111 protein-coding genes, 2 pseudogenes, 1 riboswitch and 1 other annotated feature (2 of these 115 running past the window's edge) are annotated in these 112,267 nt (G+C 75.4%); of the genes and pseudogenes, 77 read left to right on the top strand and 36 right to left on the bottom strand.

Annotated elements, in window-relative coordinates; all coding sequences use genetic code 11:
• The 5 genes from HNR08_RS05000 to HNR08_RS04980 form a co-directional block, all read left to right on the top strand.
• Positions 1-893 carry the 3' portion of a sensor histidine kinase gene (locus HNR08_RS05000; RefSeq protein ID WP_146839428.1) on the top strand. 259 nt of this gene lie to the left of the window's left edge, so only the last 893 of its 1,152 coding nucleotides appear in the window; its start codon lies beyond the left edge, outside the window; it ends in the stop codon at positions 891-893.
• 253 nt (positions 894-1,146) lie between these two features.
• Complete coding sequence (locus HNR08_RS04995) at positions 1,147-1,608, top strand: hypothetical protein (protein WP_146839430.1); 462 nt, start codon at positions 1,147-1,149, stop codon at positions 1,606-1,608.
• A 100-nt stretch (positions 1,609-1,708) separates the two neighbouring features.
• Entirely contained in the window at positions 1,709-2,194 is a 486-nt protein-coding gene (locus HNR08_RS04990; protein WP_183834819.1) for a signal peptidase I, read from the top strand.
• Positions 2,191-3,270 carry a hypothetical protein gene (locus tag HNR08_RS04985; protein ID WP_146839434.1) on the top strand — a complete coding sequence of 360 codons (1,080 nt, stop codon included), beginning with the start codon at positions 2,191-2,193 and terminating at the stop codon, positions 3,268-3,270. Before HNR08_RS04990 ends, HNR08_RS04985 begins: the two co-directional genes overlap by 4 nt.
• 114 nt (positions 3,271-3,384) lie before the next feature.
• Positions 3,385-3,798 carry a hypothetical protein gene (locus HNR08_RS04980; RefSeq protein WP_146839436.1) on the top strand — a complete coding sequence of 138 codons (414 nt, stop codon included), beginning with the start codon at positions 3,385-3,387 and terminating at the stop codon, positions 3,796-3,798.
• Between the two features lie 3 nt (positions 3,799-3,801).
• Here the strand turns inward: HNR08_RS04980 and HNR08_RS04975 are convergent, their stop codons facing one another.
• Positions 3,802-4,659: an SGNH/GDSL hydrolase family protein gene (locus HNR08_RS04975; RefSeq protein WP_146839438.1), complete on the bottom strand. Its 858-nt coding sequence runs from the start codon at positions 4,657-4,659 to the stop codon at positions 3,802-3,804.
• Positions 4,660-4,720: 61 nt separating this feature from the next.
• Positions 4,721-5,398, bottom strand: coding sequence for a uracil-DNA glycosylase (locus tag HNR08_RS04970; protein ID WP_146839440.1), 678 nt, complete (start codon positions 5,396-5,398; stop codon positions 4,721-4,723).
• Positions 5,399-5,532: 134 nt separating this feature from the next.
• Here HNR08_RS04970 and HNR08_RS04965 point away from each other — a divergent pair, with 134 nt between their 5' ends.
• The 3 genes from HNR08_RS04965 (at position 5,533) to HNR08_RS04955 (ending at position 6,855) form a co-directional block, all read left to right on the top strand.
• Positions 5,533-5,859, top strand: coding sequence for a DUF3263 domain-containing protein (locus HNR08_RS04965; RefSeq protein WP_221286315.1), 327 nt, complete (start codon positions 5,533-5,535; stop codon positions 5,857-5,859).
• Positions 5,860-5,912: 53 nt separating this feature from the next.
• Positions 5,913-6,530, top strand: coding sequence for a LytR C-terminal domain-containing protein (locus tag HNR08_RS04960; protein WP_168430822.1), 618 nt, complete (start codon positions 5,913-5,915; stop codon positions 6,528-6,530).
• A 121-nt stretch (positions 6,531-6,651) separates the two neighbouring features.
• Entirely contained in the window at positions 6,652-6,855 is a 204-nt protein-coding gene (locus tag HNR08_RS04955) for a cold-shock protein (protein WP_146839444.1), read from the top strand.
• Between the two features lie 25 nt (positions 6,856-6,880).
• Here the strand turns inward: HNR08_RS04955 and HNR08_RS04950 are convergent, their stop codons facing one another.
• A complete protein-coding gene (locus HNR08_RS04950; protein ID WP_146839446.1) occupies positions 6,881-8,176 on the bottom strand; it encodes a glycoside hydrolase family 15 in 1,296 nt (431 codons plus the stop codon).
• 254 nt (positions 8,177-8,430) lie between these two features.
• Between HNR08_RS04950 and groL the strand changes: the two genes are divergently transcribed.
• Complete coding sequence (gene groL / locus HNR08_RS04945) at positions 8,431-10,056, top strand: chaperonin GroEL (protein WP_146839448.1); 1,626 nt, start codon at positions 8,431-8,433, stop codon at positions 10,054-10,056.
• A 165-nt stretch (positions 10,057-10,221) separates the two neighbouring features.
• On the opposite strand, the gene HNR08_RS21520 is transcribed toward groL, so the two are convergent.
• From HNR08_RS21520 to HNR08_RS04925, 4 genes are all read right to left on the bottom strand, one after another.
• Entirely contained in the window at positions 10,222-10,494 is a 273-nt protein-coding gene (locus HNR08_RS21520; RefSeq protein WP_146839450.1) for a DUF4031 domain-containing protein, read from the bottom strand.
• Complete coding sequence (locus HNR08_RS21515; RefSeq protein ID WP_146839452.1) at positions 10,491-11,252, bottom strand: HD domain-containing protein; 762 nt, start codon at positions 11,250-11,252, stop codon at positions 10,491-10,493. The genes HNR08_RS21520 and HNR08_RS21515 overlap by 4 nt, the downstream gene beginning before the upstream one ends.
• Before the next feature lie 83 nt (positions 11,253-11,335).
• Positions 11,336-12,913 (bottom strand): sensor histidine kinase, encoded by a 1,578-nt coding sequence (locus tag HNR08_RS04930; RefSeq protein WP_246803123.1) that lies wholly within the window; start codon positions 12,911-12,913, stop codon positions 11,336-11,338.
• The gene (locus HNR08_RS04925) at positions 12,910-13,644 is read right to left on the bottom strand and encodes a response regulator transcription factor (RefSeq protein ID WP_146839453.1); all 735 of its coding nucleotides are present in this window, start codon (positions 13,642-13,644) and stop codon (positions 12,910-12,912) included. The genes HNR08_RS04930 and HNR08_RS04925 overlap by 4 nt, the downstream gene beginning before the upstream one ends.
• A 79-nt stretch (positions 13,645-13,723) precedes the next feature.
• On the opposite strand from HNR08_RS04925, the gene HNR08_RS22225 reads away from it, so the two are divergent.
• Positions 13,724-14,458 (top strand): type 1 glutamine amidotransferase, encoded by a 735-nt coding sequence (locus HNR08_RS22225; RefSeq protein WP_246803124.1) that lies wholly within the window; start codon positions 13,724-13,726, stop codon positions 14,456-14,458.
• Between the two features lie 150 nt (positions 14,459-14,608).
• Here the strand turns inward: HNR08_RS22225 and HNR08_RS04915 are convergent, their stop codons facing one another.
• The 6 genes from HNR08_RS04915 to HNR08_RS04890 all read right to left on the bottom strand — a co-directional run bounded on the left by HNR08_RS04915 (position 14,609) and on the right by HNR08_RS04890 (position 22,138).
• On the bottom strand, positions 14,609-15,373 hold the full coding sequence (locus HNR08_RS04915) for a PspA/IM30 family protein (protein WP_146839457.1): 765 nt from the start codon (positions 15,371-15,373) through the stop codon (positions 14,609-14,611).
• Positions 15,374-15,411: 38 nt separating this feature from the next.
• On the bottom strand, positions 15,412-17,445 hold the full coding sequence (locus HNR08_RS04910; RefSeq protein WP_183834817.1) for a TPM domain-containing protein: 2,034 nt from the start codon (positions 17,443-17,445) through the stop codon (positions 15,412-15,414).
• 64 nt (positions 17,446-17,509) lie between these two features.
• Positions 17,510-19,192, bottom strand: a complete 1,683-nt coding sequence (locus HNR08_RS04905; protein ID WP_146839461.1) for a DNA repair helicase XPB — start codon at positions 19,190-19,192, stop codon at positions 17,510-17,512.
• A complete protein-coding gene (locus HNR08_RS04900) occupies positions 19,189-21,513 on the bottom strand; it encodes a helicase-associated domain-containing protein (RefSeq protein WP_146839463.1) in 2,325 nt (774 codons plus the stop codon). Before HNR08_RS04900 ends, HNR08_RS04905 begins: the two co-directional genes overlap by 4 nt.
• A gap of 47 nt (positions 21,514-21,560) precedes the next feature.
• Complete coding sequence (locus tag HNR08_RS04895) at positions 21,561-21,890, bottom strand: type II toxin-antitoxin system HicB family antitoxin (protein ID WP_146839465.1); 330 nt, start codon at positions 21,888-21,890, stop codon at positions 21,561-21,563.
• Complete coding sequence (locus HNR08_RS04890; protein WP_146839467.1) at positions 21,887-22,138, bottom strand: toxin HicA; 252 nt, start codon at positions 22,136-22,138, stop codon at positions 21,887-21,889. The genes HNR08_RS04895 and HNR08_RS04890 overlap by 4 nt, the downstream gene beginning before the upstream one ends.
• A gap of 164 nt (positions 22,139-22,302) precedes the next feature.
• Between HNR08_RS04890 and HNR08_RS04885 the strand changes: the two genes are divergently transcribed.
• The 8 genes and pseudogenes from HNR08_RS04885 to HNR08_RS04855 all read left to right on the top strand — a co-directional run bounded on the left by HNR08_RS04885 (position 22,303) and on the right by HNR08_RS04855 (position 31,913).
• The gene (locus HNR08_RS04885; RefSeq protein WP_221286314.1) at positions 22,303-23,562 is read left to right on the top strand and encodes an MFS transporter; all 1,260 of its coding nucleotides are present in this window, start codon (positions 22,303-22,305) and stop codon (positions 23,560-23,562) included.
• Between the two features lie 3 nt (positions 23,563-23,565).
• Positions 23,566-24,468 (top strand): annotated as a pseudogene (locus HNR08_RS04880) (M20 metallopeptidase family protein); the annotation flags it as partial.
• 151 nt (positions 24,469-24,619) lie between these two features.
• On the top strand, positions 24,620-24,781 hold the full coding sequence (locus HNR08_RS22600; RefSeq protein ID WP_307724264.1) for a hypothetical protein: 162 nt from the start codon (positions 24,620-24,622) through the stop codon (positions 24,779-24,781).
• Positions 24,782-24,892: 111 nt separating this feature from the next.
• Positions 24,893-26,182, top strand: coding sequence for an EAL and HDOD domain-containing protein (locus tag HNR08_RS04875; protein ID WP_183834813.1), 1,290 nt, complete (start codon positions 24,893-24,895; stop codon positions 26,180-26,182).
• A 122-nt stretch (positions 26,183-26,304) separates the two neighbouring features.
• A complete protein-coding gene (locus tag HNR08_RS04870) occupies positions 26,305-26,688 on the top strand; it encodes a cold-shock protein (RefSeq protein ID WP_146839831.1) in 384 nt (127 codons plus the stop codon).
• Between the two features lies 1 nt (position 26,689).
• On the top strand, positions 26,690-27,553 hold the full coding sequence (locus HNR08_RS04865) for a DUF3027 domain-containing protein (RefSeq protein WP_146839833.1): 864 nt from the start codon (positions 26,690-26,692) through the stop codon (positions 27,551-27,553).
• Positions 27,550-30,675 carry a sacsin N-terminal ATP-binding-like domain-containing protein gene (locus HNR08_RS04860; RefSeq protein ID WP_146839835.1) on the top strand — a complete coding sequence of 1,042 codons (3,126 nt, stop codon included), beginning with the start codon at positions 27,550-27,552 and terminating at the stop codon, positions 30,673-30,675. Before HNR08_RS04865 ends, HNR08_RS04860 begins: the two co-directional genes overlap by 4 nt.
• Positions 30,672-31,913, top strand: a complete 1,242-nt coding sequence (locus HNR08_RS04855) for an MFS transporter (protein ID WP_146839837.1) — start codon at positions 30,672-30,674, stop codon at positions 31,911-31,913. The genes HNR08_RS04860 and HNR08_RS04855 overlap by 4 nt, the downstream gene beginning before the upstream one ends.
• Before the next feature lie 29 nt (positions 31,914-31,942).
• On the opposite strand, the gene HNR08_RS04850 is transcribed toward HNR08_RS04855, so the two are convergent.
• The 6 genes from HNR08_RS04850 to flgN all read right to left on the bottom strand — a co-directional run bounded on the left by HNR08_RS04850 (position 31,943) and on the right by flgN (position 36,927).
• Positions 31,943-32,185: a DUF2530 domain-containing protein gene (locus HNR08_RS04850; protein ID WP_146839839.1), complete on the bottom strand. Its 243-nt coding sequence runs from the start codon at positions 32,183-32,185 to the stop codon at positions 31,943-31,945.
• A gap of 240 nt (positions 32,186-32,425) precedes the next feature.
• Entirely contained in the window at positions 32,426-33,655 is a 1,230-nt protein-coding gene (locus HNR08_RS04845) for an EAL and HDOD domain-containing protein (RefSeq protein ID WP_146839840.1), read from the bottom strand.
• Positions 33,656-33,674: 19 nt separating this feature from the next.
• The gene (locus HNR08_RS04840) at positions 33,675-34,100 is read right to left on the bottom strand and encodes a flagellar assembly protein FliW (RefSeq protein ID WP_146839842.1); all 426 of its coding nucleotides are present in this window, start codon (positions 34,098-34,100) and stop codon (positions 33,675-33,677) included.
• Positions 34,097-34,993 (bottom strand): flagellar hook-associated protein FlgL, encoded by an 897-nt coding sequence (gene flgL / locus HNR08_RS04835; RefSeq protein ID WP_146839844.1) that lies wholly within the window; start codon positions 34,991-34,993, stop codon positions 34,097-34,099. The genes HNR08_RS04840 and flgL overlap by 4 nt, the downstream gene beginning before the upstream one ends.
• Positions 34,990-36,408 (bottom strand): flagellar hook-associated protein FlgK, encoded by a 1,419-nt coding sequence (gene flgK / locus HNR08_RS04830; RefSeq protein ID WP_146839846.1) that lies wholly within the window; start codon positions 36,406-36,408, stop codon positions 34,990-34,992. The genes flgL and flgK overlap by 4 nt, the downstream gene beginning before the upstream one ends.
• A gap of 33 nt (positions 36,409-36,441) precedes the next feature.
• Positions 36,442-36,927, bottom strand: coding sequence for a flagellar export chaperone FlgN (gene flgN, locus HNR08_RS04825; protein WP_146839848.1), 486 nt, complete (start codon positions 36,925-36,927; stop codon positions 36,442-36,444).
• 360 nt (positions 36,928-37,287) lie between these two features.
• Here flgN and HNR08_RS04820 point away from each other — a divergent pair, with 360 nt between their 5' ends.
• The 17 genes from HNR08_RS04820 to HNR08_RS04740 all read left to right on the top strand — a co-directional run bounded on the left by HNR08_RS04820 (position 37,288) and on the right by HNR08_RS04740 (position 52,169).
• Positions 37,288-38,166 carry a sigma-70 family RNA polymerase sigma factor gene (locus HNR08_RS04820; protein ID WP_246803149.1) on the top strand — a complete coding sequence of 293 codons (879 nt, stop codon included), beginning with the start codon at positions 37,288-37,290 and terminating at the stop codon, positions 38,164-38,166.
• Positions 38,167-38,363: 197 nt separating this feature from the next.
• The gene (locus tag HNR08_RS04815; protein ID WP_146839850.1) at positions 38,364-39,617 is read left to right on the top strand and encodes a flagellin N-terminal helical domain-containing protein; all 1,254 of its coding nucleotides are present in this window, start codon (positions 38,364-38,366) and stop codon (positions 39,615-39,617) included.
• 120 nt (positions 39,618-39,737) lie between these two features.
• On the top strand, positions 39,738-41,105 hold the full coding sequence (fliD, locus tag HNR08_RS04810; RefSeq protein ID WP_146839852.1) for a flagellar filament capping protein FliD: 1,368 nt from the start codon (positions 39,738-39,740) through the stop codon (positions 41,103-41,105).
• Between the two features lie 32 nt (positions 41,106-41,137).
• On the top strand, positions 41,138-41,575 hold the full coding sequence (fliS, locus tag HNR08_RS04805) for a flagellar export chaperone FliS (protein ID WP_146839854.1): 438 nt from the start codon (positions 41,138-41,140) through the stop codon (positions 41,573-41,575).
• On the top strand, positions 41,565-41,993 hold the full coding sequence (locus HNR08_RS04800; RefSeq protein WP_146839855.1) for a hypothetical protein: 429 nt from the start codon (positions 41,565-41,567) through the stop codon (positions 41,991-41,993). The genes fliS and HNR08_RS04800 overlap by 11 nt, the downstream gene beginning before the upstream one ends.
• Positions 41,994-42,222: 229 nt before the next feature.
• Positions 42,223-42,564 carry a flagellar basal body rod protein FlgB gene (locus HNR08_RS04795; RefSeq protein ID WP_146839870.1) on the top strand — a complete coding sequence of 114 codons (342 nt, stop codon included), beginning with the start codon at positions 42,223-42,225 and terminating at the stop codon, positions 42,562-42,564.
• The gene (locus tag HNR08_RS04790; RefSeq protein ID WP_146839857.1) at positions 42,564-42,968 is read left to right on the top strand and encodes a flagellar basal body rod protein FlgC; all 405 of its coding nucleotides are present in this window, start codon (positions 42,564-42,566) and stop codon (positions 42,966-42,968) included. The genes HNR08_RS04795 and HNR08_RS04790 overlap by 1 nt, the downstream gene beginning before the upstream one ends.
• Complete coding sequence (gene fliE / locus HNR08_RS04785; RefSeq protein ID WP_146839859.1) at positions 42,965-43,303, top strand: flagellar hook-basal body complex protein FliE; 339 nt, start codon at positions 42,965-42,967, stop codon at positions 43,301-43,303. The genes HNR08_RS04790 and fliE overlap by 4 nt, the downstream gene beginning before the upstream one ends.
• Positions 43,303-44,901, top strand: coding sequence for a flagellar basal-body MS-ring/collar protein FliF (fliF, locus tag HNR08_RS04780; RefSeq protein ID WP_146839861.1), 1,599 nt, complete (start codon positions 43,303-43,305; stop codon positions 44,899-44,901). The genes fliE and fliF overlap by 1 nt, the downstream gene beginning before the upstream one ends.
• On the top strand, positions 44,901-45,908 hold the full coding sequence (gene fliG, locus HNR08_RS04775) for a flagellar motor switch protein FliG (protein WP_183834811.1): 1,008 nt from the start codon (positions 44,901-44,903) through the stop codon (positions 45,906-45,908). Before fliF ends, fliG begins: the two co-directional genes overlap by 1 nt.
• Positions 45,898-46,539, top strand: coding sequence for a FliH/SctL family protein (locus tag HNR08_RS04770; RefSeq protein ID WP_146839863.1), 642 nt, complete (start codon positions 45,898-45,900; stop codon positions 46,537-46,539). The genes fliG and HNR08_RS04770 overlap by 11 nt, the downstream gene beginning before the upstream one ends.
• Complete coding sequence (locus HNR08_RS04765; RefSeq protein WP_146839864.1) at positions 46,536-47,936, top strand: FliI/YscN family ATPase; 1,401 nt, start codon at positions 46,536-46,538, stop codon at positions 47,934-47,936. Before HNR08_RS04770 ends, HNR08_RS04765 begins: the two co-directional genes overlap by 4 nt.
• The gene (locus tag HNR08_RS04760; RefSeq protein ID WP_168432379.1) at positions 47,933-48,388 is read left to right on the top strand and encodes a flagellar FliJ family protein; all 456 of its coding nucleotides are present in this window, start codon (positions 47,933-47,935) and stop codon (positions 48,386-48,388) included. The genes HNR08_RS04765 and HNR08_RS04760 overlap by 4 nt, the downstream gene beginning before the upstream one ends.
• Positions 48,385-49,098: a C40 family peptidase gene (locus HNR08_RS04755; RefSeq protein ID WP_146839866.1), complete on the top strand. Its 714-nt coding sequence runs from the start codon at positions 48,385-48,387 to the stop codon at positions 49,096-49,098. The genes HNR08_RS04760 and HNR08_RS04755 overlap by 4 nt, the downstream gene beginning before the upstream one ends.
• Complete coding sequence (locus tag HNR08_RS04750; RefSeq protein ID WP_183834809.1) at positions 49,095-50,504, top strand: flagellar hook-length control protein FliK; 1,410 nt, start codon at positions 49,095-49,097, stop codon at positions 50,502-50,504. The genes HNR08_RS04755 and HNR08_RS04750 overlap by 4 nt, the downstream gene beginning before the upstream one ends.
• A 9-nt stretch (positions 50,505-50,513) precedes the next feature.
• The gene (locus HNR08_RS04745; RefSeq protein ID WP_146838283.1) at positions 50,514-50,957 is read left to right on the top strand and encodes a flagellar hook assembly protein FlgD; all 444 of its coding nucleotides are present in this window, start codon (positions 50,514-50,516) and stop codon (positions 50,955-50,957) included.
• Between the two features lie 33 nt (positions 50,958-50,990).
• The gene (locus tag HNR08_RS04740; protein ID WP_146838284.1) at positions 50,991-52,169 is read left to right on the top strand and encodes a flagellar hook protein FlgE; all 1,179 of its coding nucleotides are present in this window, start codon (positions 50,991-50,993) and stop codon (positions 52,167-52,169) included.
• Between the two features lie 117 nt (positions 52,170-52,286).
• Here HNR08_RS04740 and HNR08_RS04735 read toward each other — a convergent pair whose 3' ends face one another.
• The 6 genes from HNR08_RS04735 to HNR08_RS04710 all read right to left on the bottom strand — a co-directional run bounded on the left by HNR08_RS04735 (position 52,287) and on the right by HNR08_RS04710 (position 57,954).
• Positions 52,287-52,697 carry a type II toxin-antitoxin system VapC family toxin gene (locus HNR08_RS04735; protein WP_146838286.1) on the bottom strand — a complete coding sequence of 137 codons (411 nt, stop codon included), beginning with the start codon at positions 52,695-52,697 and terminating at the stop codon, positions 52,287-52,289.
• Positions 52,694-52,948 (bottom strand): type II toxin-antitoxin system prevent-host-death family antitoxin, encoded by a 255-nt coding sequence (locus HNR08_RS04730; RefSeq protein WP_146838288.1) that lies wholly within the window; start codon positions 52,946-52,948, stop codon positions 52,694-52,696. The genes HNR08_RS04735 and HNR08_RS04730 overlap by 4 nt, the downstream gene beginning before the upstream one ends.
• A gap of 110 nt (positions 52,949-53,058) precedes the next feature.
• Entirely contained in the window at positions 53,059-54,465 is a 1,407-nt protein-coding gene (locus tag HNR08_RS04725) for an aldehyde dehydrogenase family protein (protein ID WP_146838290.1), read from the bottom strand.
• Positions 54,462-55,349, bottom strand: coding sequence for an SDR family NAD(P)-dependent oxidoreductase (locus HNR08_RS04720; protein ID WP_146838292.1), 888 nt, complete (start codon positions 55,347-55,349; stop codon positions 54,462-54,464). Before HNR08_RS04720 ends, HNR08_RS04725 begins: the two co-directional genes overlap by 4 nt.
• Complete coding sequence (locus HNR08_RS04715; RefSeq protein ID WP_246803083.1) at positions 55,346-56,689, bottom strand: flavin-containing monooxygenase; 1,344 nt, start codon at positions 56,687-56,689, stop codon at positions 55,346-55,348. Before HNR08_RS04715 ends, HNR08_RS04720 begins: the two co-directional genes overlap by 4 nt.
• A 239-nt stretch (positions 56,690-56,928) precedes the next feature.
• Positions 56,929-57,954, bottom strand: coding sequence for an AraC family transcriptional regulator (locus tag HNR08_RS04710; RefSeq protein ID WP_246803084.1), 1,026 nt, complete (start codon positions 57,952-57,954; stop codon positions 56,929-56,931).
• A 186-nt stretch (positions 57,955-58,140) separates the two neighbouring features.
• Here HNR08_RS04710 and HNR08_RS04705 point away from each other — a divergent pair, with 186 nt between their 5' ends.
• The 29 genes and pseudogenes from HNR08_RS04705 to HNR08_RS04565 all read left to right on the top strand — a co-directional run bounded on the left by HNR08_RS04705 (position 58,141) and on the right by HNR08_RS04565 (position 89,009).
• Positions 58,141-58,464, top strand: a complete 324-nt coding sequence (locus HNR08_RS04705) for a flagellar FlbD family protein (RefSeq protein ID WP_146838294.1) — start codon at positions 58,141-58,143, stop codon at positions 58,462-58,464.
• Between the two features lies 1 nt (position 58,465).
• Complete coding sequence (locus HNR08_RS04700; RefSeq protein WP_146838296.1) at positions 58,466-59,233, top strand: motility protein A; 768 nt, start codon at positions 58,466-58,468, stop codon at positions 59,231-59,233.
• Complete coding sequence (locus HNR08_RS04695) at positions 59,230-60,153, top strand: OmpA/MotB family protein (RefSeq protein ID WP_146838298.1); 924 nt, start codon at positions 59,230-59,232, stop codon at positions 60,151-60,153. Before HNR08_RS04700 ends, HNR08_RS04695 begins: the two co-directional genes overlap by 4 nt.
• A 5-nt stretch (positions 60,154-60,158) precedes the next feature.
• Complete coding sequence (locus tag HNR08_RS04690) at positions 60,159-60,683, top strand: flagellar basal body-associated FliL family protein (RefSeq protein WP_146838300.1); 525 nt, start codon at positions 60,159-60,161, stop codon at positions 60,681-60,683.
• A 185-nt stretch (positions 60,684-60,868) separates the two neighbouring features.
• Positions 60,869-61,804, top strand: coding sequence for a FliM/FliN family flagellar motor switch protein (locus HNR08_RS04685; RefSeq protein WP_246803085.1), 936 nt, complete (start codon positions 60,869-60,871; stop codon positions 61,802-61,804).
• Positions 61,804-62,514, top strand: a complete 711-nt coding sequence (gene fliN, locus HNR08_RS04680) for a flagellar motor switch protein FliN (RefSeq protein ID WP_146838304.1) — start codon at positions 61,804-61,806, stop codon at positions 62,512-62,514. Before HNR08_RS04685 ends, fliN begins: the two co-directional genes overlap by 1 nt.
• Positions 62,514-63,296: a flagellar biosynthetic protein FliO gene (fliO, locus tag HNR08_RS04675; RefSeq protein WP_146838306.1), complete on the top strand. Its 783-nt coding sequence runs from the start codon at positions 62,514-62,516 to the stop codon at positions 63,294-63,296. The genes fliN and fliO overlap by 1 nt, the downstream gene beginning before the upstream one ends.
• 131 nt (positions 63,297-63,427) lie before the next feature.
• On the top strand, positions 63,428-64,264 hold the full coding sequence (gene fliP, locus HNR08_RS04670) for a flagellar type III secretion system pore protein FliP (protein ID WP_276509367.1): 837 nt from the start codon (positions 63,428-63,430) through the stop codon (positions 64,262-64,264).
• A complete protein-coding gene (fliQ, locus tag HNR08_RS04665) occupies positions 64,264-64,536 on the top strand; it encodes a flagellar biosynthesis protein FliQ (protein WP_146838308.1) in 273 nt (90 codons plus the stop codon). Before fliP ends, fliQ begins: the two co-directional genes overlap by 1 nt.
• A gap of 7 nt (positions 64,537-64,543) precedes the next feature.
• The gene (locus tag HNR08_RS04660; protein ID WP_146838310.1) at positions 64,544-65,302 is read left to right on the top strand and encodes a flagellar biosynthetic protein FliR; all 759 of its coding nucleotides are present in this window, start codon (positions 64,544-64,546) and stop codon (positions 65,300-65,302) included.
• Entirely contained in the window at positions 65,299-66,462 is a 1,164-nt protein-coding gene (locus tag HNR08_RS04655) for an EscU/YscU/HrcU family type III secretion system export apparatus switch protein (RefSeq protein ID WP_146838312.1), read from the top strand. The genes HNR08_RS04660 and HNR08_RS04655 overlap by 4 nt, the downstream gene beginning before the upstream one ends.
• Before the next feature lie 31 nt (positions 66,463-66,493).
• Positions 66,494-68,557 carry a flagellar biosynthesis protein FlhA gene (flhA, locus tag HNR08_RS04650; protein ID WP_146838314.1) on the top strand — a complete coding sequence of 688 codons (2,064 nt, stop codon included), beginning with the start codon at positions 66,494-66,496 and terminating at the stop codon, positions 68,555-68,557.
• On the top strand, positions 68,535-69,770 hold the full coding sequence (locus tag HNR08_RS04645) for a hypothetical protein (protein WP_146838316.1): 1,236 nt from the start codon (positions 68,535-68,537) through the stop codon (positions 69,768-69,770). The genes flhA and HNR08_RS04645 overlap by 23 nt, the downstream gene beginning before the upstream one ends.
• A gap of 559 nt (positions 69,771-70,329) precedes the next feature.
• Entirely contained in the window at positions 70,330-70,590 is a 261-nt protein-coding gene (gene csrA, locus HNR08_RS04640) for a carbon storage regulator CsrA (protein WP_146838318.1), read from the top strand.
• Positions 70,591-70,830: 240 nt separating this feature from the next.
• Positions 70,831-73,245: a chemotaxis protein CheA gene (locus HNR08_RS04635; RefSeq protein ID WP_221286558.1), complete on the top strand. Its 2,415-nt coding sequence runs from the start codon at positions 70,831-70,833 to the stop codon at positions 73,243-73,245.
• Complete coding sequence (locus HNR08_RS04630) at positions 73,242-73,658, top strand: chemotaxis protein CheW (protein WP_146838322.1); 417 nt, start codon at positions 73,242-73,244, stop codon at positions 73,656-73,658. The genes HNR08_RS04635 and HNR08_RS04630 overlap by 4 nt, the downstream gene beginning before the upstream one ends.
• A 187-nt stretch (positions 73,659-73,845) precedes the next feature.
• On the top strand, positions 73,846-75,447 hold the full coding sequence (locus HNR08_RS04625; protein ID WP_146838324.1) for a methyl-accepting chemotaxis protein: 1,602 nt from the start codon (positions 73,846-73,848) through the stop codon (positions 75,445-75,447).
• A gap of 142 nt (positions 75,448-75,589) precedes the next feature.
• Complete coding sequence (locus HNR08_RS04620; RefSeq protein WP_146838326.1) at positions 75,590-77,308, top strand: methyl-accepting chemotaxis protein; 1,719 nt, start codon at positions 75,590-75,592, stop codon at positions 77,306-77,308.
• Between the two features lie 238 nt (positions 77,309-77,546).
• Complete coding sequence (locus tag HNR08_RS04615; protein WP_146838328.1) at positions 77,547-79,148, top strand: methyl-accepting chemotaxis protein; 1,602 nt, start codon at positions 77,547-77,549, stop codon at positions 79,146-79,148.
• A 112-nt stretch (positions 79,149-79,260) separates the two neighbouring features.
• A complete protein-coding gene (gene chvE, locus HNR08_RS04610) occupies positions 79,261-80,382 on the top strand; it encodes a multiple monosaccharide ABC transporter substrate-binding protein (protein ID WP_146838330.1) in 1,122 nt (373 codons plus the stop codon).
• A complete protein-coding gene (locus HNR08_RS04605; RefSeq protein ID WP_146838332.1) occupies positions 80,382-82,001 on the top strand; it encodes a methyl-accepting chemotaxis protein in 1,620 nt (539 codons plus the stop codon). Before chvE ends, HNR08_RS04605 begins: the two co-directional genes overlap by 1 nt.
• A gap of 103 nt (positions 82,002-82,104) precedes the next feature.
• Positions 82,105-83,262: a chemotaxis-specific protein-glutamate methyltransferase CheB gene (cheB, locus tag HNR08_RS04600; RefSeq protein ID WP_146838334.1), complete on the top strand. Its 1,158-nt coding sequence runs from the start codon at positions 82,105-82,107 to the stop codon at positions 83,260-83,262.
• Positions 83,259-84,230 carry a CheR family methyltransferase gene (locus HNR08_RS04595; protein ID WP_146838336.1) on the top strand — a complete coding sequence of 324 codons (972 nt, stop codon included), beginning with the start codon at positions 83,259-83,261 and terminating at the stop codon, positions 84,228-84,230. Before cheB ends, HNR08_RS04595 begins: the two co-directional genes overlap by 4 nt.
• Positions 84,227-84,610, top strand: coding sequence for a response regulator (locus HNR08_RS04590; RefSeq protein WP_146838338.1), 384 nt, complete (start codon positions 84,227-84,229; stop codon positions 84,608-84,610). Before HNR08_RS04595 ends, HNR08_RS04590 begins: the two co-directional genes overlap by 4 nt.
• A complete protein-coding gene (locus tag HNR08_RS04585; protein WP_146838340.1) occupies positions 84,607-85,059 on the top strand; it encodes a chemotaxis protein CheX in 453 nt (150 codons plus the stop codon). Before HNR08_RS04590 ends, HNR08_RS04585 begins: the two co-directional genes overlap by 4 nt.
• Positions 85,060-85,110: 51 nt before the next feature.
• Entirely contained in the window at positions 85,111-85,473 is a 363-nt protein-coding gene (locus HNR08_RS04580; protein ID WP_146838342.1) for a response regulator, read from the top strand.
• On the top strand, positions 85,470-85,958 hold the full coding sequence (locus tag HNR08_RS04575) for a hypothetical protein (RefSeq protein ID WP_146838344.1): 489 nt from the start codon (positions 85,470-85,472) through the stop codon (positions 85,956-85,958). Before HNR08_RS04580 ends, HNR08_RS04575 begins: the two co-directional genes overlap by 4 nt.
• Positions 85,959-86,066: 108 nt before the next feature.
• On the top strand, positions 86,067-87,551 hold the full coding sequence (locus HNR08_RS04570) for an NCS2 family permease (RefSeq protein WP_146838346.1): 1,485 nt from the start codon (positions 86,067-86,069) through the stop codon (positions 87,549-87,551).
• Between the two features lie 132 nt (positions 87,552-87,683).
• Positions 87,684-89,009 (top strand): annotated as a pseudogene (locus HNR08_RS04565) (UDP-glucose dehydrogenase family protein).
• Between the two features lie 116 nt (positions 89,010-89,125).
• Here the strand turns inward: HNR08_RS04565 and HNR08_RS04560 are convergent.
• Complete coding sequence (locus HNR08_RS04560) at positions 89,126-90,055, bottom strand: endonuclease domain-containing protein (RefSeq protein ID WP_146838348.1); 930 nt, start codon at positions 90,053-90,055, stop codon at positions 89,126-89,128.
• Between the two features lie 208 nt (positions 90,056-90,263).
• Between HNR08_RS04560 and HNR08_RS04555 the strand changes: the two genes are divergently transcribed.
• Positions 90,264-91,367 carry an IS30 family transposase gene (locus HNR08_RS04555; RefSeq protein WP_183834807.1) on the top strand — a complete coding sequence of 368 codons (1,104 nt, stop codon included), beginning with the start codon at positions 90,264-90,266 and terminating at the stop codon, positions 91,365-91,367.
• Here the strand turns inward: HNR08_RS04555 and HNR08_RS04550 are convergent.
• Positions 91,321-92,558, bottom strand: a protein-coding gene (locus tag HNR08_RS04550) for an IS3 family transposase (protein WP_246803297.1) whose coding sequence is annotated in 2 segments (ribosomal slippage) — positions 91,321-92,279 and positions 92,279-92,558 — 1,239 coding nt in all. Because the reading frame shifts where the segments join, the coding sequence is not laid out codon by codon here. The two genes, HNR08_RS04555 and HNR08_RS04550, sit on opposite strands and share 47 nt — an antisense overlap.
• Positions 92,167-92,280 (bottom strand) — a sequence feature (AL1L pseudoknot). Its footprint overlaps the gene before it by 114 nt.
• Before the next feature lie 278 nt (positions 92,559-92,836).
• On the opposite strand from HNR08_RS04550, the gene HNR08_RS04545 reads away from it, so the two are divergent.
• The 4 genes from HNR08_RS04545 (at position 92,837) to HNR08_RS04530 (ending at position 97,506) form a co-directional block, all read left to right on the top strand.
• Positions 92,837-93,256, top strand: a complete 420-nt coding sequence (locus HNR08_RS04545) for a MarR family winged helix-turn-helix transcriptional regulator (protein ID WP_146840849.1) — start codon at positions 92,837-92,839, stop codon at positions 93,254-93,256.
• A 10-nt stretch (positions 93,257-93,266) separates the two neighbouring features.
• Positions 93,267-94,592: an MFS transporter gene (locus HNR08_RS04540; protein ID WP_146840850.1), complete on the top strand. Its 1,326-nt coding sequence runs from the start codon at positions 93,267-93,269 to the stop codon at positions 94,590-94,592.
• Between the two features lie 62 nt (positions 94,593-94,654).
• Positions 94,655-96,472: a DUF4012 domain-containing protein gene (locus HNR08_RS22220; protein ID WP_146840851.1), complete on the top strand. Its 1,818-nt coding sequence runs from the start codon at positions 94,655-94,657 to the stop codon at positions 96,470-96,472.
• A gap of 269 nt (positions 96,473-96,741) precedes the next feature.
• Positions 96,742-97,506, top strand: a complete 765-nt coding sequence (locus HNR08_RS04530) for a peptidase (RefSeq protein ID WP_146840852.1) — start codon at positions 96,742-96,744, stop codon at positions 97,504-97,506.
• An 18-nt stretch (positions 97,507-97,524) separates the two neighbouring features.
• Here the strand turns inward: HNR08_RS04530 and serC are convergent, their stop codons facing one another.
• On the bottom strand, positions 97,525-98,655 hold the full coding sequence (gene serC, locus HNR08_RS04525) for a phosphoserine transaminase (protein WP_338075831.1): 1,131 nt from the start codon (positions 98,653-98,655) through the stop codon (positions 97,525-97,527).
• A gap of 97 nt (positions 98,656-98,752) precedes the next feature.
• Between serC and HNR08_RS04520 the strand changes: the two genes are divergently transcribed.
• From HNR08_RS04520 to HNR08_RS04505, 4 genes are all read left to right on the top strand, one after another.
• Entirely contained in the window at positions 98,753-99,451 is a 699-nt protein-coding gene (locus HNR08_RS04520; protein ID WP_146837493.1) for an iron-dependent transcriptional repressor DtxR, read from the top strand.
• A 238-nt stretch (positions 99,452-99,689) separates the two neighbouring features.
• Positions 99,690-99,854: riboswitch (cyclic di-AMP (ydaO/yuaA leader) on the top strand.
• Between the two features lie 2 nt (positions 99,855-99,856).
• Positions 99,857-100,639 carry a C40 family peptidase gene (locus HNR08_RS04515; RefSeq protein ID WP_146837496.1) on the top strand — a complete coding sequence of 261 codons (783 nt, stop codon included), beginning with the start codon at positions 99,857-99,859 and terminating at the stop codon, positions 100,637-100,639.
• A gap of 203 nt (positions 100,640-100,842) precedes the next feature.
• On the top strand, positions 100,843-101,352 hold the full coding sequence (locus HNR08_RS04510; RefSeq protein ID WP_246803058.1) for an HNH endonuclease: 510 nt from the start codon (positions 100,843-100,845) through the stop codon (positions 101,350-101,352).
• 147 nt (positions 101,353-101,499) lie between these two features.
• Entirely contained in the window at positions 101,500-102,471 is a 972-nt protein-coding gene (locus HNR08_RS04505) for a universal stress protein (RefSeq protein WP_146837499.1), read from the top strand.
• A 3-nt stretch (positions 102,472-102,474) separates the two neighbouring features.
• On the opposite strand, the gene HNR08_RS04500 is transcribed toward HNR08_RS04505, so the two are convergent.
• Entirely contained in the window at positions 102,475-102,948 is a 474-nt protein-coding gene (locus HNR08_RS04500) for an Lrp/AsnC family transcriptional regulator (RefSeq protein WP_146837502.1), read from the bottom strand.
• Between the two features lie 254 nt (positions 102,949-103,202).
• On the opposite strand from HNR08_RS04500, the gene HNR08_RS04495 reads away from it, so the two are divergent.
• Positions 103,203-104,318: a hypothetical protein gene (locus HNR08_RS04495; protein WP_146837505.1), complete on the top strand. Its 1,116-nt coding sequence runs from the start codon at positions 103,203-103,205 to the stop codon at positions 104,316-104,318.
• A gap of 18 nt (positions 104,319-104,336) precedes the next feature.
• Here HNR08_RS04495 and rocD read toward each other — a convergent pair whose 3' ends face one another.
• The 3 genes from rocD to HNR08_RS04480 all read right to left on the bottom strand — a co-directional run bounded on the left by rocD (position 104,337) and on the right by HNR08_RS04480 (position 107,126).
• Positions 104,337-105,581: an ornithine--oxo-acid transaminase gene (gene rocD / locus HNR08_RS04490; RefSeq protein WP_146837508.1), complete on the bottom strand. Its 1,245-nt coding sequence runs from the start codon at positions 105,579-105,581 to the stop codon at positions 104,337-104,339.
• 36 nt (positions 105,582-105,617) lie between these two features.
• Positions 105,618-106,442, bottom strand: coding sequence for a dimethylargininase (gene ddaH / locus HNR08_RS04485; RefSeq protein ID WP_146837511.1), 825 nt, complete (start codon positions 106,440-106,442; stop codon positions 105,618-105,620).
• Between the two features lie 138 nt (positions 106,443-106,580).
• Positions 106,581-107,126, bottom strand: a complete 546-nt coding sequence (locus HNR08_RS04480; RefSeq protein WP_146837514.1) for an SRPBCC family protein — start codon at positions 107,124-107,126, stop codon at positions 106,581-106,583.
• Positions 107,127-107,263: 137 nt separating this feature from the next.
• On the opposite strand from HNR08_RS04480, the gene HNR08_RS04475 reads away from it, so the two are divergent.
• A complete protein-coding gene (locus HNR08_RS04475; RefSeq protein ID WP_146837516.1) occupies positions 107,264-108,250 on the top strand; it encodes an aldo/keto reductase in 987 nt (328 codons plus the stop codon).
• A 251-nt stretch (positions 108,251-108,501) separates the two neighbouring features.
• Here HNR08_RS04475 and HNR08_RS04470 read toward each other — a convergent pair whose 3' ends face one another.
• A complete protein-coding gene (locus HNR08_RS04470) occupies positions 108,502-109,236 on the bottom strand; it encodes a hypothetical protein (protein ID WP_146837518.1) in 735 nt (244 codons plus the stop codon).
• On the bottom strand, positions 109,233-109,706 hold the full coding sequence (locus HNR08_RS04465; protein ID WP_146837520.1) for an OsmC family protein: 474 nt from the start codon (positions 109,704-109,706) through the stop codon (positions 109,233-109,235). The genes HNR08_RS04470 and HNR08_RS04465 overlap by 4 nt, the downstream gene beginning before the upstream one ends.
• Before the next feature lie 137 nt (positions 109,707-109,843).
• Between HNR08_RS04465 and HNR08_RS04460 the strand changes: the two genes are divergently transcribed.
• Positions 109,844-111,055 carry a sensor domain-containing phosphodiesterase gene (locus HNR08_RS04460; RefSeq protein ID WP_221286313.1) on the top strand — a complete coding sequence of 404 codons (1,212 nt, stop codon included), beginning with the start codon at positions 109,844-109,846 and terminating at the stop codon, positions 111,053-111,055.
• A gap of 4 nt (positions 111,056-111,059) precedes the next feature.
• On the opposite strand, the gene HNR08_RS04455 is transcribed toward HNR08_RS04460, so the two are convergent.
• Both HNR08_RS04455 and HNR08_RS04450 read right to left on the bottom strand, forming a co-directional pair.
• Positions 111,060-111,284 (bottom strand): hypothetical protein, encoded by a 225-nt coding sequence (locus tag HNR08_RS04455; protein WP_146837523.1) that lies wholly within the window; start codon positions 111,282-111,284, stop codon positions 111,060-111,062.
• Positions 111,285-111,286: 2 nt separating this feature from the next.
• The gene (locus tag HNR08_RS04450; protein WP_168431569.1) at positions 111,287-111,928 is read right to left on the bottom strand and encodes an ArsR/SmtB family transcription factor; all 642 of its coding nucleotides are present in this window, start codon (positions 111,926-111,928) and stop codon (positions 111,287-111,289) included.
• 258 nt (positions 111,929-112,186) lie between these two features.
• Between HNR08_RS04450 and HNR08_RS04445 the strand changes: the two genes are divergently transcribed.
• Positions 112,187-112,267: the 5' end (the start) of an ROK family transcriptional regulator gene (locus HNR08_RS04445; RefSeq protein WP_221286312.1), read on the top strand. 1,113 nt of this gene lie beyond the right edge of the window; only the first 81 of its 1,194 coding nucleotides appear in the window; its start codon is at positions 112,187-112,189; its stop codon lies beyond the right edge, outside the window.

Below are 112,267 nucleotides of genomic sequence, written 5' to 3'. Positions count from 1 at the left end.
CGGTGCTGGGCGCGGGCGTCGTCGCCGCCGGGATGCGGGTGGGCGCGCAGGTCGCCCTCGGCGTCTACCGGCACCCGTCCGAGACGGTCGTGCTCACGGAGCTCACCAGCGGCGCGGTGGTCGCGTGGATCGCGGGGGCCATGGGGGTCGCGGCGATGCTCTCCCAGCGGCGCCTGCGGGCGCAGGTGCAGGCGGCGGCGCAGGGACGGCTGCAGATCGAGCTCGCGCTCCAGGCCCTGCAGTACGAGGAGGTCCGGGTCCGGCGCGAGGTGGCGGAGGGCCTGCACGGCAGCATGCAGCAGCGCCTGGTGCTGATCGTCGCCCGGCTCGACCGGCTGCTGGACCGGCTGGTGTCGGGGACGGCGACCGAGGAGGACCTGGCGCTGCTGCGGGAGGTCCGCGAGCAGATCGAGCTGGTGCGGGAGACCGACGTGCGGGCGACGTCCCGGATGCTCTACCCGGACCAGCTCGAGGTCGGCATGGTGCCCGCCATCCGGGCGCTGCTCGGGCGGATCCCGACGACCGTGAACACCCGGCTCGGCGTCAGCGACGAGGTGCGGGCGCTGGACGACCCGGCGGACCCGCAGCTCACCCGCGCGGAGCGGCTGCTCGCCGTGCGGGTGGTGGAGGAGGCGGTGACCAACGCGCTGCGGCACGGCGAGGCGGAGGTCGTCGACGTCCGGGTCTCGGTGGTCGGCAGCGGGCTGGAGGTGCAGGTCGCGGACGACGGCGTGGGCTTCGGCGCGGACGCCGGCGCGTCCTCCGGCACCGCCCGGCTGGAGGACCGGCTCCGTCTCGTGGGAGGAGACCTCCGGGTGACGTCCGTTCCGGGGGACGGCACCCAGGTGGTCGCCCACCTTCCGGTGGAATCCCTGCGTGCTGCAGCGGTCTGACCAGCCGCGCGACCGATTTCACCCGCCCGACTTGTCTGAATTGCGTGGGTATCAGGTGCAACTTCGCAATTGACGTGCACCCGGGTGGGTGCTGGCACCCAACCGGGTGGTCCTGGCGCCGCCCGCCGGGACCTACGGTGCGGCAGCCGCGACCGCCGGAGCCCCCCTCCGGACCTCGCGGAAGGCGCGTTCCCGTCCCACCGGCTCCGCGGGCGCGCCGGTCCCCCGAGCCGCCGTCCGCGAGGAGTGCCCCATGTCCGCCACCCGTCGACCCACCACCCGCCGCAAGGTCGTCGCCATCACCGTCGCCGCGCTCGGCATCGCCGGCCTGGGCCTCGCGTCCGCCGCGCAGCTGAACGTCACCCCGAACTCGCTCGGCGCCGGCACCTCCGTGGTGGCGTCCTGCGACACGGACGGCGTCAAGATCGCCTTCGGGACCAGCTTCTCCGCCGCGAACAAGGGCTACGTCGTCGACACCGTGAAGCTCACGGGTGTCTCGGCGAGCTGCGCGGGCCAGGCCGTCACGGTGGACCTGCTCGACGCGAACCCCGAGCTCGGCACCGGTGCCGCCCTCGGCAGCTACACCGCCGCCGTGCCGACCACCGGCACCGGCGACCGCGACGTCACCGTGACGCGCACCGGCGGCACGACCGCGATCAAGGCGTCCGCCGTCCTCGGTGCCGCCGTCGTCATCACGGGCGCCACCGGAGCCTGAGATCCGCGCGCGGCGCACCGACGGGTCCGGTGCGGGCATCCCCGATGCCCCGCACCGGACCTCCGGCGCGCCCGCGCGCCTCCGCTCGGCCCTCGGCTGGGTGCTGACCGCCGGCATCGTCGGCGTGCTGGTCTGGTTCGGCTGGCCCAGCACGCTCGGGGGCTGCACGACCCTCACCATCGTCTCGGGCCACTCGATGGAGCCGACGTACCACACCGGCGACCTCGTGGTCTCCCGCTGCGGCACCCCCGAGGTCGGGGACGTCGTCGTCTACGTCCCGCCGGGGTTCGACGAGGGCCGGATCATCCACCGCGTCGTCGCCGGCGACGAGCGCGACGGGCTGACCATCCAGGGCGACAACAACGACTTCCTCGACCCGTGGCGCATCCACGGCGACGACGTCCTCGGCATCGCGCGGCTGCACGTGCCCGGCGTCGGCCGGGTGGCGATGCTGCTGCTCGACCCGTGGGCCTGGCTGTCGCTGGTCGTCGCCGCGGTCGGCGTGCTGCTGTGGCCGAGCCGCCCCGAGGACCCGACGGAGGACGACCGCGGGACGCCGGCCCCGGAGCCGGCGGTCGCGGCATGACGGCGCGCCGCCTCGCGGCCGTCGTCGCGGGGGCCGTCGCCGTGCTCGTGGTCCTGCTGCTCTCCCCGGCCAGCGCCGCGCGACTCGGCGTCACCGCCGGGAACATCACCACCGCGAGCGCGACGCCGTGCAGCACCGCCGCCGTGGCCGCCGGCACCGGCGGCAGGAGCGGCACGATCACGAGCGTCGTGCTCTCCGGCGTGCCCGTCCCGTGCCGCGGGCTCCCGGCGACCCTGCGCCTGTACGCGTCCGACGGCACCCCGCTGGCGACCACCGACACCACCGTGACGCTCGCGTCCGCCGACAGCACCACGGTCACCGTCCCGGCGTACGCCACGTCCCGCGCCGCGGGCGTCGCGCTGACGGTGGGGACCTGGGGGCTGCCCGTGACGTGGACCGCGCCGTCCGGTGCCGCGGCCGGCCCGGTGACTCCCGGGGCGGGCACGGACTTCGGCGCGCTGACCTGGACCCGGATCAACGTGGCCGGTGCGCACGCCTGCGTCTCCGTGCCGGTGTCCGGTGCCGCGGGCACGCGGTGGCAGATCGACCTGCACCTCGACCAGAGGCCGTTCAACGGGGTCACGTCCGGCTCCGGGTTCCGGGTGGACCCGTGGTGGGCGGGCGTGCTCGACCCGGACCCCGTCGACGGCGTGGTCTCGGTCGGCGGCACGGCCCGCAGCACCACGCTCACGGCCGGGCAGTCGTTCACCGTCACCGTCTGCCACGACAACCTGCCGCCGCCCCTGGTGGACCCGGCGCTCGCGTACAGCCAGACCTCCGGGGCCGTCACCGGCAACGAGGGCTACGCCTGCCTCCCCACGACCGTCTCCGTGACCGGGACGCCGGAGTTCTTCGCCGGGTGGACCGCCGACGTGGACCTCGCGCCGCTCGCCGCGTACTTCGCCGCGAAGGGCCTGACGGTCGGCTGGGGGTCGCTGAGCACGGACCGCGGGTCGGACCTCGCCCTCAGCAACGTGCGCGGGACCACCTGGCGCGTCACCCCGAAGGGCTGGCCCACCTACGGCGTGCGCGACGGCGCCCCCCAGACGTTCAGCATCTGCGCCAGCAAGGCGTGACGCCGTCCCCCGGACGGGTGGACTCCCGCTCCGGATGCTCAGACGCGCCACCCGCCCGACGATGGGCCTCTCAGGTCGACGGATCGACCGGGCAGGTCCATGGAGGGGGCGCCGATGGCGCACGAGCACGTCCGCACCCGCCGTGCGGCGGGGGTGACCCTGGCGTGGCTGGGGTGCGCGGGTCTCGCGGTGTCGATGGCCCGCGCCCTGACCTGGGACGGCGGCGAGCTCGCCCCCTCCGGCACATGCGTGGTCAGCGCGATCAGCGTCGGGTACGACGTGAGCTACGACGCCGCGCTCGGCGGCTACGCGGTGACCCGGGCGTCGCTGTCCGGCGTGCCCGACGGCTGCGCCGGCCGCGAGGTCGAGGTGACGCTGCACGGGGCGCAGGACGAGGCGCTCGCGGAGGGCCGCGCCCCGGTGACCACGCCGAGCACCGTCGTGGCGCTCGACGGCGGGGCGGTCCCGGTCGAGGAGCTGTCCGGGGTGTCCCTCGCGCTGGTCACGGACGAGCCCGCGGCCGGCTGACGCTCAGACCTCGGTGAGCACCGGGAGCTTCGGGACGCGGGTGTCGCCCGACGACCGGCCCCGCAGCCGCCGGGTCGCCCAGGGGTAGGCGTACAGCCGCAACCACTGCGCGTCGAGCCGCGCCTGCTCCGCGCGGGGCACGCGGGGCTGCGGAGCGAGCGGCTCGTCCCAGCGCGGGTCGTCGGGGGTCAGGCCGAGCGCGGCCAGCGCCCCCTGCGCCACCCGGGCGTGCCCCTCGGTGGTGAGGTGGATCCGGTCCGGCGCCCACATCCGCCAGTCGTGCAGGTGCCGCATGCCCCACAGGTCGAGCACGTGGGCGCCGTGCCGGCGGGCGATCGACCAGATGTGCGCGTTGTACACCCCGACGCGGGCGCGCGTGGCCGACACCAGGGGCGACCCGGCGGAGTCGAAGCCCGTCGCGAGCAGCACGTCGGCGCCCGTGGCCCGGACGCGGACGACCGCCTGCTCCAGCAGCCGGCCCAGCCGGTCGACGTCGGTGGCGGGGCGCAGGATGTCGTTGCCGCCGCCCACGAGGCTCACCAGATCCGGCCCGAGCTCGAGCGCCCGGGGCACCTGCTCGGTCACGATCGGGCGCAGCACCCGGCCGCGCACGGCCAGGTTCGCGTACCGCAGCGGCTCCAGGCCGGCCGTCCGCCGCCGCTCGGACAGGAGCCCGGCGAGCACGTCGGCCCACCCGCGCACGGGGCCGTCGTCGCCCTCGGGCGCGTCCCACAGGCCCTCCGTGAACGAGTCGCCGACCGCCACGTACCGGGTCCAGCGCGGCGGCGCGTCGCCCGTGGGGTCGCCGGGTCCGGGGGGCTGCGGGGTGGCCGCCCGCCCGGCGGCCTCGTGCGTCGTCACCCCGGCAGTCTGCCCCCGCCCGGCGGTGCGTGTCAGGCGGTTGCCGGCGGCGCGGCGCCGCTCAGGGCAGCGTCCAGTCCACCGGCTCGGCCCCCTGCTCCGCGAGCAGCGCGTTGACCCGCGAGAACGGCCGGGAGCCGAAGAAGCCGCGGCTCGCGGACAGCGGGCTCGGGTGCACGCTCTCGACCGCGGGGACGTCCCCGAGCGCCGGCCGCAGCGACTGCGCTTCCCGGCCCCACAGCACCGCGACCAGCGGGCCGCCGCGCTCGACCAGCGCCTCGATCGCCCGGTCGGTGACCGCCTCCCAGCCCTTGCGGCGGTGCGACGCGGGCTCGCCCGGCCGGACGGTGAGGACGCGGTTCAACAGCATGACGCCGCGGTCCGCCCAGGGGGACAGGTCGCCGGTGGACGGCGCGGGCACCCCCAGGTCGGACTGCAGCTCGGTGAAGATGTTCGCCAGCGACCGCGGCACCGGGCGGACGTCCGGCTGCACGGAGAACGACAGCCCCATCGCGTGCCCGGGCGTCGGGTACGGGTCCTGGCCGACGATCAGCACGCGCACGTCGGCGAGCGGGCGGGTGAACGCGCGCAGCACGTGCTCGCCCGCGGGCAGGTACGTGCGGCCGGCGGCCACCTCGGCGCGGAGGAACTCCCCGGCGGCGTGCACCTGGGGCTCGACCGGGGCGAGCGCGGCGGCCCAGTCGGCGGCGACCAGGTCGGACAGGGGTGCGGCGGTCACGGGCACCGAGGGTAGCCGAGGGCCGCCCGGCGCCGTAGAGCGCCGTCGGGCGCCGTCGGGCGGGGAATGACAGCCGTGTCATTCCGGCCGTACCATGGGCGGCGGACTCGGCACCGGACGGGAGGGGCGCACGGATGGACGCGACGGCGGTCGACCACGGCACGGCCCGGCCCGCGCTCGTGGCCGTCGAGGCCCCCGAGGGCACCGACGAGGCGCTCTCCGAACGCGACCGGCAGGTCCTCGGCTTCGAGCGGCAGTGGTGGAAGTACGCCGGCGCCAAGGAGCAGGCGATCCGCGAGCTGTTCGACATGTCCGCCACCCGGTACTACCAGGTGCTCAACGCGCTCATCGACTCGCCGGCCGCGCTCGCGCACGACCCGATGCTCGTGAAGCGGCTGCGGCGCATGCGCTCCACGCGCCAGCGCGCCCGCTCCGCGCGCCGCCTGGGTGCCGACGCCTGACGACGCGCCGTCCGCGGCCGGGCGGCACCGTCCGAACCGTTAGCCTGTCCGCCGTGAGCAAGGGCTACCGCTACCCGGAGGACGAGTTCGACGCCGACCCGGCGCAGGACGCACCGATCGGCGTGCACCGCGCACCCCGGACGTGGTGGAGCAGGTGGTGGCCGTTCGTCGCGGTCCTCGTGCTGGTCCCCGTGGTGACCGTCGGCGCGGTGCTCTGGTACTCGTCGCGCGGCGGCACGCTGCCCGGCGAGGGGTCCGGCGAGCAGCCGGTCGCCAGCGCCCCGGCGACCTCCGAGGCCGCCGAGACGCCCGAGGAGACGCCGGGCGAGACGCCCGCGGCACCGGACGACGGCGAGGCCCCCGCCACCGAGGACACCCCCGAGCCGACCCCGGACCTCGCCGCGGACGTCCGCGTGCTCAACGCCGCGAACGTCTCGGGCCTCGCGGCCGGCGCCGCGGAGCAGCTCGAGGACGCCGGGTTCACCGCGGTCACGACCGGCAACGGCACCGCGGGCGGCAGCACCGCGTCCACCGTCTTCTACGCGACCCCGGAGCTCGCGGTCACCGCGCAGCAGGTGGGGACGACGCTCGGCATCACGAACGTCGTGGAGTCGGCGGACGTCGCGGGCGACGGTGTCGTCGTGCTCCTCCTGCGCGACTTCGCGAGCTGACCTCTTCCGCAGGTCGGGGGCCCCGGCTACGCTCTGGCGCGTCGCGGTGCCCGCCTGCCGGCCCGCCGGGGGGACCACGGGCACCGACGGCGACCGATCACGCCGTCCTCAGGAGCACCGCATGCCGCAGGGAACCGTCAAGTGGTTCAACGCCGAGAAGGGCTACGGGTTCATCACCCCGGCCGACGGCGGTCAGGACCTGTTCGTCCACTACAGCGCCATCCAGACGAACGGCTACCGGAGCCTCGAGGAGGGGCAGTCCGTGGAGTTCGAGGTCGGCCAGGGCACCAAGGGCCCGCAGGCGGAGCAGGTCCGCCCGCTCTGACCCCCTGCCGTCGGCGCGCGGGGACTCAGCCGTCCAGCGCGCCGACGGCGAGCACCACGCACGCCGCCGTCCAGGCCAGCGGCGCCACAGCCGCGGGCGAGCCGTCCGCGAGCACCTTCTCGGGCAGCGCCCCGAGCGCCGTCCGGTGGGCGTCGAGCCAGTCCAGCCGGGCGCGCGCCTCGTCCGCCCGGCCGTTCTCGGCCGCCACGAGCGCGTACAGCGAGGTCTGCGGCGTCCAGGAGATGCCGTCCTGCTTCCAGCCGGCGCCCGGGGCCAGCCCGCCGGCCGGCCGCGCCATCGCCGTCGCGGACGCCGCCCAGGCGTCGAGCGCGCCCGCGAGCGGCTCCGGCTGGAACGGCGGCAGCACGAACGCGCTCGCCGCGTCCGCGACGCTGCCGTCCGCGTAGCGCCCGTACGCGGTGCCGTCCCCGAACTCCCGCTCCACCGCCGCGCGGGTGCGCGCCGCCGCCCGGCGGGCGTCCTCGGCTGCGTCCGCGTCGCCGAGCAGGTCCAGCAGGCCGGGCGCCGCCTCGAGGCCGGCCAGCAGCGGGGCGACCGTGCCGAGCGTCAGCTCGTCCTCGGCGACCTCCCAGTAGTCGGGCGACGCCGGGGGCAGCCCGTCGCCGGCCGTGAGGTCCACCGCGCGCGCCGCGGCGCGCTCGACCAGCGGGCGCAGCTCCTCGGCGACGGCCGGGCGGTCGGCGGGCGCCGCGGCCGCGACCACCTCGGCCGCCGCCCAGAGCACCCAGCCGGTGCCGTCGGTCTGCGGGGCCCGGTCGTCGGGCACCCCGGAGCCGTCGGGCAGGTAGCGCGCCTCGAACGACCCGTCGGGGCCCTGCACGTCCGCCAGGAAGCCGAGGACGTCCCGGGCGTCGTCGCCGTGGCCCGTGCGGGCGAGGGCCACGGCGACGAAGGACGCGTCCCGCGGCCAGACGTACCGCCAGCGCCCCGACCAGCCGGCCACCGCCGCGCCGTCGTCCAGCAGCAGCGTGTGCAGGTCCAGCAGCGCGTCCGTGACCATGTCCGCGTAGGGCCCGTCGGCGCCCGGGACGTCGCCGGCCGCGAGCCAGGCGCGCTGCTCGTCGGCGAGGGCGTCGTCCGTCGTGGTCGACGGGTCGTCCTGCACGCGGGTGCCGGCGTGCAGGCGCACGTCGCTGCCGACGGGGACGCCCGCCGCGGAGCCGTCGGGGGAGACCGCGACGCCCTCCGAGTACAGGGGGATGAACGCGTCCCGGGGGCCGGACGCGCCCCACGCCACCAGGCCGGCACCCAGCGCGCCGAGCACGACGGCGGCGGTGGCGGTGCGGCGGTGCGCGGGCATGCCGGGCAGGCTATACGGCCGGGCGGCGCGGACGTCCCCGCGGTGTCCGCCGGGAGCGGAGCGCCTTGCACTCGCGGGGGTCGAGTGCTAACCATGGGGTTAGCACTCTCGGGTCGAGAGTGACAGAATGACAACCCAGGCCGACCCGGTGAGGTCCGCCGCGGCGACGGGACATGACCGTCGGCGCGGCGCGGCCGTCCGTCGCGGGCACCGACCGGCCGAACCACGAGCCACAGTGAAGGATCGATAGCCCCATGGCCAAGATCATTGCCTTCAACGAGGAGGCCCGTCGCGGCATCGAGCGGGGTCTGAACACCCTCGCCGACACCGTCAAGGTCACCCTCGGCCCCAAGGGCCGCAACGTCGTGCTGGACAAGAAGTGGGGCGCCCCCACCATCACCAACGACGGTGTCTCCATCGCCAAGGAGATCGAGCTCGAGGACCCGTACGAGAAGATCGGTGCGGAGCTCGTCAAGGAGGTCGCCAAGAAGACGGACGACGTCGCGGGCGACGGCACCACCACCGCCACCGTGCTCGCCCAGGCGCTCGTGCGCGAGGGCCTGCGCAACGTCGCCGCCGGCGCCAACCCGATCGCCCTCAAGCGCGGCATCGAGCAGGCCGTCGAGGCCGTCACCTCCGCCCTGCTGGAGCAGGCGAAGGAGATCGAGACCAAGGAGGAGATCGCCGCCACCGCGTCCATCTCCGCCGGCGACACCGCGATCGGCGAGCTCATCGCCGAGGCCCTCGACAAGGTCGGCAAGGAGGGCGTCATCACGGTCGAGGAGTCCAACGCCCTCGGCCTGGAGCTCGAGCTCACGGAGGGCATGCGCTTCGACAAGGGCTTCCTGTCGGCGTACTTCGTGACCGACCCGGAGCGCCAGGAGGCCGTCCTCGAGGACGCCTACGTGCTGCTCGTCGAGTCGAAGATCTCGAACGTCAAGGACCTGCTGCCGCTGCTGGAGAAGGTCATCCAGTCCGGCAAGCCGCTGTTCATCGTCGCCGAGGACGTCGAGGGCGAGGCCCTGGCCACGCTCGTCGTCAACAAGATCCGCGGCACCTTCAAGTCCGTCGCCGTCAAGGCCCCGGGCTTCGGCGACCGCCGCAAGGCGATGCTGCAGGACATGGCCATCCTCACCGGCGGCCAGGTCGTCTCCGAGACCGTCGGCCTCAAGCTGGACACCGTGGGCCTCGAGGTCCTCGGCCAGGCGCGCAAGGTCGTCGTCACCAAGGACGAGACCACGATCGTCGAGGGTGCCGGCCAGGCCGACCAGATCGCCGGCCGCGTGAACCAGATCCGCGCCGAGATCGAGAACTCGGACTCGGACTACGACCGCGAGAAGCTCCAGGAGCGCCTCGCCAAGCTGGCCGGCGGCGTGGCCGTCATCAAGGCCGGCGCGGCGACCGAGGTCGAGCTCAAGGAGCGCAAGCACCGCATCGAGGACGCCGTGCGCAACGCGAAGGCGGCCGTCGAGGAGGGCATCGTCGCCGGTGGTGGCGTGGCCCTCATCCAGGCCGGTGCCGTGGCGTTCGAGAAGCTCGAGCTCGAGGGCGACGAGGCGACCGGGGCGAACATCGTCAAGGTCGCGATCGACGCGCCGCTCAAGCAGATCGCGGTGAACGCGGGCCTCGAGGGCGGCGTCGTGGCGGAGAAGGTGCGCAACCTCCCCGCCGGCCAGGGCCTGAACGCCGCGACCGGCGTGTACGAGGACCTGCTGGCCGCGGGCGTCAACGACCCGGTCAAGGTCACGCGCTCCGCGCTGCAGAACGCGTCGTCCATCGCGGCGCTGTTCCTCACCACCGAGGCGGTCGTCGCCGACAAGCCGGAGAAGGCCGCTCCGGCCGGTCCGGCCGACGGCGGCATGGGCGGCATGGACTTCTGATCCGGTCCTGACGCACCGCACGCACGACGGGCCGGTCACCCCCTCGGGGGTGACCGGCCCGTCGTCGTCTCCCCGGTCGGCTGCGCCGAGGTTGCAGAACATGCTGGCTTCAGGGTGGCCCAGCCAGCATCTGCTGCAGTCTCGGCGCAGGAGCCCGGGGGGGCGTCAGCGCGCGGGGCGGTCCCGGGCCGGGACGCGGAGGCCCGAGGCGCGCAGGCGGCGGATGAGCTCGCCCGCGGAGACCGGCTCGGCGCCGAGCGCGACGAGGTCCGCGTGCCGCTCGTCGGGCACGTCGTAGTGGTCCAGGTCGAACGCCCGGCGCGGCAGGCCGGCCCGCGCGGCGAACTCGTGCAGCTCGGCCAGCGACGTGTCGCTCACGAGGTGCGACCAGGACCGGCCGTGCCGCGGCCAGAGCGGCGGGTCGACGAGGACCGTCACGCCCCGGCGCCGCGGGGCAGCGGCTCGGCGGGGGCGCCGTCGGCGGGGCCGGACGCCTCCGGGGTCGCGTCCAGCTCGGCCAGGACCTTGTCCAGCTTGTGCAGCTCCGCCCCGAGGTTCTGCCGGGCGGGCTCCTCCCACGCGGCACCGAGCGGGCTGACGAACAGGCTCGGCCGGTTCAGCAGCTTCCGCACGATGCGCTGGCGGGCGCGGATGTAGTCCGGCATCGGGATGTCGGCGTACTCCTCCCGGACGTCGTGCAGGTACGCCTTGTAGCGCTGCGGCTCGGCGGCCAGCATCGCGAGGTCGGCGTCGCACAGGACGGCGCAGTCGAAGTCGGACGGGTCGGCGGTGTGCCGGACCAGCGCGATGACGAGCCGGTGCACCCGGTCCACGCGCTCGGCGGGGACCCCGAGGTCCGTGAGCTCGTCGCGGGCGAGCCGGGCCGACGCGACCTCGTCCTCGCCGCCGCGGTTCGCGTACGCCGCCGGGTGCGCCGCGTCGAACACCGCCCCGTGGTACCAGGCGGCCAGCCGGACCAGGTCGGGCTCGTGGGTCTCCTCGGCGAGCTCGTCCACCCGGGCCAGCACGTCGGTCAGGTGCCGGAGGTTGTGGTAGGTGCGACCCGGTCCGGTCCACCGCTCGACGAGCTCGGCCCCGACCTCCTTGATGCGCTCCACCGGTGCGGTGGCACCGGCCCCCTGCACGCTCCGGACGAACGCGGACAACAACCACTGTGGCGCGTCGTAGACGCCCATGGAACAGCCTCACTGCGACAGACGACCCTGCTCGGACGCGCCATCGTAGCCCCAGCCCCGGACAGCCGCGCGGCCGCCGTCCGTCACGCGGGCGGGTGATCCTCCGGTGCGGCTGCCGCGGGATCGTCGGCCGGGAGGGCCACCCGGACGGTCGCGCCGCCGCCCGGGGTCTGCGCGATGGCGACCTCGCCGTGGTGCGCCTCGACGATCGCCGCGACGATCGCCATGCCGAGGCCCGCGCCGCCGCCGGTGCCGTTGCCCTCGCGCGTGCGGGACGCGTCGACCCGGTAGAACCGCTCGAACACCCGGCGGGCGTGCTCCGGGGCGATGCCGGGGCCGTGGTCCCGGACCTCGACCACCACGCGGTCGCCGGTGCGGCCCACCGCCAGCTCCGCGGGCGTCCCGGCGGGCGTGTGCCGGGCGACGTTGCCGATGAGGTTGGCGAGCACCTGCCGCAGCCGGGCCTCGTCGCCGCGCACGACCGTCGGGCCGCCGGTGCCGCCGTCGAGGGGACCGACCCGGACGTCGCGGCCGGGGTCGAGCGCCCGCAGGTCGTGGGCGGCGTCGGTGGCGAGCACCGCGAGGTCGACCGGGTCGGTGCGGCCCGGGCGGTTCGCGTCCAGCCGGGCCAGCGCCAGCAGGTCCTCGACCAGGCCGCCCATCCGGGTCGCGGACTGCTCGATCCGGCGCATGGTGTCGTCCACCCGCTCCTTCTCGGTGAGCGCGCCCATCCGGTACAGCTCGCCGTAGCCGCGGATGGCGGCGAGCGGGGTGCGCAGCTCGTGCGAGGCGTCGGCGACGAACCGGCGCATGCGCTCCTCGGACCGGGTGCGGTCGTCGAACGCGGCCTCGATCTGGCCGAGCATGGAGTTGAGCGCCGCGCCGAGCCGGCCGACCTCGGTGGTCTCCGGGGCGGGCGGGACGCGCTGGGACAGGTCGCCGGCGGCGATCTGGGCGGCGGTGGACTCGATCTCCCGCAGGCCGCGCAGGGACCGCTTGACGGCCCAGGTCGCGACGATGGCGCCGATGACGAGGATCGCCAGGGCGCTGGTCCACAGGACGACCGCCGCGCGGCGGACGATGCTCTGCACGTCGCCGAGGGGCTCCGCGTAGAGGAGGTAGCCGACGACGCGCTCGCCGGCCGTGATCGGGGTGATGATCCCCCGCCACGCGGAGCCGGGGGTGTCGCTGGGGACCGTGAACCACGTCGCGCGCGTGAGGGTGTCGGTGTTCACGGTGGGCAGGTCGGGCGCGCCGAACTCGTGGGTGGTGTCGGAGTTCGGGCTCTGCGCGACGCGCTCGCCGTAGAGCTCGGCGCGCAGGGCGAAGTCGCCCGAGCCCCACAGGAGCGCCCTGAGCGGGTCGAGGCTGCCGTACTCGTTGTACGTGTCCCGGACCTGCTCCGCGTACGTCCGGTTGTTCGCCGCCACCTTCTTGTCGAACTGCCCCATGAGGAACGACGACAGCAGCGTCGTGGTCGACGCCCCGGCGATCGCCAGCCCGGTGGCGAGCAGCACCGTCGTGATGCCCACGAGCCGGGCGAGCAGCGGCGTCCGGGCCCACAGCGAGCGCAGCGGCTCCAGGACGCCCGCGCGGCGGCGCTCGTCGGGCGGCTCCGGGACGGCGTCGACCGGCACGTCCTGCACGGTGGGCGCGCTCACGTCCCGCTCGGCTTGCGCAGCATGTAGCCGACGCCGCGCTTGGTCTGGATGAGCGGGGCGACGCGGGTCCCGTCGGGGCGCTCCACCTGGTCGACCTTGCGGCGCAGGTAGGAGATGTAGGACTCGACGATGTTGGCGTCGCCGCCCCAGTCGTACTGCCACACGTGGTCGAGGATCTGCGCCTTCGACAGCACGCGGCCCGGGTTGAGCAGGAGGTACCGGAGCAGCTTGAACTCGGTGGGGGACAGGTCGACGACCTGCCCGGCGCGGCGGACCTCGTGGCTGTCCTCGTCGAGCTCGAGGTCCTCGTAGCTCAGCACGCTGGCGGAGGCGACCTCGCCGACCTGGGTGCGCCGCAGGATCGCGCGGATCCGGGCGACGACCTCCTCCAGGCTGAACGGCTTGGTGACGTAGTCGTCGCCGCCGACGGTGAGGCCGGTGATCTTGTCCGCGGTGTCGTCGCGGGCGGTGAGGAACAGGACCGGGACGTGCTGGCCCTTGTCCCGCAGCCGGCGGGTCACCGTGAACCCGTCCATGTCCGGGAGCATGACGTCGAGCACGAGAAGGTCGGGCTGCACCTGCTTCGCCAGGCGGAGGGCGGCGCCCCCGTCCGCGGCGGCGTGCACCTCGAAGCCGGCGAAGCGCAGCGACGTCGCGAGCAGCTCGCGGATGTTCGGCTCGTCGTCCACGACGAGGAGCCGGGCCTCGGGGGTGTGCGGTGCGGCGGTCACGGGTCCAGTGTGCGCCAGGTCCCTGGAGGATTCCTGGGAGTGCGCTGGTCGCGGCGGGCCCACGGTACCGTGCTGCCTCGTGAGTGCCGACTTCCTCCCCGCGCCTGTCCTCACCGTCGTCCAGCTCGACGAGACCGCGCCGCTCGACCGGTTCACCGCCGCCCTCGCGGGTGTGCAGGTCCGGACCGTGCGGGCGTTCGCGGGCGAGGACCCCGGTCCCGCGGCCGACCTCGACGGCCTGCTCGTGCTCGGCGGCCAGATGTCCGCGCACGACGAGCAGGAGCCCGGCGTCGCCGCCACGCGCGCGCTGCTCGCCGACGCGGTCGTCGCCGGCGTCCCCACGCTCGGCATCTGCCTCGGCGCGCAGCTGCTGGCCGTCGCGGCCGGCGGCCGGGTGCACGTCGCGGCGCCCCCCGGGCGGGAGGCCGGGATCGTCGAGCTGCGCTGGCGTCCCGAGGCCGCGGGCGACCCGCTGCTCGGCGCGCTGGCCGCCGAGGGCCGCAGCACCCCGATGCCGACGATGCACGCCGACGCGATCGTGGACCTGCCGCGCGGCGCGACCTGGCTGGCGGCGTCCCGGACGTACCCGTACCAGGCGTTCCGGGTCGGGGAGCGGGCCTGGGGCCTGCAGTTCCACCCCGAGGCGTCCCCGGCGACGATGCACGCGTGGGCCGAGCTGTCCGGCGAGGACGTCGCGCAGATCGACGCCGCCGTGGCCGCCGCGGACGAGCGGGTGGCCGCCGACGGCGCCCGGATCGCCGGGACCTTCGTCGAGCTGGTGCACGAGGCCGCGGGGTCCCGCGCGGCCGCCTGACGCCGCCCGCCACCTGGTGCCGCCTGGTGGGAGGTTCGGACGGACACGCCGACGGTGTGTCCGCCCAGACCTTCCACTCGGCGTGCACGACCGGCCCCGGACGCGCGACGGCCCGGTCACCCCGCGGGGCGACCGGGCCGTCGGCCGTGCTCAGGCCTCGATCTGCGGCGTGACCGGGGTGCTGCCGAGCTGGTGCGGCTGGCCGCCGGACTTGAGCGCGGCGAGCCGGGCCTCGATCTCGAGCTGCTCGCCGGACGCCTCGAGCTCCGCGAACTGGGAGTCGAGCGAGGACGCCGCGATCTCCGCCTGGCCCATCGCGAGCGCCTCCTCGCGGCGCACCTTCTCCTCGAAGCGGGCGAGCTCGCTGGTCGGGTCGAGCACGTTGATCGAGGAGATCGCGGTCTGCACGGTCTGCTGCGCCTGCGCGGACTTCTGCCGGGCGACGAGGGTGTCGCGGCGCTGCTTGAGCTGGCCGAGCTTGTCCTTCATCTGGGCCAGGCCGGCCTTGAGCTTCTCGACGGTCTCGCGCTGCGAGGCGATCAGCGGCTCCGCCTCGCGGACCTCGGTCTCGGCGGTGATCTGCTTGCCGAGCGCGACCTTCGCCAGGTTGTCGAACTTGTCGGCGTTCGCGGCGTCGCCGGCGGACCGGTACTGGTCGGCGCGCGCCGACGCGGCGAGGGCCTTGGAGCCCCACTCGCGGGCCGCGGCGACGTCCTCGTTGTAGTCCTGCTCGGCCAGGCGCAGGTTGCCGATCGTCTGGGCGATCGCCTTCTCCGCCTCCGCGATCGAGTTCGTGTAGTCGCGCACCAGCTGGTCCAGCATCTTCTGCGGGTCCTCGGCCTGGTCGATCAGGGCGTTGATGTTCGCCCGCGCCAGCTGGGTGATGCGCCCGAAGATGCTCTGCTTCTCGGTCATCGCGTGCCTCTCTCGTCTCTTGCCTCTGCCGAACATGATCAGAACCCGCCGCCGCGGCCACCGCCGCCGAAGCCGCCGCCACCGCCGAAGCCGCCGCCGTGGCCGCCCCCGCCCCAGCCGCCGCCTCCGCCGTGCGCGCCGCCGCCGCCCCAGCCGCCGCCACCGCCGCGCAGGATCGAGTCGATGATGATGCCGCCGAGCACCATCCCGCCGATGTCGCCCAGCCCGCCGCCACCGCCGCCGCGCGGGCCGCCGCGCCGCTGGTCGTCGTACCAGTCGACGTCGCGCTGCGCGAGCGACTGCGCCTCGCGGACCAGCCGCTCGGCCTGCTGCGCGGTGGTCAGGCCCTGCTCGGGGTCGGTCTCGCGCTGGTCGACCGCCGCGCGGAACAGCCGGTGCGCCTCCGCGAGCCGGGTGCGGGCCTCGGGGCCCACGGCGCCGCGGCGGGTCTCGACGTAGTCGGTGGTGCCGCGCAGGGCGGAGTCGACCCGGCCGAGCGTCTGGTCGAGGAGCTGCCGGGCGCGCGCGGCGCGGTCCTGCGCCTCGCGCATCGGGGCGAGCGCCTGGTCGATCGCCGCCTCCGCGTCGGTGATGGTCGCGAGCGCCGCGAGCGGGTCGCCCTGGCCGTCGCGGGCGGTCCGCGCCGTGGCGATCGCGGTGCGGGCGCCCTCGGCCCGGGCGGCGACCTCGGGGTGCCGGGGCGCGAGCCGGGCGGCGTCGTCGAGGTCGGAGCTGATCGACGCGATCGCCGCGTCCAGCCGCGCGCCGATGGTGGCGAGGTCGGTGCCCGCGCGGTCCACGGCGTCGAGGAGCGTGGTGACCTGGCCGAGCGCCTCCTCGGCGGCGCGCGCGTACCGGACGGCCACGCCGCGGTCGCCGCCGGACACGGCCTGCCGGCCCTGCGCGATCGCGGAGTCCACCTCGTCCAGCAGCCGCACGGCCTGGTCCGGGTTGCCCCTCACCGAGGCGAGCGAGGCCGCCGGGTACGTCGCGGCGAGCGTGCCGAGGGTGGCCCGCGCCGCCTCGACCCGGGCGCGCAGCGCGGCGGCGGTGCGTTCGTGCGCGTCCAGGGCCTCGCCCGCACGGGACTCGACGTCGCGCAGCCGGTCGAACGCGTCCTTCTGCCCGTCGAGGGCGTCCGAGACCTGGTCGATCGTGGCGAGGATGCGGGTCGCGGTCGCGCGGACCTGCGGCTCGGTGTCGGGCACGTCGTCGTCGAGCGTCTGCCGCAGCCGGAACGCCTCGGTGACCTGCGCCTTGGCGCCGGCGAGCACCTGCTCGAACTCCCGGGTCGCGTCGGGGCCGAACTGCGCCTGGGCGAAGCCGAGCTCCTGCTCCGAGGCGCGCAGCGCGTCGTCGATGCCGACCAGCGCGGAGGCGGACCGGCGGTCCAGCTCGGCGGTGGGGAGCTCGGCGTACGGGTCCGCCGGGCCGGCGGACGGCGCGGGGAAGCCCCCGCCCACGCGCGCGGGCTGCCGGGTGCGCCGGCGGGCGTTCGCCCACCCGACCGCGGTGAGGACGGCGATGACCACGAGACCGCCGACGAACAGCCAGCCGAGGGCGGAGCCGCCCCCGCCGCCGGTCGCCGCCTCGCGGATGCCGTCGGCGGCGGTCACGGCGGCGCCGGACCAGTCGTCGCCGCGGAGCTGGTCCTCGACGTCGTTCGCGATCCTGTCGAGCTCCGCGCTCGACACCTCGCCGACCGAGTCCGGGGCGAGCTGGAAGTTCCGCTGCTCGACGGCGACCGCGAGCAGCAGGTCCTGCGAGCCGAGGCCGGTCTGCGTGGCCGTGGCCTGGACCCAGGACTCGGGGGACTGGCTGCCGAAGGTGTCCACGTACACGACGTAGAGCTGGTACGGCGTGGCCTCCGCGAGCTCGTCCAGCGCGGCCTGCACCGTCGCCTCGTCGTCGCCCAGCACCCCGGCCTGGTCGGTGATCTCCCCGGAGAGCGTCAGAGGGTCGGACGCGGGCAGCGGCGGTGCGGCGGGCGCGGCCCCCACCAGCAGGGGCGCGGCGAGCAGCACGGGCAGGAACGGGACGACGGCTGACCAGCCACGGGACGACGACGGCACCCGACGATCCTTTCTCAGGGCGTGCACCCGTCGCAACGAGAAGCGCGCCCGAGAGGTTCCCGGGTCAGGCCGGCTGCTCGAGGTCCTCCGCGTCGACGATGCGGTACGCGTAGCCCTGCTCGGCCAGGAAGCGCTGCCGGTGCGCCGCGAAGTCCTGGTCGACGGTGTCCCGGGCGACCACCGCGTAGAAGTGCGCGGTGCGGCCGTCGCCCTTGGGGCGCAGCAGGCGGCCGAGGCGCTGGGCCTCCTCCTGCCGGGACCCGAACGACCCGGAGACCTGGATCGCGACGGACGCCTCGGGCAGGTCGATCGAGAAGTTCGCCACCTTGGACACGACGAGCGTGGTGATCTCCCCGGCGCGGAACGCGTCGAACAGCCGCTGCCGCTCGTTGACCGTCGTGGCTCCCGTGATGACCGGGGCGCCGATGTCGGCCGCGAGCTCCTCGAGCTGGTCGATGTACTGCCCGATGACGAGCAGCGGCTCGCCGGCGTGCTGCGCCACCAGGTGCTTGACGACGTCGGTCTTGCCCGGGGCGCTCGCGGCGAGGCGGTACTTGTCCTCCGGCTCGGCGGTCGCGTAGAGCATCCGGTCCCGGTCGGGCAGCGTCAGGCGCACCTCGACGCAGTCCGCCGGCGCGATGTAGCCCTGCGCCTCGATGTCCTTCCACGGGGCGTCGTACCGCTTGGGGCCGATGAGGCTGAACACCTCGTCCTCGCGGCCGTCCTCGCGCACGAGCGTCGCCGTGAGGCCGAGCCGTCGGCGGGCCTGCAGGTCGGCCGTCATCCGGAAGATCGGCGCCGGGAGCAGGTGCACCTCGTCGTAGACGATGAGGCCCCAGTCGCGGGCGTCCAGCAGCTCCAGGTGCGGGTACACGCCCTTCCGGCGCAGGGTCAGCACCTGGTAGGTCGCGATCGTGACCGGCCGGATCTCCTTGCGGGAGCCGGAGTACTCGCCGATCTCGTCCGGGGTCAGCGAGGTGCGGCGGACCAGCTCGTCCCGCCACTGCCGGGCGGACACGGTGTTGGTGACGAGGATCAGCGTGGTGGTCTTCGAGCGCGCCATGGCGGCCGCCCCGACCAGCGTCTTGCCGGCGCCGCACGGCAGCACGACGACGCCGGAGCCGCCGTGCCAGAACCCGTCCGCGGCCTCGGCCTGGTACGGCCGGAGCTGCCACGGTCGCGGCGTGCCGTCGGCGGACGGGTCGGACTCGCCGGAGGTGTCGAGGTCGATCGGGTGCGCCTCGCCGTCGACGTAGCCCGCGAGGTCCTCGGCGGGCCAGCCGAGCTTGAGCAGCGCCTGCTTCAGCGTGCCGCGCTCCGAGGGGTGCACGACGACGTCGGTCGCGTCGATCCGCTCGCCGACCAGGCCGGCGGTCCGCTTCGAGCGCAGCACTTCGGCCAGCACGGCGGCGTCGAGGGCGTGCAGGACCAGGCCGTGCACCGGGTGGGCGACGAGCTGCAGCCGCCCGTAGCGGGACATCGTCTCGGCGACGTCGACCAGCAGCGCGTGCGGCACCGGGTAGCGGGAGTACTCGAGCAGGACGTCGACGACCTGCTCGGCGTCGTGCCCCGCGGCGCGGGCGTTCCACAGGCCGAGCGGGGTCAGCCGGTAGGTGTGCACGTGCTCGGGGGCGCGCTCGAGCTCCGCGAACGGGGCGATGGCGCGGCGGCAGGCCTCGGCGCGGTCGTGGTCGACCTCGAGCAGGAGGGTCTTGTCGCTCTGGACGATCAGCGGTCCGTCGGTCATGCGGTCTCCGTCCTCGGTGCGTGATCGGGTGCGGGCGTGTCCACGGGCGCGACCCCGGCCACGCGGTGCGCGGCGACGACGATCTCGGCGTCCCGGGCGGTGTCCACCACGCGCACGCGGCCGCCGTCCACCCGGACGGGCCGCACGCGCCGCCGCTCCAGGGCGCCGCGCGAGCCGACCAGGTCGAGCCAGACCTCGGTGTGCCCGGCCGCCGCCTCGCGCAGCAGCCCCAACGCCTCGGCGGGGTCGGCTGTTCCCGCGGGCCGGCCGGGCGCGCGGCCAGGCGAGCGCCCGGGGGTCGCGGCCGGTGCGGCGGCCCGCTCGGCGCCGGCCCGGCGCAGCACCTCGACCAGGGTGCGGGCCCGCTCGGCCGGCGGGACCGCCCCGCGCCCGGGTTCCTCCGCGCGCTGCCGGGCCGCGGCGACCCGGCGCACGGTCGGCGCGGCGTGCAGCACCTGGCCGTCCGGCGTCTCCGCGACCGGGGCGAGCCCGTGCGCGCGCAGCGCGGCGAGCAGCTCGTGCAGCGGCGCCTGCGCGGCGAGCACCGTCGGCGCGAGCCGCACCAGCCCCAGGGACGCGTGCCGGGGGTCCTCGGCGAGCCCGGCGAGCAGCGCGGGGTCCTCGGTGCGGACGTACGACGACGCGGCGCCGGTGCGCAGCCGGCCGTGGCGCCGGGCGGCGTCGCGCACCAGGTACTCGAGCGGCTGCGGCACCCCGCCGCGAGCGTGCCCCGCCAGGGCGGCGAGCAGGTCGTCCGCCGTGGTGCCGGCGTCCAGCGCGGCCCGGACGGACTCCGGGGTGAACCGCACGGTCAGGGCGCCGCCGCGGGACTCCACCCGGGCGGCGGCGTCCAGCAGGGCCTCCAGCCGAGCGCTCGGCCGCCCGGGGACGATCCCGGTGAGGTCGGCCTGGAGCAGCAGGTCGTCCACCGCGGGGGGCAGGGCGGCGTCCAGCGCCGCGGCAAGGCCCGGCAGGGGGTCGTCGTCGCCGAGCGCGCGCCCGGCGGCGGACAGCGCGCCGGCACCGACCACGCCGAGCCAGCCCGCCTCGCGCAGCACCGCCTCGACCGCGTCCAGGGGCGGGACCGCGCGCGGGGCGCGCCAGGCCAGGACGGACCGGACCTGCCCGGCGTCCGGAGCGGCGCCCTCCCCGGCGTCCGCGAGCACGTCGAGCACCTGGCGGCGCAGCCGGGGCGCCCAGGGGCGGCCACCGTCCGGCCCGAGCGCCGCGCGCACGGTGCCGCGGTCGTCCCGGGTGCCGACGAGCGACGGCGTCCGGGTGGTGGCCGCCCACCCGGCGGCGAGCCGCGCCCAGCGCGCCGGCAGGTCGAGGGCCAGCCACTCGTCGGCGGCCGTGGTCGGCACCCACCGCGGGGACTCCTCGCCGTCGTCCCGCACCAGGCCGCCGACGCCGGCGAGCTCGACGACGAACGCCGCCTCGGCGTCGGTGACCTCCAGCACCTGGGCCGTGCGCCGCAGGTCGCGGACGCCGAGCCCGCCCGCGCGCAGCACCGGCGGGGGCGCCTGCTCCCAGAGCCGCACCAGCGCGGCGACGAGCCGGGCGGCGCGCTCGGCCGCGGCGGCGTGCTCGGCCTCGACGAGGCCCGGGTCCCGGTGCGGCAGGTCCGCGGAGGGAGGCGCAGTCGCGGGTGCGCGGTGCGTCCGGCCGTCCCGCAGCACGAGGGCGACGGAGCGGGGCAGCAGCACGTGCCGGTCGTCGGCCCGCAGCAGCAGGCCGAGCCGCAGCAGCTCGGTCACCGCGTCGGCGGCGGGGCCCGCGCCCGGGCGGACGCCGACCGGCGGCCCCCACGTCAGCGCGTCGAGCACGGCGCGGCCGGCGGCCGGCGCGGCGGCCAGCGCCTCCCGCGCGGCGGCCTCGTCCGGGTCGTGCGCGCCCGCGGCGGCGAGCCCCGCGACGCCCGGCCCGAGCAGCTCGGCGACGCCGGGGGCCGGCCTCAGCACCGGGTCGGTCGCGCGCCCGCCGACCGGGTGGAGCAGCGCGAGGTCGGTGGCGTCCTGCACGGCGGCCCGCACGCCGGCCGCCGCGGACCGGTCCGCCCCCACCGCGGCCACGACGTCCCGTGCCCGCACCCCGGCACCCGGGTCGGCCCCGTCCAGCAGCACGACGACCGCCTCGACGGCCTGCAGCACCGCGGCGTCCACGGCGGCGAGCGCCCGGTCCAGGCTCGGCCGGCTCGTGGCGCGGGCGGCGAGCGAGGCGAGCGTGGCCGGCGACGGGTGCGCCAGGTCGGGCCGGCGCAGCAGCAGGCGCACGAGATCGTCGTCGGACCTGCCGCGCAGGTGCTCGCTGAACGTGGCCATCCGCACCACGATACGGCGGCCGGGCGGCACGCCGGGGCGCGCGGTGGTCAGACCCCGGCGAGACGCTGGGACGCGAGCCGGTTGAGCGAGACGTGCTGCTCGGCCGCCTCGATCGCCAGGCGCCGGTGCGCCTCCGGGGGGATGCGCACCACGAACTTGCCGGAGTACCGCCGCTCCGCCAGCGGTGCAGGCGGGGCCTCGCCCGACTCGGCCATGTCCTCCAGCACCTCCGCCACGAGCGCCAGGGCCCCGGTCAGCGCCTCGGCGGGCGTCGGCGCGAGCCAGGACAGCGACCCGAACTCCGCCACCGTCGCGAGGTAGTCCTCGTCCTCCCCGGACCAGCGCACCCGGTAGGTGTAGTGCTCCGCCGTGCTCATGTCGCCCCTCCCTCGGTCAGCCTGTCGATCGCGGCGAGGACCTGGCGCACCTGGTACGCCTTGGCCTTGCCGTGGTCGTCCTGGATGTTCACCCGGGGGTCACCGGGCCACGGTGTCCGGAACACCGCGTGCGAGCCGCCGCTGCGTCGCGGTGTACCGAAGTGGTGCTCGCACACGCGCACGAGGTCGGCGTACCGCACGTTGCGCGGGTTCGCCGCCATCCGTGCGACCACGTCGTCGACCTTCATCGCCAGACAGTATCACTAATGATACTGCGATAGGGATCGCCGCCCACGCGGCGCGTCGGTCACCGGCCGGAAACCTGGCGGGTGCACGATGCGGTCCACCGCGCGCCGACCCGACGCGCCGGCAACGGGAGGCAGCGGTGGCGGGTGTGCGCCGGACGCGCGTGGTGGTCGCCAGCACGGCGGGGATCTTCGTCGAGTCCCTGGACTGGACGATGTACGGGCTGCTCGCGCCGTACTTCGCCGGGCAGGTCTTCCCCGGGGACGACCCGGTGGCGAAGGTGCTCGGTGCGTACGCGGTGTTCGCGATCGGGTTCGTGGCGCGGCCGGTCGGGTCGTACCTCATGGGGCGGGTCACCTACACCCGCGGGCGGCGCACCGGGCTGCTGGTGTCCGTGTCGCTGATCGCGGTCGGCTCGGCCCTGATCGCCGTGGCGCCGACGTACGCGGTCGCGGGCTGGTGGGCGGCCGTCGTCGTGGTGGGCGCCCGGGTGCTGCAGGGCATCGCCATGGGCGGCGAGGTCGCCACGGCCGCGACCTACGTGGTCGAGGTGGCGCCCGCCGACCGGCGGCACCGGTACGGGGCGTTCGCGTACTCCGGCGACGCGCTCGGCACCCTCGGCGCCACGGTGGTGCTCGCGGTGCTGCTGGGCGTCCTCGGGGCCGACGCGGTCCGGGACGGCGGGTGGCGGATCGCGTTCGTCGTCGCGGCGCTGTGCGGGCTGCTCGCGCTGTGGATCCGGCGCGGTGTGCCGGAGTCCGAGGTGTTCGAGCGCTCGCGCGCCGAGGGGCCCCAGGCGCCCGGGCCGCTGCTGCGCCGGCACGCCGGGCGGATGGCCCTCGCGTTCATGCTGACCATCGGCTCCACGATGGGCGTCTACTTCGGCTCGGTGTACCTGCCGGAGTTCGCGGGCCACACGGGCCGGTACACCGAGGCGCAGGCGACGTCGCAGCACACGGTCGCCCTGGTCTGCCTGCTGCTGGCGATGATCACGTCGGGCTTCCTGGCCGACCGGTTCGGGCCGCTGGCGCTGATCCGCACCGGGTTCACCGCGGCGGCCGTCCTGGTGGTGCCGCTGATGCTGGCGATGGCGTCGGGCGCCCTGCCGTACGTGGTCGCCGCGCCGCTGTTCACGATCTGCGTCGGGCTCCAGTTCGGCGTCACCCCGGTCGCCGGCGCCCGGCTGTTCCCCGTGCCGATCCGGGCGGTCGGTCTCGGCGTCACGGCCGGGGCCGCGATCGCCCTGTTCGGGGGTACGTTCCTGTTCGTGGCCGAGTGGTTGATCGCGCAGGACGCGCTCCGCCTCGTGCCCGTCTACGCCGCCGCCGGGCTCGCGGTCTCCGCCGTCGGGTCGTGGCTGGTGTCGGAGCGCCTGATGTACCCCGTCGACACGGCGGCGGAGCCGTCCGCCGCGCTGGAGGTCTGATCCGTGCTCGAGCCCGCCGTCCTGTCCGCGCTGCGCGCCGAGGCCGCCGCCCAGCTCCCGGAGATCGCCGCGCTGCGGCACGCCCTGCACCGCACCCCGGAGCTCGGCCTCGACCTGCCGCGCACGCAGCGGCTCGTGCTCGACGCGCTCGCGCCGCTGGACCTGGAGGTCACGACGGGCGCGGGGCTCTCGTCGGTGGTGGCCGTGCTGCGCGGCGGGCGGCCGGGCCCCGCGGTGCTGCTGCGCGGGGACATGGACGCGCTGCCCGTGACCGAGGACTCCGGCGAGGCGTTCGCGTCCGAGAACCCCGGCGTCATGCACGCGTGCGGGCACGACCTGCACACGGCGGGCCTCGTGGGCGCGGCCCGGCTGCTCGCCGCCCGCCGCGCGGAGCTGCCCGGGTCGGTCGTGCTCATGTTCCAGCCCGGCGAGGAGGGCGACCACGGCGCCCGCCTGATGATCGAGGAGGGCGTGCTGGACGCCGCCGGCGAGCGGGTCGTCGCCGCCTACGGCCTGCACGTGATGTCCGCGATCCTGCCGACCGGCCTGGTGACCAGCCGGCCGGGGACGCTGCTCGCCGCCGCCGACACGGTGCACGTCACGGTGCACGGGCGCGGCGGGCACGGCTCGATGCCGCACCTGGCGCTCGACCCGGTGCCGGTGGCCGCCGAGATCGTCCTCGCGCTGCAGCAGATGGTGACGCGGCAGTTCGACGCGTTCGACCCGGTCGTGGTCACCGTGGGGCGCATCGACGCGGGCACCACCGACAACGTCATCCCCGGCGAGGCGCGGATCGAGGCGACGGTCCGCTCGTTCTCCGAGGAGGCGCACAGCCGGGTCCCCGAGCGGTTCGCGCGGGTGTGCGAGGGGATCGCCGCCGCGCACGGCCTCACCGTGACCGTCGACTACCAGCGCGGCTACCCGGTCACCGTGAACACCCCGGAGGAGGTCGACCGGCTCGCGGGGCTCACCCCGGGGGCTGTTCGGGGACCGGGCCTTCTACCCGGCGCCCCAGCCGCTGCCCGGCGCGGAGGACTTCTCCTACGTCCTGGAGGAGGTGCCCGGCACGTACCTCGGCCTGGGCGCCACGCCCGCCGGGGTCGACCCCGCGACCGCCGCCTACAACCACGCGCCCGGGGCCCGGTTCGCCGACGAGGCCCTCGCGGTCGGGCCCGCCGTGCTCGCCGCGCTGGCGCTGGACCGGCTCGCCCAGGGCTGATCAGGGGGTCCATCCGTCGCGGCCCTCAGGTCCCCGGTCACGATGCCGATGAACCTGGTGTCACGCCACAGCGCGGCCCGAGACGAGGGCGGCCGACCGGAAGGGACCCGCATGGCCCCGATCACCGCCGGGCACCTGCCCGGAGCGACGCACGAGGTGTGCGTCGCGCGGCAGGGCATCTACGACGTCCTGAGCCGTCCCATCGGGCACGAGCTGCTGTTCCGCGCCAGCGCCGACGCCGAGGAGTCCGGCGTGCGCCCGGGCATCGACGACAACCGGGCGACGGCCACGGTCATCGTCGCCACGCTCACGGAGTTCGGCGTCGAGGACCTCGCGGGCAACGGCGACCTGTTCGTCAACGTGCCGCGGTCGTTCATCGTCGACGAGCTGCCGGTGGCGCTGGACCCGCACCGCGTCGTGCTCGAGGTGCTCGAGCAGGTCCCCGCGGACGACGAGGTGGTGGCCGGCATCGAGCGGCTGCGCACCCTCGGCTTCGGCATCGCGCTGGACGACTTCGTGCCCGGCGACGCCCGGTGGCGCCTGCTGCCGTACGCCGACTACGTCAAGGTCGACATGTCCGACCTCGGCGACCGGCTCGCGTCGTTCGCGGCCCGGCTGCGCCGCGAGGCCCCGACCGCCGCGCTGGTCGCCGAGCACGTCGAGGACGAGGAGGACTTCCTCGCCGCGCAGGACGCCGGCTTCGACCTGTTCCAGGGCTACCACTTCCGCCGGCCGACGGTGCTCACCCGGCCGGCGCTCGCGCACCACGCGATGGTCGCGGGCCGGCTGCTGGTGCAGCTCGGGGACCCCGGCGTCTCGTACCGCCGGCTCGCCCGGCTGACGGCCGCCGACCCGGCGATCGCGCTCAAGGTGTTCCGCGTCGTCAACTCCGTGTCCGGCGCCGGGCGCACCGTGCGCAACCTGCACCAGGCCCTCGTGCTGCTGGGCCGGGAGCGGCTGCGCGCGATGCTGGTCCTCGAGGTGCTGGCCACGGCCGGTCACCACGACGACGAGATCCCGCTGATGGCGCTCGCCCGCACCCGCGCCGCCGAGATCCTCGCGCCCCAGGACCCGCTGGAGGCGTCGACCGAGGCGCTGGTCCGCATCGTCTCCGAGCTGCTGGACGTCCCGGTCGCGGACCTCGACCCGGAACTGCACCGGTCCCAGCCGAGCGCGCGGGTGGTCGCCGCCTGCGACGTGCTCGACGCGTACCTGGACGCGATCGCCGAGGAGTCGTCGCCGAGCATCCGGTCCCCGTACTCCGCGCTGCACGTCTCGCTGGTGTACCTGACCGCGCTCCGCGAGGCCCGGGCCCTGCTCGCCACGGTCTACCAGCCGTCCACCCGGCTGCAGGCGATCGAGGGCGGCGCCGACCTCGCGGACACCGAGGCCCTCGGCTGAGGGGATCGCCGGTGCCGCCGGCACACGGATGACGGCGGTGCGTGCGCGGCGGTGCCGGTAGCCTGGTGACGTGCGGCCCGACGTCGGGCCGCGCTCGCTTCCGACGACATCAGGGGATCGCAGTGCCCACCGGCAAGGTCAAGTGGTTCGACACCGATCGCGGCTTCGGCTTCATCGCCGCCGACGACGGCACCGAGGTGTTCCTGCACGCCTCCGCCCTCCCCGCGGGCATCGGCACCCCGAAGCCCGGCACCCGCGTCGACTTCGGCGTCGCCGACGGCCGCCGCGGCCCGCAGGCGCTCGCGGTCAAGCTGCTCGACCCGGTGCCGTCCGTGGCCAAGGCCGTGCGCAAGCCCGCGGACGACATGGCGGTCATCGTCGAGGACCTCATCAAGGTGCTCGACCGGGTCGGCAACGACCTGCGCCGCGGCCGCCACCCCGAGAAGTCCCGCGCCACCCAGGTCGCCGCCCTGCTGCGCGCCGTGGCCGACGACCTCGAGGCCTGAGATGGCGGCAGCGACCCAGGACGCGGTGCTCGGCGGCGCCGTCGAGCTCGCCCGCTCCGCCGCGCTCGAGATCGCGGAGCACGCCTCCGACGTCGGCGAGCACCTCGGCTACACCGTGGACGCCGACCGGCTGGTCTCCCACCGGTTCGCCTGCACCGCCCGCGGCTACCGCGGCTGGGTGTGGACGGTCACGCTGTCCCGGGTGCCGCGCGCCCGTACCGCCACCGTGTGCGAAGCCGTGCTGCTGCCCGGCGACGACGCGATCCTCGCGCCCGCCTGGGTGCCGTGGGACGAGCGGCTGCGGCCGGGGGACATCGGCCCCGGGGACGTGCTGCCGTTCCGCGCGGACGACCCGCGCCTCGAACCGGGCTTCGTCCCGACCGGCGACCCCGAGGTCGACGAGGTCGCGATCGGGGAGCTCGCCCTCGCGCGCAACCGGGTGCTGTCGCCCGTCGGGATCGCGGAGGCCGCCGAGCGCTGGTACCGCGGCCGGCAGGGCCCCGCGACGGCCGGGTCCGTCGCGTCCGCCGAGCCGTGCCTGACGTGCGGGTTCCTGGTGCCGCTGCAGGGGCCGCTGGGCACGGTGTTCGGCGTCTGCGTCAACGAGTGGTCGCCGGACGACGGCAAGGTCGTGGCCCTCGAGCACGGGTGCGGTGCGCACTCCGAGACGGACGTCGAGCCGCGGCCGTCGGAGTGGCCGGACGTGCCCGTGGCGCGGGACCTCGTGGTCGAGCCGACCGCGGTCGCCAGGCCCGCCGAGGACGAGCCCGCCGACGTCGTGGTCGAGGTCGGGGAGGTCGCCGTGACCGCCGAGGCCGAGACCGAGGCGGCCCCCGAGCCGCCCGCCGCCCAGCCGGAGCCGTGACCGCCGACGTCTTCGGCACCCGCGCCGTGCGGGACCGGGTGCTGGGGACGTGGCGCGCGGACCCCGGGCGCCTGCGCGAGGACGCGAACACCGAGGAGGACCACGCCCGCGGGTACTACCGCGACCGCGTGGTGGTCGAGCTCGCGCAGAACGCCGCGGACGCGGCCGTGCGCGCCGGCGTGCCCGGGCGGCTGCTGCTGCGGCTGACGGACGACGGCGGCCCGGTGCTGGTCGCGGCGAACACCGGCGAGCCGCTGGACGACGCGGGCGTGGCCTCGCTCGCGTCGCTGCGGGCGTCGTCGTCGCGGGACCGGGCCGCCGACGCCCCGGGGCTGGTCGGGCGGTTCGGCGTCGGGTTCGCCGCGGTGCGCGCGGTGGCGGACGACGTCGCGGTGCTGTCCACGACCGGGGCCGTGCGGTTCTCGCTGGACGACACCCGGCGCGAGCTCGCCCTGGCCGCCGCCGACGTGGGGCCGCTCGCCGACGAGGTCGCGCGCCGGGAGGGCTCGTTGCCGGCGCTGCGCCTGCCACGGGAGCACGAGGGGCGCCCGCCGGAGGGCTACGACACGGCGGTGGTGCTGCGGCTGCGGGACGACCTCGCCGTCGAGGCGGCGCGGGCCATGCTGGCCGGGGTGGGCGACCCGCTGCTGCTCGCGCTGCCGGGGCTGACCGAGATCGTGGTGGAGGACGACCCGGCCGGGGTCCGCCGCCGGGTCGCGGACGTCGACCGCCGGTGGCGCCGGCTGACCGCGACGGGCGAGCTGGACCCCGCGCTGGTCGCGGACCGACCCGTCGAGGAGCGCGCCCGGCGCGGCTGGCGGGTCACCTGGGCGGTGCCGCGCGACGACGCCGGCTGGGAGCACGTCGTGCACGCCCCGACCCCGACCGACGACCCCCTGGACCTCCCGGCGCTGCTCGTCGCGACGCTGCCCCTGGACCCGACGCGGCGCCGCGTCGGGCGCGGCCGGGCCACGGCGGCCCTGCTCGACGTGGCCGCGGACCTCTACGCCCGCCTGGCCGCCGAGGTCGCCGCCGACGGCGGGGACCCGCTGCGCCTCGTCCCGCGCGGCCTGCCCGCCGGCGACCTGGACGCCGACCTGCGGGAGCGGGTGGTCGCGGCGCTGTCCGGCACGCCGCTGCTCCCGCCGGCGGACCCCGACGCGACCGACCCCGTCGAGCCGCAGCGGGCCGTCGCGCTCGCCGGGACGGCCGGTCCCGGGCTGACCCGCGCGCTCGCCCCCTGGTTCGCCGGGCTGGTGGTGGTCCCCGACGGCGGGCTCGCCGCGGCGCGGGCGCTGGGCGTCGAGGTGCGCGACGTCGCCGACGTGGTGGAGGAGCTGCCCGCCGCGGCCGGCCTGCCCCCCGAGCGGTGGCGCGCGCTGTACCGGGCGCTCGCACCGGCCGTCGCGGACCCGCTGGTGCGCGAGGCGCTGGCCGGGCTGCCGGTGCCGCTCGCGGACGGGCGGGTCGTGCGGGGCGCCCGGGGTCTGCTGCTGCCCGCCGCCGGGGCGCAGGACCCCGCGGTCGCGGCCGCGCTGCGCACCCTCGGCCGGTGGGGCGTCCGGCTGGTCGACCCGGCCGCGGCGGACGACGTCCTGGAGCGGCTCGGCGCCGCGCCCGCCGACCCGGCCGCGCTGCTCGCGCACCCCGGCGTCCGGCAGGCCGTGCTGGACCAGGCCGGCGAGGACGACCTGACGGTCGCCGAGGAGGTCAGCGCCGCGGTGCTCGCGCTGGTCCGGGCGGCGACGGACGACCCGGACGCCGTCCCGGACGGCGGGGCGCCGGTCCCGGCCGGGCGGGCCGTGCTCGGCCTGGTGACCCTGCGCGCCGCCGACGGCGAGCCCACCCCGGCGCACGGGCTCGTGCTGCCGGGCTCCACCGCCGCCGCGCTGCTCGACCCCCGGGTGCTCGCGCCCGTCGAGGACGCGGCCGTGGACCGGTGGGGCGCCGCCGCGCTCGCCGCCGTGGGCGTCCGGGCGGACCTCGTGCCGCTGGTGCTGACCGACGTGCCGGCCGGGGTCGGTGCGCTGGGGGCCGACGAGGACGCCGAGCTCGTCACGGAGACCCTGGACGGCTGGGACGCGTGGCTCGCCCACGTCGCGGACGTGCTGGGCGAGGGGGAGACGCTGCCCGAGGTGGTGGCCGTCGCCGACCTGGACGCGGTGCACCCGGACGCGTGGCCCCGGCTGCTCGCGCACCTGGCCGAGCCGGGACCGCTGCGCGCCGCCGTCCTCGACCCGGTGCGGGCCGAGGGGCTGCCCGGCACCGCCCCCTCGTACACCGCCTGGTGGTTGCGGCACCGGTCCGGGCTGCCCCTGGTGGCCCCGTTCGCCGCCGCCGGGGCGGAGCCCGCCGTCGTCCGCCTGCTGCCGCCCGCGCCGCCGGAGGTCGCGGGACTCGACCCGGCGGTGCAGGCAGCCCTCGGCGGCGTCGCGCGGCTGGCCGACGTGCCGCCGGACGGGTGGAACCGGCTGCTGCGCGCCGCCGCGCCGGTGGGCGCCCCCGTGGACGTGACGCTCGCGGCGGCGGTCTGGTCCGCCTGGTCCGCCCTCGCCGCCGCCGGGCCGCTGCCCGATCTCGACGTGCTCCCCGCGCTGGTGGCGCCGGACCGGGTCGCGCTCGTGCACGCCGAGGACGCCGCCGTCGCTCCAGCGCCGATGTGGTGGCAGCGCAGCGACGTCGCGGCCATGGTCCCGGTCGCCGGGGCCGCCCCGGGGACCGACCCCGCCGACCCCGAGGACCTCGCGGACGCGCTCGGCCTGCCGCTCGCCGGCGACCTGGCGGACGGCCGGGTCGGGGAGGACGACGGCGACGACGCCGGCACGCTCGCCCCGACGCCCGCCGCGGTGCGCACGCTGCTGCCCGGGGCGCCCGGCACCTGGGTGGAGCACGAGACGCTGCGCGTGGACGGCGTGCCCGTGGACTGGTGGGTGGACGGCGCCGGGCCCGACGCGGTCGTGCACGCCACCCACCTGGCCGGCCTCGCGCGCGGGCTGGCGCAGGCCGCCGGGGCGTGGCGGCTGCGGCACGCCGTCGAGCTGGCGCTGGTCGAGCCGGAGCGGGCCGCCGAGCTCGCCGTGGAGCAGGTCGCCGATCCCGGGGGCATGATGGGCGGGCGATGACCCGCTCCCTCCTGACCTCGGCCTACCTGCCCGCGCTGCTGTACGAGACCGGGCTCGGCGCCGTCACCCCGGTCGTCGCCCTCGTCGCCGCGCAGCTCGGCGCCGGCCTGGACACCGCGGCGCTCGTGGTCGCGCTGGTCGGGGTCGGGCAGATCCTCGGCGACGTCCCCGCCGGGGCGCTCGCGGCGCGGGTCGGCGACCGCCGGGCGATGATCGTCGCGGCCGGCGTCGCCTGCGTGGCGCTGGCCACCTGCGCCCTCGCGCCGACGCTGCCGGTCCTCGGGGCCGGCGTCCTGGTCATGGGGGCCGCCTCGGCGGTGTTCCACCTGGCCCGGCAGGCCTACCTGACCGAGGTCGTGCCCGTCGTGAACCGGGCGCGCGCGCTGTCCACCCTCGGCGGGGTCGCGCGGATCGGCGTCTTCCTCGGGCCGTTCCTCGGGGCCGGGGTGCTGCACGTCGCGGGGCTGCGGTCGGTGTTCTGGCTGGCGGTCGGGACCAGCGTCGCCGCGGCGCTCGTCGTCGGCCTGGCCGGCGACGTCGAGGACCCCCGGTCGGCGCCGCGCGGCCGGCCCGCCGTGTCCACCGCGTCCCTGGTCCGCCGGCACGCCCGCCTGCTCGCGACCCTCGGCCTCGCCGTCGTCCTGGTCGGCGCCGTGCGGGCCACCCGGCAGGTCGTGCTGCCGCTGTGGTCCGAGCACCTGGGCCTCGAGCCGGCGACCACCAGCCTCGTGTTCGGCATCTCCGGCGCCGTCGACATGCTGCTGTTCTACCCGGCGGGCAAGGTCATGGACCGCTACGGGCGGCTGTGGGTGGCGGTGCCGTCGATGGTGGTGCTCGGCGGGGCGATCGCCGCGCTGCCGCTGACGAGCACCGTCGGCGGGCTGACCGTCGTCGCGATGGTGATGGGGTTCGGGAACGGGATCGGCTCCGGGATCCTCATGACGCTCGGCGCCGACGTCGCGCCGGCCGTCGGGCGGGCGCAGTTCCTCGGGGTGTGGCGGGTGTTCCAGGACTCCGGGGCGGCCGCCGGGCCGCTGGTGGTGTCGGCGGTCGCGGCGGCGGGGAGCCTCGCGGCGGGGATCGTCACGATGGGGGCGGCCGGGGTCGTCGCGGCGGGGGCGCTCGCGGCGTTCGTGCCGCGGTGGTCGGAGCACGCGACCGGTCGGACGCGGGCCCGGGCGGCGGCGGCGCGGGCGGGCGGCGCGGCGGGGGCGCCGGGCGGCGCGGCTGAGGCGTAGCGGCGGCGCGGCGGGGGCGTAGCGGCGGGTCAGCGCCCGGGTCGGCGGCGGGTCCAGGCCAGCCCGGCGACGCCCAGCAGCGCGCCCACCGCGCAGGTCCACACCCCGTTCGGCGCGGCGGCATCGGTCAGCCACAGCACCAGCGCGACGACCAGCGCCACCAGCCACGCCACGATCCCCACGAGGAACACCGGCCGCAGGCTCACCGGCACCGGGTCGGGGGCGGGCTTGCGCTGCTCGGGTCGCAGGGCGAGGCGGATGAACGACGGCACGCCCCCACCCTAGGCCGTCCGCGCCCGGCCCCCGGGCCGCGTCCGCTGCTCTGAGTGGAACGTTCTGCCGGACACGCCGACGGCGTGTCGGTCCGAACCCTCCACTCGGTGCGGGCGGGGCAGTGCCTCCCGGTCGCCGAGATCGGTGGTTCGCGCCGAGATCGGTCGTCGGGGCGACCGATCTCGGTCGCAGGCACCGATCTCGGCGCGGGAGGGGGCGGGGCGGCCGTCGGCGCCGGGTCAGTCGCCGAAGGCCAGGGCCGTGGCCGTGCCCAGGGCCGCCGGCACGGCCGCGAGGTACGCGTGCGCCACGTCCCAGGGCTCCAGGCCCGTGGCCTGGACGGCGGCGGTGTCGTTCTCCTCGTGCGCGAGCACCGCGGCGAGGACGTGCCCGAGGCGGCCCTCGTGCCGGAGCAGCGCCGCGGACAGCGCGTCGGACACCCCGGTGCGCGTGACGAGTTCGGTGAGGTCGATGGACTGCTGCGCCGCGACGGCGGACAGCAGGCCGACGGTGTACCCGGCGTCGTCGCCGGCGAGGGTGTGGCACGCGGTGGCCCGGGTGAGGATCGACCAGAGCGAAGCGACCGACGTCGGCCGGGCGTCGATGAGCGAGGCGATCGCGAGCGCGTGCAGCTGGCGGGGGCCGACGAGGACGACGGCCTGGAGCACGGAGTCGATCTCCCGCCGCAGCCCGAACGCCGACGAGTTCACCAGGTGCAGCACCCGCATCGAGAGCTCCGGGTCGGCGGCGACGGTGCTGACGACGGCCTGCTGGTCGACGGGCTCCTGGCCGAGGACGCGCACCAGCTCGAGGCACTGCACCTCGCCGGCGGAGAACGCCCGCCGCACGGGGGCGGTGTCGCGGTGGAACATCGGGCCCTGGAGCAGGTCGGCGTCCAGGGACAGCGCGAGCTCGACGCGGGCGGCGTCGTCGGCGTGCTCGGCGACGACCGTGGCCCCGGCGGCGTGCGCGCGGGACACGAGCTCGGCGCAGTGGTCGGGTCCGCGCTGCAGGTCGATCTTCACGACGGACACGCGGTCGAGCAGCCGGTCCTGGGACAGGGAGCCGTCGTAGTCCGCCAGCGCGAGCCGGACGCCGCGGGCCGTGGCGGCGGCCGCGAGCGTGTCGACGTCCTCCCGGCGGGCGAGCGACGGCGTGATCTCCAGCATGAGCCGGGAGGTGTCGTACCAGACGGCCGCGGTGCCGGCGAGCAGCCCGGCCGTCGCCCGCAGCATGACCGGCCGGTCCGCGGCGAGGCCCGTGAGGTCCAGGCGCCGGTAGGCGGTCTCGGTGGCCGCCTCGATCGCCTCGTCGGGCAGGGGCGCGCCGCTGGGCCCGCCGACCAGCACCCGCACGGCGTAGCCGTACACCGCGCGGTCCGGGTGCACGACGGGCTGCCGCAGGATGGTGGTCCCGCCCCCGCCGATCGGGGTCGTCGCGGCCGCGTCGCCGCCGGGGGTGGAGGTCATGGCGGGGTCTCCTCGGGCGTCAGGCCGCGTGGCCGAGTGGGGCGCGCAGCGGCCAGTCCTCCGTGAGCACGGTCTGGACGGCCTGCCCGCTGGCGGGGTCGAGCACGAGCGGCGCCAGCAGGTTCGCGGTGGGCGGCTCGCCGCCGGCGGCCGGCCGCACGACGACCAGGCGGACGGCGTGCTGCGGGTCCGTCCCCAGCGACGCGAGCACCTCGGCGTCGATCGCCGGCGCGTAGCCCGGGAAGAACGCCTCGGGGTCGACGACGAACAGCCGCACCGGCCGCGCGCCGTCGGGCTCGGACCGCAGGGCGTAGAGCACGCCCGAGTCGTCCAGCGGGGTGAGCGTGAAGTCCGCGTACCCGGCGAGGCCCGGCATGGGCGCGCGCAGGTGCAGGTGCTCGGGCAGGTGGCTGCGACGCGGGGCGTCGACGGTCTCGGCGCTCATCGGAGGAAGTCCAGGAGGGTCGGCTGCAGGACCTTGGCGGCGGCGCCGAGGGCGCCCTGGTACGCGACCTCCTGCGACTGCAGGTCGAGGATGATCTGCGCGAGGTCGACGTCCTGGATGGCGCCCAGGCGCGTCTTGGCGGTGATCTGGTTCGCCGAGATGACGTCCTGCGCGGAGTCGATCTGGTTCTGCCGCGCACCGTTCGACGAGAGCTCGGTGAGCATGTTGTCGAGGTGGACGTCGATCTGGTCGAGGTGCGTCGAGGGGTCGAAGTCCGTCGTGGTGTCCCGCAGCGCGGTGACGATGTCGTCGAGCGCCTGGAAGACGGACGTGGCTCCGGAGCCGAACACGGCCGACCCGGCCGAGTCGACGCGCACGGTCGTGCCGCTCGCCACCGTGCGGTCCACGCTCGCGCCGGCGGCGCCGCGGAAGGCGTAGGTGGTGGTGTCGAACGCGTCGCCGGAGACGGTCCCGGCGAAGACCGACCGGCCCAGGTACGTGGTGTTCGCCTGGGCGAGCAGCCCGTCCCGCAGCCCCTCGATCTCCTGGGCGAGCGCCTGCCGCGACGTCTCGCCGAGCGCGCCGCTGCCGCCCTGCACGGTGAGCGTGCGGGCCTTGCGGAGCGAGGCGAGCGACGTGGTCAGCGCGCTGTCCACGGTCAGCAGCCAGGCCTCGCCGTCCGCCGCGTTGCGGCTGTACTGCTCGAGCAGGCGCTGGTCGCCCTGGATGCGCAGGACGTCCGCGGTGCCGCCCGGGTCGTCGGAGGCGCGGTTGATCTTCTGCCCGGAGGACATCTGCGCCTGCAGGTCGGACATCTTCTGCAGGTTCGTCTGCAGGTTGCCCAGCGTCGAGTTCCGCACCGTGAAGTGCGTGACGCGCCCGATCGTGGTCATCGGCCCACCACCCCCGTCCGGTTGATCAGCGTGTCGAGCATCTCGTCCACCGCGGTGAGCACGCGGGCCGCGCCCTCGTACGCGCGCTGGAACGCGAGCATGTTGACCGTCTCCTCGTCGGTGTCGACCGAGGTCTGGGCGAGCTGCGCGGCGGAGGCGGTGGCGCGCGCGGCCTCGGCGACGGTGGCGCGCGAGGTGGCGCTCGCCGACTTCACGCCCAGGTCGACGACGAAGGCCGACCACAGCGCGTCGGGGCCGTCCGCGGCCTTCGCGAGGCCGGCGATCTTCTCGCCGATCTTCCCGTCGAACTCCTCGGTCGCGCTGCCGGAGACCGCGATGTCCGCGGGGTTCGTGATCGCGACGGCGAGGCTCTTCGCCGGGTGGGCGAGGTCGAGGGAGAAGAAGTCGATCCCCGTGCGGCCGTCGGCGGTGAACCCGTCCTGGTGGATGTCGTTCACCTGCGTGGCGATCTCGGTGGCGATGCCGTCGAGCTCGGCCGCCGCGCTGGTGAGCACGCCGCCGTCGGCCTCCGGCGCGAGGACCGTGAGCAGGCCCGCGACGGTGCCGCCCTCGAGCCCGGCGGGGTGGCCCGACTTCGCCCACTGGATGCTGACCGTGCCGCCGTCGACCGCGCCCTGGAAGGACTTCGGGCTGCTCGGCGCCACCTGCAGGGCGTTGGCGCTGCCGCCGGACACCAGCGCGTTGCCGGCGACCATGACGTCGACCGAGCCGTCGGCGTTGGTGCGCGTGGACGCGCCGACCAGGCCGGACAGCTGCGTGACGAGCAGGTCGCGCTGGTCCATCAGCTCGTTGGCGGAGCCGCCGGCGTTCGTGATCGCGAGGATGCGGGTGTTGAGGTCCGCGACGTTGGTGGCCGTGGTGTTGACCTGGGTGACGAGGGACGTCGTGGTGGTCAGCGCCTGCTGCCACTGGGTCGCGACGTCCTCGTACATCGTGCCGAGGCGGTCCGCCACGGCCTTGCCGCGCTCGAGCAGTACCGAGCGGTTCGCGGTGGTGCCCGAGGAGTTGGCGACGTCGGACCAGGCGTTCCAGAAGTTCGTGAGGTCCTTCGAGAACCCGGTCGTCGACGGCTCGCCGATGGTGCTCTCGAGCGTCTTGTACTCGGTGGCGACCGTGGCGAGGCGGGCGGCGCCGGAGGTCTCGTTCCGCAGCCGCGCGTCCAGGAACACGTCGCCCAGCCGCTCGATGCCGGTCACGGCCGTGCCGAGCCCCACGCCGTTCGTGGTGGAGAACATCGACGGGACGGTGGCGGCCGGCAGCGACGCGAGCGCGGCGCGCTGGCGGGTGTAGCCGACGGTGTTGGCGTTCGCCACGTTCTGCCCCGACACCTCGAGCGCCTGGCGCTGCGCGATCAGGGAGCTCAGGGCGGTGCCCAGTCCGGAGAAGGTGCTCAACGGGTCCTCTTCCTCGGGTTCCTCGGTGGCCGGTCAGAACGACCGGTCGAGCAGCTGCGCGCTGCGGTCGGCCTCGGCGGTGGTGTGACCCTGCGGGTCGTAGGTCTGCACGGACTCCTGCAGGGACATGAGCGTCTCCTGCGTGGCCCGGTGCGACATGGCGAGCAGCTCGCGGTTGCCGTCGGCGAGCTGGGCGATCTCGGTGGTCAGCTGCACGAACGCGTCCCGGTGCGCCTGGAGCAGATCGTCCCAGGGGGCGGGGGCGTGCGCGGCGAGCGCCTGCAGCGTCGACCCGGGCTCCAGGCCCAGCTCGAGCCCGACGGCGTCGGCCTCGACGGAGCGGCCGAGCTCGGCGTCGCGGATCTGGTCCAGGACGGTCTCGACCTCCCGGGTGGCGTGCGCGAGCCAGCGCGTGCGTCCGCTGGTGAGCACGAGCTGCTCCTCCTCGAGCTTGAACAGCAGCAGCTCGAGCAGACGGCGCTCGGTCCACAGGACGTCGGACAGCTCGCTCAGGGCCATCGCCGAGAGCCCCCTTTCCGGGCGGGTGGTTGCGTCGCTGGTCCGGCCGGCGGGTCGCCGGGCGGCACGTCTGTCCTATCGGGACGTGGGGGGCCGACCTGAGCGAAATCGGACAGGTCGCGTCCGTCGGCGCGGCGGCCTGCGCAGACGCGTGCTCGATACAGGCTCCGTGTCGTGTCAGCAACCGCTCGGCTGTGATCTGTGTCACATCAGGCGGCCGCACCGCGGAGCTATGGGGTCGCATGTCCGTTTTGTCGGTCCGGAACGTCCGAAATGGCCGAGCAAGTCGGATAAATCGGATACTCAGGAACTTCCTGGCAATCGCTCAAGCCGCCTTTCGGTCGGGTCGAGAACCGGTCCGTGAACAGCTCCGCAGCCGCACCCGCCGCCGCCGTCGACGACCTCGTCGTCGCGCACATGCCGCTCGTCGGTTACCACGTCAGCGAGGTCCTGTCCCGGGTCCCCGCCACCGTCAGCCGTGAGGACCTCGTGTCCGCCGGCCACCTCGCGCTGGTGCTCGCCGCCCGCGCGTACGACGCGGACACCGGAGTCCCGTTCGCCCGCTACGCCGCGCTGCGCATCCGCGGCGCGCTGATCGACGAGCTGCGCTCGATGGACTGGGCGTCCCGCGGCGCCCGGCACCGCGCCCGCGAGCTCTCGGCGGCCAGCGACCGGCTCACCGCCGCGCTCGGCCGCACCCCCTCGCGCGAGGAGCTCGCGCAGGCGCTCGGCACCGACCTCGCGGCCGTCGACCAGGCCCGGCAGGACGCGGAGCGCCGGGTGCTGTCCATCGACGCGACCGTGCACCCCGTGGCGGAGCTCGTCCGCGACGAGGCGCCCGGCCCGGAGGAGAGCGTGCTGACCGGCGAGCGCCTGCGGTACCTGCGCGCCGCCGTGGAGACCCTGCCCGACCGGCTGCGCACCGTGATCGAGGGCCTGTTCCTGCAGGACCGGTCCGTCGCGGAGCTGGCCGACGAGCTCGGCGTCACGCAGTCCCGGATCAGCCAGCTGCGCACCGAGGGCCTGGCCCTCATGCGCGACGGCCTGAACGCCAGCCTCGACCCCGACCTGGTGCCGGTCGCCGAGCGGCCCGACGGCGTGGCGGAGCGCCGCCGGCGGACCTACTTCGCGGCGGTCGCGTCGCGCGCCGCCATGACGGCCGCGAGCCACCAGGCCGAGGTCGCCCGCGCGGTGCCCACGCCGTTCGACGGCGACACCCGCGCGACCGCGGTGGTCTGACCCCGCGGGACCTCCCGCACGGCGCAGGGCGCCGGCCGCACGCCGCGGCCGGCGCCCTGCGCCGTTCCGCGTGCGGGCCGCGGACCCCCGGACGGGTGAACCGGAGCGTTTCCCTCAGAGGTCCCCGCGGGCGGTCGAAGGTCATGGGTGAGCCCACGGATGGGCCACCTCGACCCGAATCAAGGAGGAAGAGAACCATGGGTCTCTCCGTCAACACCAACATCGCGGCGCTGAACGCGTACCGCAACCTGTCCAGCACCCAGAACGACCTGAGCAAGTCGCTCGAGAAGCTCTCGAGCGGCCTCCGCATCAACCGGGCTGCGGACGACGCGGCTGGTCTGGCGATCTCCGAGGGTCTCCGCGCCCAGATCGGTGGCACCACCCAGGCCGTGCGCAACGCCCAGGACGGCATCTCCGTCGTCCAGACCGCTGAGGGTGCGCTCACCGAGACGCACTCGATCCTGCAGCGCATGCGGACCCTGTCCGTGCAGGCGGCGAACGAGGGTGGTCTGTCCGACACCGCCAAGGGCAACATCCAGGACGAGATGAAGCAGCTCCAGACCGAGCTGACCCGCATCTCCGACACCACGCAGTTCAACGGCAAGAAGCTGCTGGACGGCTCCTACCAGGGTGTCTTCCAGGTCGGCGCCAACACGTCGTCCCAGGACAAGATCACGGTCGACATCAAGACGCTGTCGGGTCAGGGCCTCGGCGCCCTGGGCCTCGGCGTGGCGGACCTCGACGTGACCAAGACGATGGCCACCAAGGGCGCGACGGTCACCGGCGGTGCCACCGTCGACCTGACCACCGCGACCGCGCCGGCCGGCCTCGAGGCCAACGGCAAGGCCCTGGACCTGAGCGGCTGGAAGACCTCGGCGCAGGCCGGCGGCATCAACGAGGCCAAGGTCGCGAACGCGGCGGTCCTCGAGAAGGCCCTGTCCACCGCGCTCGACGGCTCCTCCTGGACCGCGTCGGTCACGGTCGACACCGCCGGTGCGGCCACCGTGTCCTTCACCTCCAGCAAGGTGTTCGCGGACGACGCGGGCGTCCTGCCGGGCGGCACGGGCTTCGTCGCGGCCGAGGGCAACGCCAACGCCCTGGCCGACCTGGACCTGGCGGGTGGCTTCGCCACCGGTGCCACGGCCGCGAACAACGCGGACGTGACCGTGGACGGCGCCAAGTACGCCATCGACGCGATCGACAAGGCGATCACCGCCGTCTCCCAGGTGCGTTCCGGTCTGGGTGCCGTGCAGAACCGCTTCGACCACACCATCAACAACCTCAACGTCGCGGTGGAGAACCTGACCGCGTCGGAGAGCCGGATCCGCGACACGGACATGGCCTCGGAGATGGTGTCCTACACGCGGGCGTCGATCCTGTCGCAGGCCGGCACCGCGATGCTCGCCCAGGCCAAGTCGCTGCCGCAGAGCGTTCTCCAGCTCCTGCAGTGATCTGACCGCCCCCGCCGGTGACGGCGGAGGCAACCGCACGACCGGCCAGGCGGTGGGTGGACGACCGTCCCCCACCGCCTGGCCGCATCACGAGAGCCCCACGAGAGGACCGGCACGCACATGACGACCGGCATCGGCATCGACGGCCTGATCAGCGGCATGAAGACGTCGGAGATCATCGACAAGCTCATCGCCGTCGAGGCGAACCAGCAGACGCTGCTGGCGAGCAAGAAGACCGGGCTGCAGTCCGTCGTCACCGCCCTGCAGTCGCTCAACACCAAGGTCGCCTCGCTGGGCACCGCGGCCACCACCGCGCTCAAGCCTGCTTCGTGGCTCGCCACCTCCGCCACGTCGTCGCGCGAGTCCGTCACCGCGGTCACGTCGGAGGGCGCGCAGCCGTCCTCCGTGACGTTCCGGGTCGACACGCTCGCCGCGTCGCAGGCGACGCTCTACACGCTGCCGTCGAACTACACCGACGAGAAGCCGTCGTTCACCCTCACGCGGGGCGGCGAGACCACGACGGTCACCGCGCTCAGCTCCCACATCGGCGACATCGTCGCGGCCTTCAACGCCGAGGGCACCGGCGTCACCGCCTCCGCGGTCAACGTGGGCACGGCGTCCGCGCCGGTGTACCGCCTGCAGCTCACCGGCACCGAGACGGGCGCGGAGAACGGCTTCACGCTGACCGCGACCAACCCCGGCACCGGGACGGACGACACCCCGCTCGTGACGCAGGACCTGCGCAGCGCCACGAACGCGACGATCGTGCTCTGGCCCGGCACGTCGGGCTCGACCCCCGTGACGTCGTCGACCAACACCTTCGAGGACCTGCTCACGGGTGTGGACGTCACCGTGAGCGCCACCTCGACCGAGGCCGTGACGGTCGACGTCAAGCGCAACGCCAGCGCCATCTCCTCGCTCGCCTCGAACCTCGTCACCAACCTCAACGCCGTGCTGGGTGACATCGCGGACCGGACGAAGGCAGGCAACGGGACCGCCGCGGACGGCAGCTCGATCCTCACGGGCGGGCTGTTCTCCGGGAACACCGCCGTGCGGTTCCTCCAGCAGGACCTGCTGGCGGCGGGATCGATGTCGGTCGGCGGCAAGTCCGCGGCCGAGGTCGGCATCGTCGTCGGCAAGGACGGCACGTTCAGCTTCGACTCGGCCACGTTCGCCACCGCGTACGCGGCCGACCCGGCCGGGGTGCAGCAGGTGATCGAGGCGATCGCCGGCAAGCTCGAGTCGACGGCCACGGCTGCCTCCGACGCGACCAAGGGGACGCTCACCGAGCAGATCTCCACCAACCAGGACGAGGTCCAGAACCTCACGGACCGGATCGCGGGCTGGGACACCCGGCTCGCCACGCGGCGGGCTGCGCTCGTCAAGACCTACGCGGCCATGGAGGTGGCGATGTCGAAGATGCAGTCCACCTCCAACTTCCTGTCGCAGCAGCTCGCTCAGCTCAACGCCAACAGCTCCTCGAGCTGAGCGCCGACCCGATCACAGAACGGAGGGCTGTCGTGTACGACATCCGGACCCGGTACCTCGCGGACGCCGTCGCCACCGCGGGCCCCGGCAAGCTCCTCACGATGCTGTTCGACCGTCTCCTGCTCGACATCGACCGGGCGGAGGCGGCGCTGCGCGACGGTGACCGCGTCGCCGGCACCCAGCAGCTCGCCCACGCCCAGGAGATCGTCGCGGAGCTGATCGCGAACCTGGACGTCGAGGGCTGGGACGGCGGCGACCGGCTCCTCTCGATCTACACGTACCTGCTCTCGGAGCTCATCGGGGCCGGCCTCGCCGCCGACGCGGACCGCGCGGCCGCGTGCCGCGCGGTGGTCGCCCCGCTGGCCGCGACCTGGCGGGAGGCCGCCGAGGTCGTGGCGCAGGACGTCCCCGCGCCGCGCCCCGCCCCGGCGGCCGAGGGTCTCGGCCTCGGGGTGCTCGGTGTCGGCTGACCGGCCCGCCGTCGGCGCGGTGACCGCGACCGCCGAGGCGCCGGACGTGGACGGGTTCGTCGACCCGGGGCCGGGCGGTGGCGGGTCGCGCCGGCACCCGGACCGCGAGGCGGCGTGGGCGCACGCGCTCGCGGAGATGGAGTCGGTGGCGGACCAGGCGGAGGCGCTGCTGCGCGCCGCCCGTGCGGCGGAGGACGCCCCCGAGGTCGCCCTCACCGAGCCGTGGCGCGTGCCCCGCGGGCTCGGGGCCTTGCCGGCGGTGCTCGCGCCCCGGGCGGCCGCGTTGGTCGAGCGGCAGCGCGACCTGGTCCAGCGGACGGCCGAGCAGCTCGGTGAGCACCGCCGGACGCTGCGCATGACCGAGGCGATGCGGACGCGCGCCGCGGCCTCCCCGGTCTACCTCGACGCCGAGGCCTGACCCGCCGGAGGGAGCACCCGGACCCGCCCGGGTGGGGACGGGAGCGGGCGAAGCGGACACAACGTGCGTATCGCGTCCGCCGGGCGGGTGACGTGGCAAGAAGTCCCCCGCCGCACCTCAGCGGGGCGGGGTCGCCGCCGATGGGGTGGGCGAGCACGGATCGCTCGCGAAGCAGGCCACGGACAGGCCGACCAGGACCAACCTCGGTGAGGATGACCCTGCCATGGGCATGTTCGACTCCGTGAGCTACGTCGCGCTCAACAGCGCGCTCGACGGCCTGGCGCTGCGCCAGCGCGCCATCGCCGAGAACGTGGCGAACATCCAGACCCCCGGGTACCACGCGAAGAAGGTCCAGTTCGAGGACGCCCTGGCCCGCGCGGTCGACGGCGGCTCGGGCGCGACCACCGCGACCGTGGCCCGGTCCCTGGAGCCCACCCGCACGGACGGCAACAACGTCAACCTCGACGAGGAGACCCTCCTCAACGTCGACACGAACCTGCGCTACCAGCTCGCGACCCAGGCGGTCGACGGCACCTTCTCCGGCGTGCGCGCCGCGATGCGGACGAGCTGATGACCACCTTCGGGGCGATCGGGATCGCCAGCACCGGCATGACCGTGTACCGCAAGTGGATCGACGCGGTCAGCGACAACCTCGCGAACATGAACAACGCGACCTCCACCACCGAGGCCGCCTACCAGGCCAAGTACGTCGTCGCGAGCGAGATCCCCACGGAGAACGGCGGCGGCGCCCAGGTCGCCGGCATCGCGCTCGGCTCCGCGGAGGGCCGCGTGGTGTACGAGCCCACCAACCCGCTGGCCGACGAGGACGGGTACGTGCGCTACCCGGACATCGACATGGCCAGCCAGATGACGCAGCTCATCATGGCGCAGCGCGGCTACCAGGCGAACGCGGCGGTCGTGGACCGCGCGAAGTCGTCCTACGAGGCGGCGCTGCAGATCGGACGGACCTCATGAGCATCCAGCCTGTCGGCGGCGTCTCCGGCGTCAGCCCCACCTCGTACCTGTCGGAGCTGTCCGACGTGCTCGGCGCCTCCGGGGCCAGCGGCGCGTCCGGGACCTCCGGCGTCGGCGACGGCGGCTTCGCCGCGGCGCTCGGCGCGGTCGACCACGTGCAGCAGCTCCAGTCGACCAGCCAGGCGCTCGCGATCCAGGCCGTCACCGGCGACCTCGACGACGTGCACGACTACACCGTCGCGTCCTCCGAGGCGAAGCTCGCCCTCGAGCTCACCGCCGCCGTGCGCAACAAGGCCGTCGACGCGTTCACCGAGATCATGAGGATGCAGGCCTGATGCCCGCCCAGGTGAAGTCCCTGTTCGGTCGCATGAGCGGGGCGGTCAAGCAGTTCTCCCTGCCCCAGAAGACGTTCGCGGTCATCGCGCTCGCGGCGGTGCTGCTCGGCGGGTTCGCCCTGTACTCGTGGGCCAGCAAGCCGACGCTCGCGCCGCTGTTCTCCGGGCTGTCGGCCACCGACGCCTCCGCCGTGGTGGACCAGCTGTCCGCCGAGGGCGTGTCGTACGAGCTCACCGACGGCGGCGGCACGGTGATGGTGCCGCAGGACCAGCTGTACGCGATGCGGCTCAAGCTCGCGGCCGCCGGCCTGCCGGCGAACTCCGAGGGCGACGGGTACTCGCTGCTCGACGGCATGTCGATGACGTCGAGCGAGTTCCAGCAGCAGACCACCTACCAGCGCGCGCTGGAGGGGGAGCTCGCCAAGACGATCGGCGCCATGTCGGGCGTCGAGGCCGCGTCGGTCAAGCTCGCGCTCCCGCAGGAGACGGTGTTCGTCTCCGAGCAGCAGGACCCGACCGCGTCGGTGTTCGTGCGCACCCGCACCGGCACCGACCTCAGCACCGAGCAGGTGGAGGCCATCGTGCACCTGGTGTCCGCGGGCATCGAGGGCATGAAGGCGACCGACGTCGCGGTGGTCGACTCCACCGGCAAGGTCCTCTCCGAGGTCGGGACCGGCATCACCGCCGGCACCGGCGACGAGGCGACCTCCGCGTACGAGCAGCGGGTCACCGGTGCCGTGCAGGCGCTGCTCGACCAGGTCGTCGGCGTCGGCAACTCGGCCGTGACGGTGACCGCCGCGCTCAACCAGGACCAGACGCAGCGCACCTCGGAGGAGTTCTCGCCCGCGCAGGACGCCCCGCCGCTGGCCTCCTCCACGACGGAGGAGACCTACACGGGGACCGGCAGCGGCACCGCCACCGGCGTGCTCGGCCCGGACAACATCGCGGTGCCGGACGGCACGGGCGGCGGCACCGGCGAGTACTCCAAGACCACCGAGGACGTCACCAACGCGGTCAACAAGGTCACCGAGGTGACGACGGTCGCCCCGGGCGCCGTGCAGCGCCAGTCGCTCGCCGTCCTGGTGGACCAGACGGCCGCCGCGGGTGTCGACCTCACGCAGCTGACCGCCACGCTGACCGCGGCCGCGGGCATCGACACCGCGCGCGGCGACACGATCGCCGTGCAGGCCATGGCCTTCGACACCTCCAGCGCGGACGCCGCCGCCGACGCGCTCGCCGCGGCCGACGCCGCGGAGGCCGCCGCCCAGCGCGACAGCCTGCTGCGGCAGGCGGTCATCGCCGGGGCGCTCCTGCTCCTGGTGATCGTGGTCGCCGTCGTGCTGGCCCGCCGCTCGCGGCGCAGCAAGCGCGAGGCCCTCGACATCGGCGAGCTGCCGCTCATGGACGGCCCGGCCGAGGCGCCGGAGCTCGAGGAGCCCGCGGACATCCCGCCGGCCCTGCCCGGGCCCGCCGAGGTCGACCCGGTCGCGGAGTCGCTCGCCGTCAAGCGCGCGGAGATCGCCGCCCTCGCCGACGAGCAGCCCGACGAGGTCGCGGACCTCCTGCGCGGCTGGCTCACCCCGGCCGGGCGGCGCTGATGGCCACCGCGATGCTGACCGGGACCCAGAAGGCCGCGATGCTGCTGCTGCAGCTCGGCCGGGAGCGGGCCGCCCGCGTCATGGCGCAGCTCGACGTCGCGGAGATCGAGGAGCTCACCGCCGAGATCATGCGGCTGGACCGCGTCGACCAGACCCTGGCCGACGAGGTCGTGGAGGAGTTCTACTCCGCCTCGATGATCGGCCCCGGCGTGGGCGGCGGTCTCGGCCTGGCGACCCAGCTGCTCGAGGGCGCCCTCGGCCGCGACGAGGCCGCGGGCATGATCGAGCGCCTGCAGACCTCGATGGCGGGCCAGCCGTTCGAGTTCCTGCAGCACGCCGACGCGCGCCAGGTGCTCTCCCTGCTGAACGGGGAGCACCCGCAGGCGGTCGCGCTCGTGCTCGCGCACCTGCGGCCGGAGCACGCGTCCGCGATCATGGCGGGCCTGACCTCCGAGCTGCAGTCCGAGGTCGCGCACCGCATCGCCCTGATGGAGCGCGCCTCGCCGGACGTCGTGCAGGTCATCGCCGAGTCGATGCAGCGCAAGGCGTCCGCGGTGCTCACCCCGAACGAGCTGTCCGCCGTGGGCGGCGTCCAGCCGCTCGTCGAGATCATCAACCGCGCCGACCCGACCACCGAGAAGCTCATCCTCGAGGGGCTGCAGAGCCGGGACGAGGCGCTCGCCGACGAGGTCCGCAGCCGCATGTTCGTGTTCGGCGACATCGTGCTGCTCGAGGACCGCGCGATGCAGCTCGTGCTGCGCCAGGTCGAGACCAACGAGCTGTCGGTCGCGCTCAAGGGCGCCACGCCGGAGGTCCGCGACAAGACGCTGCGCAACCTGTCCGAGCGCGCCCGGGAGAACCTCGAGGAGGAGATCGAGCTGCTCGGCCCGGTCCGCCTGTCGCAGGTGGAGGAGGCCCGCGCGGGCATCGTCCAGGTGATCCGGCGTCTCGAGGAGTCGGGGCAGATCGTGATCCGGCGCGAGGGCGAGGACGAGTATGTCTCCTGAGCCCCGGTTCACCCAGGCGTACGGCCGCACGGCCGTGGCCGAGCCGGCGTCCCGCGCGGAGGGCTACGCCGCGGGGTACGCCGCCGGCTACGCGGCGGGGGCCCGCGAGGCCGCCCGCGCCGCCGAGGTCGAGGCCGCCCGCGTCCAGCGCGAGCGCGCCGAGGCCGACGCCCGCCGCGCCGCGGAGCACGCGGACGCCCTGGCCGTGCTGGCCGCCGCCGCCCGCGCGGCCGACGGGCGCAGCACGCCGGTGCTCGCCGAGTCCGAGGCGGCGCTGCACGCCGCCGCGCTCGAGCTCGCCGCCGCCGTGCTTGGGCAGGAGCTGTCCGACGCCCCGGCCGCGGCGCGCGCCGCCCTGCGCCGGGTCCGCGAGCAGGACGCCGAGCGCGAGGTGCACACCGTGCGGCTGCACCCCCGCGACCTCGCGGCGGTCCGCGAGGCGCTGGCGGGGCCGTCGTCCGGGGGCGACGTGCTCGCCGGGCTGCCGGACCTGACCGGCGTCGAGCTGGTCGCCGACGCCGCTCTGGCCCCGGGCGACGCCGTGGGCGAGTTCCCCGACGGCTACCTCGACGCGCGCATCGGCGCGGCGCTCGACCGCGCCCGCGCCGCCCTCGGGGAGGGCCCGGCATGACCGCCGCGACCTCCGCCGCCGTGCTGCCCACGCCGCGGTCCGGCGACCTCGCGCCCGCGAGCGCCGGGGACGCGGGCCGCCACCCCTGCGGCCCGGCGTGGTCCGCCGCGCTCGCGGCCGCCCGGCCCGAGCGGGTCGGCTCGGTGCGCGGCGTGGTCGGGCTGACGGTCGAGGTCGCGGGCACGGGCGCCGCCGTCGGCGAGCTCGTCACCATCGACGCCCCGGACGGCCCCGTGCCGGCCGAGGTGGTCGCCACCGGGCGCGGCTCGGCGCACGCCATGCCGCTCGGCCCGACGCACGGGCTGCGCGCCGGGATGCGGGTGCGCCCCCGCGGCAGCGCGCTGACCGCCCCGGTCGGCCCGGGCCTGCTCGGGCGGGTGCTCGACGGGCTCGGCCGGCCGATCGACGGCCGCGGGCCGCTGGCCGGCGCCGGGCAGGTCGAGGTCACCGGCCACGCGCCGCACCCGCTGGCCCGGGCCCGCGTCGAGCGGCCCCTGGACCTCGGCGTGCGGGTGCTGGACACCCTCGTGACCGCGGGCCGCGGGCAGCGCCTCGGCCTGTTCGCCGGCTCCGGCGTCGGCAAGTCCAGCCTGCTGTCGATGATCGCGCGCGGCACCGACGCGCAGGTGTCCGTGATCGCGCTGGTCGGCGAGCGCGGCCGCGAGGTCCGGGAGTTCCTCGAGGACGACCTCGGCCCCGAGGGCCTCGCGCGCTCGGTCGTCGTGGTCGCCACCTCCGACGAGCCGCCGCTGGTCCGGCTGCGCTCCGCGTTCGTCGCCACCCGGATCGCCGAGTGGTTCCGCGACCGCGGCGACGACGTGGTGCTGATGATGGACTCCCTCACCCGCGTGGCCATGGCGCAGCGCGAGATCGGGCTGTCCGTCGGCGAGCCGCCCGCCACCCGCGGGTACCCGCCGAGCACGTTCTCGCTGCTGGCCCAGCTGCTGGAGCGCGCGGGCACCGGCGCCACCGGGTCGGTCACCGGCCTGTACACGGTGCTCGTCGACGGCGACGACCACAACGAGCCGATCGCCGACGCGGCGCGGTCCATCCTCGACGGGCACGTGGTGCTCGACCGGAAGCTCGCCGTCGCGGGGCACTTCCCGTCGGTGGACGCGCTCGGGTCGATCTCCCGCGTGGCGTCCCGCGTGCTGGGCCCCGAGCAGAAGGACCTCGCCACCCGGCTGCGCCGCGTCATGGCCGCCCGCCGGCAGGCGCAGGACCTGCTGGACGTCGGCGCCTACGTGACCGGCTCGAACCCGCTGGTGGACGCGGCGGTGGCGCACGGCACCGCGATCGACGCCTTCCTGCGGCAGGGCATGGACGAGCGCGCGCCCGCCGCCGACTCCTGGGGCCGGCTCGCCGGGCTCGTGGCCGCGATGGGGGACCTGCCGTGAGCCGCGTCTTCCGCCTGGCCGGGCTGCTGCGGCTGCGCGCCCTCGCCGAGGAGCAGGCCGCCGCGCAGCTCGCCGACGCCACGCGCGGCCGGGACGCCGCCGTCGCCCGGCGCGAGGCCACCGAGGCCGCGCTCGGCGAGGCGCAGTTCCCCGCCGGGACCGACTCCGTCGGCATGCAGGCCGTCGTCGCCAGCCGCGTGGCGCTGTCGGCGCTGCTCGTCGACCAGCGCGCCCGGGTCGCGTCCGCGCAGGACGCCGTGGCCGACGCCGACGCCACCTGGTCGCAGGCGCGCACGCGCACCCGGACGCTGGAGAAGCTGCAGGAGAAGCACGACGAGACGGTGCGGGTCGAGGACCAGCGCGCCGAGCAGATCGTGCTGGACGAGGTGGCGGGGCGGCGTCCCGCCGGGCCGGGCGCCGGACCGGGCGCCGGACCGGAGGAGGGGCGATGACGGACGCGATCGCCGCGGTGCAGGCCCGCATCGCGCAGATCCGGCAGATCGGCTCGCCGGTGGCCACGACGTCGTCGGTGTCGTCGGCGTCGGCGGAGTCCGGGACCCTCGCCGCGAGCGCGCTCACCGGCGACGCCACGTTCGCCGCCGCGCTCGCCCGGGCCACCGGCGGGACGGCGGTCGACGCCATCACCGGGATCGCGCCGGGCACCGGCGTCACCGGGCAGGACCTCGTCGAGTCCGCGAAGAAGTACCTCGGCGTCCCGTACGTGTGGGGCGGGGAGTCGCTCGCCGAGGGCGGGCTGGACTGCTCCGGCCTCGTGCAGCGGGCGCTCGCGGACCTCGGCGTCACCGGCGTCCCGCGCGTCGCCCGCGACCAGGCCACGATCGGCACCGAGGTCGCGTCGCTCGACCAGGCGCTGCCCGGCGACCTGGTCGTGCTGTCCGGCGGCTCGCACATCGGCATCTACGTCGGCGACGGGAAGATGATCGACGCCCCGAAGCCCGGGGCCACGGTCACGATCCGCGACGTCTACGCGGAGCCGACCACCATCCGGCGGATCCTGCCGCAGGCCGGCGCGGTCGCCGGCAGCGGCACCGCCCTGCCCGGCGCGCTCGCCGCCACCACCGCGGGCCGGACCGCGCTCGCGCTGCTCACGGGCTCCGGCTCGTCCACGACCACCTCGTCCCTCTGGGGGGCTGCCTCATGACCACGACCACCTCCGTGCTGCCGACGCGGGCCCCCGCTGCCGGCGGCAGCGCCGGCACGGGCGCCGGCCGGTCCGGCGCGAGCGGGTTCGACGCCGTGCTGGCGGGCGTGACCGCCGCGGCGCCGCAGGACCGGGGCGCCGACCGCGCGCCGTCGCGCACCGACGACCGGGGCGCGGACCGCGTGACCGGGCGGCGGCCCGCCGGGGCGGACCGGGCGGAGCGTGCCGGCCGGACCGACCGCCACGACCGCACGGACCGCACCGACCGCACGGACCGCACCGCTCGCGCGGATCGCGCCGACCGCCCCGAGGCCGCGCCGGCCGGCGACGCGCAGCAGCCCGACGCCGCCACCGACGCCGCCACCGACGCCGCCGCCACCGAGGCCGCGCCGACGGTGCCGCCGGTCGTCGTCGCCGCCGGCGTCCCGGCCGCGCCGCTGCCGGCCGAGGTCGTGCCCGCCGCCGCGGCGCCCTCCGCCGGGACGGCACCCGCCGCGACCGGTGCCGAGGCTCCCGCGGTCACCGCCGCGACCCCGGCCACCGCCACCGCCGCACCCGCACCCGCACCCGCCGCGGGGGAGTCCGGCCCGCCCGCGCCCGCGGTGCCCGCCACCGCCGCGCCCGCCCCCGGGACCGCCGCGGCCCCGGCGTCCGGCACGGCGGCGGGCGAGCCCGGCGCCGCGGTGCCCGGTGCCGCGCAGCCCGCCCCCGGTGCGCCCGCCGTGCCGGCCGCCCCTGCCGACCCCGCCCCTGCCGCGCCGGCCTCGTCGGCGGCGTCGTCCGCGGCTCCGGCCCCCGCGCCCGCCGCCGACCCCGCGGTCGCGGCCACCGCCGCCCCGGCCGCCGCCGAGCCCGCCGCAGAGGACGCCGCCCCGGCTCCGGCCCCCGCGCCCGCGGCCCCGGCCGCCGCGCTGCAGGTCGGCACGGTCCAGCACCGGGCACCCGCCGCGGCCCAGGCCGCTGCCGCGCCGCTGTCCGACCAGCTCGCCACGAAGATCGGCGAGCAGCTCCCGGCGCTCCGGTCGCTCGGCGGGGGCTCGCACGTGCTGACCCTGCGCGTCGACCCCGAGCACTTCGGCCCGGTCAAGGTCGTCGCGCACATCACGCCGGACGCCGTGCGGGTCGAGCTCGTCGGCGCGACCGACGCCGCCCGGGACGCCCTGCGCCAGTCGCTGCCCGACCTGCGCCGCGACCTCGCCGCCACCGGGTTGTCGTCCGACGTCAGCCTCGGCGCCGACGACGCGGCGGGCTCCGCGGGCGGCCAGGCCCGCGGCGACCTGCCCGGTGCCGCCCGCGCGACGGCCCCCGGATCCGCGACCGCCGGCCCGGGTGCCGGCACCGCCGCCACCGACCCGTCCGCCGCCCGACCGTCGACCGCCGCCGGCGGCCTCGACCTGCTCGTCTGAGGAGACCAGGTGTCCATCGACGTCTCGTACATCACGAACTCGCGCACCGACGCGACCAGCAGCACCGCGACCCCGACCAAGGAGCTCGACAAGGACACGTTCCTCAAGCTCCTGGTGGCGCAGCTGTCCAACCAGGACCCGAGCAGCCCCATGGACACCAGCGACATGATGGCGCAGACCACCCAGCTCGGGATGATGGAGTCCCTCTCCGAGATCCAGGCGTCGTCCCGCGAGCAGTTCGCGCTGCAGATGCGCATGGCCTCCGCGGACCTGGTCGGCCGGCAGGTCACCTGGACGGACGCCGCGGGCACGACCCAGACCGGCGTCGTGTCCACCGTCGACTACGCGAAGTCCGTCCCCGTCCTCAAGGTCGGCACCGCCGAGGTGCCCCTCGACTCCGTGGCGAGCGTCAGCCCGGCACCCGCCGCCACCTCCACCACGACCACCGCCTGACCGCGGTCCGCACCCCGAAGGGATCGATCACCCATGCTCCGCTCTCTGTTCTCCGGCATCAGCGGTCTCAGCGCCCACCAGACGATGCTCGACGTCACCGGCAACAACATCGCCAACGTCAACACCACCGGCTTCAAGGCCTCCCAGATCCAGTTCCAGGACACCCTCAGCCAGATGCTCAACGCGGCGGCGGCGCCCCAGGGCGGTGTCGGCGGCCAGAACCCCGCGCAGGTGGGCCTCGGCGTCCAGGTCGCGGGCATCACGACGAACTTCAAGCAGGGCGCCGCCCAGCTCACGGGCCGCAGCACCGACATGATGATCTCCGGCGACGGCTTCTTCGTCGTGCGCCAGGGCACCCAGCAGTACTACACGCGCTCGGGGGCGTTCGACTTCGACTCCACCGGCCAGATGGTGCTGCCGGGCGACGGCGCGATGGTCCAGGGTTGGGCCGCCGTGAACGGGGTCATCGACACCTCGCAGCCGGTCGGCGACATCCGCGTCGCGGTCGGCACCGTGATGCCCGCCAAGCGCACGGAGAACGCGCCGTTCGCCGGCAACCTGCAGGCGGACGCCGAGGTCGGCACGATCAAGACGGTCGCGGTCAAGGCCTACGACACGCTCGGCAACGAGCGGGAGCTCGCCCTGACGTTCGAGAAGACCGCCGCGGGCTGGGACCTGACCGCGTCCGACGGCGGTGCGCCCGTCACGCCCCCCGCGCTCACGTTCGACGGCTCGGGCAACCTCACCAGCGCCGGCACGTTCGTCCTCGGCGGCGTCACCGTGGACATCTCGGACGTCACCAGCATGGCCGGGGTGGACACGATCCAGGCCGGCAAGCAGGACGGCTACGCGGCCGGCATCCTGCAGTCGTTCACGCTCGGCTCGGACGGCACGATCAACGGCACGTTCAGCAACGGCCTCAAGCAGGACCTCGGCCGCATCGCGATGGCGTCGTTCACCAACCCGACCGGTCTGTCCAAGTCCGGCGGCTCGCTGTTCAGCACCACGGTGAACTCGGGCGACGCGCAGATCGGCGCCGCCGGCGTCGGCGGCCGCGGCACGCTGTCCGCCGGCTCGCTCGAGATGAGCAACGTGGACCTGTCCACCGAGTTCACGCAGCTGATCATCGCCCAGCGCGGCTTCCAGGCGAACTCCCGCGTCATCACGACCTCGGACGAGGTCCTCCAGGAGCTGGTCAACCTCAAGCGCTGACCCCTGCGCCCCGCGCGCCCCGCCCGGCCCGGCCGTGCGGGGCGCGCGTGCGTCCCGGGGCGGTTCATCCGGTGCCCCCGGGGTTCCTGGACACTCGCCGGGCGGGTGGGCGGGCGGTCACGCGGCCCAGGGGTCGACGACCGCGACGCCCGGGAAGTCCTGGAGGATGTTGCGGGTGACCACGGTCTTGGCGTGGACGAGTGCGGTCGCCGCGATCAGCCCGTCGGTGTACGGGCGCGCGTCAGGGACCGAGAGGGCCGCTGCCCGGCGCGCCACCTCACCGTCCACCGGGAGGACGCGACCCGCGAACTCCGGCAGCACCTGCCCGGTGAACCAGGCGCGGAGGTGCGCCCCCTGGGCCGGGTCCTTCCGTTCGCGCGCGAGGATGCCGCGCTCCAGCTCGTACAGCGTCATCGCGGACACGAACAGCTCGGACGTCGGTCGGGCGTCCACCCACGCGACGACCCGAGGGTCGGCGGCGGGTTTGCGGAGTTCGGAGATGACGTTCGTGTCCAGCAGGAACGTCACAGGTCGACCTCCCGCTCGCCCAGCGGTGCGCGGGGCGGGTCGAACTCGATGTCCGCGGTCGAGGTCGTCATCCGCAGCGCCGTCGCGAGCCCGGGACGGTTGTCGGTGAGCGCCCGCCACGTGTCCACGGTGAGCAGGACGTGCGACGGCCGTCCCCGGTCGGTGATCACGACCGGGCCGTGGGTGGCGGCCCGCTTGGCGGCCGAGACGTCGTGGTTGAACTCCCGAGCGGTCATCACGGTCTCCGTCATCGCCCACCTCCGATGTAGGTACGTTTCTACATGGTAGTCGCCAGACCGCTGCAGCACCACGCGGCCGGAGGCGCGCGCCCCGCCGGGAGGGCGGCGGAGCGCGCGCCGGATCAGCGGGGGCCCAGCTGCACCCAGACCGTCTTCACCCGCGTCCGCTGCTCGAACGCGGCGAGGGACTTCTCGACCCCTCCGAAGCCGGACTCCTTCCACCCGCCGAACGGCACCGTGAGGTCGCCCTCGCTGTACGCCCCGACGGACACCACCCCGGCGTGCACCCCGCGCGCGACGGCCAGCGCGTCGTCCAGCCGTGTCGTCCACACCGAGGCGGCGAGCCCGTGGTCGACGTCGTTGGCGAGGGCGACCGCCTCGTCCCGGGTCGTGAACCGCTGCACGGTCACGACCGGCCCGAACACCTCGGTGCGCAGGATCGCCGCGTCCGCGGGGACGTCGACCAGCACGGTGGGCTCCAGGTACCGGCCGCCCGCGTGCACGTCCGCCTCGCCGCGGCCGGTCGCCAGCACGGCGCCCGCCGCGACCGCGTCCCGCACCGCCGCGAGGATCCGGTCCGCCGCCGCGTCGTGGATCACCGGGCCGAGCCGGGTCGCCGGGTCCGCGGGGTGACCGACGCGCAGCGCCCGCGCCGCCGCCACCAGGCGGGACACCACCTCGTCGTGGATGCTCGCGTGCACGAGGACGCGGGAGCCGGCGGTGCAGTTCTGCCCGGAGGTGAGGAACGCCGCCTCGACCAGCCCGTCGACGAGCCGGTCGCCGAACGCGAGCCCGTCGTCCAGCACGATCTGCGGGCTCTTGCCGCCGAGCTCCAGGCTGACGCGCTTGAGGTTCGAGGCCGCCGCTGCCGCCAGCACGGCCCGGCCGGTGCGCGCCGAGCCGGTGACCGAGATCGCCCCGACCACCGGGTCCGCGGCGAGCGCGGCGCCGGTGATTGGCCCGGTGCCCGTGAGCACCCGCAGCACGCCGTCGGGGATCCCCGCCTCCCGCGCGAGCGCCGCGACGTGCTGGACGGACCGCGGGGTCGCGTCGGCGGGCTTCACCAGCAGGCAGTTCCCCGCGGCCAGCGCCGGGCCGATCTTCCAGGCGGCCATCGCGAGCGGGTAGTTCCAGGGCAGGATCGCCGCGACCACGCCGTACGGCTCCCGCTCGGTGAACGCCAGCACGTCGCGGGACGTCGTGGACACCCGGCCGTACGTCTTGTCGAGGGCCTCGGCGAACCAGCGGATCGTCTCGACCGCGCCCGGCACGTCGTTCTCGCGGCACTCGGTGATCGGCTTGCCGGCGTCCTCGCAGTCCAGCATCGCGAGGGTCTCGGCGTCCCGGTCCATGAGGTCCGCGAGCCGCAGCAGCGCCGCCGCCCGGTCCCGCGGCGGCAGCCCCGACCACACGCCGGAGTCGAACACGGCCTGGGCGTCCCGGGCGTGCGCGGCGACCTCCTCGGGCGTGGTCTCGGGCACGGTCCCGAGCGCGGCGCCGTCCGCCGGGCCCACGAGCGTCAGAGTCATCGCAGCACCTTCTCCCCGTCGACGAGCGCCCACCGGCCGTCCCGGCGCTCCGCGATGCCCGCGCGCTCGAGCCGCGCCAGGTACGCCGCCATGCCGCGTTCGCCGCGGCGCCGGAACAGCCGCATCAGCCGGGGGAGGGCGTTCGGCACGAGCATGGCGGTCTTGACCAGGACGGCCTCCGACGGGCGCGGGTACCGCTCCAGGGCGGGGCGGTCGAGCATCCGCATCATCGTGCGGGCGACGACGGCCGGCGGCTGCGGCGCGTCCTGGAACTGCAGGGAGTTCCCGCCGTCGACCGCCTCCTGCCGGAGCATCCGGGTGTCCGTCGCCGACGGCAGCACCGAGCCGGCGGTGATGCCCTTGGACCGCAGGTCCAGCCCGATCGCCAGCATCGCCCCGCGCAGGCCGAACTTCGACGCCGTGTAGATCGGTGTCTCCCCGAGCGGGAAGATCCCGCCGAGCGACACGGTCGTCACGACGCGCGGGTCGGGGGAGCGGTGCAGCAGGGGCACCGCGAGCCGGGTCAGCACCAGCGGGGACACCAGGTTGACGTCGAGCTCGGTCCGGATGCTCGCGACCGTGCGCTCGTCGAACCGGTCGGCGCTGGTCATCCCGACGTTGTTCACGAGGACGTCGATCCGCCCGTGCCGCTGCTCGACCCGGCGCAGCAGCTCCTCGACCTGGGCCTGGTCGGTGAGGTCGCAGCCGTACCCTGCGTGCCCGGCGCCCGGCAGCTCGGCGGCCACCCGCTCGGCGGCCCCCGCGCGGATGTCGACGACCACGAGCAGCGCGCCCCGCGCGGCCGCGGGGAACAGGAAGGCCCGGGCGATGCCGCCGGCGCCGCCGGTGACGACGACGACCTTGTCCCGGAAGTCGTACGTCACGCCGGCACCGCCGGCGCGGTCGCGGCCCGGTCCCCGGCGTGCCGCGGGGCGTCCGAGTCCAGCCGCCAGCCCAGCGACCGCCCGACCTTCGCCAGGTACTTCCCGTACGCGTCGGAGTCGACGTAGCCCTGGTGCCGCGGCGAGGAGTCGAAGTGCAGGCCGTTCGACAGGTCCGGCCGGTCGCCGGCGATCATCGCGGTGAACCGGGCCGCCTGCGGGGTGTGCCGGTCCAGGCCGTCGAGGTACGCGGCGATGAGGTGCGCCTGCTGGTCGAACAGCCCGTACGCCCCGCTGTTCGTCTCGATGTACCCGACGCCGAACAGCCCCGGGTGCTGCCGCGAGGCGAAGTTCAGGTACAGGTCGGGGTGCTGCTCGTCACCGAAGTACTCCTGCGCGACGGGCACGCGGTGCCGGTACCCGGTGGCCAGCACGACCAGGTCGAACTCGTCGGACGTGCCGTCGGTGAACGTGACGGTCCGGCCCTGGGTGTCCCGGATGCCGGGCCGGGCGGTGATGTCCCCGTGCTGGAGGTGGTGCAGCAGCATCGAGTTGACGATCGGGTGGGTCTCGAACAGCTTGTGGTCGGGCTTCTGCAGGCCGAGGCGCTCCGGGTTGCCGTTCAGCAGGCGGAGCAGCGGCTGGATCAGCGCCCGCTCGGCCCGCTTCGGCAGGAACGACCCGGCGCCGCCGACGACGTCCGACGGCACCCCGAACACGTGCTTCGGGATGAACCAGTACCCGCGCCGCATGCTGATCACCGCGTGGTCGGCGTTCCGTGCGGCGTCGCACGCGATGTCGCAGCCGGAGTTCCCCGCCCCGACGACGAGGACCCGGCGGCCGGTGAACTCCGACGCGCTGCGGAACGTCTGGCTGTGCCGGACCTCGCCCGTGAAGTGCCCCGGCAGCTCCGGCACGTTCGGGTACCACTGCGAGCCCGTCGCGACCACGACCACGGGGTGCCGGGTGGTCGTGCCGTCCGCGCGGGTCACCGCCCACGCGCCGTCCTCCCGCCGCACCGAGGCGACCTCGACCCCCGTCTCGACCCACTCGGTCAGCCCGTACGCGTCGGCGAAGTCCCGCAGGTACGCCAGCACCTGCGGGTGCCGCGGGTAGTCGGGGAGGTCGTCCGGCATCGGGAAGCCGCTGAACCCCGACCGGGTGCGGCTGGAGATGAGGTGCGCGGAGTCGTACATCGGGGTGCCCGGGTTCTCGATGTCCCAGACGCCGCCGATGCCGGTGTGCCGCTCGAGCTGCACGTAGTCGATGCTGCGCTCGCGCAGCGCGCGGGCCACGGCCAGGCCGGCGGGGCCGGCGCCGATCACGCAGACGGCTGAGGTCACGGGAACGCTCCTTCGCGTAGGTCCGCCGACTGTAGGCACGCCCCCGCCCGGCCCCGGAGGGCCGGGGAAGCCAACTCACCGGACACCGCGGGCCACGCGGCGTGGCCGCCCCGCGCCGGGTCGCAGCGGGCGCTCGGTCCGCTCCCGCCGAGGTCGAGGGTTTCGTGCGAGGTCGAGGGGTTGAGCGCGGGTCCGGACGGCAAACCCTCGACCTCGGCGGGCGGAGCGGCCACGCGGCGTCAGCGCGGGGGGCGGAGGGCCGCGGGGGAGCGACCGAACCAGCGGCGGACGGCCCGGCGCAGGGAGCGCTCGTCGGCGTAGCCCACCCGGGCGGCGATCTCCGCCAGGGGCACGTCGCGGTGCCCGATCAGCCGGCCGACCCGCCGCCGCCGGACCTCGTCCACCACGTCGGAGTACGTCGACGCGACGTCCGCGAGCCGACGGCGCAGCGTGCGCTCGCTCATGGCCAGCGCCCGCGCGTGCGCCGCGAGGGGCAGCACGTCGGGCAGGGCCGCGTCCACCCGGGCGGACAGCAGCGCGACGAGCTCCTGCCGGTCGACGGCCTCCGCCGCCTCCACGTCGAGCAGCGCCCGGGACAGCCCGAGGGTCCACCGGTCCGCGCTGGGCAGCGGCTGCGACCACGCGTCCCGCGCCAGCACCCAGGCGTTGCGCGGCGCCCCGAACGCGACCGGCACGCCGAAGCAGTCGGCCCACGGCCCCGGCTCCGCGGGCGCCGGCCGGGCCAGCTCGACGGCGTGCGGCGTGAACCCCGGGCCGGTCGCGTCCCGCGCGGACCGGGTGATGCTCGCGAACCCCTCGTCCACGAGGAAGTCGTCCACCCGGGCGGAGTCACCGTGCACCGCGGCGGTCACCACGAGCAGGTCGCCGTCCCGCTCCGCCGACCAGTGCACCATCGCCCCCGCGAGCCCCTGGTACCGCACCCCGAGCGCGACCGCGTCCCCGACGGTGGCCGACGCGAGCCAGCCCAGCCCGAGCAGGCCCGCCGCGGTGATCGGCTGCCGGCCGCCGACGACCAGCCCCAGCGCCGGTTCGCCGAGCACCTCGATCGCGGCCTCGATGACGGCCCGCCCCTGCCGGAACGAGACCAGCAGCGCCGGCGCCTCCACCGCCTCCCGGGTCAGCCCGCCCGCGCGCAGCGCGTCGTCGAACGGCACGCCCCGCTCGTCCGCGATCAGCAGGAGGTACCGCACCAGGTACGGCGCGACGGTGGCCGAGGTCCCGGCCGGGGCGACGTGTGCCGGCACGCGGGCCACGGTCGCGGCTGGGGCGCGGGACGTCAAGGATGAAGCGCGGTCCGGCCGGCGTGCCGGGTGGAGTCCGACAATTCCCTCAGCGCCGCGGAGCCGCGGCCGATGGTCAGGGGTGAGCGGCACACGGACGGGCCGCCGCGGCGCACGCCGCACACGCACCACCAGGGACGGGACACCGCTGTGATCATCGTGACGCGCCTGAACGGGGCCCAGTTCGGGGTCAACCCCGACCTGCTCCAGCGCGTCGACAGCGCGCCCGACACCATCCTGACCCTCATCGACGGGACCAAGTACATCGTCCGGGAGTCGATGGCGGAGGTCATCGCGCGGGTCAACGAGCACCGCGCGCAGCTCCTGGCCCGCGCCCAGGAGATCCAGGCCGCGCCGACCCCGGCCGTCGAGCTGGTCCGCGACGCCCCCGCGGCGGCGGACGACGACGGTGCCGAGGACGACGGCGACGGCCCGCTCGCCGACCCCGTCCCCCTGCGACCGAGGAGCCGCTGACATGGATCCCGCCGGTTTCATCGGGCTGGTCGTCGCCTTCGGCGCGATCTTCGGCGCCCTCCTCATGGAGGGTGCCGACCCGATGTCCATCTTCCTGCCCGCGCCGCTGCTGCTGGTGTGGGTGGGCACGATCGGCGTGGGCATCGCCGGGCACACGATCAAGGACGTCATCGAGTCGTTCAAGGCCGTGCCCCGCGCGCTGATGAGCAAGGTCCCCGACCCGACGACCACGGTGGACACGCTGGTCGAGCTGGCGGACCGGGCGCGCCGCGAGGGGCTGCTGGCCCTGGAGGACGCCGCGAAGGACATCGACGACCCGTTCCTGCGCGGCGGGCTGCAGGCGGCCATCGACGGCACGGACCCCGACGACCTCCGGATGATCCTCGAGGACAAGATCGCGACCAAGCGGGCCCGCGAGAAGACGCACTCGAAGTACTTCCAGGACATGGGCGGCTACGCCCCGACGATCGGCATCATCGGCACGGTCATCTCGCTGGTGCACGTGCTGGAGAACCTGTCGGACCCGTCGTCGCTGGGCCGCTCGATCGCCGCGGCCTTCGTCGCGACCCTCTGGGGCATCCTGTCCGCGAACGTCGTCTGGCTGCCGCTGGGCACCCGCATCAAGCGGTTCTCGGACCTGGAGTGCGCCCAGATGGAGGTCACCCTCGAGGGCCTCCTCGCGGTGCAGGCCGGCGCCAACCCGCGCCTGGTCGGCGAGCGCCTGCGCAGCCTGCTGCCCGAGACGCCGGCGGCCAAGGAGGCCGCGTGAGCTCGCACGGCGGTCGCGGACGCGGCCGCCGCGGCGGGGGGCACGAGGAGGAGCACGTCAACCACGAGCGCTGGCTCGTCTCGTACTCCGACATGATCACGGTCCTCATGGCGCTGTTCATCGTGCTGTTCGCGATCAGCCAGGTGGACCAGGAGAAGTACGTCGCGCTGAAGGCGTCGCTCGCGGCGGGCTTCGGCGACGGGTCGGTCAACCAGTCGGTGCTCGACGGCAGCGACGGCGCCCTGGACGGCCTGACGCCCGGCGACGAGACGCAGCCCGACTCCGGCACGGCCGGCATCGTGGACGCGGACGAGGGCCTGGGCCTGCAGGCCACCGACCCGGCGCCGCAGACCGAGGCCGACCCGACCCAGGTGGACCCCGCGACGCTCGCGGCGGCGCAGGCGGAGGCGGCCCACCTGGAGGAGGTGCGCGAGCAGATCCTCAACGCGCTGCGGACGGCGGCGCTGCAGGACTCCATCCGGTTCCGGATGGACGAGCGCGGCCTCGTGCTCGGCCTGGTCGCGGACGACGTGTTCTTCGCGCAGGGCTCGGCGCAGCTCACGCCGACCGCGATGCAGGTGCTGGACCTCGCGGCCCCGACGCTCGTGGGCCTCCAGGAGCAGATCTCGGTGGAGGGGCACGCGAACACCGTGCCGATCTCCGGCCGGTACGCCACCAACTGGGAGCTGTCGTCCGACCGGGCGACGCAGGTGCTGCGGCACATGGTGGAGAACGACGGCATGCCGGGCACCCGCATCCAGGCGGTGGGCTACGGCGACACGCGTCCCCTCGTGCAGGGGACCGACGACACGGCCATGACCGCCAACCGGCGGGTCGACATGGTGATCCTGAGCGTGGCACCGGAAGCGGTCCGCGCCCTGCTGCCCGCGGTGGCAGCCGGAAGTGCGACGGGAGGGTAGGGGCGATGCCCATCGAGCAGCGAGTGATCGGCGGCGGCCAGAAGATCGGCGGCGGTCAGAAGATCGGCGGGGCCAAGGAGTCCACCCCCGCCCCGGAGCCGGAGGCTCCGAAGAAGAAGGGCAAGAAGGGCCTGCTGTTCGCGATCATCGGCCTCGTGCTGGTCGGTGGCGGGGCGGCGGCGTACGTCCTGCTCGGCCTGGGCGGCGGCGGCAGCGACGAGCCGGCCGCCGAGCCGGAGCCGGTCGCCGGCGCGGTGCTCCCGGTGGAGCCCATCAGCCTGAACCTGGCGGACGGGCACTACCTGCGCCTCGGCTTCGACCTGCAGCTGACCGAGGAGGTCGGCGAGCGCACCCCCGACACCGGCAAGGCGGTCGACGCGGCGATCGCGCTGTTCTCCGGCCGCTCCGTGTCCGAGGTCAGCGACCCGGCGACCCGCGAGCAGCTCAAGACCGAGCTGCTGCACCAGGTGGAGGAGCTCTACCACGGGGAGGTGATGGACCTCTACCTGACGAACTACGTCACCCAGTGAGGGGACGCGCGGCGACGCACGCCCCCTCCGACCGGCTCCCGGCACCCCGCCGGGCCCGGTGAACCACGGCGCCACGGAGGGCGCCACATCGCTCCGCAGCGGTCCGGCCCACGAGGGGCCGAGGGCGGAGGAAGTTCCGGGACCGACCCCTCACATCACCCGCGCGCGCGCCGATGAGGGTGGGCGTGACGGTCCACACCCAGGGTCAGGCCCCGGCGCGCTCGCGCCGGCGGACGCACGTCCCCGAGCCCTACGACTTCCGGCGCCCCATGACGATGGCGCGCGAGCACGCCCGCGTCCTCGAGATGGCGTTCGAGACGTTCGCCCGCCAGTGGGGCAACCAGCTCACCGCCCGGCTCCGCGCGATGGCCCAGGTCACGCTCGACGGGCTGAGCCTCACGTCCTACGACGAGTACGTCCGGACGCTGCCCGGCACCACCGCGATGATGCTGTGCACCATCGAGCAGACCCGGCAGACCGCCGTGGTGCAGGTGCCCGTGCACACCTCGATGGTGTGGATCGACTACCTGCTCGGCGGCCCCGGCACCGGCGACCCGCGCGAGGACCGCGAGCTCACCGAGATCGAGCTCACCCTGCTGCGGGGCGTCATGCAGGCCGCGCTCGGCGACCTCGGCTACGCGTTCTCCGCGCTCGCGCCGCTGGACGTGACCTTCCGGACCGTGCAATACAACCCGCAGTTCGTGCAGGCCGTGCCGGCCTCCGACGCGGTGCTCGTCGCGACCTTCCAGATGCGGGTCGGCGAGCGCGAGGACCTCGCCACCGTGATGTTCCCCGCGGAGCTGCTGCTCGGCGCGGTCCGGCAGGCCGACGGCTCCAACGGCCGGTCCTCGGAGGACCAGCGTGCCCACGAGGCCGCGCTCGCCGACCTGGAGGCCGCCGTCGAGGACGTGCCCGTCGAGGTCGCGGTCCGGTTCGCCCCGGTCGTGGTCCGCCCCCGCGACGTCGTCGGCCTCGCGGTCGGCGACGTCGTCCCCCTGTCCCACCCGTCGTCCCAGCCGCTCGACGTGGTGGTGGACGGCGTCGTGCTCGCGCGAGCCGCCGCGGGGAACAACGGTTCCCGCCTCGCCTGCATGGTCGTCACCGTCGAGGAGAAGCCCTGATGAACGCCACCACCGAGACCACCGACGCCGCCGTCGCGCTCGCCGCGGCCACCGCCGCCGCCCGGCTGCTGCCCGCGGTCGCCCCGCTGGTGCCCGCGCCCGCCCCCGCCGGCCGGCGCCCGGACGCCGACGCGCTCGCGGTCGTCGCGTCGTTCGTCGGCCCGAACAGCGCGGACGTCGTGCTGGTCGCCGACGCCGCCGTCCGCGAGGCGCTGGCCGCCGGCGCCCCCGACGGCAGCCCGCTGGACCTGGCCGCGGCGCTGCGACCGGCCCTGGAGGCCGCCGTCGCCGAGCTCGGCGCCGGGGTGCTCGAGGCCGCGCGCACCGAGCGGGTCGCGACGGCCCTGCCCGCGGACGCGCACCTGGTCGCGCTCGCCACGGACGAGGGCGTGCAGGCCTGGTTCGGCCTGCGGCTCCGGTCCGAGCCCTCGTCGACGACGCCGGGCGTCCCGACGCAGCGCGCCAGCCTGAACGTGCTCTACGACGTCGAGATGACCCTGACCGCCGAGCTCGGCCGCACCAAGCTCCCGGTCCGCCAGGTGCTGGAGCTGACCCCCGGCGCCGTGCTCGAGCTCGACCGCGCCGCCGGCAGCCCCGCGGACGTCATGGTCAACGGCCGCCTCATCGCCCGCGGCGAGGTCGTCGTCATCGACGAGGAGTTCGGCATCCGCATCACCGAGATCGCGCGCGGCGAGGACGGCGCCCTCTGATGGACTCCGTCGTCCTGGGGCTGCGCGTCCTCCTGGCGCTGGCGTCCGTGATCGGGCTCATCTGGGTCCTCGCGCGCCGCGCCGGGTGGGGCAAGCAGCGCCGCGGTCCGGCCGGGCCGACCCTCGAGGTCGTCGGCCGGCAGGCGCTCGGCCGGCACGCCGGCGTCGCGGTGGTCGCCGTCGGCAACCGCCGGCTGCTCCTCGGGTACGGCGAGCAGAACGTGACGATGCTGACCGAGCTCGCCCCGGCGCCCGCCGAGGCGCTGCCGGCGCTCACCGCCGACGCCGAGCCGGCCCGGCCGGTGCCCACCACGGTCGCGGAGCTGGTGGCGGCCGTGCTGCCGACGCCGCGGCGTTCGCGGGCGCCGAAGCCGTCCGCGGCGCGGACGGTGCCCGCTGCGGCCGCCGTGCCCGCTGCCCCCGCCGTGCCCGCGCCCGCGTTCGAGGACGCCCTCGCCGCCGCGCGGCGGGACGCCTCCGGCGACGACGAGGCGCCGGCCTCCGCCACCGCGTCCCCCGCCTCCGTCGCGACCGCCGCGACGGCCGCCTCCGCCGCGTCCGCGGCCGCCGCGCTCGCCGCCGCCGCCGCCATCCCGGTCGACCCCGCCGGCGACGTCCCCGGCCTCGCCGGCCTGGAGGTCGCCGACGTCGACGCCGCGCGCCTCGAGCACCTGACCGCCACCGGCACCGAGCCCCGCGGCGCGCTGCACGGCTCGGTCCTGGCCCCGTCCACGTGGCGGCAGGCCGTCGCCGCCCTGCGCGAGCGGACGGTCCGCCGGTGACCGCCGAGCTCGCGCCCCCCGGCGGCGCCCCGTCCCCGAGTGGAGGTCTCTGGCGCGACACGCCGCGCGTGTCGGGCAGAACCCTCCACTCGGCGCGCGGACGTGGCGGTACGGCATCGGCGCCGGCCCCGGTGCCCGCGACCGAGCCGCCCGCGGCGCGGCGGCGGACCTGGCCGCTCGTGCTGCTCGCCGTGCTCGCCCTCGGGGTCGCCCTCGTCGTGCTGTCGTCGGGGGTCGCGCACGCCGCGCCCACGCCCCCGACCGACCCGGCCGCCCCGGCGGACCCCGGCGCCGGCGAGGTGTCCGTCGCCATCAACGGCGTGAACGGCACCCCCAGCAGCTCGATCGTCGTGCTCATCGGCATCACGCTGCTGTCGGTCGCCCCGTCGCTGCTGCTGATGATGACCGGCTTCACCAAGATCTTCGTGGTGCTGTCCCTCACCCGGAACGCGCTCGGCCTGACGACCGTGCCGCCGAACCAGGTGATCGCCGGCCTCGCGCTCTTCCTCAGCCTGTTCGTCATGGCGCCGGTCCTGTCCGACGTCAACACCGAGGCGGTGCAGCCCTACCTCGACGGCAGCATGGACTTCACCACGGCGCTGGACGCCGGCTCCGGCCCGCTGCGCGAGTACATGCTCGGGCACACCCGCGAGGCCGACCTGGCGCTCATCACCCGGGCCGCCGACCAGCCGAACCCCGAGGACGCGGCCTCCGTGCCGATGCTCACGCTGATCCCGGCGTTCATGCTCTCGGAGCTCCGCTCGGCGTTCATCATCGGGTTCGTCATCTTCGTGCCGTTCCTCGTCATCGACCTGGTCGTGTCCTCGGTCCTGATGAGCATGGGCATGATGATGCTGCCGCCGGTCATGGTGTCGCTGCCGTTCAAGCTGCTGCTGTTCGTGCTGGTGGACGGCTGGGGCCTCATCGTCACCGCCCTGGTGGGCGCCGCGTCGGGCGGGGGTGGCTGATGGACACCGCGGCCGTCCTCGACATCGGGCTCGACGCCATGATCCTCACCGCGAAGCTCGCGGCGCCGGTGCTCATCACCGCGCTGGTCGTCGGCTTCTCCGTGTCCCTGGTGCAGTCCGTGACGCAGATCCAGGAGGTCACGCTCTCCTTCGTGCCGAAGGCCATCGCCGCCGCCGTGGCGCTGCTGGTCTCCGGGCACTGGATGATCGCGGAGCTCGTGTCGTTCACGCACGAGCTGTTCGACCGCATCCCGGCCCTCCTCGGGGGCTGAGCCGGCGATGGACGTGACCCTCTCCCTGGCGGCGGTGCAGACCGCGATGCTCGCGGGCGTCCGGTTCGCGGCGTTCTTCGTCGTGGCCCCGCCGTTCGCGCACCGGGGCATCCCGGGCGCCGTCAAGGCGATGCTCTCCGTGGGGCTGGCGCTCGCCGTGCTCCCGCGGCTCGAGCCCACGTCCACGACGTCGACGGGGGAGTTCGTCGGGGACCTGGTCCTGGAGGCGGTCGTCGGCGCCGCGCTGGGCTTCCTCGTGTCGCTGGTGTTCGCGGCCGTCCAGGCGGCGGGCAACCTCATCGACCTGTTCGGCGGGTTCCAGCTCGCGCAGGCGTTCGACCCGCAGAACATGACGGCGGGTGCGCAGTTCGCCCGGCTCTACAACTGGACCTGCCTGGTGCTGCTGTTCGTGTCCGGCGCGTACCAGGTGCTGATCGGCGGCCTCGCGCGGTCGTTCGACGCGGTGCCCCCCGGGACCGGGCTGGACCTGGCCGCGATGGCGTCGGCCGTCACCACCGGGCTGACCGACATGTTCCTCGCGGCGCTGCAGATCGGCGGCCCGCTGCTGGTCGTGCTGTTCCTCACCGACGTGGGCCTCGGTCTGCTGACCCGGGTGTCGCCCGCGCTGAACGCGTTCGCGATGGGCTTCCCGCTGAAGATCTTGATGACCGTGACGTTCGCGGGCTTCGCGTACCTGGCGCTGCCGGGGGTCGTGGGCGACCTGACGGAGCGGGCCGTCGAGGCGATGCTCGGGGTGGTCTCGTGAGCGGCGGCGGGGACGCGGGGGAGAAGACCGAGAAGGCCACAGCCCAGCGGATGAAGGAGGTCCACCGGGACGGGAAGCTCTCCCGGTCCCAGGACCTCACCGCGTGGGTCGGCCTGGCCGCGGCGGCCGTCATGCTGCCGGGCACGATGCAGCGCGCCTCCGACGCGGCCTTCGACCAGCTCGCCGCCGTGCGCGAGGCGATCGCCTCCCCGGACGCCGGCACCGTCACGCAGCTGCTCGGCGACGGGCTGTGGTCGGTCGTCGGCACGCTCGGCCCGCTGCTGGCCGTCGTCGCCGGCGTGATCATCGCGGTGGCCGTCGCCCAGGGCGGCGTGCACGTCAAGAAGTTCAAGCCGAACGTCAAGCAGTTCAACCCCGTCTCGGGCGTGAAGCGGCTGTTCGGCGCCAACGCCTGGTGGGAGGGGGCCAAGACGCTGCTGAAGACCGCCGTCGTCGGGCTCGTGCTCTACCTGGCGGTGCAGGCCCTGGTGCCGCAGCTCATGGGCACCGGCCGCATCCCGCTCGCGCACATGCTGGGCGTCGCCGGGTCCGGCATCAAGCAGCTCCTGATCTGGGGCATCGCGGCGGGCGTGCTGCTCGCGGCGATCGACCTGCTCGTCGTCATGCGCCGCAACCGCAAGCAGACGCGCATGTCGAAGCAGGAGATCAAGGAGGAGCACAAGCGCACCGACGGCGACCCGCTCGTCAAGGGCCAGATCCGGTCCAAGCAGATGGCGATGAGCCGCAACCGCATGATGGCGGCCGTCGCCGACGCGGACGTCGTCATCGTCAACCCGACGCACGTCGCCGTCGCCCTGCGCTACGTGCCCGGCACCGGCGCGCCCCGCCTGGTCGCCAAGGGCGCGGGCGCGGTCGCCGCCAAGATCCGCGCGCAGGCGACCGAGCACCGCGTCCCGATGGTCGAGGACGTCCCCCTGGCCCGCGCGCTGCACGCCGCGTGCGCCGTGGACCAGGAGATCCCCGCCTACCTGTTCACCGCCGTCGCCCGCGTGCTGGCGTTCGTCATGCAGCTCAAGCGGCGCGGAGCCGCCATGGGCAAGCACACGATGCCGGGCGGCTCCGTCGCCCCGGACGACGCCCCGACCACCGTGGCCGCCGCGCGCCGCCGGGCACGCGACGAGAAGAAGGCCGCAGCATGACCCGACCCTCCCGTCCCGAGAGGACCGACCGATGAAGAACCGGCAGATCTCGCAGCTCGCCGTCCCGGTGGGCGTCGTCGGCATCGTGCTGCTGCTCGTCGTGCCGCTGCCCGCGGCGCTGCTCGACGTGCTCATCGCCGTGAACATCACGGCGTCCCTGGTCATCCTGCTGACCAGCATGTACGTGCAGCGGCCCCTCGACTTCAGCGTCTTCCCGTCGCTGATCCTCGTGTTCACGCTGTTCCGCCTGGGCCTGAACGTGGCGTCCACCCGGCTGGTGCTGCGGGACGGCTACGCCGGCGCCGTGATCGACGCGTTCGGGCACTTCGTCGTCGGCGGCTCGCTGGTCATCGGCCTGGTGATCTTCCTGATCCTGGTCGTCATCCAGTTCGTCGTCATCACCAACGGCGCCGGGCGCGTGGCCGAGGTCGGCGCGCGGTTCACCCTCGACGCCATGCCCGGCAAGCAGATGGCCATCGACGCCGACCTGAACTCGGGCCTGATCGACGAGGACACCGCCCGCAAGCGGCGCGCCGACGTGGCGGCCGAGGCCGACTTCTACGGCGCGATGGACGGTGGCTCGAAGTTCGTCAAGGGCGACGCCATCGCCGGCATCATCATCACGCTGATCAACCTCATCGGCGGCTTCGTCATCGGCATGATGCAGATGGGGCTGTCCATGCCGGAGGCCCTGGAGCGGTTCAGCCTGCTGACCATCGGCGACGGCCTGGTCACCCAGATCCCCGCCCTGCTGCTGTCGGTGTCCACCGGCATCGTCGTGACCCGCGCGACCGCCGAGGGCGACATGGGCACCGCGGCGTCCAAGCAGCTGCTCCAGTCCCGCACCGCGCTCATGATCGCCGGCTCGGGGGCGCTCGCCCTGGCGCTGCTGCCCGGCATGCCGAAGCTGCCGTTCGTGCTGGTCGGCGCGACCCTCATCATCGTCGCCCAGCGCCTCAAGGCGACCCAGGCCAAGCAGGCCGAGGCCGAGGAGGCCGCCGCCCGCTCGACCGCCACCACCGCCCCGACGTCGAACGACACCCCCGAGGCGCTCATCGAGCAGATGCGGGTGCACACCCTGGAGATCCTGCTGGCGCCCGACCTGGTCGACATGGTCGGCAGCGGCCCGGACCAGGACCTGCTGCACCGGGTGCGGGGGCTGCGTCGCAAGATCGCCATGGAGCTCGGCATCGTCGTCCCGCCCGTGCGGACCCGGGACTCCGTGGACCTCCCGCGCTCCACCTACGTCGTGCGGATCGCGGGCGTGGAGGTCGGGCGCGGCGAGGTCCCGCCCGGGCGGATCCTCGCGCTGGGCGACGACCTGGCCGCCCTGCCCGGGCAGGCCGTGGTGGAGCCGGTGTTCGGGCTGCCGGGCAAGTGGGTGGCGTCCGAGCTCCGGCACGCCGCCGAGATGGCCGGCGCCACCGTCGTGGACCGGGTCTCCGTGCTCATCACGCACCTCGGCGCGATCATCACCAAGAACGCGCCCCGGCTGCTCGGCCGCGAGGACGTCCGGGTGCTGACCGAGGGTGTCAAGCAGGTCAACCCGTCCGTGGTCGAGGAGCTCGTGCCCGGCCTGCTCTCGCTCGGCGAGGTGCAGCGCGTGCTGCAGGGGCTGCTCGCCGAGGAGGTGCCGATCCGCGACCTCGGCCGGATCTACGAGGCGCTCACGCTCCGCGCGAAGGTCAGCACCGACCCCGAGGGCCTGGTCGAGGCCGCCCGCGGCACGCTCGGCCCCGCGCTGTGCGCGCAGTACGTGCAGGACGGCGTCCTGCGGGTGCTCACGCTGGACCCGGTGTTCGAGCAGTCGCTGGTCGAGGCGCTGCGGCCCTCGGACAGCGGCACGCAGGTCGTCACCGACCCGACCCGCCTCGAGGCCATGCTGGAGCGGCTGCGCGTCGCTGTGGCCGACGCCGAGGCCACCGGCCGGTCCGTGGTCCTGGTCTGCGCGCCGGCGCTGCGGCCCGCGCTCCGCAAGGTCGTCGTGCTCGGCCTGGAGCGGCTGCCCGTGCTGTCCTACGCGGAGGTCACGGGCGGCGGCGTCCGGATCGAGACCGTCGGGGTGGTGAGCGGTGCCCACGCGATTGCTGCTTGAGGGTGCCGACCTCGCCGAGCTCATGGTGCACGTCCGCGCCGAGTTCGGCCCGACGGCGCGGATCGTGCGCGCCGAGCGGGTGCGCAGCGGCGGCATCGCCGGGTTCTTCGCGCGCGAGCGGTACGAGCTGACCATCGACGTCCCCGACGCCGCGCCCAGCACCGCGCCCGGCCTGCCCCGCCGCCGCGGCACGTCCACCGTGGTGACCGCCGGCGGGATCGACGCGCTGCTCGCCGCCGCCGACGCCGCGGACGCCGGCCCGGACGGGACGCTGCTGGCGCCGGCCGGCCCCGGCGGGCTGCCCGAGGCGCGCGGTCCACGGGTGTCCACCGGCGAGGAGGCGTTCGCCTCGGTGCTGGAGCAGATGCGCGCGATGACCGGCGGGGTGCCGCCGGAGCACCACCTGGAGGTCGGCCCGGCGCGGGGGGCGGCGGTGCCGGCGGCGGCCGTGCCCGCACCCGCACCCGGCGAGCGCACGTTCGAGCCGCTGGTGCCCGCCGCGGTCCCCGCGCCCGCGCCCGCACCCGCCGCGGAGACCCGCGCGCCCGCGCCGGCGACCCCGGCCGGCCCCGGCGTGCCCCGCGCGGCGCTCGCCGAGCTGGGCGTCCCCGCCGACCTGCTCGCCGCCACGGGGGAGGGCCCCGTCGAGCTGTCCCGCCTGCTCGCCGCCGTGCCCGCCGCCCCGCCGCTGCCGCGCGACCCCGGCACGGTGCTCGTCGTCGCCGGGCCGCCGGAGGACGCCACCCGCGTCGCCGACCTGCTGGCGCTGCGCACCGGCGCGGGGACCGTCGTCGCGGCCGGTGACGCCGAGCCCGCCGCCGGCCCCCGGCTCGCCACCGCCGCGGCCGCGCAGCGCTGGCGGGCGTCCGGGCCCGACCCCGACGGCGTCACGGTCGTCGCGCTCGGGGTGCGCCCCGGCCGGCCTCGCGAGGAGGCCGCGGCCGAGGTGCTCGCCGCGCTCGCGCCGGACCAGGCCTGGGGCGTGGTGGACGCGCGGAGCAAGACCCGGGACTGCGCGCGCTGGATCGCGACCGTCGGCGCCCGGCGGGGCCTGGACGCGCTCGCCGTCGGCGGGCTGTTCGACACCAGCGAGCCCGGCACGGTGCTGGGCCTCGGGGTCCCGGTCGCGTGGATCGACGGCGTGCCGGCGTCCCGGGTGGCGTGGGCGGCGGCCCTCGGCGAGCACCTCCCGGAGGGCACGTCCTGGGGCTGACCCCCGCGCGGCCGCCGGCGCCCCGGCGCCGCGCCCGCACCGCCGCGGACGCACCGCCGCGGACGCGCCCGGCCCCCGCCGTCGCCGTGCCCCGCCGCGCGTCCCGCCCGCGCTGCCCTCGCGCCCCCCTCGCGCACCGTGGTCGGCCGCGCGGGCGGGCTTGCTTGCCGAGATCGGTCCTTCGCGCCGAGATCGGTTGATGGGGCGACCGATCTCGGTCGGGAGTGCCGATGTCGGCGCACGCGAACGGTCGGGTACGTGAGCTCGGGGCACGGGGTGTCGGCGCACGCGGACGGTCGGGCACGTGAGGTCGGGGCACGCGGACGGTCGGGTACGTGAGGTCGGCGCACGCGAACGGTCGGGTTCGCGAGGTCGGGGCACGGCGTGTCGGCGCACGTGAGCGCCCCGCGCCGCCGCGGGGCCCGGCCGGGGCCCGCGTGCGTCGCCGACTCGCGCCGGCGACGCACGCCCGCCGTGCGTGCCGGTCGCGCCGCGGTGCGTGCGTGCGTGGCGCGTGCGGGGGTCCGCGCGGGGCGCGGCGGAAGGTAGGGTCGGCGCCATGCTGGTGCTGAGCAGGCGGGTCGGTGAGCGACTCGTCATCGGGGACGACATCGTCGTGACCGTGATCGAGGTGCGCAGCGACGGCGTGCGCCTCGGCATCGACGCGCCCCGGTCGGTGTCCGTGCACCGCGCCGAGGTGCTCGAGGCCGTGACCGCGGCCAACGTCGCCGCGACCGACGCGGGCGACGACGCCGTCGAGTCCCTGCGCGGCCTGCTCGCCCCGCCCGCCGACGACGCCGAGCGCCGCCCGCAGGACTGACGCACCGGCCCGGGCCGGGCCCGGGCGGGCCGCCCCCACGTCTGCGGCCGGGCGACGTCCACCCGTGCACCTCCAGCAGTCCGCCGGCGGTCACCCGCCTGCCGCGACGTCCTCGCCCCGTCCGGGCGATCTTCACCCCGTGCCGGGCCGCCCGCGCCGGGGAAAGCCTCACTCCGCCGTGCCTCCGGCCGATCCTCACGTCTGACGGGGTGCACCCGCTAGGAGGCAGCAGTGGAGGACATGGACGAGATCGTCCGCGAGTTCCTGGTCGAGAGCCATGAGAACCTCGACCAGCTCGACCAGGACCTGGTGGCCCTGGAGAGCGAACCAGGATCGCGCTCGCTGCTCGCGAGCGTGTTCCGGACGATCCACACGATCAAGGGCACGAGCGGGTTCCTCGCGTTCTCCCGCCTGGAGCGGGTGGCGCACGCGGGCGAGAACCTGCTGGTGGAGCTGCGGGACGGCCGCCGCTCGATGGACCAGCCGACGACCGACGTGCTGCTGCGCCTCGTGGACACCATCCGCGAGATCCTGCGCGCGATCGAGGTCGACGGCGGCGAGGGCGGCGTGGAGGTCGACGCGGTGATCGCGGCGATCGAGGCCATCCAGGCGACGGACCCGTCGGCGGCCACGGAGCCGGCCGCCGAGCCCGCCGAGGCGCCCGCCGCCGAGCACGCCGCCCAGCCGGAGGCCGCCGCGGTGCCCCCCGCGCCGGAGCCGGCCCCCGCGCCCGCCGCCGAGGACGCGCCCCCGGCGCTCCCCACCCCCCGGACCCCGGAGCCGGCCGCCCCCGCGCGCGCCATCGGCGAGCCCGCCCCCGCGCCCGCCGCTGCCGCCGCGCCGGCACCGGCCCCGGCCCCCACCCCGGCGCAGACCCCCGCCCCGGCCCCGGCCGCGGTCCCCGCGAGCGACGAGGTCGGCAGCCTGCGCACCGGCGCGGCCGACGCGTCGATCCGCGTGGACGTCGACCTGCTCGACGCGCTCATGCGGCAGGTCGGCGAGCTGGTCCTGGCCCGCAACCAGATCAGCCGGCTCGCGACGGGCACCGACGACGTCGACCTGGCCCGCTCCGCGCAGCGCCTCAACCTCATCGCCGGGGAGCTGCAGGAGGGGGTCATGAAGACCCGCATGCAGCCCATCGAGCACCTGTGGTCGAAGATGCCGCGCATGGTCCGCGACGTCGCGGCGGCGTGCCACCGCGAGGTGCAGCTGGAGCTGTCCGGCGGCGACACCGAGCTGGACCGCAGCCTGCTGGAGGCCGTGAAGGACCCGCTGACGCACCTGGTGCGCAACGCGGTCGACCACGGCATCGAGGCCTCGGAGGACCGGGTCGCCGCGGGGAAGGCGCCGAAGGGCGTGCTGTCCCTGCGGGCGTACCACGCGTCCGGTCAGGTCGTCGTGGAGGTCGCGGACGACGGCCGCGGCATCGACCCCGAGAAGATCGGCGCGAAGGCGGTCCAGAAGGGCCTGCGCACGACGGACCAGGTCGCCGCCATGAGCGCGGGCGACCTGCTGCAGCTGCTGTTCCTGCCGGGCTTCTCGACCGCGGAGGCCGTCACGAACGTCTCCGGCCGGGGCGTCGGCATGGACGTGGTGCGCACGAAGATCGAGTCGATCGGCGGCGCGGTGGACGTGGAGTCCACGGTGGGCCGGGGCACGACGTGGCGGCTGCGCATCCCGCTGACGCTGGCGATCATGCCGGCGCTGACCGTGGAGTGCTCGGGCGACCTGTACGCGATCCCGCAGGTGAACCTGCTGGAGCTCGTGGCCCTGGACTCGCAGCGCTCGGAGTCCGGCATCGAGCACGTGCACGAGGCCGCGGTGTACCGGCTGCGCGGCGAGCTGCTGCCGCTGGTGTCGCTGTCGTCCGTGCTGGAGGTCGGCGGGGAGCGCCCGGACAACGCGGTGATCGCGGTGGTGCAGTCCGACCACCAGCGGTTCGGCCTGCTGGTCGACCGGGTGCTCAACACCGAGGAGATCGTGGTCAAGCCGCTGTCGGCCCGGCTGAAGGCCGTCGGCGCGTACGCCGGCGCGACCGTGCTGGGCGACGGGCACGTCGCGCTCATCCTCGACGTCCAGGCCATCGCCCGCCGGGCGCTCGCGGGCGAGCTCGACACCGCCGCCCGGGACGCGCACGCCAACGCGGCGGCCGCGCTCGCGCACGAGGTGCAGCAGGTGCTCGTGGTCGGCATCGGCGGCGGCCGGCAGGTCGCGATGCCGCTGGCGTCCGTCGCCCGGCTGGAGCACGTGCAGGCGGAGCAGGTCGAGTACGTGGGCGGCCGGGAGGTCGTGCAGTACCGCGGCACGATCCTGCCGCTGGCCCGGCTCGACCGGATCCTGGGCGCCTACGGCGAGCAGGACGCCGCGGAGCTGCTGCTCGTCGTGTACAGCCGCGGCGACCGCAGCGTCGGCCTGGTGGTCCGGGAGATCGTCGACATCGTCGACGACGACTCGGCCCGGCACTCCGACATCGAGGACGCCGGCCTGGTCGGGTCCACGGTGCTCGGCGACCGCGTCACGGAGCTGCTGGACGTCCGCCGCGCGATCCTCGCCGCGGACCCGGCGTTCTACGACGAGCGCGCGGAGCTGCGGTCCACGTACGACGACCTCCCGACGCAGGTCGGCGGGCCCGAGCTGGTGGGAGCGACCCGATGAGCCAGTACGTCACGTTCACGCTCGGCGGCAGCCTGTACGGGGTGGACGTCACCCGCGTGCAGGAGGCGCTGCGCTCGCACACCCGTACCCGGGTCCCGCTGGCCCCGCCGGGGGTGGCCGGGCTGGTGAACCTCCGCGGGCAGGTCGTGCTCACGGTGGACCTGCGCCCGCGCCTGGGGCTGAAGGCCCTCGGCGAGGACGCGGAGCCGATGATGGTCGTGGTGCAGGTGGCCGGCGAGCCGGTCAGCCTGCTGGTCGACGAGATCGGCGACGTCATGGAGGTCGGCCCCGAGACGTTCGAGGCGCCGCCGGACACGCTGGACGCCGCGCTGCGGCCGCTGATCCTCGGCGCGCACAAGCTCGACGGCCGGCTGCTGCTGGTCCTCGACGTGGACCAGGCCACCGCGGCCTGACACCGCGTCCCCGCGAGGCGGGGCGTCCGCGACACCCGCGGGCGCCCCGCCTCCGTGCCTTCCGGACGGCGTTCCGTGCATTCCGGACAAAGCGCGGAAAACGCTTCACCCGGACGAGACATCACACGAATCCGCCGGTGGCCGATCGGGAAGGGCGTCCTGCCCACGTCCGCGCGGAGAGCCACCGATGTCCGACCCGACCGCCACCGCCCGCCCCCGCCGGGGCCTGCGGTCCTCGATCGCCGGCAAGGTGCTCGGCCTGCTCGCCGCCGCCGGCCTCGTCGCGGTGCTCACCGTCGTCTCCGCGGCGGTCAGCCTCGGCCAGCTCCGGGAGGACGTGCGGTCCACCTCGGGCAACGTCATCCAGCTCGGCCAGGTCAGCGACCTGCAGCGCGCCCTCCAGGCGGGCCGCGCCCGCATGGTCGAGTACCCCGCCGCGACCGACGAGGTGCGCGCCGACCTGCGCACCCAGCTCGAGGACTACAAGACGAGCATCGCCGAGCAGCAGGCGGCCTACGACGACGTCGCGGTCGACGCCGAGGCGTGGGCGGCCCTCGACTCCGGCTGGTCCGAGATGGTCCGGCTGGCGGAGAGCGAGCTGTTCCCGCTCGCGGACTCCGGCGACGTCGCCGGCGCCGCGGCCTTCTACCGGGCCGAGATCCTGCCGCAGACCACCGTCGCGGCCGACGCGATCGCCCAGGAGAACGAGGCCGTCGCGGCGGTCGCCGACACGGACTCGGACCACGCGAGCAGCACCGTGTCGAGCACGCTGCTGCTGGTCGTGCTGCTGGTCGTCGTCGGCCTCGCCCTGGTGCTGGCGGTCGGCCTGCGCGTGGCCCGCCGCCTGTCCCGCGACGCGAACGAGGTGCGCCGGGCCCTGGAGGCGATGGCCGAGGGCGACCTGACGGTGACCGCGCACGTGCGCAGCACCGACGAGCTCGGGGCGATGGCCCGCGCGCTCGACACCGCCCAGGGCAGCCTGCGCGGCGTGGTGTCGGGCGTCGTCGAGACGGCGCAGACCGTCGCGGCCGCGGCCGAGGAGCTCTCGGCCGCGCCCACCCAGGTGGTGTCCGGCTCCGACGAGACCTCCGCGCAGGCGGGCGTCGTCGCGGCGGCGGCCGAGCAGGTGTCCCGGAACGTGCAGACCGTCGCGGCGGGTGCCGAGCAGATGGGCGCCTCCATCCGGGAGATCGCGCAGAACGCGTCCGAGGCGGCCAAGGTCGCCGGGCGCGCCACCGACGTGGCCGCGGCCACGAACGAGCAGGTCGCGCGCCTCGGCACGTCGAGCCTGGAGATCGGCAACGTCGTCAAGGCGATCACCAGCATCGCGGAGCAGACCAACCTCCTCGCGCTGAACGCGACCATCGAGGCCGCGCGGGCCGGCGAGGCGGGCAAGGGCTTCGCGGTCGTGGCCGGCGAGGTCAAGGAGCTGGCCCAGGAGACCGCCAAGGCGACCGAGGACATCGTGCGCCGCGTCGAGGCCATCCAGAACGACACCGGGTCCGCGGTCACGGCGATCGGCGAGATCGGGCAGATCATCGCGTCGATCAACGACTACCAGCTGACGATCGCGAGCGCGGTGGAGGAGCAGACGGCCGCCACCACGGAGATGTCCCGCTCGGTGGCCGAGGCCGCGACGGGCTCCGGGGAGATCGCCACGAACATCACGGGCGTGGCGTCCGCGGCGTCCACGTCGAGCCAGACGCTCAACCAGATGGGCGACGCCATCGGCGAGCTCGCGCGCATGTCCGAGGACCTGCGCGGCCGGGTGTCCCGCTTCACCTACTGACCGCACCCGGCCCCGCGGGCCGCGCCGACCCCGCCCCGGGGACGGCGCGGCCCGTCGCCGTTCTCACCCGCTCCCGGGCTCAGCGCGTCCCCCGTCCGGACGATCGGGATGTCCAGCAGGGGACGACAGGAAGGACCCCACCATGAGCGTCACCACGACGTCGACGTCGACGCCCTCCCGGGCGGCGGCGCTCGACCGGGTGCCCACGCCGCGCGGCCCGGGCCGGTCCGCCCCGGCGCGCGCGCCCCGGAGCGGCCCGCGCCGCGGCACGGCCTGGTTCGCGAACCGCGGCGTGCGCACCAAGATCCTCCAGCTCCTCGCGCTGGTCGTCGTCGTGGTCGCCGCGACCGGCACGTTCGCCGCGGTCCGCATGGACGCGCTCGCGGCCAGCACGGCCACCGTGCAGACCGTCAGCGCGAACGTCATCGGCCCGATCTCCGTCGTGCACCAGGAGGAGATCAAGGCGCGCATGCTCATCGCGCAGGCGGCGGGCAGCGTCACCGAGACCGACGCGCAGCAGCAGGAGCAGCTCGACCGCATGGCCGCGACCGACGCGGACCTGCAGGCCGCGGCCGACGCCTTCGAGGTCGGCATCGGCGACACCGTCGTGCCCGGCTGGGAGGACTTCAAGGCCGCGTGGGCGCAGTGGCAGCAGGTCAGGGACGAGCAGCTCGTCCCCGCGGCCTTCTCGGGCGACGACGTGCTGTTCGCGCAGATCACCGACGGCCCGGCGCAGGACGCCGTGGACGCGATGGTCGCGGCGCTCGAGCAGGCCGACGTCTCCGCGGCCGACTACCTGAAGTCCGTCTCGGACCAGGCCGCGGCCGACGCCCGCTCCGGCTCGCAGATCCTGCTCGTGGTCCTCGCGGCGGGCGTCGTGCTGGTCGGCGCGGTCGGCCTGGTCATCGCCGGCATGATCCGCCGCCAGGTCACCGAGGTGCAGCGCGCGGTCGAGGCCCTGGCGGACGGCGACCTGACGGTCACCCCGCAGGTCGACACGGACGACGAGCTCGGCCAGATGTCCCGCGCGCTGACCCGCGCGCAGCAGAACCTCCGGGGCGCCATCTCGGGTGTCGTCGAGACGGCGCAGACCGTCGCGGCCGCGGCCGAGGAGCTATCGGCGGCGTCGAGCCAGGTCGTCGCCGGGTCGGACGAGACGTCCGCGCAGGCGGGCGTGGTGGCCGCGGCGGCCGAGCAGGTGTCGCGGAACGTGCAGACGGTCGCGGCGGGTGCCGAGCAGATGGGCGCGTCGATCCGGGAGATCGCGCAGAACTCCTCGCAGGCGGCCAAGGTCGCGGGCCAGGCCACCGACGTGGCGGCCAGCACCAACGACCAGGTGTCCCGCCTGGGCGTCTCGTCGCAGGAGATCGGCAACGTGGTCAAGGTCATCACGAGCATCGCGGAGCAGACGAACCTGCTGGCGCTGAACGCGACGATCGAGGCGGCGCGGGCCGGTGAGGCGGGCAAGGGCTTCGCCGTGGTCGCGGGGGAGGTCAAGGAGCTGGCGCAGGAGACCGCCAAGGCCACGGAGGACATCGCGCGCCGGGTGGAGGCGATCCAGGACGACACCAGCGGTGCGGTGGCGGCGATCGGGGAGATCTCGCACATCATCGCGAGCATCAACGACTACCAGCTGACGATCGCGTCGGCCGTGGAGGAGCAGACCGCCACGACGAACGAGATGTCCCGGTCGGTGGCCGAGGCCGCGACGGGCTCGGGCGAGATCGCCACGAACATCACCGGCGTCGCCTCGGCCGCCGCGGAGTCCAGCCAGACCCTCAACCAGATGGGCGCCTCCATCGCGGAGCTCGCCCGGATGTCCGAGGACCTCCGCGCGCGGGTCAGCGGCTTCCGCTACTGACCCCGGGCCCCCACACCCCAACCCCGCAGAGTGGAAGGTTCGGACCGACACGCCCACGGCGAGTCCGTCCAAACCTTCCACTCTGCGTGCGGCCCGGCCCGGGGGTGGCCCGGCCCGGGGGGTGGTCCGGCCCGGGGGTGTGGCCCGGCCCACCCGGGGGTAACGCTCCGGACGCCCAGCCCCCCGCCGATAGGTGGGACGACCGACTCACCGGACACGCGAAGGGCGATCGACCACGATGAGCGCGCAGCAGGGCACCTCCCGACGGATCTGGGCCGACCGGCCCGTCCTGGTCAAGATCCTCACGGCGGTCGCCGTGATGGCGGCGATGACGGCGGTCGTGACCGCGGTGGCGGTCAGCTCGCTGAGCACGCTCCGCGCGGACGCCGCCGAGATGTACTCCGGCAACGTCACGCCGCTGCAGCAGCTCACCGAGATCCAGCGCTCGTTCCAGGGCGACCGGGCGCGCGTGATCCAGTACGGCATCGCGGACGCCGAGACCCGCGCGACGCTGGCCGAGGAGCTCACCACCCGCCAGCAGGACCTCGACGCGCAGATCGCCGAGTACCGCGCGGGCGCCGTCGACGACGCCCAGGTCGACGCGGTCGTCGCCGCCCTGGACGCGTACTACGCCGCGGCCGAGGACACGCTGTTCCCGCTGGCGGACGCCGGCGACGCCGCGGGCTTCGCCGCGTACTTCGACGACACGATCCGGCCGCTGACGACCGGCGTCGTGGACGCCATGCAGGTGGAGACCGCCGCGCAGGGCGACCAGGCCGCCGCGCTCGCCGAGGAGACCGACGGCGTCGCCGCCCGCTCGATCCTCATCACCGTGCTGACGGCGGTGCTCGGCGCGCTGGCCGCCACCGCGCTCGCGTACGTCGTGGCCCGGGGCATCGTGCGCCGGATCGGCGGCGTGTCCCGCAGCCTCGCGGCGGCCGGCGACGGCGACCTGACGGTGCCGTCCGGCGTCGTCGGCGGGGACGAGCTCGGCCGGCTCGCGGTGGACCTGGAGCGCACGCAGGACAGCCTGCGGACCCTGGTGTCCGGCGTCGCCGAGACCGCGCACACCGTCGCCGCGGCCGCCGAGGAGCTGTCGGCCGCGTCCACCCAGGTCGTCGCCGGCTCCGACGAGACCTCCGCGCAGGCGGGCGTGGTGGCCGCCGCCGCGGAGCAGGTGTCCCGGAACGTGCAGACGGTCGCAGCGGGCGCCGAGCAGATGGGCGCCTCCATCCGGGAGATCGCGCAGAACGCCTCGCAGGCCGCCAAGGTCGCCGGCCAGGCCACCGACGCGGCGGCGGCGACCAACGAGCAGGTCGCCCGCCTCGGTGCGTCGTCCCAGGAGATCGGGAACGTCGTCAAGGTCATCACGAGCATCGCGGAGCAGACGAACCTGCTCGCCCTCAACGCCACGATCGAGGCGGCGCGCGCGGGCGAGGCGGGCAAGGGCTTCGCGGTCGTGGCCGGCGAGGTCAAGGAGCTGGCGCAGGAGACCGCGAAGGCCACGGAGGACATCGCCCGCCGGGTCGACGCGATCCAGGGCGACACGACCGGCGCCGTGCAGGCGATCGGCGAGATCTCGCAGATCATCGCGAGCATCAACGACTACCAGCTCACCATCGCCAGCGCGGTGGAGGAGCAGACGGCCACCACCACGGAGATGTCCCGGTCGGTGGCCGAGGCCGCCACGGGTTCGGGCGAGATCGCCACGAACATCACCGGCGTGGCGTCCGCGGCGTCCACGTCGAGCCAGACGCTCAACCAGATGGGCGACTCGATCGGCGAGCTCGCGCGCATGTCCGAGGACCTGCGCGGGCGGGTGTCCCGCTTCACCTACTGAGCCGGTCGGGTCACCCGGCCCGGAGAGCGCTCACATCCCGATGATCCCGGCCGATCCAGGGGGCACGGCGGCGACGGGCAGCGTCGCGCCGGGGAGAGACGAGGGAGTCCACATGAGACACGCTTCGCGGCTCCCGGCCGCGTGCGCCGCCGTGCTGGCGGTGGCCGCGGCCGGGGCGCTCGCCGGGTGCGGGTCGGTCGGTGCGGGGGCGGCGGGGGCTGACGGCGCCGAGCGCCCGCTCGTCGGCGTCGCCATGCCTACCACGACGTCCGAGCGCTGGATCGCGGACGGTGAGAACGTCCAGGACCAGCTCCGCGCGCTCGGCTACGACGTCGACCTGGAGTACGCCGAGAACGACGTGCCCACGCAGGTGGCGCAGCTCGAGGACATGATCGCGGCGGGCGCCGACGCGCTCGTGATCGGGTCCATCGACGGCGTCGCGCTGAAGGACGTGCTGGCGGAGGCAGCCGCGCAGGAGATCCCCGTGATCGCCTACGACCGGCTGATCCGCGAGTCGGGGGACGTCGACTACTACGCCACCTTCGACAACGCGCGCGTCGGCGTGCAGCAGGCCACGACGCTGCTGCAGGGCCTCGGCGTGCTGGACGCGGCGGGGGAGCCCACGGGCGCCGCCGGCCCGTACCGGGTCGAGCTGTTCGCCGGGTCCCCGGACGACAACAACGCGACCGTGTTCTTCGACGGCGCGATGCAGGTGCTCCGGCCGTACCTGGACGCCGGCGTGCTGACCGTCCCGTCCGGGCAGACCGACTTCGCCACGGTCGCCACCGACGCCTGGGACCCGAAGAACGCCACCGCCCGGATGCAGACGCTGCTGCCGCTGTACGCCGGCCAGCGCCTGGACGGCGTGCTCTCGCCGTACGACGGCATCTCGATCGCCGTCCTCGACGCGGTCAAGACCCTCGGCTACGGCACCGCCCAGCCGTTGCCGGTCGTCACCGGCCAGGACGCCGAGCTCGCCTCCGCGAAGTCGATCGCCGCGGGGGAGCAGTACGCGACGGTCTACAAGGACACCCGGCAGCTCGCCGAGGTCGCGGTCTCGATGGTCAAGGCGCTGCTCGACGGCGCGGAGCCCGAGACCAACGACAGCTCCTCGTACGACAACGGCGTGAAGGTCGTCCCGTCGTACCTGCTGACCCCGCAGGTCGTCACCGCCGAGAACTACCGCCAGGTCCTCGTGTCCGGCGGCTACTACACCGCCGAGGAGCTGGGCTGATGGCCACCGCCGACCGCACCCCGCGAGCCCGCCGCGCGTCCTGGTTCTGGGACCGCCCCGTCGCGCTGAAGATCGCCGTGTCCCTGCTGGTGCTCGGCACCACCTTCGCCCTGGTCGGCGGGGTCGGCGCCGTCGCGCTGTACCGCGCCGGGCAGCACCTGGAGGAGATGTCCGGCCTGACCGGCGACCTGCAGTCCGCGATGTCCGAGCTCCGGGCCGCGCAGACCCGCAGCCACCTGCTGGTGCACCGGGCCGCCGAGGCCGCCGACGACTCCGTCCGGGCGCAGCTCCTGGAGTCCTCGGCCTGGACGGACCGGGACGTCGCCGCGCAGATCGACGCGATCTCGCAGTACCCGCAGTCCGGGACCCGGCAGTGGACGGACTTCGTCGACCGCTGGGACGCGTGGGTGGCCTACCGGGACGCCACGCTGCTTCCGCTCGTCGAGGCCGGCGACCTCGCCGGGCTGCGCACCGCGCTCGCGGCCGACGCGTCCGCCGACCCCGACTGGGCCGGCCGGGCGCTCGCGCTGGCGCAGGGCCAGGTGGACGCGCAGGTGGACGAGATCCTCGCCGCCAGCCGCGCCGAGGTGGACCGCACGATCCTCGCGCTCGTCGTCGCCTTCGTGGTCGGCGCCGGCCTGTCGGGGCTGCTCGCCGTCCTGGTGATCCGCCGGATCACCCGCGCGGTGCGCAGCGTGCAGGGCTCGCTCGAGGCCATGGCGGAGGGCGATCTCACCGTCCCGGCCGAGGTGCCGTGGCGCGACGAGACCGGCCGGATGGCCGAGGCGCTCGCGCAGGCGCAGGAGTCGCTGCGCACGACGCTGGCCGGGGTGGTCACCGCCGCGGGCTCGGTCGAGGCGACGGCCGCCGACCTGTCCGCGTCGAACGGCACCGTCGTGGCCGGCTCGCAGGAGACCTCCGCGCAGGCGGGCGTCGTCGCGGCCGCCGCGGAGGAGGTGTCCCGCAACGTGCAGGCGGTCGCCGCCGGCGCCGAGCAGATGGGCGCCAGCATCCGGGAGATCGCGCAGAACGCGGCGCAGGCCGCCAAGGTCGCGGGCCAGGCCACCGACGTCGCCGCCACCACGAACGAGCAGGTGGCCCGGCTCGGGGCGTCGTCCCAGGAGATCGGGAACGTCGTCAAGGTCATCACGTCGATCGCGGAGCAGACGAACCTCCTCGCGCTGAACGCGACCATCGAGGCGGCCCGAGCGGGCGAGGCCGGCAAGGGCTTCGCCGTGGTCGCGGGGGAGGTCAAGGAGCTCGCGCAGGAGACCGCCAAGGCCACGGAGGACATCGCCCGCCGCGTCGAGGCCATCCAGAACGACACCAGCGCCGCCGTGGTCGCCATCGGGCAGATCTCGCAGATCATCGCGAGCATCAACGACTACCAGCTCACCATCGCCAGCGCGGTGGAGGAGCAGACGGCCACCACCACCGAGATGTCCCGCTCCGTGGCCGAGGCCGCGGCCGGGTCGGGGGAGATCGCGGGCAACATCACCGGCGTCGCCGGCGCCGCGGCGCGCTCGGTGGCCGTGCTGGACGAGGTCTCCGGCCACGTGGCGGACCTCGCGACCCTGTCCGCGGACCTCCACAGCAGGGTGGGCCGTTTCACCTACTGACGGGAGCCCCCGGCACCTCAGGGCCGCTCAGGAACCGGCCGCACCGACCGATCAGAACCACGAACCCGGCCGGTGCGGCCGGTCCGCATGTGAGGGAGTGCCCGTGACCAGGATCCGTGTGCTGGTGGTCGACGACTCGGTCGTCGTCCGCCGGCTGGTGACGGACTCGCTCTCCCGCGACCCGGACATCGAGGTCGTCGGGTTCGCGTCCAACGGCCGGATCGCGCTGGCGAAGGTGGACCAGCTCGCGCCGGACCTGGTGACGATGGACATCGAGATGCCGGAGATGAACGGCATCGAGGCCGTGCGCGCGCTGCGCCGCGCCCGGCACACCATGCCGATCGTCATGTTCTCCACGCTCACCGAGCGCGGGGCGGCGGCCACGCTCGACGCCCTGGTCGCCGGCGCCACCGACTACGTGACGAAGCCGGCGAACGTCGGCAGCGTCCAGGAGTCGCTGGACCGCGTCGCGAGCGAGCTGATCCCGAAGATCAAGGCGTTCGTCCCCCGCCGGGCCCTCCCGCCCCGGTCGACGGCGCCGGCCGACGCCCCGGCCCCGGCCGCCCCCGCGCGGTTCCCCGCCGGCCCGCCCGCCGGCGCCGCGCCCGCGCGCCGCCCGGTGGTCACCCGCCCGACGCCCGCGCCGCACCCGATCAGCGCCGTCGTCATCGGCTCGTCCACCGGCGGCCCCGAGGCGCTGTCCACCGTGCTCGGCGCGCTGTCCGCCCCGCCGCCGGTGCCCGTGCTCGTCGTGCAGCACATGCCGCCGGTGTTCACCCGGCAGCTCGCGGCCCGCCTGGACCGGCTCGGCCCGACCACGGTCGTCGAGGCGTCCGACGGCGAGGCCCTGCGCCCCGGCACCGTCTACATCGCGGCCGGCGACCACCACCTCGAGCTCTCCCGGTCCGCCGGGACGCTGCGCACCGTCCTGACCGACGGCCCGCCGGTGAACTTCTGCCGCCCCGCGGTGGACGTGCTGTTCCGCTCCGCCGTCCGCGAGCTCGGCGGCCGGCTGCTCGCCGTCGTGCTCACCGGCATGGGCGCCGACGGCCGCACCGGCTGCGAGGACGTCGTCGCCGCCGGCGGCACCGTCGTCGTCCAGGACGAGCCCACGAGCGTCGTCTGGGGCATGCCCGGGGCGGTCGCGACCGCCGGGTTCGCCCACCGCGTCCTGCCCCTGCGGGAGGTCGCCCCCACGGTCGAGGCCGTCCTCACCCGCTCGGGGACCGCCCCCGCCGTCCCGATCGGAGGCCGGCCGTGAGCCTGACCCAGGACACCTTCGCGTTCGTCGCCGACGTCGTCCGGCGCCGCAGCGCGATCCAGCTCGAGGCCGGCAAGGAGTACCTCGTCGAGAGCCGCCTCCTGCCGCTCGCCCGCGACGCCGGCCACCCCGGCGTGGACGCGTACGTCCGCGAGGTCCGGGCGCGCGGGCGCGAGGCCGACCTCGCGGAGATCGTCGAGGCGCTGACCACCAACGAGACGTCCTGGTTCCGGGATGCCACGCCGTTCAGCGCGCTGCGCACCCACATGGTGCCCGCGCTGCGCGCCGACCGCCCCGTGCTCGACTCGGTGCGCGTCTGGTCCGCCGCCTGCTCGACCGGGCAGGAGCCGTACTCGCTCGCGATGACCCTCGCCGACGTGCTCGGCCCGGGCGTGCGGGTGGACATCACCGCCACCGACCTGTCCGAGCAGGTGCTCGCGCAGGCCCGGTCCGGCCGGTACTCCCAGCTCGAGGTGAACCGCGGCCTGCCCGCGCCGATGCTCGTCCGGCACTTCCAGCGCTCGGGCACCGACTGGCAGATCTCCGAGGCCCTGCGCCGCGCGGTGACGTTCCAGAAGCACAACCTGCTGGACCTGCCGCCCGCCGGCCCGTTCGACATCGTGTTCCTGCGCAACGTGCTCATCTACTTCGACCTGGCCACCAAGCGCTCGATCCTGTCCCGGGTGCACCGCGTGCTGAAGCCCGGCGGGTTCCTCGTGCTCGGCGCGGCGGAGACCACCATCGGCGTCGACGGCGACTGGGAGCGGATGCCGGTCGAGCGCGGGTCCGTCTACCGGCCCGTGCACGCCGGCCTGGTCCCGAGCCCGCGCCCCGCGCCCGCCGCCGCGGCCTCGGCCGCCCCGTTCTCCCGGCCGGCCGGCGCGCCTGCCACCTCGACCCTGCCGACCACCCGACCGCGGCCGGCAGGACCCGCCGGCGCGGCCTTCCCCCAAGGAGTGACCCGATGAGAGCCCTGGTCATCGACGACTCGCGGACGATGCGGCGCATCGTCTCCGGCGCCCTGGAGGACCTCGGGTTCTCCACCGTGCAGGCGGGCGACGGCCAGCAGGCCCTCGACGTCCTGGACGCGGGCGAGGAGGTCGACCTCGCGTGCATCGACTGGAACATGCCCGTGATGGACGGCCTGACGTTCGTCACCCGCGTCCGCGCGAACCCGGCGTGGCGGCACATCACGCTGATGATGGTCACCACCGAGAGCGAGCACGGGCAGATCGTCCGCGCGCTGGCGGCCGGCGCCCACGAGTACCTGATCAAGCCCTTCACCACTGACGCCATCCGCGACAAGCTCGACCTGCTCGGGCTCGTCCCTGCCGAGGAGCTCGCATGACCGCCACCCCCGTCGAGCAGGACCAGGTGTACGCGATCGCCGAGGAGGTGTTCGCGGCCATGGTCGACGGCGAGCCCGGCCACCTGCGCCCGTGGGAGGGCGAGGTCCCGGTGCCGGCCGAGCCGCTGGTCGCGTGGGTCGAGATGCACGGCGACGTCGCCGGCGGCGCGGCCGTCAGCACCGACACCCCCACCGCCCACGACCTCACCCGCGCCCTGCTCGGCATGGGCGCCGACGAGGCCGTCGGCCCGGAGGACCTGGTCGACGCCTTCGGCGAGGTCGCCAACGTCGTCGGCGGCAACGTCAAGGCGCTGCTGCCGCACCCCGGCACCCTCGGGCTGCCGCACGTCGCCGCCGCCCTGCCGGACCTCACCGGCAGCGCCCTCTCGCACGCGCTGCGCCTCGACTGGCGCGGCCGTCCGATCGTCGTGGTGGTCTGGCTCTCCTGAGCCCGGCGCACCACCCCGCCCCACCCGCACACCCGAAGGGAAGTGACGAGCATGATCCGCGTGCTCATCGCCGACGACAGCCGCGTCATGCGGCAGATCGTGATCCGCACGCTGCGCCAGGCCGGCTACGACTGGGACGTCCGCGAGGCGTCCGACGGCCAGGAGGCCCTCGAGGCCGTGCGCGCGGACGAGCCGGACGTCGTGCTGTCGGACTGGAACATGCCGAACCTCACCGGGATCGAGCTGCTGCGCCGCCTGCGCCAGGAGGGCTTCACGACCCCGTTCGGCTTCGTGACCTCCGAGGGGTCCGACGAGATGCGCACCCTCGCCGACGAGGCCGGCGCGCTGTTCCTCATCGCCAAGCCGTTCACGGCGGACACGTTCCGCGACGCCATCGAGCCGGTGCTGGCATGAGCGCCCAGACCCCGCTGCCCTCCGCCCTGGAGGTCCGCGAGCTGTGGGAGGGCCTGGTCGGCCGGGACATCACCGTCACGACCGGCGGGCCGATGGTCGACCCCGTGCTGAACGGCGGCGCCCAGGTCGGCGTCTACGTCGACCGCCTGCTCGCCCTCAAGGCGCTCGTGCTGTTCGACCTGCCGCTCGCCGCGCACCTCGGCGCCTCCATCGCCCTGGTCCCGGCCCGCACGTCGCAGACCGCCGTCGAGGAGGAGCAGCTCCCGGTGGCGCTGGCCGAGAACGCCGCGGAGATCCTCAACGTGACCGCCGCGCTGTTCAACGTCGGCGACGCGCCGCACCTCAAGCTCGACGGGGTCTACGCGCCGCGCGAGCCGCTGCCGGGCGACGTGGCGCAGTGGGTGCTGGCGTACGTGCGGCGGCTGGACCTCGAGGTCGAGGTCGCCGGGTACGGGCGCGGGACCGCGTCGGTGCTGGTGATCTGACGCCTCTCCCGGGCCGGCGGGACCGGCCCGGGAACGGTCCTGTTACGAGCGTGTGACGGCTCGTGGACGGAGGCGTCCGGGCCTTCACGGTTCTGCCACACTGCCGCCATGTCCTCCACCTCCACGGGGTCCTCCGTGTCGGCGCCGCCTGCGCCGAAGAACGCGGTCGACCGGTTCTTCAAGATCTCCGAGCGCGGGTCGACCATCGGCACCGAGATCCGCGGCGGCCTCGTCACCTTCTTCACGATGAGCTACATCATCGTGCTGAACCCGCTGATCATCGGCACGGTCCAGGACGGCACCGGGTCGTTCCTCGGCGGCGGCGACGGGCCGAACATCCCGATGATCGCCGCGACCACGGCCCTGGTCGCCGGTGTCATGTCCATCCTCATGGGCGTCGTCGCGAACTTCCCGCTCGCGCTCGCCGCGGGCCTCGGGCTCAACGCCGTCGTCACGTACTCGATCGCCTCGCTGCCCGACATGACGTGGGCCGATGCGATGGGCATCGTCGTGCTCGAGGGCCTCATCATCCTGGTGCTCGTGCTCACCGGCTTCCGCGAGGCCGTGTTCCGCGCGGTGCCGATGGAGCTCAAGACCGCGATCAGCGTCGGCATCGGCCTGTTCATCGCGTTCATCGGCCTGGTCGACGCGGGCTTCGTGCGGATCCCGTTCAGCCAGGCGACGCCGGTCGAGCTCGGCATCGGCGGCTCGCTGGGCTCGTGGCCGCTGCTGGTGTTCGTGTTCGGCCTGTTCCTCGCGATCATCCTCATGGCCCGCAAGGTCAAGGGCGCGATCCTCATCGCCATCGTGTCCAGCACGGTGCTCGCGATCATCGTGGAGGCGGTCGGCAAGATCGGCGGCCAGACCCCGGAGAACCCCGGCGGCTGGGAGCTCAACGTCCCGGCGCTGCCCGACTCCGTCGTCGCGGCCCCCGACTTCTCCCTGCTCGGCCAGTTCTCGCTGTTCGGGTCGATCGAGAAGATCGGCATCGTCGCCGTCGTGCTGCTCGTGTTCTCGGTGATGATCGCCGACTTCTTCGACACGATGGGCACGATGGTCGCCGTCGGCGGCGAGGCCGGCCTGCTCGACAAGGGCGGCAACCCGCCGCGCACCAAGCAGATCCTCATCGTCGACTCCCTCGCGGCCGCCGCGGGTGGCGCCGGCTCGGTGTCCTCGAACACCTCGTACGTCGAGTCCGCCGCGGGCGTCGGCGACGGCGCGCGCACGGGCCTCGCGTCGGTCACCACCGGCATCGCGTTCCTGCTCGCGACCTTCCTGTCCCCGCTGGTGGACATGGTCCCGTTCGAGGCCGCCACCCCGGCGCTGGTCGTCGTCGGCTTCCTCATGGTGATGCAGGTCTCGGGCATCGACTGGAAGAACTTCGAGGTCGCCGTCCCGGCGTTCCTCACCATCGTGCTCATGCCGTTCTCGTACTCGATCACGGTCGGCATCGGCGCGGGCGTCATCTCGTTCGTCGTCATCAAGCTGGCGATGGGCAAGATCCGCCAGGTGCACCCGCTCATGTGGGTCGCGACCGTGCTGTTCGTCGCGTACTTCCTCATCGAGCCGATCAAGGACCTGCTCGGCCTGTAGACCCCTCCCGCCCGGACACGCGCCGGCTCGCCCCCTGCGGGCGGGCCGGCGCGGTCGTCGGTGCCCGGTTCGGCCGACGCGCCGGTCACGGTAGGTTCGGGTGGTCCGACGTCGCCGTCCGAGGAGCTCTCCGTGCACGTGTCCGTGATCGGCTGCGGCTACCTGGGCGCGGTGCACGCCGCGAGCATGGCCAAGCTCGGCCACACCGTCGTCGGCCTCGACGTCGACCCCCGGAAGGTCGAGCTGCTCGCCGCGGGTCGCGCCCCGTTCTACGAGCCGGGCCTGCCGGAGCTCCTCACGGAGGTGCAGGGCTCCGGGCGGTTGTCCTTCGTCACCGACGCGGCCGCGGTCGCCGGGGCGGCGGTGCACTTCCTGTGCGTCGGCACGCCCCAGAAGCACGGCGAGTTCCGCGCCGACCTCAGCTAAGTCGACGCCGCGTTCGAGACGCTGCTCCCGCACCTGCGGCCCGGCGACGTGGTGGTCGGGAAGTCCACCGTGCCGGTCGGCACCGCCGAGGCCCTGGCCGAGCGGCTCGAGCCCACGGGGGCGTCGCTGGTCTGGAACCCCGAGTTCCTCCGGGAGGGCTTCGCGGTGCAGGACACGCTGCACCCCGACCGCCTCGTGTACGGGCTGCCCGCCGACGCGGCCGGGGTGCCGACTCCGGCGGGCGCGCGGGCGCGAGAGGTGCTCGACGAGGTCTACGCCGGTCCGCTGGCCGACGGCACGCCCCTGGTCGTCACCGACTACGCGACGGCCCAGCTCGTGAAGGTCGCGGCGAACTCGTTCCTCGCCACGAAGATCTCGTTCATCAACGCCATGGCCGAGCTGTGCGAGGCGACCGGGGCGGACGTCACCCGGCTCGCGGACGCCATCGGCTACGACGACCGGATCGGGCGCCGGTTCCTCAACGCCGGGCTGGGCTTCGGTGGGGGCTGCCTGCCCAAGGACATCCGTGCGTTCATGGCCCGCGCCGGCGAGCTCGGCGTCGACCAGGCCCTGTCCTTCCTGCGCGAGGTGGACGCGATCAACATGCGCCGGCGGGTCCGCATGGTCGACCTGGCCCGCGAGGTCTGCGACGGGTCCATCGTGGGTCGCCGGATCGCCGTGCTGGGCGCCGCGTTCAAGCCGGACTCCGACGACATCCGGGACTCGCCGGCCCTGTCCGTGGCGGCCCAGATGCAGCTGCAGGGCGCCGACGTCCGCGTGACCGACCCGCAGGCCGTCGCGAACGCCCGCGCCGCCTGGCCCGGGCTGACGTACGCCGCGACGGTCGAGGAGGCCGTCGAGGGCGCGGACGTCGTGCTGCTGGCCACGGAGTGGCGCGAGTACCGCGAGCTGGACCCGGAGCCCCTCGCGGCCCTGGTCGCCCGGCCCCGCATGCTGGACGGCCGCAACGTCCTGGACCCCGCGCGCTGGCGCGCCGCGGGCTGGACGTACCGCGCCCTGGGCCGCCCCTGACCCCGCCCCGCCCCTGACCCCGCCCCGCCCCGCCCCGCCCCTCACCCCGCCCCGGTCCCCGCGGCCGCACGCCGAGACTGCAGCAGGTGTCGGGTTCCGGCCCCCGATGCCGGCATCTACTGCATCCTCGACGGCCGCTCGAGGGCTGCGCGGACCCAGGCGACCGGGCGGTCGGGGTGGCGCAGGACGTCGTCCGCGGTGCACGTGATGACGCGCCAGCCGTGCGACTCGAGCGCCTGCCGGCGGGCGATGTCCCGGCGCCACGTCCGGCGGTCCGTGCGGTGCACGTCCCCGTCGTACTCGACGGCGACGCGCTGGGCGGGGTAGCTCAGGTCCGGCAGCGCCAGGAATCGGCCGTCCGGCGCGTGCACCGGGTGGTTCACGAGCGGGTCGGGGAGCCCTGCCCCGGTCAGCAGCAGACGCAGCCGGGTCTCCATCGGCGAGTCCGTGCCCGGCCGGATCTCGGCGAGAGCCGCGAGGAGGCGACGCCGGCCGCGCGTCCCTGGCGGCAGGGCCGTGGCCGCGGCGTGAAGCAGCGTCCCCGCTGAGATCGGGTGCTTCCGGCACGTGAGTGCGTCACCGAGCACCACCAGTCGGCCGACGTCGAGCTCCGCGGCGAGCTGTACCCACACCTGCTCGGGTGCGAGGACGGGCACACCTCCTGCCACGGCCAGCGACCCCACGCGCGGATCGGATCGCCGGTGGCCGGTGAACCCTCGCCGGCGCGGCGCCGTCGAGCCCGGTCCGACCTGCACGTGGAGCGGGCCGCTCGCATCGAGGCCGGCCGGGACGGGGACCTGGAGGAGCGCCAGTGCCGTCACGTGGCAGAACAGGGCGTCATCCGGGAGCGAGGGCAGCACATCGCGACAGCGGCGGGCGACGTCCGACGGCTCGGGCGCGGGCGATCCGGTCCGGACGCCTCGCGTCGGCGCACGCAGGGAGCGGCGCCGCAGCTGCGCCGGCGTCAGGCCGGCGGCCCGGCCCTCGGACACGAGGAAGGGTCCTCGGGCGAGCGACGCGGGCAGCGGCGGGCGGGGGGTCGGCATGCGGCCACCTTCGGGGGACGCCACGGGATCCGGTCCCCGCACGTCGACCTGCCTGGGGACCACGCACCCGCCCGACCCCCTGTGGACGAGCGGCCGGAACTCGCCGCGTACCCGCCGAGGCGTCGTCGAGACTGCAGCAGGTGCGGGTCTCCCGGGCTTGGCGTCAGGTGGTTGTTGCAACGTGGTCCTCACCGGGAGGGTGCGTGGCATGGCTGGTTCGAGGTTGTCGCTGCAGGAGCGGGCGCAGATCGAGGTGTTGTTCGGTCAGGGGCTGACGTTCCCGGCGATCGGTCGGGCGATCGGGCGTGATCGCTCGACGGTCTGGCGTGAGGTCACGCGGAACAACTCCTACCGGGGTATGCACTTGGGTGGGGCCGGGTCGCGGCATCCTGGTGGTGCTCATTCGGGTCGGGCCGGTCGCGGCGGGGCCTACCGGTGGGTCTACGCCCACGGCAACGCCCACGCCCGGGCCGCCCGGCGCGCGCGGCGCCCCCGGGCCGGCAAGCTGATCGGGAACGCGAACGTCAAGGGTCGCGCGCCGTTCCCGGGTCGACTCTGGCCGGTGGTCGCCGCCAAGCTCGCGCAACGGTGGTCGCCTCGGCAGATCGCACACTGGTTGCGTCAGGAGTTCCCCGACCGACCGGAGCAGTGGGTGTCCCACGAGACGATCTACCAGGCGATCTACTACCAGGCCCGCGGCGGGATGCGCGCGGAGCTGGACCGGCAGGTCGCGCTGCGCTCGGGGCGCGCAGCGCGCCGACCTCAGTCACGGGTTGCGTCGGCCGGCCGGGGCGCGAAGACCTGGATCGGGGACCTGAACATCTCGACCAGACCCGCCGAGGCCGCTGATCGGGCGGTCCCGGGGCACTGGGAAGGTGACCTGGTGATCGGGGCGCGGGGGTCCTCGGCGATCATCACGCTGGTCGAGCGGTCCACCCGGTTCGTGATGCTGGGGGCGCTGCCGAACTCCCGGGTCTCCGAGGAGGTCACCCGGGTCCTGATCGACCTGATGGGCCGGGTCCCGGGCGAGCTGGCCAAGACCTTGACCTGGGACCAGGGATCCGAGATGGCCCAGCACGCGGCGTTCACCCTGGCCACAGGCTGCCGGGTGTTCTTCTGCGACCCGCACTCGCCCTGGCAGCGCGGAAGCAACGAGAACACCAACGGGCTGCTGCGCCAGTACTTCCCCCGGTCCTCGACCGACTTCCGCACCTACACCCAGGACGACCTCGACGCCGTCGCCCGCGAGCTGAACCGCCCCGGGTTCAGTGGAGGCTCGGTTCTTTGGTTTCCAGCGTCGTGGACGCCGTGATCTGACGGTAGTGGGCGGCCTCGTGCTCGCTCGGTGGGATGTCGCCGAGCTCGGTGTGCAGGCGCCGGTTGTTGAACCAGTCGACCCACTCCAGGGTCGCGATCTCGACGTCATCCAGCGTCCGCCAGGGCCCCCGGCGACGGATGAGCTCGGTCTTGAACAGGCCGATGGTGGACTCGGCCAGGGCGTTGTCGTAGGCGTCGCCGACGGTCCCGATCGAGGCCCGCATGCCGAGCGCGGCGAGCCGCTCGGTCAGCGCCAGGCTGACGTATTGCGACCCTGCATCGGTGTGATGGATGAGCCCGGTCAGGTCGGTAACGCCGGCGCGGCCGCGAGACCACACGGCCATCTCCAGGGTGTCGGTGACCAGGTCGGCGCGCATCGTGGTGTCGGCCTTCCAGCCGACGATCATGCGTGAGTAGACGTCGATGATGAACGCGACGTAGCTGAAGCCGGCCCACGTCCGGACGTAGGTGAAGTCCGCGACCCACAGCTGGTTCGGGGCGGTCGCGGTGAACGCGCGGTTGACCAGGTCCCCGGCGCGGCAACCGTCCTTGCCCGGGATCGTGGTGCGCCTGGCCCGGCCGCGGACGGCTCCGTGCAGGTCAGCGGCGCGCATCAAGCGTTCGACCCGGCAGCGCCCGATCGGGTGGCCCAGGCGGTGCAGGTGCTTCCACATCTTGCGCGCCCCGTAGACCCCGTAGTTCCCCGCGTGCTCAGCGGTGATCACCTCGGTCAGCTCGGCGTCGCCGACAGACCGCGCCGAGGCTGGACGTGTCTTGGCCGCGTAGTAGGTGCTCGGGGCGACCTGCAGCTCCCTGCAGATCGGCTCGACCCCGAACTGGCCCTTGTGGCCGTCGATGTACTCCACGATCACCGTTGTGGGCGGTCGAGCTCCGCCGCGAAGAAAGCCGACGCCGACCTCAAGATCGCGTTGGATCGGCGCAGCTCACGGTTCTCCCGCTCGAGCTCGGCCAGCCGCTGCGCGTCCGACGTGCTCGTCCCGGGTCGATCGCCGGCGTCGACCTCGGCCTGGGTGACCCAGTTCCGCAACGTCTCGGGATTGATCCCGAGCTGGTCACCGATCCGGCGCAGCGCCCCGACCCGCGTCGCGGGGTCACGCCGCGCATCGACGGCCATCCTGATCGCTCGCTCCCGAAGCTCCTCCGGGTACTTCCTCGGTGCTGCCATGACTCTCATCCTCCGTGGATTGAGAGCCTCTACGGAAGCCGGGGCGGTTCAAGCTCAACGGCCGACCCCGCGAAACCCTCGGCTGGCAGAATCCCGCACAACGACTCAACGACCTACTCGTTGCAACCGCCGCCTGAAACCGCCGGGAGCGATGCCAGCAAGTTGTGCAGTCTCGGCGGGCGCGGGCGCGGGCGTGCGGGAGGGGCGGGGCGGAGTACGGGGGAGCGGCGGGGGCGGGCGGGTGTCGTTAGCGAAGGTAATGAGTTAAGGTAAGGATCATGTCCGTCGAGGAGCTGGCCGGGGAGCTGCGCGTCGCGCTCGCGAAGTCGAGCCGGCGCATCCGGTCCCGGCGCGGCGCCGCCGACCTGCCCGACCCGCAGTTCAACGTGCTCGCGATCCTGCTGCGCGAGGGGCCGCTGACCCCCGGGGCGCTCGCGGACACCGAGCACGTGCAGCCGCCGTCGATGACCCGCACCGTGAACGCGCTGGTCGAGCTCGGGTTCGTGCGGAAGTCCGAGCACCCGACGGACGGCCGGCAGGTCGTGGTGAGCCTGACGGAGCCCGGCGAGGCGGAGGTCCGGGAGACCCGCCGCCGCCGGGACGCGTGGCTCGCCGACCAGCTCGAGACGCTCACCCCCGAGGAACGCCGCACCCTCGCGCAGGCCGCCGTGCTGCTGCGCCGGATCGCGGCAGGATGAGGCCGCCCGCATGAACTCCACCTTCGCGTCGCTCCGGTACGTGAACTACCGGCTGTGGTTCGCCGGCGCGCTCGTCGCGAACATCGGCACCTGGATGCAGCGCGTCGCGCAGGACTGGCTCGTCCTGACGGACCTGTCCGACGACTCCGGCCTGGCGGTCGGTATCACGACGGCCCTGCAGTTCGCCCCGACTCTGCTGCTGTCCGCCTGGGCCGGCGTGCTCGCGGACCGGGTGAACCGCCGCAAGCTGCTGATGGTCACGCAGGGCGCGCAGGGCGTGCTGGCGTTCGGGCTGGGTGCGCTGGTGCTCTCGGGGCACGCGGAGCTGTGGCACGTGTACGTGTTCGCGGCGCTGCTGGGCGCGGTCGCGGCGGTCGACCAGCCGGTGCGGCAGACGTTCGTGGCGGAGCTGGTCCCGGCGGGCAGGCTGTCCAACGCGGTGGGCCTGAACTCGACGTCCTTCAACGCGGCCCGGCTGATCGGCCCGGGCCTGGCGGGCCTGCTGATCGCGGCGGTCGGGACGGGCTGGGTGTTCGTCATCAACGGGGTGTCGTTCGCGGCGACGATCCTGGCGCTGCTGCTCATGCGGACGTCCGAGCTGCACCCGATGCCGGTGGCCCCGCGCGCGAAGGGGCAGATCCGGGAGGGGATCCGCTACGTCCGCGGCCGGACCGACATCCTCGTGATCATGGCCGTGATCGGCGTGGTGTCGACGTTCGGCCTGAACTTCCAGATGACGTCGGCGCTCATGGCGCGGGCGGAGTTCGGCAAGGGCGCGGGGGAGTACGGGATCCTCGGCTCGGTGCTGGCGATCGGCTCGCTGGGCGGCGCCCTGCTGGCGGCCCGGCGCGAGCGGCCCCGGGTGCGGCTGGTCATCGGCGCGGCGTTCGGGTTCGGCGTGGCGACCGGCGTCCAGGCGCTCATGCCGACGTACGCGTCCTACGCGGTGGCCTGCATCCCGGTCGGGCTGGCGTCGCTGACGATGCTGACCGCGGCGAACACCACGATCCAGATGTCGACCGACCCCGTGGTGCGCGGCCGGGTGATGTCGCTGTACATGATCGTCATGCTCGGGGCGACGCCGATCGGGTCGCCCATCGTGGGGTGGATCGGCGAGACGTTCGGCCCGCGCTGGTCCATCGGCATCGGCTCGATCACGGCGTTGATCGTCTCCGCGGCTGCGGCGCTGTGGGCCCGCAAGCACTGGAACGTCCAGGTCCGGTACCGGCTGCGCTCGCGGCCGCACCTCGAGGTCCTGCACCCGGAGGTCCCGACTCCGCGCCGGACCGCCGCGGACCAGCTGGCCGCGCGCGAGGCGGCCGACGCGCAGGCGTGACCCCCGGGTGAAGTTCGGCCCGCGGTGCCCGTCCGAAATGTCCGATATGTGACGATCGGACGATGGCAGTCCGACGCCGGGTGCTCCTCGCCGCTGCGGTGCTGCTCGCCGGCCTGCTGCTGGTGGGCGGGTGGCTCGCCGTGCGGGTGTGGCAGGCCGCCGGGGCGGCGCGCGACCTGCGGGCCGCCGCCGCCGGTGCCGCGGAGGAGGCCGCCGTCCTCGACGTCGGTGCGCTGCAGGCCCGGCTGCCCGCGGTCCAGGAGGCCGCCGCCCGCGCGGCCGCCGCGGCGGACGACCCGGTCTGGCGGCTCGCGCAGCACCTGCCGTTCGTGGGGGACGACCTGGCCGCCGTCGCCGCGGTGGCGTCCGCCGCCGACGAGCTCGCGCACGACGCCGCGCCGGACCTGCTCGAGGCCGTCGCGGCGATCGCGGCGGACGCGGCCCCGGCCGTCGAGCAGACGGCGGCCGGGGCCTCCGCCGTCCCGCGCGAGGTCCCGGCGGGCTGGGTCGACCTCGGCCCGCTCGTGGACGCGGCCCCCGCCGCCGACCGCGCGGCCGGGGTGGCCCAGCGCCTGAGCTCCGACCTGGACGCGATCGGCACCGCCGGACTGCTCGGCCCCGTCGCCGGCCCGGTCGGCGAGCTCCGGGACGCGCTGGACGGCGCGGACGACGCGCTGGCCACGGTGCGGTCGCTCGCGCCGGTGCTCCCCGCGCTGCTGGGCGAGGACGGCCCACGGACGTACCTGCTGCTGTCCCGGAACCCCGCGGAGCTGCGCGCCCAGGGCGGGATCGTCGGCGCCGTCACGGTGCTCCAGGCCCGGGACGGGGCGGTCGGCCTGGTCGGGCAGCGCGGGACGGTCGAGCTGCCCGAGCTCGCGGGTGCGGCGATGCCCCTGAGCGACGCGGAGCTCGCGCTGTACGGCGACCGCCTGGGCCGGTGGGTGCAGGACGTCGCGCTGACCCCCGACTTCCCGCGGTCCGCGGAGCTCGCGGCGGCGTTCTGGCGGGAGTCCACCGGGCAGGTGGTCGACGGGGTGCTGGCGACCGACCCGGTGGTCGTCGCGGACCTGCTCGGCGCCACCGGGCGGACGGTGGAGGCCGACGGCGCGGAGCTGGGCGGCGACGACCTGCTGCGGGCCCTGCTGCGCGACGCCTACCTCACCTACGGCGACCCCCGGTTCGGGGACGCCTTCTACGCGCAGGTCGCCGGGGCGGCGTTCACGGTGCTCCGGGACGCCGCGCTGGATCCGGCGGCGGCCGAGGCCGCGGCGACCGTGGCGGCGGACGCGGTGGCGGCCCGCCGGGTCGCGGTGTGGTCCGCGCGGGCGGACGAGCAGGCGCGGGTCGGCGCCTCCGCCCTGGGCGGCGCGTTCCTCACGGGGGACGCGGCGACGCCGACCGGCACCGTCGGGCAGGCGGTCGGGGTGTTCCTCGACGACGCGACGGCGGGGAAGCTCGACTTCGACCTCGATGCGGCGGTCACCGTGACGATGTCCGGCTGCGGCACGGCGCACCCGGAGGCGCGCGTGGAGGTGGCGCTGGACTACCGGCCGCCCGCGGACGTGACCACGTACCCGGCGCAGGTGCTCGGCGACGGCGGCTCGGGCCTGGCGCCGGGCTGGCTGGCCACCAACGTCTCCTTCTACTCCGCGCGCGACGGCGCCGTGGGGGAGGTGCGGCGGGGTGACGCGGTGGTCGGCGGGCAGACCGGCACCGTCGCGCGCCGGGACGTCGCGGTCGTCACGTCCCGCCTCGAGCCGGGCGCGGGCGAGCGGTACACGGTGACCGTCCCGGCGCCCGCGGGCGCGCTGACCGTGTGGACGACGCCGACCCTGGACGGCCCGGGCGTCGTGACCGGGGCGTGCCCGCCGGTGCCCTGAGGCGCCCGGGCGTGTCGCGCGCGGCCGCGGCGGCGGCGCGTCACCCGTTCCGGTGGTCGGCGCGGCAGGTCACCGCCCCGTCGTCACCCGGATGCCGCGGTTCCGCGTGATCACGCGGAACTTCACCCGTGATTCCGGTCGGCACCGGACCCCATCGTGTGCCTACCATGGGCGAAATGTCCGATTTGTACGAATCGGGCGGGGTGCGGGAGTGCGCCCCCGGGACCGGCAACGGGGCCGGCAGCACGCGGAGGTGGGACATGGAACGGATGCGACGAGCGGCCCTCGGGCTGCTGGCGACGGTCGCCGTCACGGCCGGGGCCGTCCTGGCGCTGGCGGGCCCGGCAGCAGCCGCCGCCCCGGCGCCGGCGCTCGCCGCGCCCGCGGTGGTGGACCCGGTCCCCGATCCGGAGGTCCCCGCCCCCGACCCGGCCACCGCCTGCGCGAACCCGTCCGCCGGCGAGGGGTACGCCCCGCCGGGGCGCTGCGAGCTCGTGCTGGTCCGCGCGGCGGGCATCTGCCTCGGCGACGCCCCCGCGCTCGACTACGCCGTCGATCCGTTCGGCACCCCGAACACCACCGTGACGATCACCTTCGTCAACCCCGCAGGGGACGACGCGGTGCTGTCCGGGCTCCCGCTGAGCGGCCGGATCTACTGGCCGGGCACGGTGATCCAGGACGGGGTCGTCGTCGACTGGCCGGGCTGGACGCGGAACCCCGACGGGACCTGGGAGGAGTTCGACGCGTACTCCTTCACGCGGCCGAGCGTGCGGGTCGAGTTCGAGGTGAACCCGTCCGTCGCCACCGTCGTGTCCTACCCGCCGGCGACCTCGGCCTGCGCGAACCCGCCGCAGTCCGGCGTCCTGGGCGTGACGACGACGTCGCAGGTGCTGGCGGCGCCGGAGACGCAGTCCGCGGTGCTGGCCGTGACCGGGGCGAACTCGTGGCCGCTGGTGGCGGTCGCGGGTGCGGCCGTGCTGCTGGGCGCCGGGATGGTGGCGCTGTCGGTCCGGCGGGGGCACCGGGCCCGCTGAGCCGGGCCGCCGGGGGCCTCAGCCCAGCCGGTCCACCACGTGGTCCAGGCACGCGGTGAGCGCCAGCACGTCGTCCGGCTCCACGGAGGGGAACATCGCGACGCGCAGCTGGTTGCGCCCGAGCTTGCGGTAGGGCTCGACGTCGACGACGCCGTGCGCCCGCAGGATCCGGGCGACGGTCGGCGCCTCGATCCCGGGGGCCAGGTCGATGGTGCCGACGACGGGGGAGCGCTGCCCGGGGTCCGCGACGAACGGCGTCGCCCAGTCGCGGGCCTCGGCCCAGCCGTACAGGTGCCCGGAGGACGTCGCGGTCCGCTCGGCGCACCACGCCAGGCCGCCGTTCGCGAGCATCCAGTCGACCTGCTCGGCCAGCAGCACCAGGGTGGCGATCGCCGGGGTGTTGAGCGTCTGGTCGGCGCGCGAGTTCTGCACGGCCGTCGTCAGCGACAGGAACTCCGGCACCCACCGCCCGGAGGACTCGACGCGGGCGGCGCGCTCGACGGCAGCGGGGGACAGCAGCGCGAGCCACAGCCCGCCGTCCGAGGAGAACGACTTCTGCGGGGCGAAGTAGTAGGCGTCGGTCTGCGCGACGTCGACGGCCAGGCCGCCGGCGCCCGACGTCGCGTCGACGACCACGAGCGCGCCCTGGTCCGCGGACCCCGGCACCCGGCGCACGGGGGCGACGGCGCCGGTCGAGGTCTCGTTGTGCGGCCAGGCGTACACGTCCACGCCGTCGGCGGCGGACGGGGTGGCGGAGGTGCCGGCCGGCACCTCGGTCACGACCGGGTCGCCCAGGAACGGCGCGCGCGCAGCGGCGGCCGCGAACTTCGACCCGAACTCCCCGAACACCGCGTGCGCGGACCGGCGCTCCACCAGGCACAGGGTCGCGAGGTCCCAGAAGGCCGTGGACCCGCCGTTGCCGAGCGCGACCTCGTAGCCGTCCGGCAGGGCGAACAGCTCGGCGAGCCCCGCGCGGACCCGGCCGACGAGCGACCTCACGGGCGCCTGCCGGTGCGAGGTGCCGAGCAGCGTCCGGCCGACCTCGGCGAGCGCGCGCACCTGCGCCTCGCGGACCTTCGCGGGCCCCGACCCGAACCGGCCGTCCGACGGCAGCAGGTGCGCAGGGATGGTCACGGTGGCGGGCGTCACGGTCACGCGCCGCACGATACGCGCAGGCCCCACTCCGTCGGCGGGACCAACTAGCCTGTGGACGGACGTCCGCGCGCACGACAGAAGGGGCACCGGCGTGAGTGACCTGATCGACACGACCGAGATGTATCTCAAGACCATCTACGAGCTCACCGAGGAAGGCATCACGCCGCTGCGCGCCCGCATCGCCGAGCGGCTGGGGCACAGCGGCCCGACGGTGTCCCAGACGGTCGCCCGCATGGAGCGCGACGGGCTCGTGGTCGTGTCCGGCGACCGGCACCTGGAGCTCACCGAGGAGGGCCAGTCCAAGGCGATGCGCGTCATGCGCAAGCACCGGCTGGCCGAGCGCCTGCTGGTCGACGTGATCGGCCTCGACTGGGAGTACGTGCACGAGGAGGCGTGCCGCTGGGAGCACGTCATGAGCGAGCGTGTCGAGCGGCGCCTGGCCGGCCTGCTGGACCACCCGCACTTCGACCCCTACGGCAACCCGATCCCGGGGCTGGACGAGATCGGCGAGGAGCGGACCCCGGTCGGCTTCCTCGACGGCGTCCAGTCCTCGGTCGCGGTGGCGGCCGCGGTGGGTGGCCCGACCAAGGCCGTCGTGGCCCGGATCGGCGAGCCCATCCAGATCGACGTCGAGCTGCTCGCGCGCCTCGCCCAGGCCGGCGTCAAGCCGGGCAACGAGGTCGTCGTCGAGAAGAACGGCGGCGTGGTGACGGTGGGCGCCCCGGGCGCGGAGACCGTGCTCGACCTCCCGCAGGAGGTCGCCCGCCACGTGTTCCTCTCCGTGTCCTGACGCCTGTCCCGGCCCCACCCGACCCGACGGCCCCGCGGCTGTGGCGTACGCCACTCGCGGGGCCGTCGTGCACCGGTGACCTGGCGGTGCGTGTGAGCGTTCCCCTGACGGGGAAACTGTCCGTGACCGGAACGTGACAATCGGCTCCGGGGTCCGGTACGGTCGGTCTCGCTCCGACGGAACCCTCCTCTGTCAGAGCCCTTGGACGGTACGCCGAGCCCTGCCGCCGCCCGAGGTCCGAACGGACTCGCCGGTAGGGGCGGGGGAACCACATGCGGGCACCGGAGACGGTGTCCTTGGGGTGAAGCCGCGCGACGCGACCGGTCCGTCCGGGAGCGCCACGCGGCCGGGTATCTCCAACCCGAACCCGACAGCTCACCTCGTAGGCGCCAGGAGAGGCTGTACGTGACCGCAAGTGCTGTGCGCGCTCGACACCGTTCCGCGCGTCGCCCCGTCACCCCCCTGACCGATCTCGCCACCGCCGCCACGGGCACCATCGCCCTGGCCGGTCGCCGCACCGCTGTCGTCGCGGCGTCCTCGGGCCTCATGGTCTCCATGGTCGCCGTGCCGGCGACCGCCGCGACCAGCTCCGGCGACCAGGCCCTCACCGCGGTGGACACCACCGCGCTGACCGCCTCGGCGAAGACCGTCCTCGACGCGGCCCCGGTCGTGACCTCCCCGGCCGACGCCGCGTGGACCTTCGAGGCCCCCGCCGTCACCGCGGTCGTCCCCGAGCCGGAGCCCGAGCCCGAGCCCGTCGTGGAGCGCGCCGCGTCGCGCAGCTCCCAGCGTGCCGCCACGGCCGAGACCGCCGCCGCGCCGGCCGCCGCCGCGAGCGCCGTCCCGCAGTCGGTGGCCGGCAACGCCGTCCTCGAGGTCGCGGCCCGCTACGTCGGCGTCCCGTACCTGTCCGGCGGCACCACGCCCGACGGCTTCGACTGCTCCGGCTTCGTCTCCTACGTGTACGCGCAGCTCGGCATCTCGCTGCCGCGCACGTCGTCCGCGATCAAGGCGGCCGGCACCGTCGTCTCGGCGTCCGAGGCCCAGCCGGGCGACCTGATCTGGAGCCCGGGTCACATCTCGATCTACGCCGGCGGCGACCAGCAGATCGACTCGCCGCGCCCCGGCAAGACGATCCAGTTCCGCAGCATCTGGCAGTCCTCCCCGGTGTTCATCCGCATCGGCTGAGCAGGACCGCCCCGCACGTCCCCGGACCCCCACGGCCACCACGGCCGTGGGGGTCCGGGCGTTCCCGGCCGGACCGGTGGCGCGCGCCCCGGCCGGAATGACGGCGCAGGATCGCCGCGGGTGCGCGTACGCTGCAACTGCTGTGCCTCCCCCAGCGGGCCCGTCAGCCAGGCGGGCCCTCGACCTGGTCTAGGAGTAACGCCGTGCTGCTGCTGCCCGCGCCACCCAGGACGCTGCTCCTGAACGCCAGCCTCGAGCCCCTCTGCGTGGTCGCCCTACCCCGGGCCGTCACCCTCGTCATGTCCGGCAAGGCCACGGTCCTGGAGACGGACGGCCGCGTGCTGCACGCCGAGCGCATCGTGGTCCCGTTGCCGGTGGTCCTGAGCCTCACCCGGTACGTGCACGTGCCGGTCCGCAAGCCGCTGCCACCGACCCGCCGCACCGTGCTGCAGCGGGACGACCACCGGTGCGCGTACTGCGGCTCGCACGCCGACACGGTCGACCACGTGCACCCGCGCTCGCGCGGGGGCCGGCACGAGTGGGCCAACGTCGTCGCCGCGTGCCGCCGGTGCAACCACCGCAAGGCCGACCACCTGCTCCATGAGCTCGGCTGGGAGCTCGCGTACACGCCGTCGCCCCCGCGGGGTGCGACGGCGTTCCTGCACGGGGCGGCCGTCGACGAGCCGGCCTGGTCGGCGTACCTCGCGGCCTGACGCCGCCGGGGCGCGGCCGGGCACCGTCCCGCGCCCGCCCCGAGTCCAAGGCTTCGTCAAGAGTTCTCCACGCGCGTCCCCGTGTCGAGTGGTCGGCGGGCATGATCAGGGAGCACACTGGGGTGTGCGACCAAGGAGGTCAGAGCCATGAAGCGGGACGCGGAGATCCTCGTCGGAGTCGACGGGTCGGCGGCGAGCATGCACGCCCTCGACTGGGCGGCCGCGGAGGCCCGGACGCGGCGCCGGCCGCTGCACGTCGTGTGCTCGTACACGCTGCCGTCGTTCACGGCCGCCTCGCTGGACGGCGGGTACGCCGCCCTGGACGACACGGCGATCCAGCAGGGCGCCCGCGCGGTGCTCGCCGAGGCCCGGCAGCGCGCCGAGGGCCCGGACCTGGAGATCACGACGACGGTCGCGACGGGCGACGCCGCCGCCGTGCTGGTCGAGATGTCCCGGGACGCGTCGCTCGCGGTGGTCGGCACGCGCGGCAAGGGCGGCTTCGCGGACCGGCTGCTCGGCACGGTGTCCTCCACCCTGCCCGCGCACGCGCACTGCCCGACGGTGGTCGTCCCGCTGCGCGACCAGCGGCGCGGCGGCGTGGTGCCGAACGACGAGTCCGCCCCCGTGGTCCGGCCGGTGCGCCGGATGGTCGTCGGCGTCGACGGGTCGCCGCAGGCGGACCTGGCGCTGCGGTACGCGATCGAGGAGGCGCAGGCCTGGGGCGCGGAGCTCACGGCCGTCGCCGGGGTGCCCGTCGGCAGCGGCTCGGGGGTCATGGCGTGGCTGCCTGCGACGATCGACCAGACGCAGGTGCTCGCCGACGTCACCGAGGGCCTCAACGTCGTGGTCGACCGGGCGCTGGCCCAGTACCCCGGCGCGACCGTGCGCCGGCACGTCCTGGACGGGACCGGGGCCGAGCTGCTGACGGAGTTCTCGGCGGCCACGGACCTGCTCGTCGTCGGCTCGCGGGGCCGCGGGGGGTTCACGGGCCTGCTGCTGGGCTCGACGAGCCAGGCGGTGCTGCACCACTCGGCGTGCCCGGTCATGGTGGTGACCAACGGCTGCCTGGAGCGCGCGGAGGCCGCGGGCGCGGGGAACGGCACCGCCGCCGCGGGCTGATCCTCAGGCCGGGGGCGGGACATCCGGGCGGCGCACCAGGGCGGACAGGACGATCGTCGAGCGCGTGCGAGCCACGAACGGCTCGGCGGCGAGGCGCTCCACCACCTGCTCCAGGTGCCGCATGTCCCGCGCGCGCACCTGGACCACCACGTCGACGTCGCCGGTGACCGTGCTGGCGGCGACGACCTCGGGGTACCGCTCGACCGCGGACCGCATGGTCGCCGGGCTGGTCGAGCCGTGGCAGAACAGCTCGATGAACGCCTCGGTCGCCCAGCCCAGGGCCGCCGGGTCCAGCAGCACCGTGAACCCGCGGACCACCCCGCGCTCCCGCAACCGGTCGACGCGGCGCTTCACGGCGGGCGCCGACAGGGACACCACGGCGCCGAGGTCGGCGTAGGACGCGCGCGCGTCGACCGCGAGCTCGCGGAGGATCGCCTCGTCGATGGGGTCGAGGTCGCCGGAGAACGTGGGGGGCACGGGGTCATCCTCGCGCACGCCCGGGGGCGCCTGTGCGTGCGCCCTGCGCCCCCGCGCGCCGCCCCCCCGGCGCGGCGTGCGGCATGCGGCGTGCGCCGAGACTGCAGGATCCGCGGCCCGGTGGCCGGGTCGGGCAGACGGATCCTGCAGTCTCGGCGGGGATGTCGCGCGGGTGAACGGCGCGCAGGGCTTCAGGAGCGGGCGGCGCGCGCCGATGGGATCCGTGACAGGGGGACGGATCGAGAGGATCGAGGATGTCGGCACGGGACGCCGGTCCCGCGCGCGCCGGGACGACGGCCCTGGGCCGGCCCGCGGCGCCGCGCGCACCCGAGACCCACCCCGCGGCACCGCCCGGGACGATCCCCACCCAGCGCACCCGCCCCGCCCCGGTGGCACCCGCGCCCGCCGCTCCGGGTCGCCGGCGCCGGACCGGACGCACCGTCGCGGTCGTCCTGCTCTGCGCGACCCTGGTCGGTGCCGTCGCCGCGGGCGTCGTGGTGCAGCTCCGGGCCGACGCCCGCGCCGCCGCCTGGGCCCGCGTCGAGGAGCGCGCTGCCGTGCTCGACGCGGCGCAGCGGGTGGACGCGGAGTTCGCCGCCCGGACGCGGGCCGCCGCGGCCGCCGCCCGGTACGACGCGCTCGTCGCGGACGCCGTCGCGCGGGCGGGCACGGCGCTCACCGCCGCGCAGGCCGCCGCGGCCGCGTCGCCGCACGCCGGGGAGCCCGCCCTCGCCGCCCTGCGCACCGCGACCGACGCCCTGTCGGCCGCGGCGGGCACCGCGGGGACCGGTACCAGCCCGGCGACGCTCGCCGCCCGGACCGCCGAGGTCGCCGCCCCGCAGCAGGCGGCGGTCGAGGCCCAGGCCGCGTGGCAGGCCGCCGAGGCCGCCCGGATCGCCGCCGAGCGCGCCGCCGCCGAGGCCGCCCAGCGGTCGCGCGGCTCCGGCTCGGGCGGCACGGCCCGCGCCGCCCGCCCGGCGTCCGGGGGCGGGGCCGCCGCCGCACCGGCTGCCGCTGCCGCCGCGCCGGCCGCGACGTGGGCGGCCGGGGTGCAGTCGTACGGCGTCAGCGGACTGGGCAGCGCCCTGAACGCCGCCCGGGCCGACGCCGGCCTGGGCGCGCTGACCGTCGTCCGGTCCGCGTCGCTGGCCGACCACGCCGCCGCGATGGCCGCCGCAGGCAGCATCTGGCACTCCGGGAACGACCACATCGTCGGCTGGGTGCAGCCCGCGAGCGACGCCGAGATGATCGCGGCCTACCTGAACTCCCCGCCGCACCGGGCGTGGATCCTCAAGGAGGGGAAGTCGACCGTCTCGATCGGCGCGGTCACGCTGAACGGGCGGCTCTACACGGCGATGCGGTTCTCCTGAGGGGCGTCCGCACCGCGCTCAGCGCAGCGCCTGCGTCAGCCGGTCGAGCGCCAGGTCCAGGTCGTCCGGCTCGATGACGAGGGGCGGGGCGAGCCGGATGGTCGAGCCGTGCGTGTCCTTCGCGAGCACGCCGAGCCGCAGCAGCCGCTCGCACAGCTCCCGGCCGGTCATCCGCCCGGGCTCGACGTCCAGGCCCGCCCACAGCCCGACGCCGCGCGCGCCGACCAGCAGGCCGGTGTCGACCAGGGTGGCGAGCCGCTCGTGCAGGTGCGCGCCGAGGGTCCGGGCGCGCTCCTGGTAGGTCCCGGGCCGCAGCAGGTCGACCACGGCGATGCCCACCGCGCACGCGAGCGGGTTGCCGCCGAACGTGGAGCCGTGCGTGCCGGCCGTCAGCACCCCGAGCACGTCCGGGCGCCCGACGACCGCGGACACCGGCAGCACGCCGCCGCCCAGGGCCTTGCCGAGGGTGACGAGGTCCGCGCGGACGTCCCACAGCTCCAGGGCGAACGTGGTGCCCGTGCGGCCGAGGCCGGACTGGATCTCGTCGGCGATCAGCAGCACGTCCGCGGCGGTGCAGAGCTCCCGGACGGCCGGCCAGTAGCCCGCCGGCGGGACGACGACGCCCTGCTCGCCCTGGATCGGCTCCAGCAGGACCGCGACCGTCGTGTCGTCGACCGCGTCCCGCAGCGCGTCCGCGTCCCCGAACGGCACGATCCGGAACCCCGGGGTGTGCGGCCCGAACCCGTCGCGGGCCTCGGGGTCGGTCGAAAACGACACGATCGTCGTCGTCCTGCCGTGGAAGTTGCCCGCCGCGACGACGATCGTCGCGCGCTCCGGCGGCACGCCGCGGACCTCGTAGCCCCACTTGCGGGCCGCCTTGATCGCGGTCTCGACGGCCTCGGCGCCGGTGTTCATCGGCAGCACCATCGGCGCGGCGCCGTCCGGGCCCGACCCGGCCACCACGGGCCGCGCCAGGTCGGAGAGGGCTGCGGCGAACGGGTGCAGCAGGTCGTGGTCGAACGCACGGGACGACAGGGTCAGCCGGTCGAGCTGCGCGTGCGCCGCCGCGGTCAGGCCGGGGTGCCGGTGGCCGAAGTTCAGGGCGCTGTAGCCCGCGAGCAGGTCCAGGTAGGTGCGCCCCTCCACGTCCCGCACCCACGCGCCCTCGCCGGTCGTCAGCGTGACGGGCAGCGGGTGGTAGTTCTGCGCGAGCGGGCCGGCGTCGGCGCGGGCGGCCCCGCGGGCGGGGATCGTGGCGGTCATGGCGTCACCTCGTCGGGGGCGTGGGGGAGGGGAGCGTCAGCGGCGGATCTCCAGCGTGCAGCACTTCGCGCCGCCGCCGCCCTTGAGCAGCTCGCTGGTGTCGACGGGGTGCGGGCGCAGCCCGCGGGCGGTGAGCTGGGCGGCCAGGTCGACGGCGCCCGGGGCCACGACGACGTTCAGGCCGTCCGACACGGCGTTCAGCCCCAGGCAGGCGGCGTCCTGCTCGGAGGCGATCACCGCGTCCGGGTAGCGGCGCTCGAGCTCCGCGCGGGAGGCGTCGGAGAACGCCGGCGGGTAGTACGCGACGAGCTCGGTGCCGGGCTCGGAGCTCAGCACGGCCAGCGCGGTGTCGAGGTGGTAGTAGTGCGGGTCGACCAGCTCGAGCGTGACGACCTCGCGGCCGGTGACCCGGGCGATCTCGTCGTGCGCGGCGCGGTCGGTGCGGAAGCCGGTGCCCGCGAGCAGCACGTCGCCGACGGTGAGGATGTCGCCCTCGCCCTCGTTGACCTGCTCGGCGGTGTGCGTGACGAAGCCGTGGTCCGCGAACCACTTCTCGTACGCCGGGCCCTCGGGGCCGCGCTCGGGGTAGCGGAACCGGGCGGAGTACACGACGCCGTCGACGACGGTGGCGCCGTTCGCCGCGTAGACCATGTCCGGCAGGCCCGGGATCGGGTCGATCGTCTCGACCGTGTGGCCGAGGGACTCGAAGGTCTCCCGGAGGGTGCGCCACTGCTGCACCGCGAGGCCCGCGTCGGTGTACCGGGTGGCGTCCATCCACGGGTTGATCTCGTACGAGACCGTGTAGTGGGTGGGCTCGCACATGAGGTAGTGCCGGCGGGTGGCCTGGGGCGTGGCGGTCATGGTGCTCCTCGAAGGTCCGGGGTCGGGATCCGGCGGCCGCCTCGTCGGGGCACGTCCCGGACACTCTACGAGCCGCCGACGCGCGGCATCATCGTGCGACGTTGCACCGGAGCGGCGGATCGTTGCGCGGATCGTGCTTCAGGCGGCGTTTCGTTGCGTGCGCCGGGCGGCGTCCCGGGCGGCTCGGCGCAGCACGAGGGTCAGCATGCCGTCCAGCAGCACCGTCCCGACCCCGCGCGTCAGGGCGGGCGGCAGCCCGCGCAGATGCACCTGCTCCGTCCACGTCACCCGGGACCGCCCGGGGCCCGCGGCGGCGACCTCGATCCGCGCCGTGCCGAGCAGCACCGGCCCGTGCTTGACGAACACCGCGACGCCCGGGACCTGGCCCAGCGGCGGCTCGTACCGCTCGACCCGCATGCGGTCGACCATCCCCGGGCCGCCGGCCCGCGCGGTGGGACCGGTGACGGCCACGACCACGTCGCCGGCCTCGGGGGCCGTGTCGTCGGGCCGTCGCTCCCAGGCCCACGCGACGCCGTCCGGCCGGAGCAGGTCGACCCGCGTGAGCGGCACCCAGTCCGCATGGTGCCGCGCGTCGGCGACCAGCCGCCAGGCCGTCCCGGCGTCCAGCGGGAGCACCCGCTCGACCCGTGCCCACGACGTCCCGTCCCGCTCGCGCGTGATCACCGGCAGCCCCCCCGCCCGCACGCCCCGCCACCCGGGCACGGTGCCCGTGGCCGTCGCCGCCGGGCGCGCTCGGGCCATCCTCCCCCGGACGCCGCCGCGCGGCGCGCGCGACCCGCCCGCGCGGGTAGCCTCGCGCCATGCAGACGAGGACGCTGGGCAGGACGGGACGGGACGTCGGGGTCGTGGGACTGGGCTGCTGGCAGCTCGGCGCGGACTGGGGCGAGGTCGCCGAGGACGACGCGCTCGCCGTGCTCGCCGCCGCGGCCGACGCGGGCGTGACGTTCTTCGACACCGCCGACGTGTACGGGGACGGGCGCAGCGAGTCGCTCATCGGGCGGTTCCTGCGCGAGCGGCCGGGGTCGGGGATCACGGTCGCCACCAAGATGGGCCGCCGCGCCGACCCGCACGTCGCTGACGCGTACACGCTCGACGCGTTCCGGGCCTGGACCGACCGGTCCCGGGCCAACCTCGGCGTCGACACCCTCGACCTCGTGCAGCTGCACTGCCCGCCGAGCCCGGTGCTCGACCGCGACGCCACCTACGACGCGCTGGACACCCTCGTCGACGAGGGCCGGGTCGCGGCGTACGGGGTGTCCGTCGAGACGGTCGACGAGGCGCTCGCGGCCATCGCCCGGCCGCACGTCGCCACGATCCAGATCATCCTCAACGCGTTCCGGCGCAAGCCGCTGGAGCGGGTGCTGCCCGCCGCCGCGGAGGCCGGGGTCGGCATCATCGCGCGCGTCCCGCTGGCCAGCGGCCTGCTGTCCGGGAAGTACGACGAGCACACCGAGTTCGCCGCGGACGACCACCGCGCGTACAACCGGCACGGCGAGGCGTTCGACGTCGGCGAGACGTTCTCCGGCGTCCCCTACGAGGTCGGCGTCGCGGCCGCCCGCGAGATCGCGGCCCTCACCCCGGCCGGCGCGACCACGGCCCAGCTCGCGCTGCGCTGGATCGTCGACCAGCCCGGCGTGTCCACGGTGATCCCCGGAGCCCGCAACCCGGAGCAGGCCCGCGGCAACGCGGACGCCGCGCTGATCCCGCCGCTGGACGAGTACACGCTCGACCGCTTCCGGGAGGTCTACGACGAGCGCATCCGGGAGCACGTGCACGCCCGCTGGTGACGCGCGCCCTCGTGCTCCGCGCCTGCCTGCCCGTCTGCTCGCCTGCCTGCCTGCTCGTTCTTCGTTCACCGAGAGTGCAGAGGATGTCGGTTCCGGCGTCGTGATGCCAGCATCTGCTGCGATCTCGGGCGCGGCTGGGGCGGGCGCGGCTGGGGCGGGCGCGGCTGGGGCGGGTGCGGCCGGGGCGGGCGCGGCGCGGCCGGCGCGGGTGGCCCCGGCCGCGGGCGCGGCTGGGCTGCGGGGCGGTCGCGTCAGCGCCCGTGGCGGCGGGGCGGGGCGGGGGTGCCCTCCGGGAGGAGGCGGGGCTCCGCGCCCGTCTCGACCACGAGCACGCGCTCGCCGAACGCCGCGGGGGCCGGGCCGAAGGCCTTGCGGGCGCCCTGGATGACGGTGTGCCCGAGCGCGCGGGCGCCGGTGACGCCGATGACCGCGCCGATGCCGAACGGCACCATCCGCCCGAGCGCGAGCCCGCTCTGCCGGGCGAGCTGCCGCCGGAACAGCTGCCGCGTGAGCCGGGCGTTCACGCGGCGGATCGTGCCGGTGGGCATGCGGGTCAGCAGGGCGCGCGCGACGTTCACGCTGCGCAGACCGCCCGTGTCGGCGACCGCCTTCGCCCCGGACTCGCCCAGGATCGTCGCGAGCAGCAGCGCCCGGCGCCGGTCGGCGTCCTGGACGTCGATGCCGTGCACGCTGGCCACCGCGAGGGAGAACGCCGCGGACGCCCCGAAGAACGTCGCGACGTCCCCGATGGTCAGCGCGAGCGCGACCCCGGTGCCGACCGCGGGGGCCGCGGCAGCGGCGCCGACCGCGCCGCCCGTGCTCTGGACGACCAGCAGGTACTCGCGCTCGAGGAGCTCGACGACCTCCTGCGGTCCCGCGTGCGGGTGCTTGCGGCGGATCTGGTCGACGTGCGCGTGGATCGAGGCCGACGGGATCGTGACGGCCCGGTCCAGGGCCGCGTCGACCAGCGGGGTCCGGCGGGTCACCCGCCGACCACCTCGAGGTCCACGGTCGCCCCGGCCTTGACGGTGCGACCGACGGTGCAGTGCTCGTCGACGGCCCGGTGCACGACGCGCAGCAGCCGCTCGCGCGTGGCCTCGTCCAGGCCGGTGAGGTCGACGATCATCCGCTCCTGCAGGTGCGGGTAGCGGTCCTCCTCGCGGAGGTTGGCGCCCTCGACCTCGACGGTCACCGCGACGTCGTCGCCGAGCCGGTGGCTGAGGGCGTGGTCGGCGCTCATGCCGGAGCAGCCGGCGAGGGCGATCTTCAGCAGCTCGCCCGGGGTGAACACCGCGCCGGCCTCGACGGGGCCGATGCTGACCTCGGCGCCGCGGGTGTTGCGCCCGGTGTAGGTGCGGGTGCCGGTGCGCTCGACCCACAGCCGGTCCTGCGGCGCGGGCGTCTGCGTGGGCACCGCGGTCGCGGCGGCGGTCTCGGGGACGGTCGAGGGCTCCATGACGCCCGATCCTCGCACGCGTCGCGCCCCTCGGCAGGTGGTCGCCCGTCCGGGTGGGACCCGGGCCGCGCCGGGTGGTGGTCCGGGCTCCCGTCACTAGGCTGGCCGGGTCGTCATCGCCTGCGCCGGGGGGCCGCGTGAGTGTCGCCGAGGACCGTCCGCCGTCCGTGCTGGACGCGCTGCCCGTCGGGGACGTGCGGGACGTGCAGCGGATCCTCGACCGGGTGCGCGAGCACCTCGGGATGGACATCGCGTTCCTGTCGGGCCTGACGACGTCGGCCGAGGTGGTGCTCGCGACGAGCGCCGAGACCGGCCCGATGCAGATGGCGGTGGGCGACGCCCGGGACCTCGACGAGACGTACTGCGTCCGGGTGCTGGCCGGGCTGCTCCCCGCGGTGCTGCCGGACGCGCGCCGGCACCCGGTGGCCCGCGAGCTCCCGGTGACGGCCGAGCTCGGTATCGGCTCGTACGTCGGCGCCCCGCTGCGCGGCGCGGACGGCCGGCCCGTCGGGATGCTGTGCTGCGTCGGCCGCGGCGCGAACCCGCTGCTGGACGAGGACGCCGCCCGGGTCGTCGGCCTCGCGGCCGCGCTGGTCGAGGACCGGATGGGCGTCTGCGGGCTGCCGCACCGGCCGGCGGTGTCCGAGCGGGTGCGGTGGGTGAGGGAGGTGCTGGCGACCGGGGACCTGCGGACGGTGTTCCAGCCGGTCGTGCGGCTCGGCACCGGGGAGGTCGTGGCGGTCGAGGCGCTGTCCCGGTTCGAGCCCGCGCGGTTCCCGACGCCGGGGCACGCGTTCGCCGCGGCGGGGGCCGGCGGGGTCGGCGTCGAGCTGGAGCTGCTGGCCGCCCGGCGCGCGCTGACCCGGGTGCCCGCGCTGCCGGACGGGCTGCGGCTCTCGGTCAACCTCTCCGCGGAGGCCCTGCTGGACCCGCGGACCGCGGAGCTGCTGCTGCCGTTCGGGTCCGCGATCGGCGTCGAGGTCACCGAGCACACGCCGGTGCACGACTACGACGCGCTCGTGGCGGTGACCGAGCGGCTGAAGGCGGGCGGGCTGCAGGTCGCCGTCGACGACGCCGGGGCCGGGTTCTCCAGCCTGCGGCACGTCCTGCAGCTGCGGCCCACGACGATCAAGCTCGACCTCGCCCTGGTGCGGGGGATCGACGCCGACCCGGTGCGGCGGGCGCTGGTCCGGGCCGTGGCCGACGTCGCGGCGGTGCTCGGCTCGGGCCTGGTGGCCGAGGGCGTGGAGACCGCGGCGGAGCGGGACGCGCTGCTCGCGCTGGGCGTCCGGTACGGGCAGGGCTACCTGCTCGGGCGTCCGGGCCCGTGGGAGGACGTCGTCGGCTGAACGCTCACAGCCCCGCGCCGGCGCGCAGGGCCAGGCCGCGGTCCACGTCGGCCTCGCGCGTGGCGAGCGCCCGGTCGACGGTGCGGGCGGTGGCCGGGGCCGGCTGAGGCGCGCGGCGGGTGCGGGCCGGTGCGGCGGTCGCGGCCCGGTGGCGGCGCACCGAGAGGTACGGGAGCCGGAACGGGACGGGACGGGTGCCGTAGGAGACGTCGAACGTCACGGTGGTCATGGTCAGTCCTCCTGCTGCTGCGTCGGTGCGGCGGGGGTGGGCTCGTGGTCGAGGTCGGGGTTGATCGCGGTGAACAGGCGCATCAGCCGGGCCCCGGGGGGTCGGCGTGCCGGGTCCTCGGCGCGGCCGTCGAACCGGTCGCTGATCGAGTTGAGGACCGCGATGACCTCCGTCGCCTCCTCGGGGGTGGCCCAGAAGCCGTGCGTCGAGGTCTGGGTCAGCGGGACCATCTCGGGGTCGATCGCGTCGCTCGCGTCGGTGCGCCGCAGGTGGTCGATGTACCGCTCGACCTCGCGTCGGGCGGCGATCTCGCCGAGCTCGAGCACCGCGCGCCGGGACGCCGGGTCGAGCGGGTCGGCGGTGAACGAGCGGGCCCGGGACACGGCGCGCCAGGGGCGCTCGCGGCCGCGCGGCTCGGCGGGCTCGACGAACCCGGCCTTCGCCAGCGTCCGCAGGTGGAACGAGCAGTTCGCCACGGTCTGCCGCAGGTGCGCGGCGCACTCGGTGGCCGTCGCCTCGCCGACGTCGTCGAGGTAGGCGAGCAGGTCCATCCGCACCGGGTGCGCGAGGGCGCGCATGCGCTCGGGGTCGGTGATCCGGAGCTGGTCCGGGTGGGCCTGCGTCGGGGTGTCGTCCGTGGTCATGGCTTCACGATAGATGCGCAACATCCCTTGCGCAAGAGATCTTGCGAAACATCTCTTGCGGACCTCGCCGCGCTCACGCGCATCTGCTGCCGAGGTCGTCGGTTGCGCCTCCGGCGGGGGGTGCGCAACCGACGACCTCGGGCGGAACCGACGACCTCGGCAACCCCCGCCCGGCGGCTGGTCCGGGGGGCGGGTTGACGGGCGACGCGGCACCCCTTACTTTGGGACTAAAGGTAGTCATGAACGAAGGAGTTCGAGGTGTCCGTGACGGCGCGGGGTGAACAGGTCCCGGCGGCAGCGCTCGCCCTGCTGGGCACGCGGGGCCCGCTCGGCCGGGCC

Source organism: Cellulomonas hominis (genome assembly GCF_014201095.1).
GTDB lineage: Bacteria > Actinomycetota > Actinomycetes > Actinomycetales > Cellulomonadaceae > Cellulomonas > Cellulomonas hominis.
This window is presented reverse-complemented; position numbering and strand designations above follow the sequence as displayed.

Bases quoted from the DNA above. Each gene is read 5' to 3' on its own strand.
- HNR08_RS04995 (WP_146839430.1), top strand. From the start codon at position 1,147: ATGTCCGCCACCCGTCGACCCACCACCCGCCGCAAGGTCGTCGCCATC.
- HNR08_RS04985 (WP_146839434.1), top strand. From the start codon at position 2,191: ATGACGGCGCGCCGCCTCGCGGCCGTCGTCGCGGGGGCCGTCGCCGTG.
- HNR08_RS04980 (WP_146839436.1), top strand. From the start codon at position 3,385: ATGGCGCACGAGCACGTCCGCACCCGCCGTGCGGCGGGGGTGACCCTG.
- HNR08_RS04965 (WP_221286315.1), top strand. From the start codon at position 5,533: ATGGACGCGACGGCGGTCGACCACGGCACGGCCCGGCCCGCGCTCGTG.
- HNR08_RS04955 (WP_146839444.1), top strand. From the start codon at position 6,652: ATGCCGCAGGGAACCGTCAAGTGGTTCAACGCCGAGAAGGGCTACGGG.
- HNR08_RS04950 (WP_146839446.1), bottom strand. From the start codon at position 8,176: ATGCCCGCGCACCGCCGCACCGCCACCGCCGCCGTCGTGCTCGGCGCG.
- groL (WP_146839448.1), top strand. From the start codon at position 8,431: ATGGCCAAGATCATTGCCTTCAACGAGGAGGCCCGTCGCGGCATCGAG.
- HNR08_RS21515 (WP_146839452.1), bottom strand. From the start codon at position 11,252: ATGGGCGTCTACGACGCGCCACAGTGGTTGTTGTCCGCGTTCGTCCGG.
- HNR08_RS04915 (WP_146839457.1), bottom strand. From the start codon at position 15,373: ATGACCGAGAAGCAGAGCATCTTCGGGCGCATCACCCAGCTGGCGCGG.
- HNR08_RS04905 (WP_146839461.1), bottom strand. From the start codon at position 19,192: ATGACCGACGGACCGCTGATCGTCCAGAGCGACAAGACCCTCCTGCTC.
- HNR08_RS04900 (WP_146839463.1), bottom strand. From the start codon at position 21,513: ATGGCCACGTTCAGCGAGCACCTGCGCGGCAGGTCCGACGACGATCTC.
- HNR08_RS04895 (WP_146839465.1), bottom strand. From the start codon at position 21,890: ATGAGCACGGCGGAGCACTACACCTACCGGGTGCGCTGGTCCGGGGAG.
- HNR08_RS04890 (WP_146839467.1), bottom strand. From the start codon at position 22,138: ATGAAGGTCGACGACGTGGTCGCACGGATGGCGGCGAACCCGCGCAAC.
- HNR08_RS04875 (WP_183834813.1), top strand. From the start codon at position 24,893: ATGGCCCCGATCACCGCCGGGCACCTGCCCGGAGCGACGCACGAGGTG.
- HNR08_RS04865 (WP_146839833.1), top strand. From the start codon at position 26,690: ATGGCGGCAGCGACCCAGGACGCGGTGCTCGGCGGCGCCGTCGAGCTC.
- HNR08_RS04855 (WP_146839837.1), top strand. From the start codon at position 30,672: ATGACCCGCTCCCTCCTGACCTCGGCCTACCTGCCCGCGCTGCTGTAC.
- HNR08_RS04845 (WP_146839840.1), bottom strand. From the start codon at position 33,655: ATGACCTCCACCCCCGGCGGCGACGCGGCCGCGACGACCCCGATCGGC.
- HNR08_RS04840 (WP_146839842.1), bottom strand. From the start codon at position 34,100: ATGAGCGCCGAGACCGTCGACGCCCCGCGTCGCAGCCACCTGCCCGAG.
- flgL (WP_146839844.1), bottom strand. From the start codon at position 34,993: ATGACCACGATCGGGCGCGTCACGCACTTCACGGTGCGGAACTCGACG.
- flgN (WP_146839848.1), bottom strand. From the start codon at position 36,927: ATGGCCCTGAGCGAGCTGTCCGACGTCCTGTGGACCGAGCGCCGTCTG.
- HNR08_RS04815 (WP_146839850.1), top strand. From the start codon at position 38,364: ATGGGTCTCTCCGTCAACACCAACATCGCGGCGCTGAACGCGTACCGC.
- fliD (WP_146839852.1), top strand. From the start codon at position 39,738: ATGACGACCGGCATCGGCATCGACGGCCTGATCAGCGGCATGAAGACG.
- HNR08_RS04795 (WP_146839870.1), top strand. From the start codon at position 42,223: ATGTTCGACTCCGTGAGCTACGTCGCGCTCAACAGCGCGCTCGACGGC.
- HNR08_RS04790 (WP_146839857.1), top strand. From the start codon at position 42,564: ATGACCACCTTCGGGGCGATCGGGATCGCCAGCACCGGCATGACCGTG.
- fliE (WP_146839859.1), top strand. From the start codon at position 42,965: ATGAGCATCCAGCCTGTCGGCGGCGTCTCCGGCGTCAGCCCCACCTCG.
- fliF (WP_146839861.1), top strand. From the start codon at position 43,303: ATGCCCGCCCAGGTGAAGTCCCTGTTCGGTCGCATGAGCGGGGCGGTC.
- fliG (WP_183834811.1), top strand. From the start codon at position 44,901: ATGGCCACCGCGATGCTGACCGGGACCCAGAAGGCCGCGATGCTGCTG.
- HNR08_RS04770 (WP_146839863.1), top strand. From the start codon at position 45,898: ATGTCTCCTGAGCCCCGGTTCACCCAGGCGTACGGCCGCACGGCCGTG.
- HNR08_RS04765 (WP_146839864.1), top strand. From the start codon at position 46,536: ATGACCGCCGCGACCTCCGCCGCCGTGCTGCCCACGCCGCGGTCCGGC.
- HNR08_RS04755 (WP_146839866.1), top strand. From the start codon at position 48,385: ATGACGGACGCGATCGCCGCGGTGCAGGCCCGCATCGCGCAGATCCGG.
- HNR08_RS04750 (WP_183834809.1), top strand. From the start codon at position 49,095: ATGACCACGACCACCTCCGTGCTGCCGACGCGGGCCCCCGCTGCCGGC.
- HNR08_RS04740 (WP_146838284.1), top strand. From the start codon at position 50,991: ATGCTCCGCTCTCTGTTCTCCGGCATCAGCGGTCTCAGCGCCCACCAG.
- HNR08_RS04730 (WP_146838288.1), bottom strand. From the start codon at position 52,948: ATGACGGAGACCGTGATGACCGCTCGGGAGTTCAACCACGACGTCTCG.
- HNR08_RS04725 (WP_146838290.1), bottom strand. From the start codon at position 54,465: ATGACTCTGACGCTCGTGGGCCCGGCGGACGGCGCCGCGCTCGGGACC.
- HNR08_RS04700 (WP_146838296.1), top strand. From the start codon at position 58,466: ATGGATCCCGCCGGTTTCATCGGGCTGGTCGTCGCCTTCGGCGCGATC.
- HNR08_RS04690 (WP_146838300.1), top strand. From the start codon at position 60,159: ATGCCCATCGAGCAGCGAGTGATCGGCGGCGGCCAGAAGATCGGCGGC.
- fliN (WP_146838304.1), top strand. From the start codon at position 61,804: ATGAACGCCACCACCGAGACCACCGACGCCGCCGTCGCGCTCGCCGCG.
- fliO (WP_146838306.1), top strand. From the start codon at position 62,514: ATGGACTCCGTCGTCCTGGGGCTGCGCGTCCTCCTGGCGCTGGCGTCC.
- fliQ (WP_146838308.1), top strand. From the start codon at position 64,264: ATGGACACCGCGGCCGTCCTCGACATCGGGCTCGACGCCATGATCCTC.
- HNR08_RS04660 (WP_146838310.1), top strand. From the start codon at position 64,544: ATGGACGTGACCCTCTCCCTGGCGGCGGTGCAGACCGCGATGCTCGCG.
- flhA (WP_146838314.1), top strand. From the start codon at position 66,494: ATGAAGAACCGGCAGATCTCGCAGCTCGCCGTCCCGGTGGGCGTCGTC.
- csrA (WP_146838318.1), top strand. From the start codon at position 70,330: ATGCTGGTGCTGAGCAGGCGGGTCGGTGAGCGACTCGTCATCGGGGAC.
- HNR08_RS04635 (WP_221286558.1), top strand. From the start codon at position 70,831: ATGGACGAGATCGTCCGCGAGTTCCTGGTCGAGAGCCATGAGAACCTC.
- HNR08_RS04630 (WP_146838322.1), top strand. From the start codon at position 73,242: ATGAGCCAGTACGTCACGTTCACGCTCGGCGGCAGCCTGTACGGGGTG.
- HNR08_RS04625 (WP_146838324.1), top strand. From the start codon at position 73,846: ATGTCCGACCCGACCGCCACCGCCCGCCCCCGCCGGGGCCTGCGGTCC.
- HNR08_RS04620 (WP_146838326.1), top strand. From the start codon at position 75,590: ATGAGCGTCACCACGACGTCGACGTCGACGCCCTCCCGGGCGGCGGCG.
- HNR08_RS04615 (WP_146838328.1), top strand. From the start codon at position 77,547: ATGAGCGCGCAGCAGGGCACCTCCCGACGGATCTGGGCCGACCGGCCC.
- chvE (WP_146838330.1), top strand. From the start codon at position 79,261: ATGAGACACGCTTCGCGGCTCCCGGCCGCGTGCGCCGCCGTGCTGGCG.
- HNR08_RS04605 (WP_146838332.1), top strand. From the start codon at position 80,382: ATGGCCACCGCCGACCGCACCCCGCGAGCCCGCCGCGCGTCCTGGTTC.
- HNR08_RS04590 (WP_146838338.1), top strand. From the start codon at position 84,227: ATGAGAGCCCTGGTCATCGACGACTCGCGGACGATGCGGCGCATCGTC.
- HNR08_RS04585 (WP_146838340.1), top strand. From the start codon at position 84,607: ATGACCGCCACCCCCGTCGAGCAGGACCAGGTGTACGCGATCGCCGAG.
- HNR08_RS04580 (WP_146838342.1), top strand. From the start codon at position 85,111: ATGATCCGCGTGCTCATCGCCGACGACAGCCGCGTCATGCGGCAGATC.
- HNR08_RS04575 (WP_146838344.1), top strand. From the start codon at position 85,470: ATGAGCGCCCAGACCCCGCTGCCCTCCGCCCTGGAGGTCCGCGAGCTG.
- HNR08_RS04570 (WP_146838346.1), top strand. From the start codon at position 86,067: ATGTCCTCCACCTCCACGGGGTCCTCCGTGTCGGCGCCGCCTGCGCCG.
- HNR08_RS04560 (WP_146838348.1), bottom strand. From the start codon at position 90,055: ATGCCGACCCCCCGCCCGCCGCTGCCCGCGTCGCTCGCCCGAGGACCC.
- HNR08_RS04555 (WP_183834807.1), top strand. From the start codon at position 90,264: ATGGCTGGTTCGAGGTTGTCGCTGCAGGAGCGGGCGCAGATCGAGGTG.
- HNR08_RS04545 (WP_146840849.1), top strand. From the start codon at position 92,837: ATGTCCGTCGAGGAGCTGGCCGGGGAGCTGCGCGTCGCGCTCGCGAAG.
- HNR08_RS04540 (WP_146840850.1), top strand. From the start codon at position 93,267: ATGAACTCCACCTTCGCGTCGCTCCGGTACGTGAACTACCGGCTGTGG.
- HNR08_RS22220 (WP_146840851.1), top strand. From the start codon at position 94,655: ATGGCAGTCCGACGCCGGGTGCTCCTCGCCGCTGCGGTGCTGCTCGCC.
- HNR08_RS04530 (WP_146840852.1), top strand. From the start codon at position 96,742: ATGCGACGAGCGGCCCTCGGGCTGCTGGCGACGGTCGCCGTCACGGCC.
- HNR08_RS04505 (WP_146837499.1), top strand. From the start codon at position 101,500: ATGAAGCGGGACGCGGAGATCCTCGTCGGAGTCGACGGGTCGGCGGCG.
- HNR08_RS04495 (WP_146837505.1), top strand. From the start codon at position 103,203: ATGTCGGCACGGGACGCCGGTCCCGCGCGCGCCGGGACGACGGCCCTG.
- rocD (WP_146837508.1), bottom strand. From the start codon at position 105,581: ATGACCGCCACGATCCCCGCCCGCGGGGCCGCCCGCGCCGACGCCGGC.
- ddaH (WP_146837511.1), bottom strand. From the start codon at position 106,442: ATGACCGCCACGCCCCAGGCCACCCGCCGGCACTACCTCATGTGCGAG.
- HNR08_RS04475 (WP_146837516.1), top strand. From the start codon at position 107,264: ATGCAGACGAGGACGCTGGGCAGGACGGGACGGGACGTCGGGGTCGTG.
- HNR08_RS04465 (WP_146837520.1), bottom strand. From the start codon at position 109,706: ATGGAGCCCTCGACCGTCCCCGAGACCGCCGCCGCGACCGCGGTGCCC.
- HNR08_RS04455 (WP_146837523.1), bottom strand. From the start codon at position 111,284: ATGACCACCGTGACGTTCGACGTCTCCTACGGCACCCGTCCCGTCCCG.
- HNR08_RS04450 (WP_168431569.1), bottom strand. From the start codon at position 111,928: ATGACCACGGACGACACCCCGACGCAGGCCCACCCGGACCAGCTCCGG.